Origin of the sequence: Bacillus sp. BPN334 (assembly GCF_008368885.1) — a bacterium.
Taxonomy (GTDB): Bacteria; Bacillota; Bacilli; order Bacillales; family Bacillaceae_G; genus Bacillus_A; species Bacillus_A wiedmannii.
Genome location: NZ_QOZW01000014.1, coordinates 1 through 115343, shown reverse-complemented (window position 1 = coordinate 115343; position 115343 = coordinate 1). Strand labels below are relative to the sequence as shown.

125 protein-coding genes, 3 other RNA genes, 2 pseudogenes and 3 riboswitches (1 of these 133 running past the window's edge) are annotated in these 115343 nt (G+C 35.4%); of the genes and pseudogenes, 111 read left to right on the top strand and 19 right to left on the bottom strand.

The genetic code is table 11. The features are described from left to right. From DN393_RS23030 to deoD, 4 genes are all read right to left on the bottom strand, one after another. Nucleotides 1-59 carry the 5' portion of a DUF3924 domain-containing protein gene (locus DN393_RS23030; protein ID WP_001094858.1) on the bottom strand. 136 nt of this gene lie to the left of the window's left edge, so the window shows 59 of its 195 coding nt (coding positions 1-59); the start codon lies at nucleotides 57-59; its stop codon lies beyond the left edge, outside the window. Nucleotides 60-183: 124 nt separating this feature from the next. Then, nucleotides 184-714: a tyrosine-type recombinase/integrase gene (locus tag DN393_RS23025; RefSeq protein ID WP_000806236.1), complete on the bottom strand. Its 531-nt coding sequence runs from the start codon at nucleotides 712-714 to the stop codon at nucleotides 184-186. Between the two features lie 107 nt (nucleotides 715-821). Beyond that, the gene (locus DN393_RS23020) at nucleotides 822-2633 is read right to left on the bottom strand and encodes a sensor histidine kinase (protein ID WP_064476638.1); all 1812 of its coding nucleotides are present in this window, start codon (nucleotides 2631-2633) and stop codon (nucleotides 822-824) included. A 156-nt stretch (nucleotides 2634-2789) separates the two neighbouring features. Beyond that, nucleotides 2790-3497: a purine-nucleoside phosphorylase gene (gene deoD / locus DN393_RS23015; RefSeq protein ID WP_000110707.1), complete on the bottom strand. Its 708-nt coding sequence runs from the start codon at nucleotides 3495-3497 to the stop codon at nucleotides 2790-2792. Nucleotides 3498-3672: 175 nt separating this feature from the next. On the opposite strand from deoD, the gene DN393_RS23010 reads away from it, so the two are divergent. Next, nucleotides 3673-4461 (top strand): hypothetical protein, encoded by a 789-nt coding sequence (locus tag DN393_RS23010; protein WP_064476637.1) that lies wholly within the window; start codon nucleotides 3673-3675, stop codon nucleotides 4459-4461. Nucleotides 4462-4465: 4 nt separating this feature from the next. Here DN393_RS23010 and mprF read toward each other — a convergent pair whose 3' ends face one another. Further along, complete coding sequence (gene mprF, locus DN393_RS23005) at nucleotides 4466-7051, bottom strand: bifunctional lysylphosphatidylglycerol flippase/synthetase MprF (protein ID WP_064476636.1); 2586 nt, start codon at nucleotides 7049-7051, stop codon at nucleotides 4466-4468. Between the two features lie 186 nt (nucleotides 7052-7237). Here mprF and DN393_RS23000 point away from each other — a divergent pair, with 186 nt between their 5' ends. From DN393_RS23000 to DN393_RS22935, 14 genes are all read left to right on the top strand, one after another. Then, complete coding sequence (locus tag DN393_RS23000) at nucleotides 7238-7627, top strand: hypothetical protein (protein WP_064476635.1); 390 nt, start codon at nucleotides 7238-7240, stop codon at nucleotides 7625-7627. A gap of 22 nt (nucleotides 7628-7649) precedes the next feature. After that, nucleotides 7650-8141 (top strand): YpuI family protein, encoded by a 492-nt coding sequence (locus tag DN393_RS22995; RefSeq protein WP_016133998.1) that lies wholly within the window; start codon nucleotides 7650-7652, stop codon nucleotides 8139-8141. Nucleotides 8142-8246: 105 nt separating this feature from the next. Beyond that, nucleotides 8247-9161, top strand: coding sequence for a superoxide dismutase (locus tag DN393_RS22990; RefSeq protein ID WP_000082674.1), 915 nt, complete (start codon nucleotides 8247-8249; stop codon nucleotides 9159-9161). A gap of 111 nt (nucleotides 9162-9272) precedes the next feature. Continuing rightward, nucleotides 9273-10397 carry a D-alanyl-D-alanine carboxypeptidase DacB gene (gene dacB, locus DN393_RS22985; protein ID WP_064476633.1) on the top strand — a complete coding sequence of 375 codons (1125 nt, stop codon included), beginning with the start codon at nucleotides 9273-9275 and terminating at the stop codon, nucleotides 10395-10397. Further along, the gene (spmA, locus tag DN393_RS22980) at nucleotides 10390-10986 is read left to right on the top strand and encodes a spore maturation protein SpmA (RefSeq protein ID WP_000247805.1); all 597 of its coding nucleotides are present in this window, start codon (nucleotides 10390-10392) and stop codon (nucleotides 10984-10986) included. Before dacB ends, spmA begins: the two co-directional genes overlap by 8 nt. After that, nucleotides 10983-11513 carry a spore maturation protein SpmB gene (gene spmB, locus DN393_RS22975; protein ID WP_000029511.1) on the top strand — a complete coding sequence of 177 codons (531 nt, stop codon included), beginning with the start codon at nucleotides 10983-10985 and terminating at the stop codon, nucleotides 11511-11513. Before spmA ends, spmB begins: the two co-directional genes overlap by 4 nt. A gap of 292 nt (nucleotides 11514-11805) precedes the next feature. Beyond that, on the top strand, nucleotides 11806-12534 hold the full coding sequence (gene rluB / locus DN393_RS22970; RefSeq protein WP_064476632.1) for a 23S rRNA pseudouridine(2605) synthase RluB: 729 nt from the start codon (nucleotides 11806-11808) through the stop codon (nucleotides 12532-12534). A gap of 94 nt (nucleotides 12535-12628) precedes the next feature. Beyond that, nucleotides 12629-13150 carry a thiol-disulfide oxidoreductase ResA gene (gene resA / locus DN393_RS22965; protein WP_064476631.1) on the top strand — a complete coding sequence of 174 codons (522 nt, stop codon included), beginning with the start codon at nucleotides 12629-12631 and terminating at the stop codon, nucleotides 13148-13150. Nucleotides 13151-13271: 121 nt separating this feature from the next. Beyond that, nucleotides 13272-14897, top strand: coding sequence for a cytochrome c biogenesis protein ResB (gene resB / locus DN393_RS22960; RefSeq protein WP_149173974.1), 1626 nt, complete (start codon nucleotides 13272-13274; stop codon nucleotides 14895-14897). Between the two features lie 14 nt (nucleotides 14898-14911). Next, complete coding sequence (gene resC / locus DN393_RS22955; RefSeq protein ID WP_088048397.1) at nucleotides 14912-16069, top strand: cytochrome c biogenesis protein ResC; 1158 nt, start codon at nucleotides 14912-14914, stop codon at nucleotides 16067-16069. Between the two features lie 302 nt (nucleotides 16070-16371). Then, entirely contained in the window at nucleotides 16372-17088 is a 717-nt protein-coding gene (gene resD / locus DN393_RS22950; RefSeq protein WP_000426862.1) for a DNA-binding response regulator ResD, read from the top strand. Beyond that, nucleotides 17088-18863 carry a sensor histidine kinase ResE gene (gene resE, locus DN393_RS22945; protein WP_088048398.1) on the top strand — a complete coding sequence of 592 codons (1776 nt, stop codon included), beginning with the start codon at nucleotides 17088-17090 and terminating at the stop codon, nucleotides 18861-18863. Before resD ends, resE begins: the two co-directional genes overlap by 1 nt. A 137-nt stretch (nucleotides 18864-19000) precedes the next feature. Next, nucleotides 19001-19582, top strand: a complete 582-nt coding sequence (locus tag DN393_RS22940) for a cob(I)yrinic acid a,c-diamide adenosyltransferase (protein ID WP_149173984.1) — start codon at nucleotides 19001-19003, stop codon at nucleotides 19580-19582. Nucleotides 19583-19667: 85 nt separating this feature from the next. After that, nucleotides 19668-20282 carry a peptidoglycan DD-metalloendopeptidase family protein gene (locus DN393_RS22935; RefSeq protein WP_088048399.1) on the top strand — a complete coding sequence of 205 codons (615 nt, stop codon included), beginning with the start codon at nucleotides 19668-19670 and terminating at the stop codon, nucleotides 20280-20282. A gap of 30 nt (nucleotides 20283-20312) precedes the next feature. Here the strand turns inward: DN393_RS22935 and DN393_RS22930 are convergent, their stop codons facing one another. Then, entirely contained in the window at nucleotides 20313-20999 is a 687-nt protein-coding gene (locus DN393_RS22930; protein ID WP_000711800.1) for a hypothetical protein, read from the bottom strand. A gap of 245 nt (nucleotides 21000-21244) precedes the next feature. Then, nucleotides 21245-21384, top strand: a riboswitch (FMN riboswitch). A gap of 162 nt (nucleotides 21385-21546) precedes the next feature. Here DN393_RS22930 and DN393_RS22925 point away from each other — a divergent pair. Beyond that, nucleotides 21547-22125 (top strand): ECF transporter S component, encoded by a 579-nt coding sequence (locus tag DN393_RS22925; RefSeq protein WP_000810851.1) that lies wholly within the window; start codon nucleotides 21547-21549, stop codon nucleotides 22123-22125. Between the two features lie 123 nt (nucleotides 22126-22248). On the opposite strand, the gene DN393_RS22920 is transcribed toward DN393_RS22925, so the two are convergent. Beyond that, complete coding sequence (locus DN393_RS22920) at nucleotides 22249-22497, bottom strand: ferredoxin (RefSeq protein WP_001151994.1); 249 nt, start codon at nucleotides 22495-22497, stop codon at nucleotides 22249-22251. A 298-nt stretch (nucleotides 22498-22795) separates the two neighbouring features. Between DN393_RS22920 and DN393_RS22915 the strand changes: the two genes are divergently transcribed. The 12 genes from DN393_RS22915 to DN393_RS22860 all read left to right on the top strand — a co-directional run bounded on the left by DN393_RS22915 (nucleotide 22796) and on the right by DN393_RS22860 (nucleotide 32793). Continuing rightward, nucleotides 22796-23857, top strand: a complete 1062-nt coding sequence (locus DN393_RS22915) for a YpbB family protein (RefSeq protein ID WP_064476627.1) — start codon at nucleotides 22796-22798, stop codon at nucleotides 23855-23857. Next, the gene (locus DN393_RS22910; protein ID WP_064476626.1) at nucleotides 23847-25376 is read left to right on the top strand and encodes a RecQ family ATP-dependent DNA helicase; all 1530 of its coding nucleotides are present in this window, start codon (nucleotides 23847-23849) and stop codon (nucleotides 25374-25376) included. The genes DN393_RS22915 and DN393_RS22910 overlap by 11 nt, the downstream gene beginning before the upstream one ends. Beyond that, nucleotides 25376-25939 (top strand): CPBP family intramembrane glutamic endopeptidase, encoded by a 564-nt coding sequence (locus tag DN393_RS22905; RefSeq protein WP_001025763.1) that lies wholly within the window; start codon nucleotides 25376-25378, stop codon nucleotides 25937-25939. The genes DN393_RS22910 and DN393_RS22905 overlap by 1 nt, the downstream gene beginning before the upstream one ends. A 22-nt stretch (nucleotides 25940-25961) precedes the next feature. Continuing rightward, nucleotides 25962-26441 carry a LysM peptidoglycan-binding domain-containing protein gene (locus DN393_RS22900; RefSeq protein ID WP_064476625.1) on the top strand — a complete coding sequence of 160 codons (480 nt, stop codon included), beginning with the start codon at nucleotides 25962-25964 and terminating at the stop codon, nucleotides 26439-26441. 58 nt (nucleotides 26442-26499) lie between these two features. Next, nucleotides 26500-27276 carry a metallophosphoesterase gene (locus tag DN393_RS22895; RefSeq protein ID WP_064476624.1) on the top strand — a complete coding sequence of 259 codons (777 nt, stop codon included), beginning with the start codon at nucleotides 26500-26502 and terminating at the stop codon, nucleotides 27274-27276. Next, entirely contained in the window at nucleotides 27276-28151 is an 876-nt protein-coding gene (locus DN393_RS22890) for a MerR family transcriptional regulator (protein ID WP_149173973.1), read from the top strand. The genes DN393_RS22895 and DN393_RS22890 overlap by 1 nt, the downstream gene beginning before the upstream one ends. Before the next feature lie 77 nt (nucleotides 28152-28228). After that, nucleotides 28229-28837, top strand: coding sequence for a genetic competence negative regulator (locus tag DN393_RS22885; RefSeq protein WP_001235391.1), 609 nt, complete (start codon nucleotides 28229-28231; stop codon nucleotides 28835-28837). A gap of 351 nt (nucleotides 28838-29188) precedes the next feature. Next, nucleotides 29189-30475 carry an NAD-specific glutamate dehydrogenase gene (gene gudB, locus DN393_RS22880; RefSeq protein ID WP_000225171.1) on the top strand — a complete coding sequence of 429 codons (1287 nt, stop codon included), beginning with the start codon at nucleotides 29189-29191 and terminating at the stop codon, nucleotides 30473-30475. A gap of 78 nt (nucleotides 30476-30553) precedes the next feature. After that, nucleotides 30554-30763, top strand: a complete 210-nt coding sequence (locus DN393_RS22875; protein ID WP_064476622.1) for a hypothetical protein — start codon at nucleotides 30554-30556, stop codon at nucleotides 30761-30763. Between the two features lie 93 nt (nucleotides 30764-30856). Continuing rightward, the gene (locus DN393_RS22870; protein WP_001983018.1) at nucleotides 30857-31093 is read left to right on the top strand and encodes a DUF3961 domain-containing protein; all 237 of its coding nucleotides are present in this window, start codon (nucleotides 30857-30859) and stop codon (nucleotides 31091-31093) included. Nucleotides 31094-31172: 79 nt separating this feature from the next. Continuing rightward, entirely contained in the window at nucleotides 31173-31703 is a 531-nt protein-coding gene (locus DN393_RS22865; protein WP_001240648.1) for a peptidoglycan recognition protein family protein, read from the top strand. 109 nt (nucleotides 31704-31812) lie between these two features. Then, nucleotides 31813-32793 (top strand): YpdA family putative bacillithiol disulfide reductase, encoded by a 981-nt coding sequence (locus DN393_RS22860; RefSeq protein ID WP_001168483.1) that lies wholly within the window; start codon nucleotides 31813-31815, stop codon nucleotides 32791-32793. Between the two features lie 36 nt (nucleotides 32794-32829). Here DN393_RS22860 and ansA read toward each other — a convergent pair whose 3' ends face one another. Further along, nucleotides 32830-33804, bottom strand: a complete 975-nt coding sequence (ansA, locus tag DN393_RS22855) for an asparaginase (protein ID WP_081257388.1) — start codon at nucleotides 33802-33804, stop codon at nucleotides 32830-32832. A 180-nt stretch (nucleotides 33805-33984) separates the two neighbouring features. On the opposite strand from ansA, the gene DN393_RS31690 reads away from it, so the two are divergent. The 4 genes from DN393_RS31690 (at nucleotide 33985) to DN393_RS22840 (ending at nucleotide 37507) form a co-directional block, all read left to right on the top strand. Beyond that, nucleotides 33985-34158: a YpfB family protein gene (locus DN393_RS31690; RefSeq protein ID WP_000738047.1), complete on the top strand. Its 174-nt coding sequence runs from the start codon at nucleotides 33985-33987 to the stop codon at nucleotides 34156-34158. Between the two features lie 128 nt (nucleotides 34159-34286). After that, complete coding sequence (cmk, locus tag DN393_RS22850; protein ID WP_088048402.1) at nucleotides 34287-34964, top strand: (d)CMP kinase; 678 nt, start codon at nucleotides 34287-34289, stop codon at nucleotides 34962-34964. Between the two features lie 332 nt (nucleotides 34965-35296). After that, entirely contained in the window at nucleotides 35297-36445 is a 1149-nt protein-coding gene (gene rpsA / locus DN393_RS22845) for a 30S ribosomal protein S1 (RefSeq protein WP_000229549.1), read from the top strand. Nucleotides 36446-36457: 12 nt separating this feature from the next. Next, a complete protein-coding gene (locus DN393_RS22840; protein ID WP_088048403.1) occupies nucleotides 36458-37507 on the top strand; it encodes a type 2 isopentenyl-diphosphate Delta-isomerase in 1050 nt (349 codons plus the stop codon). A gap of 331 nt (nucleotides 37508-37838) precedes the next feature. Here DN393_RS22840 and DN393_RS22835 read toward each other — a convergent pair whose 3' ends face one another. Continuing rightward, entirely contained in the window at nucleotides 37839-37973 is a 135-nt protein-coding gene (locus tag DN393_RS22835) for a YpzI family protein (protein WP_000513900.1), read from the bottom strand. Nucleotides 37974-38089: 116 nt separating this feature from the next. Here DN393_RS22835 and DN393_RS22830 point away from each other — a divergent pair, with 116 nt between their 5' ends. From DN393_RS22830 to DN393_RS22690, 30 genes are all read left to right on the top strand, one after another. After that, on the top strand, nucleotides 38090-38701 hold the full coding sequence (locus DN393_RS22830; protein WP_000399216.1) for a YphA family membrane protein: 612 nt from the start codon (nucleotides 38090-38092) through the stop codon (nucleotides 38699-38701). Further along, nucleotides 38694-39587 carry a YIEGIA family protein gene (locus DN393_RS22825; protein WP_064476620.1) on the top strand — a complete coding sequence of 298 codons (894 nt, stop codon included), beginning with the start codon at nucleotides 38694-38696 and terminating at the stop codon, nucleotides 39585-39587. Before DN393_RS22830 ends, DN393_RS22825 begins: the two co-directional genes overlap by 8 nt. Continuing rightward, a complete protein-coding gene (locus DN393_RS22820; protein WP_000979052.1) occupies nucleotides 39584-39769 on the top strand; it encodes a capping complex subunit for YIEGIA in 186 nt (61 codons plus the stop codon). Before DN393_RS22825 ends, DN393_RS22820 begins: the two co-directional genes overlap by 4 nt. A gap of 124 nt (nucleotides 39770-39893) precedes the next feature. Then, nucleotides 39894-41204 carry a ribosome biogenesis GTPase Der gene (gene der / locus DN393_RS22815; RefSeq protein WP_001125888.1) on the top strand — a complete coding sequence of 437 codons (1311 nt, stop codon included), beginning with the start codon at nucleotides 39894-39896 and terminating at the stop codon, nucleotides 41202-41204. 18 nt (nucleotides 41205-41222) lie between these two features. Then, a complete protein-coding gene (locus DN393_RS22810) occupies nucleotides 41223-42245 on the top strand; it encodes an NAD(P)H-dependent glycerol-3-phosphate dehydrogenase (RefSeq protein WP_000161770.1) in 1023 nt (340 codons plus the stop codon). A 115-nt stretch (nucleotides 42246-42360) separates the two neighbouring features. Further along, a complete protein-coding gene (locus DN393_RS22805) occupies nucleotides 42361-42612 on the top strand; it encodes a stage VI sporulation protein F (RefSeq protein WP_000369753.1) in 252 nt (83 codons plus the stop codon). A 266-nt stretch (nucleotides 42613-42878) separates the two neighbouring features. Beyond that, entirely contained in the window at nucleotides 42879-43082 is a 204-nt protein-coding gene (locus tag DN393_RS22800) for a DUF2768 domain-containing protein (RefSeq protein WP_001288995.1), read from the top strand. Nucleotides 43083-43146: 64 nt separating this feature from the next. Continuing rightward, on the top strand, nucleotides 43147-43860 hold the full coding sequence (locus DN393_RS22795) for a hypothetical protein (protein ID WP_149173972.1): 714 nt from the start codon (nucleotides 43147-43149) through the stop codon (nucleotides 43858-43860). A gap of 242 nt (nucleotides 43861-44102) precedes the next feature. After that, a complete protein-coding gene (spoIVA, locus tag DN393_RS22790) occupies nucleotides 44103-45581 on the top strand; it encodes a stage IV sporulation protein A (protein WP_000416522.1) in 1479 nt (492 codons plus the stop codon). Nucleotides 45582-45879: 298 nt separating this feature from the next. Continuing rightward, nucleotides 45880-46152: an HU family DNA-binding protein gene (locus DN393_RS22785; protein ID WP_001043860.1), complete on the top strand. Its 273-nt coding sequence runs from the start codon at nucleotides 45880-45882 to the stop codon at nucleotides 46150-46152. Between the two features lie 120 nt (nucleotides 46153-46272). Then, nucleotides 46273-46842 carry a GTP cyclohydrolase I FolE gene (gene folE, locus DN393_RS22780; protein ID WP_149173971.1) on the top strand — a complete coding sequence of 190 codons (570 nt, stop codon included), beginning with the start codon at nucleotides 46273-46275 and terminating at the stop codon, nucleotides 46840-46842. 212 nt (nucleotides 46843-47054) lie between these two features. Further along, nucleotides 47055-47804, top strand: a complete 750-nt coding sequence (locus DN393_RS22775) for a heptaprenyl diphosphate synthase component 1 (RefSeq protein ID WP_002096763.1) — start codon at nucleotides 47055-47057, stop codon at nucleotides 47802-47804. A 29-nt stretch (nucleotides 47805-47833) separates the two neighbouring features. Continuing rightward, nucleotides 47834-48547, top strand: coding sequence for a 2-heptaprenyl-1,4-naphthoquinone methyltransferase (gene menG, locus DN393_RS22770; RefSeq protein ID WP_001187666.1), 714 nt, complete (start codon nucleotides 47834-47836; stop codon nucleotides 48545-48547). A gap of 39 nt (nucleotides 48548-48586) precedes the next feature. Further along, nucleotides 48587-49549, top strand: a complete 963-nt coding sequence (gene hepT / locus DN393_RS22765; RefSeq protein WP_064476618.1) for a heptaprenyl diphosphate synthase component II — start codon at nucleotides 48587-48589, stop codon at nucleotides 49547-49549. A 124-nt stretch (nucleotides 49550-49673) separates the two neighbouring features. After that, complete coding sequence (ndk, locus tag DN393_RS22760) at nucleotides 49674-50120, top strand: nucleoside-diphosphate kinase (protein ID WP_000415885.1); 447 nt, start codon at nucleotides 49674-49676, stop codon at nucleotides 50118-50120. A 273-nt stretch (nucleotides 50121-50393) separates the two neighbouring features. Then, nucleotides 50394-51566 (top strand): chorismate synthase, encoded by a 1173-nt coding sequence (gene aroC, locus DN393_RS22755; protein WP_064476617.1) that lies wholly within the window; start codon nucleotides 50394-50396, stop codon nucleotides 51564-51566. Continuing rightward, nucleotides 51566-52651 carry a 3-dehydroquinate synthase gene (aroB, locus tag DN393_RS22750; protein WP_064476616.1) on the top strand — a complete coding sequence of 362 codons (1086 nt, stop codon included), beginning with the start codon at nucleotides 51566-51568 and terminating at the stop codon, nucleotides 52649-52651. Before aroC ends, aroB begins: the two co-directional genes overlap by 1 nt. Before the next feature lie 116 nt (nucleotides 52652-52767). Then, complete coding sequence (gene hisC / locus DN393_RS22745; protein ID WP_064476615.1) at nucleotides 52768-53880, top strand: histidinol-phosphate transaminase; 1113 nt, start codon at nucleotides 52768-52770, stop codon at nucleotides 53878-53880. A gap of 120 nt (nucleotides 53881-54000) precedes the next feature. Then, nucleotides 54001-54144: a hypothetical protein gene (locus DN393_RS31685; protein WP_179194479.1), complete on the top strand. Its 144-nt coding sequence runs from the start codon at nucleotides 54001-54003 to the stop codon at nucleotides 54142-54144. A 99-nt stretch (nucleotides 54145-54243) separates the two neighbouring features. Then, nucleotides 54244-55506 (top strand): tetratricopeptide repeat protein, encoded by a 1263-nt coding sequence (locus DN393_RS22740; RefSeq protein ID WP_149173970.1) that lies wholly within the window; start codon nucleotides 54244-54246, stop codon nucleotides 55504-55506. 73 nt (nucleotides 55507-55579) lie between these two features. Beyond that, a complete protein-coding gene (locus DN393_RS22735; RefSeq protein WP_001095922.1) occupies nucleotides 55580-56116 on the top strand; it encodes a ReoY family proteolytic degradation factor in 537 nt (178 codons plus the stop codon). Nucleotides 56117-56270: 154 nt separating this feature from the next. Next, complete coding sequence (locus DN393_RS22730) at nucleotides 56271-56726, top strand: YpiF family protein (RefSeq protein ID WP_000872168.1); 456 nt, start codon at nucleotides 56271-56273, stop codon at nucleotides 56724-56726. A gap of 143 nt (nucleotides 56727-56869) precedes the next feature. Next, the gene (gene qcrA / locus DN393_RS22725) at nucleotides 56870-57382 is read left to right on the top strand and encodes a menaquinol-cytochrome c reductase iron-sulfur subunit (RefSeq protein ID WP_001290419.1); all 513 of its coding nucleotides are present in this window, start codon (nucleotides 56870-56872) and stop codon (nucleotides 57380-57382) included. Beyond that, the gene (gene qcrB / locus DN393_RS22720) at nucleotides 57383-58057 is read left to right on the top strand and encodes a menaquinol-cytochrome c reductase cytochrome b subunit (protein WP_000932700.1); all 675 of its coding nucleotides are present in this window, start codon (nucleotides 57383-57385) and stop codon (nucleotides 58055-58057) included. It begins immediately after the preceding gene. 43 nt (nucleotides 58058-58100) lie between these two features. Next, the gene (qcrC, locus tag DN393_RS22715) at nucleotides 58101-58868 is read left to right on the top strand and encodes a menaquinol-cytochrome c reductase cytochrome b/c subunit (RefSeq protein ID WP_000554600.1); all 768 of its coding nucleotides are present in this window, start codon (nucleotides 58101-58103) and stop codon (nucleotides 58866-58868) included. A gap of 120 nt (nucleotides 58869-58988) precedes the next feature. Next, complete coding sequence (gene lhaT / locus DN393_RS22710) at nucleotides 58989-59579, top strand: lipoprotein heptaprenylglyceryl N-acetyltransferase LhaT (protein WP_149173969.1); 591 nt, start codon at nucleotides 58989-58991, stop codon at nucleotides 59577-59579. Between the two features lie 25 nt (nucleotides 59580-59604). Beyond that, entirely contained in the window at nucleotides 59605-60291 is a 687-nt protein-coding gene (gene lit / locus DN393_RS22705; RefSeq protein WP_000739736.1) for a lipoprotein intramolecular transacylase Lit, read from the top strand. Nucleotides 60292-60398: 107 nt separating this feature from the next. Then, on the top strand, nucleotides 60399-61187 hold the full coding sequence (gene ypjB / locus DN393_RS22700; protein WP_048561338.1) for a sporulation protein YpjB: 789 nt from the start codon (nucleotides 60399-60401) through the stop codon (nucleotides 61185-61187). Nucleotides 61188-61288: 101 nt separating this feature from the next. After that, nucleotides 61289-61972: a zinc metallopeptidase gene (locus DN393_RS22695; protein ID WP_073517780.1), complete on the top strand. Its 684-nt coding sequence runs from the start codon at nucleotides 61289-61291 to the stop codon at nucleotides 61970-61972. A gap of 109 nt (nucleotides 61973-62081) precedes the next feature. Then, on the top strand, nucleotides 62082-62723 hold the full coding sequence (locus tag DN393_RS22690) for a uracil-DNA glycosylase (RefSeq protein ID WP_149173968.1): 642 nt from the start codon (nucleotides 62082-62084) through the stop codon (nucleotides 62721-62723). 28 nt (nucleotides 62724-62751) lie between these two features. Here the strand turns inward: DN393_RS22690 and DN393_RS22685 are convergent, their stop codons facing one another. Beyond that, nucleotides 62752-63633: a YitT family protein gene (locus tag DN393_RS22685; RefSeq protein ID WP_064476612.1), complete on the bottom strand. Its 882-nt coding sequence runs from the start codon at nucleotides 63631-63633 to the stop codon at nucleotides 62752-62754. A 270-nt stretch (nucleotides 63634-63903) separates the two neighbouring features. Between DN393_RS22685 and DN393_RS22680 the strand changes: the two genes are divergently transcribed. From DN393_RS22680 to DN393_RS22650, 7 genes are read left to right on the top strand one after another with little or no spacing between them, the layout of a single operon-like run. Beyond that, entirely contained in the window at nucleotides 63904-64245 is a 342-nt protein-coding gene (locus DN393_RS22680; RefSeq protein WP_149173983.1) for a nucleotide pyrophosphohydrolase, read from the top strand. After that, nucleotides 64245-65045 carry a dihydrodipicolinate reductase gene (gene dapB, locus DN393_RS22675; RefSeq protein WP_000658814.1) on the top strand — a complete coding sequence of 267 codons (801 nt, stop codon included), beginning with the start codon at nucleotides 64245-64247 and terminating at the stop codon, nucleotides 65043-65045. Before DN393_RS22680 ends, dapB begins: the two co-directional genes overlap by 1 nt. 14 nt (nucleotides 65046-65059) lie before the next feature. Beyond that, nucleotides 65060-65455 carry a methylglyoxal synthase gene (mgsA, locus tag DN393_RS22670; protein WP_000684766.1) on the top strand — a complete coding sequence of 132 codons (396 nt, stop codon included), beginning with the start codon at nucleotides 65060-65062 and terminating at the stop codon, nucleotides 65453-65455. Nucleotides 65456-65466: 11 nt separating this feature from the next. Continuing rightward, nucleotides 65467-66171, top strand: coding sequence for a bacillithiol biosynthesis deacetylase BshB1 (bshB1, locus tag DN393_RS22665; RefSeq protein WP_000015679.1), 705 nt, complete (start codon nucleotides 65467-65469; stop codon nucleotides 66169-66171). Beyond that, complete coding sequence (bshA, locus tag DN393_RS22660; RefSeq protein WP_000768303.1) at nucleotides 66168-67313, top strand: N-acetyl-alpha-D-glucosaminyl L-malate synthase BshA; 1146 nt, start codon at nucleotides 66168-66170, stop codon at nucleotides 67311-67313. Before bshB1 ends, bshA begins: the two co-directional genes overlap by 4 nt. After that, nucleotides 67300-68493 (top strand): CCA tRNA nucleotidyltransferase, encoded by a 1194-nt coding sequence (locus tag DN393_RS22655; protein WP_064476610.1) that lies wholly within the window; start codon nucleotides 67300-67302, stop codon nucleotides 68491-68493. Before bshA ends, DN393_RS22655 begins: the two co-directional genes overlap by 14 nt. Continuing rightward, on the top strand, nucleotides 68478-69458 hold the full coding sequence (locus DN393_RS22650) for a biotin--[acetyl-CoA-carboxylase] ligase (RefSeq protein ID WP_064476609.1): 981 nt from the start codon (nucleotides 68478-68480) through the stop codon (nucleotides 69456-69458). The genes DN393_RS22655 and DN393_RS22650 overlap by 16 nt, the downstream gene beginning before the upstream one ends. Before the next feature lie 26 nt (nucleotides 69459-69484). Here the strand turns inward: DN393_RS22650 and DN393_RS22645 are convergent, their stop codons facing one another. Then, the gene (locus tag DN393_RS22645) at nucleotides 69485-69874 is read right to left on the bottom strand and encodes a cupredoxin domain-containing protein (RefSeq protein ID WP_064476608.1); all 390 of its coding nucleotides are present in this window, start codon (nucleotides 69872-69874) and stop codon (nucleotides 69485-69487) included. A gap of 409 nt (nucleotides 69875-70283) precedes the next feature. Between DN393_RS22645 and panB the strand changes: the two genes are divergently transcribed. From panB to DN393_RS22595, 10 genes are all read left to right on the top strand, one after another. After that, nucleotides 70284-71120, top strand: a complete 837-nt coding sequence (gene panB, locus DN393_RS22640) for a 3-methyl-2-oxobutanoate hydroxymethyltransferase (RefSeq protein ID WP_000853116.1) — start codon at nucleotides 70284-70286, stop codon at nucleotides 71118-71120. After that, the gene (gene panC, locus DN393_RS22635) at nucleotides 71120-71968 is read left to right on the top strand and encodes a pantoate--beta-alanine ligase (protein ID WP_064476607.1); all 849 of its coding nucleotides are present in this window, start codon (nucleotides 71120-71122) and stop codon (nucleotides 71966-71968) included. Before panB ends, panC begins: the two co-directional genes overlap by 1 nt. Before the next feature lie 12 nt (nucleotides 71969-71980). After that, complete coding sequence (gene panD / locus DN393_RS22630; RefSeq protein WP_000490178.1) at nucleotides 71981-72364, top strand: aspartate 1-decarboxylase; 384 nt, start codon at nucleotides 71981-71983, stop codon at nucleotides 72362-72364. Nucleotides 72365-72492: 128 nt separating this feature from the next. After that, nucleotides 72493-75297, top strand: coding sequence for an ATP-dependent DNA helicase DinG (dinG, locus tag DN393_RS22625; RefSeq protein ID WP_064476606.1), 2805 nt, complete (start codon nucleotides 72493-72495; stop codon nucleotides 75295-75297). Nucleotides 75298-75547: 250 nt separating this feature from the next. Then, the gene (locus DN393_RS22620; RefSeq protein ID WP_000358354.1) at nucleotides 75548-75718 is read left to right on the top strand and encodes a YpmA family protein; all 171 of its coding nucleotides are present in this window, start codon (nucleotides 75548-75550) and stop codon (nucleotides 75716-75718) included. Between the two features lie 7 nt (nucleotides 75719-75725). Continuing rightward, nucleotides 75726-76229 carry a cell wall elongation regulator TseB-like domain-containing protein gene (locus tag DN393_RS22615; RefSeq protein ID WP_000758745.1) on the top strand — a complete coding sequence of 168 codons (504 nt, stop codon included), beginning with the start codon at nucleotides 75726-75728 and terminating at the stop codon, nucleotides 76227-76229. Between the two features lie 18 nt (nucleotides 76230-76247). Further along, the gene (gene aspB / locus DN393_RS22610) at nucleotides 76248-77435 is read left to right on the top strand and encodes an aspartate transaminase AspB (RefSeq protein WP_000761545.1); all 1188 of its coding nucleotides are present in this window, start codon (nucleotides 76248-76250) and stop codon (nucleotides 77433-77435) included. Nucleotides 77436-77556: 121 nt separating this feature from the next. Then, nucleotides 77557-78264, top strand: coding sequence for a DNA replication protein DnaD (gene dnaD, locus DN393_RS22605; protein ID WP_064476605.1), 708 nt, complete (start codon nucleotides 77557-77559; stop codon nucleotides 78262-78264). 15 nt (nucleotides 78265-78279) lie between these two features. Next, nucleotides 78280-78927 carry an endonuclease III gene (gene nth / locus DN393_RS22600; protein ID WP_002158563.1) on the top strand — a complete coding sequence of 216 codons (648 nt, stop codon included), beginning with the start codon at nucleotides 78280-78282 and terminating at the stop codon, nucleotides 78925-78927. Nucleotides 78928-78930: 3 nt separating this feature from the next. After that, nucleotides 78931-79449: a YpoC family protein gene (locus DN393_RS22595; protein WP_064476604.1), complete on the top strand. Its 519-nt coding sequence runs from the start codon at nucleotides 78931-78933 to the stop codon at nucleotides 79447-79449. Nucleotides 79450-79472: 23 nt separating this feature from the next. Here the strand turns inward: DN393_RS22595 and DN393_RS22590 are convergent, their stop codons facing one another. Further along, nucleotides 79473-82172 carry a PBP1A family penicillin-binding protein gene (locus DN393_RS22590; RefSeq protein ID WP_149173967.1) on the bottom strand — a complete coding sequence of 900 codons (2700 nt, stop codon included), beginning with the start codon at nucleotides 82170-82172 and terminating at the stop codon, nucleotides 79473-79475. Between the two features lie 65 nt (nucleotides 82173-82237). Continuing rightward, nucleotides 82238-82840 carry a Holliday junction resolvase RecU gene (recU, locus tag DN393_RS22585; RefSeq protein WP_064476602.1) on the bottom strand — a complete coding sequence of 201 codons (603 nt, stop codon included), beginning with the start codon at nucleotides 82838-82840 and terminating at the stop codon, nucleotides 82238-82240. Nucleotides 82841-82943: 103 nt separating this feature from the next. Between recU and DN393_RS22580 the strand changes: the two genes are divergently transcribed. Continuing rightward, nucleotides 82944-83969, top strand: a complete 1026-nt coding sequence (locus DN393_RS22580; protein ID WP_064476689.1) for a DUF2515 domain-containing protein — start codon at nucleotides 82944-82946, stop codon at nucleotides 83967-83969. Nucleotides 83970-84108: 139 nt separating this feature from the next. On the opposite strand, the gene DN393_RS31680 is transcribed toward DN393_RS22580, so the two are convergent. Then, nucleotides 84109-84285, bottom strand: a complete 177-nt coding sequence (locus DN393_RS31680; RefSeq protein WP_001982922.1) for a hypothetical protein — start codon at nucleotides 84283-84285, stop codon at nucleotides 84109-84111. An 85-nt stretch (nucleotides 84286-84370) separates the two neighbouring features. On the opposite strand from DN393_RS31680, the gene DN393_RS22575 reads away from it, so the two are divergent. Both DN393_RS22575 and DN393_RS22570 read left to right on the top strand, forming a co-directional pair. Continuing rightward, entirely contained in the window at nucleotides 84371-84613 is a 243-nt protein-coding gene (locus DN393_RS22575; protein WP_001252042.1) for a hypothetical protein, read from the top strand. Between the two features lie 15 nt (nucleotides 84614-84628). Beyond that, on the top strand, nucleotides 84629-84973 hold the full coding sequence (locus DN393_RS22570) for a YppE family protein (protein WP_000872967.1): 345 nt from the start codon (nucleotides 84629-84631) through the stop codon (nucleotides 84971-84973). Nucleotides 84974-84997: 24 nt separating this feature from the next. Here the strand turns inward: DN393_RS22570 and DN393_RS22565 are convergent, their stop codons facing one another. Then, complete coding sequence (locus DN393_RS22565; RefSeq protein WP_000242661.1) at nucleotides 84998-85189, bottom strand: YppF family protein; 192 nt, start codon at nucleotides 85187-85189, stop codon at nucleotides 84998-85000. Between the two features lie 177 nt (nucleotides 85190-85366). Here DN393_RS22565 and DN393_RS22560 point away from each other — a divergent pair, with 177 nt between their 5' ends. The 10 genes from DN393_RS22560 to DN393_RS22515 all read left to right on the top strand — a co-directional run bounded on the left by DN393_RS22560 (nucleotide 85367) and on the right by DN393_RS22515 (nucleotide 93795). Beyond that, nucleotides 85367-85897, top strand: a complete 531-nt coding sequence (locus DN393_RS22560; RefSeq protein WP_149173966.1) for a YppG family protein — start codon at nucleotides 85367-85369, stop codon at nucleotides 85895-85897. A 156-nt stretch (nucleotides 85898-86053) separates the two neighbouring features. Next, a complete protein-coding gene (locus DN393_RS22555) occupies nucleotides 86054-86494 on the top strand; it encodes a CotD family spore coat protein (RefSeq protein WP_000546280.1) in 441 nt (146 codons plus the stop codon). 56 nt (nucleotides 86495-86550) lie between these two features. Beyond that, a complete protein-coding gene (locus DN393_RS22550) occupies nucleotides 86551-87105 on the top strand; it encodes an SLOG family protein (protein WP_048543489.1) in 555 nt (184 codons plus the stop codon). Between the two features lie 97 nt (nucleotides 87106-87202). Further along, on the top strand, nucleotides 87203-87541 hold the full coding sequence (gene gpsB, locus DN393_RS22545; RefSeq protein ID WP_000622425.1) for a cell division regulator GpsB: 339 nt from the start codon (nucleotides 87203-87205) through the stop codon (nucleotides 87539-87541). Between the two features lie 87 nt (nucleotides 87542-87628). Beyond that, nucleotides 87629-88019: RNase P RNA component class B (rnpB, locus tag DN393_RS22540), an RNA gene on the top strand. A 180-nt stretch (nucleotides 88020-88199) separates the two neighbouring features. Continuing rightward, on the top strand, nucleotides 88200-89339 hold the full coding sequence (locus DN393_RS22535) for a THUMP domain-containing class I SAM-dependent RNA methyltransferase (protein ID WP_064476600.1): 1140 nt from the start codon (nucleotides 88200-88202) through the stop codon (nucleotides 89337-89339). 61 nt (nucleotides 89340-89400) lie between these two features. Further along, nucleotides 89401-89583 carry a DUF3921 domain-containing protein gene (locus tag DN393_RS22530; protein WP_000376887.1) on the top strand — a complete coding sequence of 61 codons (183 nt, stop codon included), beginning with the start codon at nucleotides 89401-89403 and terminating at the stop codon, nucleotides 89581-89583. A gap of 138 nt (nucleotides 89584-89721) precedes the next feature. Further along, nucleotides 89722-91659, top strand: a complete 1938-nt coding sequence (locus tag DN393_RS22525; RefSeq protein ID WP_000493718.1) for an ATP-dependent DNA helicase — start codon at nucleotides 89722-89724, stop codon at nucleotides 91657-91659. Between the two features lie 100 nt (nucleotides 91660-91759). Continuing rightward, nucleotides 91760-93277: a carboxypeptidase gene (gene ypwA / locus DN393_RS22520; RefSeq protein ID WP_064476599.1), complete on the top strand. Its 1518-nt coding sequence runs from the start codon at nucleotides 91760-91762 to the stop codon at nucleotides 93275-93277. A 47-nt stretch (nucleotides 93278-93324) separates the two neighbouring features. Next, on the top strand, nucleotides 93325-93795 hold the full coding sequence (locus tag DN393_RS22515) for a GNAT family N-acetyltransferase (RefSeq protein ID WP_064476598.1): 471 nt from the start codon (nucleotides 93325-93327) through the stop codon (nucleotides 93793-93795). A 42-nt stretch (nucleotides 93796-93837) separates the two neighbouring features. Here the strand turns inward: DN393_RS22515 and mphL are convergent, their stop codons facing one another. Continuing rightward, nucleotides 93838-94734 (bottom strand): macrolide 2'-phosphotransferase MphL, encoded by an 897-nt coding sequence (gene mphL, locus DN393_RS22510; RefSeq protein WP_088048411.1) that lies wholly within the window; start codon nucleotides 94732-94734, stop codon nucleotides 93838-93840. A gap of 607 nt (nucleotides 94735-95341) precedes the next feature. Here mphL and DN393_RS22505 point away from each other — a divergent pair. From DN393_RS22505 to DN393_RS22485, 4 genes are all read left to right on the top strand, one after another. Continuing rightward, the gene (locus DN393_RS22505; RefSeq protein ID WP_000628435.1) at nucleotides 95342-96088 is read left to right on the top strand and encodes a type I methionyl aminopeptidase; all 747 of its coding nucleotides are present in this window, start codon (nucleotides 95342-95344) and stop codon (nucleotides 96086-96088) included. A gap of 116 nt (nucleotides 96089-96204) precedes the next feature. After that, nucleotides 96205-96306, top strand: a riboswitch (purine riboswitch). Between the two features lie 106 nt (nucleotides 96307-96412). Beyond that, complete coding sequence (locus DN393_RS22495) at nucleotides 96413-97006, top strand: xanthine phosphoribosyltransferase (protein WP_098653847.1); 594 nt, start codon at nucleotides 96413-96415, stop codon at nucleotides 97004-97006. 3 nt (nucleotides 97007-97009) lie between these two features. Then, a complete protein-coding gene (pbuX, locus tag DN393_RS22490) occupies nucleotides 97010-98332 on the top strand; it encodes a xanthine permease PbuX (protein WP_000809222.1) in 1323 nt (440 codons plus the stop codon). Between the two features lie 424 nt (nucleotides 98333-98756). Further along, entirely contained in the window at nucleotides 98757-99455 is a 699-nt protein-coding gene (locus DN393_RS22485) for a YwqG family protein (protein WP_149173965.1), read from the top strand. 183 nt (nucleotides 99456-99638) lie between these two features. Here the strand turns inward: DN393_RS22485 and DN393_RS22480 are convergent, their stop codons facing one another. Next, nucleotides 99639-100802 (bottom strand): DUF418 domain-containing protein, encoded by a 1164-nt coding sequence (locus DN393_RS22480; protein WP_098707577.1) that lies wholly within the window; start codon nucleotides 100800-100802, stop codon nucleotides 99639-99641. A 549-nt stretch (nucleotides 100803-101351) separates the two neighbouring features. On the opposite strand from DN393_RS22480, the gene DN393_RS22475 reads away from it, so the two are divergent. Further along, nucleotides 101352-105011: a dynamin family protein gene (locus DN393_RS22475; protein WP_149173964.1), complete on the top strand. Its 3660-nt coding sequence runs from the start codon at nucleotides 101352-101354 to the stop codon at nucleotides 105009-105011. A gap of 3 nt (nucleotides 105012-105014) precedes the next feature. Here the strand turns inward: DN393_RS22475 and DN393_RS22470 are convergent, their stop codons facing one another. After that, on the bottom strand, nucleotides 105015-105269 hold the full coding sequence (locus tag DN393_RS22470) for a DUF3931 domain-containing protein (RefSeq protein ID WP_000369740.1): 255 nt from the start codon (nucleotides 105267-105269) through the stop codon (nucleotides 105015-105017). 72 nt (nucleotides 105270-105341) lie between these two features. On the opposite strand from DN393_RS22470, the gene DN393_RS22465 reads away from it, so the two are divergent. The 5 genes from DN393_RS22465 to ssrS (DN393_RS22445) all read left to right on the top strand — a co-directional run bounded on the left by DN393_RS22465 (nucleotide 105342) and on the right by ssrS (DN393_RS22445) (nucleotide 107443). Next, nucleotides 105342-105809: a GNAT family N-acetyltransferase gene (locus DN393_RS22465; protein WP_048561317.1), complete on the top strand. Its 468-nt coding sequence runs from the start codon at nucleotides 105342-105344 to the stop codon at nucleotides 105807-105809. Nucleotides 105810-105830: 21 nt separating this feature from the next. After that, complete coding sequence (locus DN393_RS22460) at nucleotides 105831-106103, top strand: YpbS family protein (protein WP_000451806.1); 273 nt, start codon at nucleotides 105831-105833, stop codon at nucleotides 106101-106103. 2 nt (nucleotides 106104-106105) lie between these two features. Beyond that, entirely contained in the window at nucleotides 106106-106939 is an 834-nt protein-coding gene (locus tag DN393_RS22455) for a sulfurtransferase (RefSeq protein WP_064476590.1), read from the top strand. 116 nt (nucleotides 106940-107055) lie between these two features. After that, nucleotides 107056-107238, top strand: a non-coding RNA gene (ssrS, locus tag DN393_RS22450) — 6S RNA. Between the two features lie 21 nt (nucleotides 107239-107259). Next, a non-coding RNA gene (gene ssrS, locus DN393_RS22445) (6S RNA) lies at nucleotides 107260-107443 on the top strand. A 54-nt stretch (nucleotides 107444-107497) separates the two neighbouring features. On the opposite strand, the gene DN393_RS22440 is transcribed toward ssrS (DN393_RS22445), so the two are convergent. Continuing rightward, a complete protein-coding gene (locus DN393_RS22440) occupies nucleotides 107498-107947 on the bottom strand; it encodes a hypothetical protein (protein WP_149173963.1) in 450 nt (149 codons plus the stop codon). A gap of 83 nt (nucleotides 107948-108030) precedes the next feature. Here DN393_RS22440 and DN393_RS22435 point away from each other — a divergent pair, with 83 nt between their 5' ends. The 9 genes and pseudogenes from DN393_RS22435 to DN393_RS22395 form a co-directional block, all read left to right on the top strand. After that, nucleotides 108031-108342: a hypothetical protein gene (locus DN393_RS22435; protein WP_064476589.1), complete on the top strand. Its 312-nt coding sequence runs from the start codon at nucleotides 108031-108033 to the stop codon at nucleotides 108340-108342. Nucleotides 108343-108345: 3 nt separating this feature from the next. Next, nucleotides 108346-109581, top strand: coding sequence for a glutathionylspermidine synthase family protein (locus DN393_RS22430; RefSeq protein WP_064476588.1), 1236 nt, complete (start codon nucleotides 108346-108348; stop codon nucleotides 109579-109581). Then, a complete protein-coding gene (locus tag DN393_RS22425; protein WP_000606860.1) occupies nucleotides 109578-109964 on the top strand; it encodes a DUF350 domain-containing protein in 387 nt (128 codons plus the stop codon). The genes DN393_RS22430 and DN393_RS22425 overlap by 4 nt, the downstream gene beginning before the upstream one ends. 125 nt (nucleotides 109965-110089) lie before the next feature. Further along, a riboswitch (M-box (ykoK) riboswitch) is annotated at nucleotides 110090-110255 on the top strand. 342 nt (nucleotides 110256-110597) lie between these two features. Further along, a complete protein-coding gene (locus DN393_RS22420; RefSeq protein WP_000964966.1) occupies nucleotides 110598-111323 on the top strand; it encodes a P-type ATPase actuator domain-containing protein in 726 nt (241 codons plus the stop codon). A gap of 131 nt (nucleotides 111324-111454) precedes the next feature. Next, nucleotides 111455-112321 (top strand): 5'-3' exonuclease, encoded by an 867-nt coding sequence (locus DN393_RS22415; protein WP_064476586.1) that lies wholly within the window; start codon nucleotides 111455-111457, stop codon nucleotides 112319-112321. Between the two features lie 360 nt (nucleotides 112322-112681). Beyond that, entirely contained in the window at nucleotides 112682-112822 is a 141-nt protein-coding gene (locus DN393_RS22410) for an FbpB family small basic protein (RefSeq protein ID WP_046955196.1), read from the top strand. Between the two features lie 247 nt (nucleotides 112823-113069). Further along, nucleotides 113070-114172, top strand: a pseudogene (locus DN393_RS22405) (acyltransferase family protein). After that, entirely contained in the window at nucleotides 114173-114916 is a 744-nt protein-coding gene (locus tag DN393_RS22400) for a YveK family protein (protein ID WP_064476584.1), read from the top strand. It begins immediately after the preceding pseudogene. Continuing rightward, nucleotides 114903-115343 (top strand): annotated as a pseudogene (locus DN393_RS22395) (P-loop NTPase family protein); the annotation flags it as partial. The gene DN393_RS22400 and the pseudogene DN393_RS22395, both read left to right, overlap by 14 nt.

The window sequence follows — 115343 nt, the reverse complement described above, 5'->3', positions numbered from 1 at the left end:
TTTAATAAATCAAGTTTTTCAGCCGTTTCTTTCGGTAATTCAATTGTTAATGTGTTCATAATTTCTCCCCCTTACTATTAGAGTACCACTACAATATAGGAGAGACAAGACAAGAAAAGAGAATGTGAAACATAAAAAAGGTTACCATTTATAAATGGTAACCTTTTTTATGTATAAGAGTTATTAAGCAATACCGATATACTTTAAAGTTTTTGATGGAGTACTATGATCAAAGAAGTGTTGTAAAAATGCGATATCAACACCTGATTTGTATGCACAATATCCCCAAGTTTTTCGAAGTGTATGTGAGCTAATCCCTTCTAATCCAACTTCTTTTGCAGCTTTGTTTAAAATGTACCATGCATGTTGTCTCGTAATAGATTTCGTTCCTTTTTGAGACTTTAATAATGGTTCATTACGTTTCCAAGTTTTACGTTCTTTCATGTAGTCTTCGATCGCGTGCTGTAAGTCTTCATTTACAGCAAACCATTTATGTTTTTTTACTTTTTCATTGTAAAATAAAATGGAATGGCGAACATTTTCATTTTCATCAATTACATCACTAACTTTTAATTGTAAGATTTCACTTACTTTTAAGCCAGAATTTACAGCTAATACGAATAATAAGCCATCACGTTTCGAAGATTGTAAAAGTATATTTTTGATAGTTTCTAATTGTTTTTCATTTTGAATAGGTTGTCCTGCTTGTTTCATTTCACGCACTCTCCTCTTTTATGTGTGTAAAGGAAAGGATTAACTTGTTTCTTACTATAAAGGGAGAGTGTGAATTTCATGTGAACTCCTAGTGAAATTAAGACAAATTATTTGACTTCTTTTACTTTTTGTAAATTAAAGTAGAATACAACACTATTAGTCGTGTTATATACACCGTACTCGGCATGGTGGAGGTCTAAAATGTTTTTTACAATAGATAACCCGAGACCGGTACCTCCAGTATGACGGCTACGAGATGCATCTAAACGGTAGAAACGATCCCAAATTTTTTCAAGACTTTCTTCAGGGATAGGGTTTCCTGTGTTTTCGATTTCGACTTTTACTGTATCTTCCATTGCTATAACGGAGACTTGTATTTTTTCTCCATCTGGCGTATAGCGAATTGCATTGCTAAGTAAGTTCACAACTACTTGCTCAATACGACTACGATTCGCTTTAACAAATATCGAAGAGTCTACATCTATGTTCACTTGTAAATGCTTTTCCTCCATGCTAAATAATAACTTTGTATAGACTTGTTGAATTAATTCACCGATTGAGAATGTCGTCATATCTAGTTTGTACGTACCTGATTCTAATTTTGCTAATTCTAACATTTCAACAATAAGTCTGTTCATGTTTTCGGTTTCTTCTAAAATAACATCTGTGTAATATGTCGTATCTTTACTAACGCCATCTTTAATTCCTTCTGCGAAACTTCTAATTACACTGAGTGGTGTTTTTAATTCATGTGATACACCAGAAATGAATTCTTTTCGCGTTTTTTCCAATTGACGTTCACGTTCAATATCTTGTTGCAATTTTGTATTGGCAACATTTAATCGATCGATTCGGTCTTTTAAGTTTACAGATAACGTATTAATACTGCCGGAAAGCCCACCAATTTCATCGTCTGCTGTTACAGGTAATTTCTCACTAAAATCAAAATTGGCCATTTTCTTTGTAACGCGATTCATTTTAATTAATGGTTTCACAATGATTTTTGAATAGTAGAAGGATAATAAAATAATTACGAGAAAAACGATGATTAAGGCATAGACATAATAATCCTTTAAAACGAGCATTGCTTCATTAACAGGTTGCAAAGACGCTATGGCAAAAGCGTATTCTGTAATTTTTCCATTTTCCACAATAGGTTTTACAAAGATACTATTTTTTATATTCTCTCCACCATCTATTATATAAGTGTTTAATTGGTGCGAGTTAGCAGTGCCATTTCTAATAATGTCTGCAAAATATTGAACGGCTTGTAATGTTTCAAAATCATTTGCAAGACGAACCTCGGCTTTTGATGGAAGCTGTAATTTAGATACAATACCAGTAAACTCAATTTGAGTCACAGTTTTGGAGCGGTTTGTAAGTCTATTTTTAGAAGAGTTGCCATTAATGGATTGAAAATCTGAATTGAAACGTTCGTTTTGCCATCGATTATAATTTGTTGTCAATTCTAGTGGTGTTATCGTTTTCCCTCGTACCAAACCGACGACGTTTATCATGCCATCTTTTTTCAATCCTAAGTTTTCGAATTTCTTATATTCTTCAGGCGTTAAAAGATTATTGAGTGGAATGAAATATGTTTCATTATTTTTAGGATTAATTACATCAATGTAGTAATTGTTGTCACTTTTAATAATGCCCTCAGAATTTAAAAATTGCATATCAGCATTTGTTTTATCATGAAATTCTTGTTTTAGTTTTCTAACTTCCTCAGGGTCTTTTTCGCTTTTTTCATAATTAGCTACGAATTTTTCAAAAGCAGTTTGAACTGTTTTTACTTTTTTATTAATATAAAATTTCTCTAAAAATAGAGATTGTCCTAAGAAAAAAAGGAGGAATATGATTGTAAATAATGTTGATGTTAATAAAAATAGTTTAAAGACGATACTTCTGTTTTTCACTGCGTCACCTCTTGTGAGAAATACTGTAAATGATTTCTTTATTATAACAAACGTTACAAAAAAGTAGAGGAGAAAATCTGTCTCTTCCGAAAGTAGTTTTTAGTAAAAAGTCACATAAAAAGAACTCGACAGACGTATGACGAGTTCTTTAATGTATTATTGTTGAATTGCTGCATCTAAAGCGATTTCAATCATTTCGTTAAATGTAGTTTGACGCTCTTCAGATGTTGTTTCTTCACCAGTGAAAATGTGATCGCTTACTGTTAATACAGATAACGCATTTACACCGTATTTCGCCGCTAATGTATAAAGAGCAGTTGTTTCCATTTCTACTGCTAGTACACCATAATCTCCAAGTTTTTTAACCATGTCCATGCTTTCGCGGTAAAATACATCTGCTGTTAAAACATTACCAACACGAACGTGTAAGCCTTTTTCAGTTCCAGCATCGTAAGCTTTCTTTAAAAGGTCAAAGTTTGCAGCTGGTGCAAAATCAAAACCTGGGAATGTTAAACGGTTCATATTAGAATCCGTACAAGCTGTCATTGCAATAATAACGTCACGTACTTTTACGTCTTTTTGAATCGCACCGCAAGTTCCAACGCGAATTAAATTTTTAACTCCGTAGCTTTGGATTAATTCGTTTACATAAATAGAAATAGAAGGAACACCCATACCTGTACCTTGAACAGATACGCGTTTTCCTTTATAAGTTCCAGTGAAACCTAACATACCACGCACGTTATTATAGCAAGTAACGTCCTCTAGAAATGTTTCAGCGATATATTTTGCACGTAATGGATCACCAGGTAATAGAATAGATTCAGCAATTTCGCCTTGTTTTGCTTCAATATGTACACTCATGAAAAGTCCTCCTTATAATGTATCGATAGAAATCAATATCATTTGCATTATACACTATCAATCCTTTCAATTAAAATCTTTTAATTATTTGTAATATGTGCAAAGCAGGAGGATTTCATAAATCATAATCTAGAATATATATGTAAGAAGTTTTGTATGAACAGAGACAATAAAAATGGTAGGTGATGTTTTGAAAAATCTTGTCATTGGACTTGTTGCTTTGCTATTTATTGTAGTAGGAGGATTTTACATAAAAAAGTATCAGGAAACTACAGAGACTGTAGGTGATGTTCAGGAAGTAAAATGGGATGTGTCAAATGGAAAAGGAAATGAGAAAGTAGATATTTTGTTTCAATTACTAAATAATAAAAATAACGAAGTTCGTGGTGTGAATGATCAAATTCGGGCAGTTATTGTAGACGGACAATTAAAGCATGTACAACAAATGAAACCTACATTTGCAGGAAATGGATCCTATAAGGTATCTTCCAAAATAGCGAAAGATGAAGGGTATACAATATTTTTATATGAAGACAAAAATAAATCTGTGAAATCATTTGCGAAGAAAGATTTTGGGAGAGAAATAGAGGAGAAAAATAAGAAAAAAGTAAAGTTTCCAATCGATAGTGTACTTACAAAAAAAATAGGGGAGTATGAAGTTTCTCTTTTATTTGGTGCATTGCATCCGAATGAACCAGCGACGTTAACATTTCAATTCCAAGCGAAAAAGGGTGACAAATTGAAATTACATTCAGAGAGAGGAGAAGTAGAGGCGCTCTATATCGTGGACGAAACGAGAGAAAACTTTTTATACGCAATACCTGTTGATACAGATGAGCAATTACAATATCGTATTACATTTCCTATAGAAGGAACGTATAAAATATGGGGAGATTTCTATATAAATGGTAAGAAATATGAAAAAGAATTTATTGTACAAGTTCAAAAACGAAAAAACAGCTAAATGTTTAGCTGTTTTTTCGTTTTCCTATTAATTTTGTTACAGAGAGCATTGTAATTGGTAAAGAGTGATTCTTTCTAAATGCTAAATATTTACCGCTCCATGCTGGTTTATATTTTTCTTTAAAATGACGTAGCCCGCTGAAACTATACGTATAACGAACATTATTAAAGATGGCAGCAGCAACTCGTTCAGACCAGAAAGATTGTGTCGATAAACCTACATTTGAAAGTGGGGCCATACCAATATTAAAGGAGTGGTATTCATTTTCTTTTGCCCACTGGAATAGGTGGATGAAAATTGCATCCATAATGCCGCTAGGCGCATCTGGATAATAGCGCATTAAATCAACAGACAATGATCCGTCTTGATATACGGGCATAAAGGTCGTGAATGCAATGATTTTTCCATCCGCATCACATAATGTAGCGATAGGAGCACGGCTAATATATTCACGATCAAAATATCCGAGGGAAAAACCTTTCTCTTTTTTTCCGCCGAGCCACGCATCTGAAACTTTTCTTAATTCTTCAAATAATTCGTTTGAGAACGGTGGCTGGTGAATAGAGAATGTATAGCCTTCTCTTTCAAAACGGTTGAAAGTTGCTCGCATACCGGCGCGTTTTTTTCCTGTTATTGTAAATGTGTTCAAATCAACGACAGCTTCTTCACCAAGTTTAAAGAAGTTATAACCAAAATCATGATATAAACTCATCCATTTACTTTCTATTTGGTAGAATACACAAATGTATCCAAATCGATCAGCTTCAGCTAAAAACTCTTGTAACACAGTACGGTAGGAGGAAGGAGCCCCAATTGGATCACCTAGCACAACGAGACGTTTTCCAGTTATAGAGAAGAGAAGGAGCGCTTTCCCATCACTACTGAAGAAGAATTGTTTATCTCCTAAAAATCCTAAATGACTAAGTACATTACCATCATGTTCATCTAAAAAGTTTTGCAATCTTTTATCATTAGCTGGTTGCCCGGGAAATTCATTTCGATAACGATTGGCAATGAGTGAGCCAATCAGTAAAAATGTAGGAACGAAAAAGGCAGCTGCTAATGCACTTCGTTTCACTTGCGTAATATTACGAACGACAAAATCAGGTTTAAAAGCTTCTTTTGCACCTGCAAATAAAATACCTAAGTTTTTATATAAATATAAAGTGATGAGTAAGAATATAAAAACTTTTACCATATCAGAAAGTGAGACTTCCATTTTCTCGCGTACAAATCTTTTACGAAGCATATATAATACAGCGAGTACGATTAATAAAATAAACGTCTCTTCAATATCAATCCCTTTTAGCGTATTAAAGATGGCTGCTCCGATTAAAGAAATAATCGTCATATAGTAAGAACGTTTTGTTCCATAATATATGCCTCGTGAAAGGATTAGGAGGAGAATACCAAATGTTAGTGATAAGCTAAAAGAAAATTGAATAAGATGTTTTGGAGCTAGAATATGTAAGGCGTGTGCTCTGTTTATACTTGTCGGTAGAATGGTCGATAAAATAACCATTAATCCAGCAAATACTGTTAAAGCAGCAGAGGCCCATGAACCTAGTTTTCCTAGAAAATCACGCTGCAAAGTCCATATAACACCAGTTGTTTCTAATGCAGGCGCAATAAAAGGTTTATCTTCAAACTTTTTAATGGCCACGCCTGTCATTTCAAAAGCTGCAAAAATAAGACCAAGGCAGAAAGGTAAAATGTAATAGACGAGGCGATATAATAACATGGCAGGTAGTAATACGCCTGTATCAATGCCATATTGTCCGAGCCCAGTTAAAAAGACAAGATCAAATGAACCAAGTCCACCAGGAACAAGACTAACAACACCAGCTAAAGCAGCAATTACATACACACCTAAAAACTTTTGAAATTCGATATCGATACCAAATAATATTAGTATGACGTACATAACAATACCGGCAGATACCCACTCAACTAATGAAACTAATGAGTATAAAACAGTTGGATTTTTCTCTTCTTCCCCCTCTTCTTGCTCTTCGGTTTGCTTTGATTTTCTATTTTTTAGTTTAGAAAAGCCAATGTATATAGGGACGAAAAGGGCGAAGAAAATAAGAACAGGCCATAGCCACGGTTTTTCATGCAAAATAAAACTTGTGTCTAATATTCCAATAAGACCGAGGAAAGAAAGAATTGCGAGTCCGTTAATAAAAGCGGTTGTCATCCAGGCAATACTTTTAATAAGTTTGCCATTTTCTTTTATGTATGGACGATAAAGCATTGTGCGTACACCAGCTCCAACGAGACCACCAAACCCAATAAATCCATTTAAAGTATTAGCAATCCATGAGATACGAAAAATCTTTTGGACTGGTATATCAGCTTTTAAATAACGAAGCATAACATAGTCATAAAAAAACATTGTTGATACGGCAAATGCACCAAGTGTAATTGCTAAAAAAACTCCTCCGGTTGGAATGTTTTTAATTGTATTGATTGCTTCTAAAAAAGAAATGCCTGCTAATTCTTTTTTTGCTTGAAAGAATACAATTGTTAATACAACAAATGGGAAGATAATTTTCCCGATTTGTAAGAAACGTTTCCATGAAAACGACATAAATACAACTCTCCTTGTATAAGAAAACTGAGACAATAATATTATTATGACAAACTTCAAGAAAAATAAAAAGGTAAATTCCTGTATAGGGAAGCTATTTTTTATATGGGTTATATTTAAAAGAGTATTTTGTTTGTCAGAAAATTAAGTTAAAATGAATTGAAAGAAGGAAGAGAGGGGAAGTAGATGATTATAATAGGTTATGCGGGATATGAGTTAGAGAAAGCGAAACCTAATACATCAGAAGATTTCTTTAATAGATCTGAAGTGACATATATATTAAATAATAAAGAAAGAACTTTTTCCGTTTTATACGTTCGATATTTTGAAGAAATTTTACAAGAAATTACTCCTTTTGAAGGAAATCCAGTATGTAAAGTAGAAGAACAAGACATATATTTACGAGATATTGTAGCGATATGTTGTTTATTGAAAGAGAATGAGCATCGCATGCAAAAACGTTTATATTTAAATAATATAGAAGCATTCCAACAATATTTTGATGAGGGAACAGTGGTGAAAGTACAAGAAATATTGGCTGAATTACATAAAAATAAAAGAGTAGAAATAGCGTGAAATGGCAAAGGAGAGGGAAAAAATGTCTAATCTGATGGTTGAAAATCAAACAGAACAAGTTTCTATGTTTTTAGAAGATGTTATTACTTTGATAACCAATTATGTAAATTATCATACGTTGCCTTCTTTATTAGAAGAAACACCAGCAGGGAACGAGCAATATTATAAAGGGTTATTAGCATCAATGAGACGTCTTCTCGTTTTTTGTGAAGAAGGACATGATGCATGTTTTGTTTTGTTAAATAGCCAGCCATTTCGAAAAACAGCAGCTGAGAAAATTTTATATAAAATTTATCATCAAGTAATTGCAGAGTTTTTCTCACCAAAGAGTGATCATTGGTATGAAAATAGTCGGTCTGCCTATACAGGGAAAAACTCCATCGTTTTTCAACAAACGCCACCAGCATCTATAGAGCAAGTGATGAAGAGTTTAGAAGGTAAATTTCAATTGATGCGAGAAGAACTAGAATATTATGAGACGGATTACCAAACAAAGATGTTACACAAATATTAATTGCGAAAAAGAAGCTAAGGGGACTTAGCTTCTTTTCCTTTTGTAAAGTTATATAAGGGATTTCCTTTGAATATATTTATGGGGATAGCATTAAGGAGGTGTAACATGAGTCAGCAAGGTGTATTTACAGATTACTTTCATGAAGTAGAAAGCTGGTGTGAAAGTGTTCTTCACGTATTGGATAGCCGTGCAATGGAAGTGTATGATGTCCATATGCTTGCTTATAAAATTCAAACGTTATTAGATCGTATGAAAGAGCATGAGTATGATACAGATGCAGAGTTTATGTATGAAATAAGTGATGATGTAGAACATATTCAGCATCATTTGCAGGAAGTATTCGTGCAGGGAGAAGAGGAATATGAACTATATGAAAGAGGGGATAGTGAACGAGCTGTTCCAATTGGAGGGCATACACTTCCACCATTACCTTATCCGTATAATGCGTTAGAACCGTATATTTCTAGAGAAATTATGATGTTACACCATGATAAACATCATCGCAGTTACGTGGAAGGATTAAATAAGGCAGAGAAGATGATGGAAGAAGCGAGAAAAACAAATCAATTTGATTTAATTAAGCATTGGGAAAGAGAAGCGGCTTTTCATGGATCAGGTCATTACTTACACACGATATTTTGGAATAACATGAAAAAAGATGGTGGCGGAAGTCCAAGAGGGGCTCTTTCACAACAGATTGAACAAGATTTTGGGAGTTTTTTACGTTTTCAAAAACATTTCACAGAAGCAGCTTCTAAAGTGGAAGGATCAGGCTGGGCGCTTCTCGTTTGGGTACCACGATCTGGAAGATTAGAAATTTTGCAGAGTACACTTCATCAATTATTTACACAATGGGATACGATACCGCTCCTCGTACTAGACGTGTGGGAACATGCGTATTATTTACAATACCAAAATCGAAAAGATGAATATATTAAAAACTGGTGGAATGTTGTAAATTGGCCTGATGTAGAAAAAAGATTTGAAAGTGCGAAACAAATTGAATGGACACCGTATTAGACGCAGGTTCTCTGCGTCTTTTTTATTAGAAAGAGAAAGAGATTTCGTTCATATTTTAAAAGGCCAAGCATACACTTGTACAAAAAGTGCCAAAAGGACGTGGGGGGAAATATGAGACGAATTTGTGTAATAATCACGCTTCTTATTATGTACGCAAGCGTTATGCCAATTCCTACATATGCAAAGATGAACAGTAATGTCAGTGCTCGAAATGCTGTATTAATGGAGCAACAGTCCGGTCGTGTATTATACGGAAAAGCAGAACATGAGCCACAAAAAATTGCTAGTATAACAAAAATTATGACAGCCTTGTTAGCTGCTGAATCAGGAAAAATGAAAGAAATGGTATCGGTTAGTAATGAAGCGGTGAGAGTAGAAGGATCAGCAATTTATTTAAAGCCTGGACAGAAAGTAAAGTTAGAGGATTTAGTATATGGACTCATGCTTAGATCTGGTAATGATGCAGCGCAAGTAATTGCTGAAAATGTAGGAGGAAGTATAGAAGGATTCGTATATTTAATGAATGAAAAGGCGAAACAAATTGGAATGAAAGATACTCACTTTTCAAACCCACATGGTTTGGATGGAGATGGATCCCATTATTCATCAGCCTATGATATGGCACTTTTAACGAAGTATGCAATGGGGAACGAAACCTTTAAGAAGATTTTTGGGACGAAAACGTATAAATCAGATTCGTGGGATTATCCGTGGAAAAACAAACATAAACTTGTGACGTCTTATTATGAATTTGCGACAGGAGGAAAAACAGGTTTTACGAAGAAAGCAGGGCGGACACTTGTTACAACAGCATCAAAAGATGGACTAGATCTAATTGTCGTAACTTTGAGCGCTTCTAGCGATTGGGATGATCATATGAATTTATTTGATAAAGGTTTTGAACGTTTCAAGCAAACGAACGTTGTAGGACAAGGAGCTCTTGCTGAAATAACAGAAAAGAAATATGCCAATCATGTTTATATGAAAAATAGTTTTGCGGTGCCTTTAACTGAGCAAGAAAGAAAGAATGTCATATTAAAAGTTGAACTCGATAAAAGTGCAAAACTTAAGGATGGAGTAAAAGTTGGAAAGACAGAAATTTATGTTGGCAACGAGAAAGTTGGAGAACGGAATTTATTTTATAGTAAACGAAAGTTAGTAGCTACGACGGGAATGTATTGGAATAATGTGAAAGAAATTTTTTCTCATATGATAGGTGTTGGGAGCGATGGTTAATCTCGTATGGGTAGCGATGGCAGTCATAGGGATTGTATATGCCATGATAAATGGGACGATGGAAGCAATAAATAAAGCCGTATTTGACGGAGCCAAAGACGCAGTAACAATTTGTATAGGACTTATTAGTGTATTGGTATTTTGGCTCGGTTTAATGAAAATTGCAGAGGAAGCAGGGTTGTTAAAAAAGTTAGTGGCACTTTTTATGCCGATAGTAAAAAGGTTGTTTCCAGAAATACCGAAAGATCATCCGTCAATGGGATTTATTTTATCGAATATGATGGCGAACTTTTTTGGGCTAGGTAATGCAGCAACCCCTCTTGGTATTAAAGCGATGGAACAATTGAAAGAGTTAAATGGAGGAAAGGATTCGGCGAGCCGTTCTATGGTGACGTTTCTCGCGTTAAATACATCAGCGATTACTTTAATTCCTACTACTGTCATTTCGATTCGAATGACGTATGAATCAGCGAATCCTACTGAAATTGTTGGGGTAACATTCATTGCACAAGTACTCTCTATGATCGGAGCGATTTGGATTGACCGCTATTTTTACCGAAGAAGGAGTAGGAAGGGGCGGAAAAAATGAGTATTGTAAATACAATTTCATTATGGGTAATCCCTTGTGTAATTGGTTTTATCCTTTTATATGGCACGATAAAGAAAGTACCAACCTATGAATCGTTCGTTGAGGGAGGAAAAGAAGGAATTCAAATTGCAATCTCCATTTTACCGTTTATGGTTGGAATGCTCGTATCTATTTCTATATTTCGAGCTTCAGGTGCATTAGATGCAATGATATCAGTAATGAAGCCGATGTTAGATTTAATTCATGTCCCAGCAGAAATTGTTCCACTAGCACTTATACGCCCTATTTCAGGATCTGCTGGTTTAAGTATTACGACCGATTTAATTGCCACATATGGGCCAGACTCGTTTATTGGAAGATTGGCTTCTACGATGCAAGGGAGTACGGATACGACTTTTTATATTTTAACAGTATACTTCGGAGCTGTTGGAATTAGAAAAATGGGAGATGCATTAAAAGTAGGACTTTTTGCCGATTTAATCGGGATTATTTGTTCAATTGTGTTTGTTTCTTTAATGTTTAAGTAAGGCGGCTATTCATTTTTTATGCTATTTCGCTTATAATACGTATACGACCACTATTAAGGTGTTGCTTAATAGTGGTTTTTTTATGCGGTATTTTTGACAAAATGATGAACTTTTATTGTGAGCAATATGAAGAATATGGACAATAATAAAAGGTAAAAACATGATTTGCCCTTTATATGTTTATTATCATCGCTATGTTGTTTAAGTAAGATGAAGCGAAAAGCCGTCAAGCGTATGCGGTTGCCAAGTCTTTCTAATGTAAGGTAAGATAAATTCGAGGTGAAAAAAAGAAATGGAACGATTACAAAAAGTGATTGCGCAAGCAGGTATTGCATCGAGAAGAAAGGCTGAGGAATTAATTCAGCAAGGAAAAGTAAAAGTGAATGGAAAAATAGTGAAGGAGTTAGGAACGAAAGTAACTCCTCAAGATAAAGTAGAAGTAAATAACATCCCTCTTGAAAAAGAAGAACCTGTTTATTTTTTACTATATAAACCAACTGGCGTAATTTCAAGTGTATCAGATGATAAAGGAAGAAGTGTTGTAACAGACTTTTTCCCTGAAATTAGACAACGTTTATTCCCAATCGGACGCTTAGATTATGATACGTCTGGCGTATTATTGATGACAAATGATGGGGAATTTGCAAATGTATTAATGCATCCGAGATATAAAGTTGAAAAAACATATGTTGCAAAAATTAAAGGGCCATTAACAGGTGAGAAAATTCGCATGTTAGAACGAGGTGTTGCATTAGAAGATGGGAAAACAGCACCAGCACAAGTGAAAATTATTTCTTGGGACAAGCGTAAAGAGACTGCGATTGTACAATTAACGATTCATGAAGGACGTAATCGTCAAGTACGCCGCATGTTTGAAGCGTTAGATTGTAAAGTAGTGAAACTAAAGCGTGAACGCTACGCCTTTTTAGAAGTGGGTAACTTGCGACCTGGTGATGCGAGAGAATTGTCACCACATGAGGTGAAACAATTACGTGCATTGGCTTCTACAAAGCCGCGCTAATCGATAGTGTGAAACTTTCACCAGTGGAATGCTCCGCTGGTGATTTATTAAAAAATACATATATTTATCACTCGTCGAAGAGAGGGGAGACAATATGAAAAAAAATCGCTTATTATTTCGCGTTATTATTCTGCTCATTTTAAGCGGTGCTGTAGGATTTACACTTTATCAAGGATTTTTTGCTGATAAAGAGAAAATGCAAATTGGAAAAGAAGCACCTAACTTTGTTGTGACAGATTTAGAAGGAAAGAAAATTGAACTGAAAGATTTAAAGGGAAAAGGTGTATTTTTAAACTTTTGGGGCACTTGGTGTAAACCGTGTGAGAAAGAAATGCCTTATATGAACGAATTATATCCAAAGTATAAAGAAAAAGGCGTTGAAATCATTGCGTTAGATGCAGATGAAACAGATATTGCTGTTAAGAACTTTGTGAAACAATATGATTTGAAATTCCCAGTTGCTATTGATAAAGGAACAAAAATCATAGGCACATATGGGGTAGGACCATTACCGACAAGCTTTTTGATTGATAAAGATGGAATAGTAGTCGAACAAATTATAGGTGAACAAACGAAAGAACAGTTAGAAGAATATTTAAAGAAAATTACTCCGTAATAAAGAAAGCCTTTACATATGAGGTGCATACTTATAGTGCCTCTGATTTAAAAATTCTGAGTATTGCGGTAACTTGAGGTTAGAATATACAATAGTACATATAGATATAGGGGCGGTGAGAGTGTTGAAAGAAATTAAGTGTGAATGTGGACATGTTAATCCAATAGGAACTGTTTTTTGTGAAGCATGTGGGAAACCATTTGAAAGTAATGAAAATATAAAACTATTGGATATGCGCTATGAGGGGAGTGCTCGGAGATCTCTCACACAAACAAAAACGATAGTCGATAAAATTTGGAGCTTTTTCTCTTCTGTAAAAGTGGGTGTCTGGCTCATTGTAATCACTTTAGCTGCATCAGCGATAGGAACTATTTTTCCGCAAGAAATGTACATAACTCCAGGGATTGCACCAGCTGAGTATTATAAGCAAGAATATGGGTTTTTAGGGCAATTATACTATCAATTAGGATTTAATAATTTATACGGTTCGTGGTGGTATATGATTTTAATTGCTTCAATAGGTATTTCACTGGTGATATGTAGCTTAGACCGTGTTATACCACTTTATAAAGCTTTAAATAAGCAAGGGGTGAAAAGACACCCTAGCTTTTTAAAGAGACAAAGATTATACGGGACTGGTACACCACAAGATGGTGACTTGGAAAGAGTGCAAAAGAATTTAAAGAAAGCAAACTATAATGTGAAAGTGGAAGACGGTAACATTCTAGCTGAAAAGGGACGGTTTTCACGCTGGGGTCCATATGTGAATCATATCGGTCTCATTATCTTTTTATTCGGTGCAATGCTCCGTTTTTTACCGAGTATGTACGTAGACGAAGCGCTTTGGTTACGTGATGGTGAAACGAAAGAAATACCAGGAACGGATGGTCAATACTATTTAAAAAACGAGAAATTTATAAAGGAAGTTTATGATAAAAGTAAGGACAAGGAAGTTTTTGATGAAGCAATTGACCGTGTAGGTGATAAAATGATTGCGAAAAACTTCCAAACGAATGCTGTATTATATAAAGCGGTCGGCGAAAATATAGCAGGACAAAAACCGAAATTAGAAAAAGTAAAAGAAGCGGAAATTCGAGTGAATGAACCGCTGAAATTTGATCAATTTGCTGTATATCAAGTGGATTACAAAGAAAGTGAATTTAAAAGCATGTCATTCCATTTGCAAAACAAAGAAAATAATCAAAAGTGGGGACCGATTAAAGTAGATTTAACGAATCCTACAGAAAAATTTGATTTAGGAAATGGTTATTCTTTAGAACTATTAAGCTATTTCCCTGATTTTTATTTTGACGAGAATGGAAGACCAAATACGAAAACGAAATTACCAAACAACCCTGCATTTGTGTTTAAAATGTTTACGCCTGAAACACCAGATGGTGAAGTGAGTTTTGTTGGTATTCAGCAAAATATAGAACCAGATGGGAATAACAAATATAAAATGTCCTTTGCAGGTGTTGAAATGCAAAATGCAACAGCACTTACTGTAAGGAAAGATTTAACGCTTTGGATTCTCGGTATTGGAGGATTTATATTTATGGTTGGTGTCATTCAAGGGATGTATTGGAATCATCGCCGTATTTGGATACAACGCGTTAATGATGAATGGTGGATTGCAGGACATACGAATAAAAATTGGTTCGGTTTAAAGAAAGATATTGAAAGAGTACTAGAAGGTACAGCAATTCCACAGCCAAGCGATAAAGTAGTGGATAAAAAAATTAGTTAAGGTGGGGAAACGATATGGTGCAAATAAGTAGTAACTTTCTCTTTACCGCATTTATTTTATATTTAATTGCAACTCTATTTTTCGGGGGAGCAATTAAAGAAAAAGGTCATAAATGGGCAAATATAGGAATAACGATTACAATTTTAGGGTTTATTGCACAAATAGTATATTTTGTTACGAGATGGATTGCATCAGGACATGCACCAGTTAGTAACTTTTTTGAGTTCGGTACGTTTTTCGGCATGATGCTTGTCGGAGCATTTATTGTCATGTATTTTATGTATCGCGTAAGTATAATCGGACTCTTTGCATTACCAGTTGCGCTTTTATTAATTGCCTATGCAAGTATGTTTCCGAGGGAAATATCTCCGCTTATTCCTTCTTTGAAAAGTAATTGGTTACATATTCACGTGACGACTGCAGCAGCAGGACAAGCAATTTTAGCAATTAGTTTTATTACGGGTGTTATGTATTTATTGAAAAATGTAGATCAATCAACGAGAAGTAAACGTACATTTTGGTTAGAAACGGTAGTGTTCACACTTGTTTGTACAGTTGGTTTTATTGCAGTGACAACGGTATTTTCTAGTATGAAATATGAAGCGAAGTTTCAATGGATTGATAAAAATGAACAACAAGTGGAAATGAAGTACAATCTTCCGGCTTTAGTAGGACCGCACGAAGGAAAGTTATTGACAGAAAATAAATTAGAACCGACAGTTGAAGTTCCAGCGATTGTAAATGCGAAAAAATTAAATACTGTTATTTGGTCAGTGTTAGTTGGGACATTACTTTATATTGTATTAAGACTTGTTTTACGCAAACGAGTATCGGCAGCACTTCAGCCGTTAGTAAAGAATACAAATAGTGATTTACTGGATGAAATCGGATATCGTTCTATTGCAATTGGATTCCCAGTTTTCACATTAGGTGCATTAATTTTCGCCATGATTTGGGCACAAATAGCGTGGACGCGTTTTTGGGGCTGGGATCCAAAAGAGGTTTGGGCGCTTATTACTTGGCTCTTTTATGCGGCGGTATTACATTTACGCTTATCAAAAGGGTGGCACGGAGAGAAGTCAGCGTGGTTAGCGGTAATTGGTTTTGCAATCATTATGTTTAACTTTATTGTAGTAAACTTAATTATCGCGGGTTTACATTCATACGCATAGAGAAATAAAATAGGAGAGTGAATGTCACTTTCCTATTTTATTTTTGTCAACTTTTCTTCTTTTTTGAGAAAAACATGACAAAGTAGCGGTTGATTTTGTAAAATGATGTCGAGGACATTATGTACTGTTCAAAAAAAATACATAGTTTTGGAAAAAAAATGAACAAACTTTATTATTCTTGTGAAGCATAATATGGGAAGTGAAACATTTAGAAGATTGCTTAAATAAACGAGAATAGCGCAACATACTAGTGTAGAAGGGTAGGTGTAAACCGTTGTGGTAAAAGTACGCAACGGGTAGAAATGGAAAATGAATCAAGAATTTTAATTGTAGACGATGAGGATCGTATTCGTCGTTTGTTGAAAATGTATTTAGAAAGAGAACAATACACAATTGAAGAAGCGGACAATGGTGATACAGCTTTAGAAATGGCGTTACAAAATGATTACGATTTGATCCTATTAGATCTTATGATGCCAGGTAAAGATGGTATTGAAGTGTGTAAAGGGGTTCGTGAGAAGAAAGCGACGCCAATTATTATGTTGACGGCAAAAGGTGAAGAAGTAAACCGAGTACAAGGGTTTGAGGTAGGAACTGATGATTATATTGTGAAACCATTTAGCCCACGTGAAGTAGTGCTTCGTGTGAAAGCGGTCTTACGCCGTTCTGTACCAACAACGTTCTTTACACAAGATACAACGACAAAAGATGTTACTGTGTTCCCTCATTTAACAATTGATAATGATGCACACCGTGTTACAGCAGATGGTAATGAAGTAAACTTAACACCGAAAGAGTACGAATTACTATTATTCTTAGCGAAAGCGCCTGATAAGGTATTTGATCGTGAGCAATTGTTAAAAGAAGTATGGCAATATGAATTCTTTGGAGATTTACGTACAGTTGATACGCATGTAAAGCGTTTACGTGAGAAGTTAAGCAAAAAATCACCAGATGCTGCGAAGATGATTGTTACCGTTTGGGGCGTAGGTTACAAGTTTGAGGTTGTGAACGACTGATGCTTTGGAGAAGTGTAGTAGGGAAGTTATGGATGACCATATTACTTCTCGTTTCGTTTGTGCTTGGATTTGTTGCGATTTTACTTTCACAGTTTTTTAGAACATATTATGTTGATATGAGTGAAGCTAGGCTTCAAAAAGTTGCAACAAGTGTTTCAGAGTTAATTGAAGAAGGTGCCGATGTAAAAACGATTGAGAATATCGCGTACAAATTCTCTGATCCACTTTCAAGGATCATTATTGTAGAAGATGGTAAAGAAATATCTTCTTCGCCGAAACAAGAAGGATTAGTCACTCTTACAATGGATGATTTGAAAGAAGATAAAGAATTAGCGGCTGTTTTTATAGACAAAAAAGAAATTAAGAATAACATTAGAAAAGCCTCTAATAGTAGAAAGAATAAAAACACTGAAAATGATATTATGATTGTCGGAAAACCAATGCATTCAAAAAATCAAAGTGCAGTGTTCGTATACGAATCTTTACAAGTACCGATACAAGGTATGGAGAGAACGACTGATTTTATATTCTTATCAGCAGGGATAGCGATTATATTAACAACGTTCTTTGCATTCTTCTTATCTACTCGAATTACAGCACCACTCCGTAAAATGCGTGAGGTTGCCTTTGAGGTCGCGCGTGGGAAGTTTGATGCGAAGGCTCCTATGGTATCTCAGGACGAGATTGGTGAGCTTGCAACGGCCTTAAATCAAATGGGGAAACAGTTGAAGTTTAATATGAATGCCCTGCAGCAAGAAAAAGAACAGTTAGCTAGTATTTTAAGTAGTATGGCAGATGGGGTTATTACGTTAAATCAAGAAGGTGAAGTCGTTGTAATTAATCCGCCGGCTGAACATTTCTTACAAGTTTGGCAAGAGGAAAAGGAAGTCGAGCTCAGTAAAAAACTACCTTCTGAACTTGTTGAACTATTCCATCTCGTTGTAGAAAGCGAACAACAACAAGTGGTTGAAATTAATTTACAAAAAGGGAACTATGTAGTTCTTATGACTCCGCTGTACAACCAAACGAAAATTCGCGGTGCTGTAGCTGTATTACGTGATATGACGGAAGAACGCCGTCTTGAGAAGATGCGTCAAGACTTTATTGCGAACGTATCACATGAACTTCGTACACCGATGGTAATGCTTCAAGGGTATAGTGAAGCGATTTTAGATGATATTGTGCAAACGAAAGAAGAAATTAATGAGTTTGTTCAAATCATTTATGATGAATCCGTTCGTTTAGGTAAACTTGTAAATGAATTATTAGATTTAGCGCGTATGGAAAGTGGTAATGTAGAGTTACATATAGGTGAAGTTGATATTCATCCTTTCGTTGAAAAAATAGGTCGTAAATTCCAAGGGATTGCAAAGGACAAAGAAGTCGCATTAACGGTTGATTTCCAAAATCCAATTGAGCAATACCCGTTTGATGCAGATCGTATGGAACAAGTATTGACGAATTTAATTGATAACGCAATTCGTCATACGAATGCAGGCGGACATGTAACGCTTGTAATCGATACGAAAAATAATGGTCTTACTTTTGAAGTACAAGATTCGGGCGCTGGCATTCCAGAAGAAGATATTCCATTTTTATTTGATCGTTTCTACAAAGCTGATAAAGCAAGAACACGTGGGAAAAAAGGTGGAACAGGGCTCGGGCTTGCGATTGCAAAAAACATTGTGCAAGGCCATGATGGTAAAATTGCTGTTTCAAGTGTTGTTGGAGAGGGAACTACATTCTCTGTATATTTACCGAATCGTATAATTTAGATATACGTTTTTAAAGTTGATAATGAATAAAGTTCTACTGTTTTTTATTTTTTTGTAAAATCAATTAAATAAATAATAGTAGAACTTTTTTTCTATCTCAGTCGAATGAAGAATAATAAGAGGGGTGTCGTGAAGTGATGAAATTATACACGAAAACAGGAGATAAAGGGACAACAAGTGTAATAGGCGGTAGAGTGGATAAAGATAATATGCGAGTTGAAGCATATGGCACGATAGATGAGGCGAATTCTCATATTGGATATGCAATGACTAAGCTACAAGGCGGGCCTTTTGGAGATATTTACAATGAACTTGAAAATATTCAACATGAACTATTTGATTGCGGGGGAGACTTGGCGATAGTAGAGGGGAAAATACCTTATAAAGTAACGATCAAAATGGTTGAAAGCTTAGAAAGAAGGATTGATTCGTATATAGAAGAAGCACCGCCGTTAGAGCGTTTTATTTTACCGGGTGGAAGCGAGTCGGCAGCTGCTATTCATATTGCACGTACAGTTGTAAGGCGAGCAGAACGATGTGTAGTGTCCTTGCAAAAAGAAGGGGAAATAAATGAAGTTGTTCTAAAGTATGTAAATAGATTATCTGATTATTTGTTTGCGGTAGCTAGAGTAATAAACGCTCGATTACAAGTAAAAGATGTGGAGTATAATCGCAGTGCAATCGTTTTTCGTGATAAAAACGAGAAGGAAGTGGAGTGATTCACTTTCTTTTTTTGTATACTTTTTTCTGTAATATACCAAAATAAGAGAAGGTATGGTGTTAATTAGAAAACGGAGGATGTATATGAAAGTGTTAAAATATGGCGTCATGTTATTGATGGTATTGTTTTTATCTCAATTACATGTGTACGCAGAGGGAAATCAATGGACATGGCCTGTTGAAGGGCAGATAAGTGATTATTTTGGGACAAGGCATGGAAAACACTACGGTATAGATATAGCGGCACCGATTGGCACGCCTGTGGCAGCTATTCAAGAAGGTAAGGTAACAAAGTCTTATTATTCAAGTAGTTATGGAAACGTTGTATTTATTAAACATGGAGAATATGAGGCTGTGTATGCGCATTTAAATAAGAGATATGTAGTTCAAGGGGATTATATTTCAAAAGGAGAAATAATTGGAGAAGTAGGAAATACAGGAGAATCGAGAGGTGCACACTTACATTTAGAAGTTCATCAAGGAAGATGGACGATGGCGAAAAAGAATGCGATGAATCCATTGCTTGTTCTAAATGAACAGAGAAATGAAGTTGTTTCCTCATCCTTATATGTCGTCCAAAAAGGGGACACTTTAGTTAGTATTGCACGGAAATTTAGTATGTCAGTTAAGGAAGTTAAAGATAAAAATGGACTGCAGCAAGATTGGATTTATCCAAATCAACAATTATACGTAAAGTAAAAAAAGAGCTAGTTAAACTAGCTCTTTTTTTTACCAAAAAATAAAGACACATATAAATCCAGAAATAGCTAAGTAGCTATATAAGTAAAATACTTTCGTTCTTGTTTTTTCGTTCGTTCGAAATAGTACAATAGTCGGTTCAATTAAACCGATTGTCAAACAAAGTAAACCAAGAAGCATACAACCGATTGAAATGGAGTACAGGGCGATTTGTGGCGCTTGAAATGGAATCATCCATTTTAATAAAAATGCAATAAGTGCAGTGTAGCAAATGCTGCCGATGTATTTATTCAACGGTGCATTAGAACGGAACCCTGGAAGTTTTTTCAAGAAAGAACGGGAAACAACTTCAGTTTGTAAAGATGTGTGCTCTTCAATTATTTTTTGAGCTTCTTTTCCTTTTTGGAAAAGGGATAATATCCAGTTTCGCTCACCTTGAAAAATAAATTGAGAAGTTGTCAAATAATGATCCACCTTCACTTTATTCCAACTCTTCCACGGGTGACGCTCACACAGTTTTAATTTACTCTCTGTTTTTTTATCATACTGATAAATACTGATGCCATCTTCATCGAAAGCAGCATAGTATGTCTCGCTTGAGAATGTGCCTAAATCAATTGGACAGTAGAAAAGTAATTCTTTTTTTAAGTAAAAGTATTCTTTTCTTAAGTTTTTTTTCATTGCTTCTCGAATAGAGTGTCTCTTTTCTTTTTTCATGACATTTCCTCCATAATCCAGAAAATGTTCTTATCTTAACAATTCAACATCTTATCACTTTTCATTATATATGACTAGGGGATTCATAGGGGAAATGCCGAATACTAAAAAATCTGGGGTGTATTGTAAAATATAGTGATTGGTTTTGATTATATAAAATTAATAACTTATTTTTAATAAGTTACACTTTTTTTGTTCACAATACGATTATGTTGTTGTATAATAAAGTGGAAAATAGAATATCGGTCTATCTTCGGGGCAGGGTGAAAATCCCGACCGGCGGTGATGAACAGTATGTAATTTTGTTCTAAGCCCGCGAGCCGTTAAGGCAGGATTTGGTGTGATTCCAAAGCCGACAGTATAGTCTGGATGGGAGAAGATGGAGGTTCAAGCGTTCAAAAAAGATATGGATTTGAACGTCTGTTTGATGTGCCTTAAATTCTCCCTTTGTGTAAAACACAAAGGGTTTTTTCGTTCTATGAAAAAGTAGGCATAGCAGAACCTTTCCACTTTCCATGAGAAGATCGATGGAAAAGGAGAGAGAAAGATGAAACAAAAAAACAGTGTAGTGCAGATGGTGAGTGTAGCGATGCTAAGTAGTATTGCATATTTACTGATGATGTTGGATTTCCCGTTTCCAGGGCTTCCGCCATTTTTAAAAATTGATTTTAGTGATGTACCAGCTCTAATTGCAGCAATTATTTTCGGGCCAGTTGCAGGGATAATTGTAGAGGCGATAAAGAATATTTTACATTACGGAATTCAAGGGAGTTTAACGGGAGTGCCAGTTGGAGAAATTGCTAACTTTATTGCAGGGTGTTTATTTATTGGACCGGCAGCTTTCTTATTTAGAAAGTATCGTACTGTTAAGAGTTTAACGACAGGATTAATGCTAGGGACAATTACAATGGCGCTCATTATGAGTGTATTAAATTACATCATTATATTCCCAGCTTACACTTGGTTTTTAAATTCACCAGCTATGTCTAGCGAGGCTATAAGAACAACGGTTGTAACGGCAATCTTACCATTTAATTTGATTAAAGGAATTGTTGTGACAATTGTATTTGTAGCGTTATTCTCACGCCTGAAAGTATGGGTGTTTGCAAAAATGAAAAATGCATAAAATATAAAATAAAACCATTAGTAGTATGGAACTACTAGTGGTTTTTTATTAAGTAGAATGAAAATAGAAAACAAAAAATATCCCTCATATTAATGAGGGATATTTTTTGAAGTTAATAAAAGACTATTCGAATTTTAAAGAGTCGCCATCAAATGATTCATCAGCAACTTTAATTGAGTCAGTTGGACAACCTTCGAATGCATCCATCATATCTTCAATCAATACATCTGGAATTTCAACGATACCTTGGTTATCGTCTAACGTTACAAATGCAATACCTTCATCATCATAATCATAAATGTCTGGTGCAGCAGCGCCGCAAGCACCACATGCGATACAAGTATCTTTATCAACGATTGTATATTTTGCCATCTTTTTTCCCTCCTGATAATATGTATGTGAAAAGCTCGCCATAAAAATTATAACCTTATTGTAAAACGGTTTTTAAAACTTTTCAACATAAAATTATAATGATAATCCTTATCAATTAGAGTGTCAACTAATTTTTGCATTATGTCATAAGATTTTCAAAATACGTAAATGTTATTTCGTTTGGTACAATATACTATATACAAGTACATAGTGCCGATATGATAAGTTTAATGAGTAACATAGAATGGTGCAATCATACTAAAAAGTAATTAAGCTAGATTGAAAGGTGGAAGCGGTAATGCAACTACAATATACTTTATTGTATTGTTTAAAACAATTGAATGGTGAAAGGACCGTTTCTTCTATTTATTATTTATTAAAAGGAAAACGATCTTCGCAAACGTTACAAGATGGAAATATGTTCCGAATTTCATTTTTGTTTGGAATATATAAATCGTTAAATAGAACAGACTATGATCGGGAAGTTGCAAAGTTGTTGCAAGTAGATTTGATTCGAGAAATACATGAAAATACATATTTGTTAACATCTAAAGGTAAAATGCAGTTACATACATGGGAGGAAGTGTATGCTTTTCCCGCGCATTTACATGGTTTACACTATGGTGAATTAGGTGAAACATTTTGGAAACGATTATCATTAATTATTCAAACTATATCTAATTTACAACAGAATAATACGAAGTTTATTCCCATTCAACAAGATACAGAAATAATGATGTGGGTAAAACGTTTTTTAACAGGTATACCATATAGGCGAAGTGAATTGGCTAAAAGATTATGGAAAGAAATACATAATCTTTTAGGAAAAGGTGATGTGGTAGAAGCGACGATTGTAACATATAGATTAACAGGATATGAACGTATCGGTTGTACATTGCAGCAATTAGCGGAAATTACGAAACAAGATATATTCCGGGTGTATTTTTTATTTTGGGGTACAATTCACTTCTTTATACAAGAAGTTCGCGATAAAGAAAATGAATTTCCTCTATTAGCTGAGATTATCTCTTATCCAAATGAGAGAGCTGAATTATTTAGTTTATCAACGAAAAAAACATATAATTTTTGGAGACAAGGACGCTCTTTAGATGAAATAGCGACAATTAGAAATTTAAAGGTTGCAACGATAGAAGATCATTTTGTTGAAATTGCTTTGCGGGAAAAAGAGTTTTCAATCGAGATGTTTATGGAAAAAGACAAAATAGATAAAGTGACAAAAGTAATTGAGGCATTACAAACACGTAAGTTGCGTGAGTTGAAACAAGCGGTTGGAGAGGGTATCTCTTATTTTGAAGTTCGTCTTGTATTGGCGCGGATGGAGGGTATAAATGAAGCTTGAGGAATATTTATATAGATGGTTTGGATATTCTGAATTTCGTCCAGGACAAAAAGGGGTAATTACAGATTTGTTAGAAGGAAAAGATGTTATAGCAATGCTCCCGACTGGAAGAGGGAAGTCTATGTGCTATCAACTTCCTGGGTTAATGCAAGAAGGAACCGTGCTTGTTGTATCACCATTATTATCTTTGATGGAAGATCAGGTTACACAATTAAAGTATGTTGTGAAAAACCGAGTAATAGCATTTAATAGTTTTCGGACATTACATGAAAAAAGAGAAGCGATGAAAAAATTAGCTTCATATAAATTTATTTTTGTTTCACCAGAGATGTTGCAGTCGGAAGTGTTAATAAGAGAATTGAAGAAAGTTCATATTTCATTGTTTGTTGTGGATGAGGCTCATTGTATTTCACAATGGGGTTATGATTTTAGACCAGACTATAAAAAACTAAATGTAGTCATTGAGAATATCGGGTCTCCTACGGTGCTAGCATTAACGGCAACAGCGACAAAAGATGTACTCCGGGATATAGCAGAAAGTTTAGATTTGAAGAAAGTGACGCAGCATGTATACTCTATTGATCGTCCAAATATCGCAATGGAAGTACAATTTGTGGAGACGATAGAAGAGAAGAAAGAAGCGCTTTTGGACCAGGTGATGTATTTACAAGGGCCAGGGATTGTATATTGTTCAAGCAGAGCGTGGACAGAACGTTTAACGGAATATTTAAGAGGAAAAGGCGTGACTGGTGTCGCTTTTTATCATGGTGGTATGGAACATGAAGAGCGTATGTTAATTCAACAGCAGTTTATGAATGACCAGTTGCAGCTTGTAATATGTACAAGTGCTTTTGGTATGGGAGTAAATAAGTCGAATACGAGCTATATTATTCATTTTCATTATCCGACTAATGTAGCTTCCTATTTACAAGAAATCGGAAGAGCTGGAAGAGACGGTGAACCGAGTATAGCTATCTTACTATGTAGTCCGTTAGATCACGATTTACCAATTTCAATAATTGAAGATGAATTGCCAAGTCAGTCGCAAATACAATTTTTATTCTCTTTACTACAAGAAAGAATGTTTCCAACGAAAGAATTACCAATAGAAGAGGTAGAAGAAATTTGTTATAATGCAGCAAGATTTAATGAACAGTATTGGCGTTTCATCCGCTATCATCTCGAACAGCTTGGAATCATACAACAGCGAAAATTAAAATTAGAGAGCTTGTCAGATGAAATTATGAACAGATTAATAGCTGAAGTAGAAATAAGGCTACGTAATAAATATAGTGAGCTAGAAAACATGAAATCGTGGATACAAGTGAAAGAATGTAGGCGTGAATATTTGTTGCAACAGTTCGGTTATAGAAAAGAGAACGAGTTGAAAAATTGCTGTGACTATTGTGGTATTACAAAAACAGATTATAAAAAAAGACAAGCGCAACAATCGGATTTCGACTATAATTGGGAAACAGAGTTACAAAAGCTTTTCGGTCTAGAAAAGATGGGGGAATGATGAACATTCAAAGGCATAATATTGAAGATATGAGTCCGAAAGAAATAAGGCTGAATCTGTATATCACACAGTTCATTATTATCGGTATCGGTTGTTTACTAGCATATATATTATTCCGAGATATAAAATCGGTGTATAGTCTGTGGAAGTGGGAACCGGTGTCTATACTTATAATAGGTGGCTTGTTGGCGATTGGTATTGTGTTATTAGATTATGTTGCAATGCGAGTATTTCCAGAGTCTTGGTTTGATGATGGTGGTATTAACGATAAGATGTTTCAAGGAATGTCAGTTATGCACCTACTCGTTATTACGTTCATTATCGGCTTTGCAGAAGAATTTTTATTTAGAGGTGTAGTGCAGACGCACTTTGGAATTGTAATAGCCAGTTTAGTATTTGCAGTGTTACATATTCGGTATATAACAAAGCCATTTTTGTTTTGTTTCGTCTGTTTCATTAGTTTTGTCTTTGGTTATGTATTTGAATGGACAGGGAATTTGTTTATAACAATCTTTGCACACTTTCTTGTTGATTTTATAATGGGACTCCAATTAAGAAAATAAATGGAAGGTGGTGGTGAACAACATGAGAAAACGAATTCCTGATTTCGAAGAGGAATTAGAAGTTGAGCGAGTGGAAGAAAAAGAAAGTTTACCGCCGCGTAGTGAAATTCATAGAAATAAAGAGAAAAAAGAAAAGTTTAAAATGAATCATATTTTCGTCCGAGTTTTAACATTTCTATTCATATTACTACCAATTAGTATCTTATGGTATACAGATAAATATATTCAGGTGAAAAGTGATGGTAATAACGCTGGGAAAAGTGCGTTTGAGGTCATTTTCTTTGATTCAGCTAAATCTGATTCTGAGGCAACATCTGAGAAAGTAGTAACGCATACAGTGAAAGAAGGAGAAACTTTAGAAAGTATAGCGAAGCAATATTTTTCAGATGAAACTGGGATTGAAGTGATTAAAAAGTATAATGATTTACAAGAAGATGAAGTGAATGTAGGTCAAGAAATAAAAATTCCGATAAAAGATAAGTCCGCAAAGCAGGATAGCTAGTAACATACCTACTATAAAAACGGAGGATTATCTTTATGAGGAAGGGAGTAAAAAATATATGATATGGATTATCTTATTAAGTGCTCTCATATGTATTGGTATTATATTTCTTCTTGTAATGTATACAGAAGCGATGCGTAATACTGTGTTAGAACATACTTTACTTTTTGAAGAATTTCCGAAAAGTTTTCAAAAAGTAAAGGTGTTTTTTATTTCTGATATTCATAGAAGGGTCATTTCAAGTTCATTAATTGAACAAGTAAAAGGAAAAGTAGACCTTGTAATTATTGGCGGTGATTTAGCGGAAAGAGGCGTCCCTTTATCGAAAATTTCTGCAAATATACAAAAGTTAAGAGCGATAGCTCCTGTATATTTTGTATGGGGAAATAATGATTATGAGATTGAATATCATGAATTAGATGCTTTGTTATTAGAAAATAATGTGAAAGTTTTAGATAATACAAGAGTTGTATTTGAGTCTGAACTAGGAGAAAAAATTTGTTTACTCGGTATAGATGATGTTGGTTTGAAGCGTGATCGTTTAGATTTAGCGTTGGCTGATTGCAAAGAAGATGGTTTTCGCATATTAATTAGCCACAACCCTGATATAATAAATAAAATGTCTGGAAAAGAACAAATTTCACTTGTGTTAAGTGGACATACACATGGAGGACAGATTCGATTATTCCCATCTAAAAAATATTTAAAAGGTGGCGTATATAAGCATTCAAATATGACTCTTTTTGTTAGTAATGGGTATGGAACAACGTTGATTCCACTTCGCTTCCGAGCACCTGCTCAAACACATATTATTACGTTATGCGGAGGGAAATGATGCCAACTCTAAACGGGAAATATAACATAAAAGCTGTTTCGAATATAATTGGAATTCAGCCGAGTACGCTTCGTGCATGGGAAAGACGATATCAAATTATTGCCCCAAAGCGGAATCATGCGGGGCATCGATTATATACAGAAGAACATATTCAAATTTTGAAATGGTTAATGGACAAGGTTTCTTCCGGCATGATGATTGGACAAGCAGTTCAATTATTAGAAGAGAATCGTTTGCAGAGTAATGTTCAAAAAGAAATACATTACGATAGAGAAGTTGTTTTAGTGGACGATTTACTGCAAGCTTTGTTAAAATTTGATGAAATTACAACTTCTGCATTGTTAAACGAGGCTTTCAGTATTTATGCAACAGAAAAAGTCATAGCAAGTATTGTTCTTCAAGTGTCAAATAAATTGTTAACGTTAAAAAATAATAATGAAGTTACAATGGTGCAATTCCAATATGTCGTATCATTTTTACAAACTCGTCTAGGAATGGTGTATCATAATGCATCATCATTTTCTTCTATACACAAAGTTGTCGTGTTAGAAAATAATATGTTGAAAGGGTTTGTTTTCTCAACGTATTTACGCTTAAAAGGATATGAGGCGATATATATTAGGTTAAGCTTAGTGGAAGATGGTATTTTGTTAGCTGTTGAGCAAATACAACCTACATATGTAGTAGTCTCTTTTAATGAGGAACGAGAACTTAAGAACGCGATGAAAGACATGAATTTGTTGCAAGAAAAAAGTGAGAAACTTTCTGTTGGATTTATAGGAGAAATAGGTGCTCGAGATCAGTTGAACATTCAAACATGCCTAATTGGTGATACGAAAGAAGAATGGGATGATTGGTTAAAAATGTTAGAATAGTTGTTCGAAAAGAACCATCTATTTTCTATTTCATATAATAAAAATTATATTCATTGGTTACGTAGGGAGGGTATGAGATGAGGCTGGAACGATTAAATTACAATAAGATAAAAATTTTCTTAACATTTGATGATTTATCTGAACGAGGGTTAACAAAAGAAGATTTGTGGAGAAATGCACCGAAAGTACAGCAATTATTTCGTGATATGATGCAAGAAGCAAATAAGGAACTAGGGTTTGAAGCGGATGGCCCGATTGCAGTTGAAGTATTTTCTCTACAAGCGCAAGGAATGGTCGTAATTGTAACGAAAGAACATCAAGATGTGGATACAGATGATGAGTTCCGTGACGAGTTTATTGAAATGCAAGTGACTCTAGATGAAAGCGAGCATATACTTTATGAGTTTGCTACACTAGATGACGTAATTAACCTGTCGAATCGTTTATATAACCTTGATGTAACTGGCGGAAAACTATATACGTGGGATGGGCGTTTCTATCTTTGGATGGAAGAAGAGGAGCAAGTTCAATTACTGAAGGCAGATTTTATAGCTATTTTAGCGGAATATGGTAATCCGTCTACAGCAACTATTTATCGTCTAATGGAGTATGGTAAAGAATTAATGGCTTCTCAAGCAATTGAACAAATACACAATTACTTTGTGAAAAAACAAAACCTTAGCTAATATAACAAAGCTAAGGTTTTGTTTTTTATTTGGAGAAACCTAAAATGTTGGTCTGAAAATGTCAAAACGATTAATGGTATAGCGGGAATCATAAATATTTGGGTGCTCTTTACTATACTTAAAAATATCTTCTTAAGTTGTTATATATAAGTAAAATAAAAAATATTTAAATATTTAAGTATTTTACTTTTCTAAAAGCGATAAAAGGACTATAATGATAGTGAAAACGCTTGCAACAGGAAATAGTTTGTATATATTTGTTAGCGTTTTCTATTGCATTCCAAATTTAACGGTGTATACTAGGCAATGAAGGTTTACTAAACAAGTGAAATTACAGGGGGTTTACTTACTATGGTAGCCGAAAAGGGAACTCAAACAAAAACACAACAACAAAGGGAACAACATTTTGAACTATTGAATTCGACACAAATTGTTATTAGTGAAGCATTAGAAAAATTGGGTTATCCAAACGAAGTATATGAATTATTAAAAGAACCAATTCGTATGATGACAGTGAAAATACCAGTTCGTATGGATGACGGGACTGTTAAAATATTTACAGGATATCGTGCACAACATAATGATGCTGTTGGTCCAACGAAAGGTGGAATTCGCTTCCATCCGAATGTAACAGAAAATGAAGTGAAAGCACTTTCAATTTGGATGAGTTTAAAATGTGGTATTGTTGATTTACCATACGGTGGAGGTAAAGGTGGAATTATCTGTGACCCACGTGAAATGTCATTCCGTGAGTTAGAAAGATTAAGCCGCGGTTATGTACGAGCAATTAGCCAAATCGTAGGACCGACGAAAGATATTCCAGCTCCAGATGTATTCACAAACTCTCAAATCATGGCATGGATGATGGATGAATATAGCCGTATTGATGAATTTAATTCACCAGGATTTATTACAGGTAAGCCACTTGTATTAGGTGGATCACATGGACGTGAAACAGCAACGGCGAAAGGTGTAACAATTTGTATTCGCGAAGCTGCAAAAAAACGCGACATTGATATTAAAGGTGCACGCGTTGTTGTTCAAGGATTCGGTAATGCTGGTAGCTTCTTAGCTAAATTTATGCATGATGCAGGCGCGAAAGTTATTGCAATCTCGGATGCTTACGGTGCATTGCATGATCCAAACGGATTAGATATTGATTATTTATTAGACCGTCGTGATAGCTTCGGTACAGTAACAAAACTATTTAATAATACAATTTCAAACAAAGAATTGTTAGAACTGGATTGCGACATTTTAGTTCCAGCTGCAATTGAGAACCAAATTACAGAAGAAAATGCTAATAATATTAAAGCGAAAATCGTTGTTGAAGCTGCAAATGGTCCAACAACATTAGAAGCAACTAAAATTTTAACAGATCGCGGAATTTTACTTGTTCCAGACGTATTAGCAAGTGCTGGCGGTGTGACAGTATCTTACTTTGAGTGGGTACAAAATAACCAAGGTTACTACTGGACTGAAGAAGAAGTAGAACAACGTTTAGAAAAAGTAATGGTAAGATCATTTGATTCTATTTATGAAACAGCACAAGTTCGTAAAGTGAACATGCGCTTAGCTGCGTATATGGTCGGTGTTCGTAAAATGGCTGAAGCAAGTCGCTTCAGAGGTTGGGTATAATATTATATCGTGAGAAAACGTGATTCCTTTCGAGGGAATCACGTTTTTTTGTTGAAGTATTAGTGTGAGGTGTTGTATATGGAAAATGAAATGATGGAACGAGTAGAACAATTAGAAGAAAAGGTTAAGAGGTTAGAGGGAGAACTCTCAAGAACGATGAAAGGCCGAAAAACAAGTAACGTTCGGATGTTCGGAGAAGGACTACTGTTTTTAATATTTGGTGCAGTTGTAGTAGGGCCGATTATCGCTTTTGTAATCTCGATTCTTACTTGGATTGTTGAAAAATAAAATAAAAACAAAAAAGAACGCTTGTTCTGCACGAACAAACGTGCTATACTTTCCTTAGATAAACAAAACGGAAATGATTTTAAGGAGAGATAAATGATGAAAATGACAGTAGACCAAAGATTTATGATGCCAGCAGATGTTGTAGAACGAGTGGAAGTATTAAGAAACAAACAAAGTAAGCGCGGCACATTATTACAATCTGTAAATAAATTTTTCGGTTTAGATACGAAAGAAGATTGTGTTTGGTTTTACGGTTTTTATGGAGTTGCTGTAAGTATTTTATTATTTATGGTGTTCACATCAAATATTTTCGATTTTCTCTTCGCGTAAGAAATATGCGATAAGGACATTGCTACCGAATACATATATAAAGAAGTAAGGTAATCTTCTGAAGTGGGAGTTGGTAGTAATGGCGATGTTTCCTATAGAGCGTAACTATATTGGGTATGGAAGTTCACGACCGGGAATTCCTCTTTCTAAAGTAAGGTTTATTGTAAGTCATGATACGGGGAACCCTGGTAGCAATGCGATAGGGAATCGGGATTATTTTAATGAAATACAACCGAAAGCTTCGGCACATACATTTATAGATGATAAAACAATATTGGAAATTGTTCCTATAAATGAAGTTGCCTATCACGTTCGATATGGTGTGCCGACAGATAATGACTTATATGGTTATGATGCCAATAAGGCTGCCATTGGAGTGGAACTTTGTTATGGCGGTGATGTTAACTTTTGGGAAGCATATACCCGTTTTACGTGGTATCATGCGTATTTATGTCAAAACTTCGGCTTGAATCCGAAGAAAGATATCGTATCACATAAAACACTTGACCCAGCTAGAAAGATTGATCCTGAAAATGTATTAGGGAAACAAGGTATTAAATTTCAGCAGTTTTTAGCAGATGTCTATCGGATGTACGTTTCGTTTAGATGACAAATATATGAAAAATGAATACAATAAAGATAGGTGCCTACTGCTGTAAGTAGGTTTTTTCTTGTTTTTATAAATAGCGTATTGGTAGAAGACTAGGAGTGAGCTGAGTATGCAGAAAGAAACAGCTATCATAATTGGAGGCGGTCCGTGCGGATTAGCAGCAGCAATTTCGTTGCAAAAGGTAGGGATAAATCCGTTAGTAATTGAAAAAGGAAACATTGTAAATGCGATTTATAATTATCCAACTCATCAAACATTTTTCTCTTCTAGTGAAAAATTAGAAATTGGTGATGTAGCTTTTATTACAGAAAATCGTAAGCCAGTTCGAAATCAAGCGCTTGCGTATTATCGTGAAGTAGTAAAGCGTAAATCTGTACGTGTAAATGCTTTTGAGCGAGTGGAGAAAGTACAAAAAGATGGAGAAGTTTTTCATGTTGAGACAACAAAGCGTGACGGAAGTAAAGAAATATATATAGCGAAATATGTTGTTGTAGCAACTGGATATTATGACAATCCAAATTATATGAATGTTCCTGGCGAGGAACTGAAGAAAGTAGCTCACTATTTTAAAGAGGGACATCCTTATTTTGATCGAGATGTAGTAGTTATAGGTGGGAAAAACTCGAGTATAGATGCCGCGTTAGAACTTGTTAAAACCGGTGCGCGTGTAACGGTTTTATATCGCGGAAGTGAGTATTCACCAAGCATTAAGCCGTGGATTTTGCCGGAGTTTGAGGCGTTAGTACGAAGCGGCACAATTCAAATGCATTTCAGGGCTCATGTGAAAGAAATTACTGAACATACAGTAACGTTTACAGTCGATGATGAGGCATATACAATCCAAAATGATTTTGTATTTGCGATGACTGGTTACCATCCTGATCATAGTTTCTTAACGAAGATGGGTGTTCGGATTGATGAAGAAACAGGACGTCCGATTTATGCAGAGGATACAATGGAAACGAACGCTGAAAATATTTTCATTGCAGGTGTAATTGCTGCTGGAAATAATGCAAATGAAATATTTATTGAGAACGGTCGATTTCATGGGGATGCGATTGCGCAAACCATTGCGTCAAGGGAAATATAAAAAGAAGCTGTCGAAATAAACTTCGACAGCTTCTTTTTAATTGTGCATAAACATATTTTGGATTGTTTCATGAGAATTTGTATTCTCTAATGCAACTAATAATTTAATACGTGCTTTTTGAGCATTTAAACCGTATGTGAATACAATACCCATATCTTTTAATTGTTTGCCGCCACCTTCATATGAATATACATCTTGCACGATGCCATTGAAACAGCGAGAAACTAATACGACAGGAATTCCTTTGTCGATTAATCGTTCTAGACTAGGAAGTGTTCTTGGAGGTAAATTACCTTGTCCAAGTGCTTCAATAACAATCCCATCTACTGGAAGGTTTTCAATTGCTCCTAACAATGTATCGTCCATACCAGCGTATGCTTTTAGAACAACTACGTTTTTAGAAACCTTATTTACTGAATATGTTTCATGGTGTACTAAAGCGTGATGGAATACAACGCCGCGCTTTGTTACCATACCAATTGGTCCATACTGTGGACTCTGGAATGTTGCCACGTTACTTGTATGTGTTTTCGTTACATTTGTAGCGCAATGGATTTCGTCGTTTAATACGACTAAAACACCTTTTTCAGCAGCTTCACTACAGCTAGCTACTTTTACAGCCGATAAGAAGTTATATAGACCATCAGCACCTAATTCATTACTAGAACGCATTGCACCTGTTACAACGATTGGAATAGTTGCTTGCACTGTTAAATCTAAGAAATAGGCTGTTTCTTCTAATGTATCCGTACCATGCGTAATGACTACGCCATGAATGTTGTCTTGTTTTACTCTTTCATCAATGATGACTTGTAATTGTAACATTTCGCTCGGTGTCATATGAGGAGATGGTAGATGGAACACGTCTTCAACGATTAAATCAACATCGCCTTCTAAATCAGGAATAAATTTTAAAAGAGGATTTTTTTCACCTGGTTGTACGACCCCAGTTTCTTTATCTTCCTCCATTGCAATTGTTCCACCTGTGTGTAAAACTAGGATTCTTTTCAATGCTTATACCCCTTTCAAGTTGAAAAATACATTTAGAACATAACATGTTTTGAGTAAATTCGACAATGGAAATGTATAAAAGTATGCCTCGAAAATGACAATAAAGTTAGCTGCTATATATACGATGTATAAAATCACGAAACGAAATGTGTAAATGTAGGATAGGAGGGAGCAATTACATTGAAAAAGATGGAGAAAATTTTTATTCGTATATTAGTAATACAATTCATTTGTCTTTCTGTTGTGCAATTGTTATTTATACATAAGTCATCAGTGAAATATTTATCTAAAATTGTTTATTATGAAGGTGTCATGGTAAAAAACAAAGCAGAAATCTTACAGGTGAATAGGTAGTTTTCATTTTCTTCTATGGAGGATTATGCTACAATAATTGAGGATTTAATGACGTGAAGCAAATGAGAAGAAGCAGGAGAATACCTGCTTTTCGTTTTGTTTTATAAGTGAAAAAATGAGGTGTTACAATGGATAAACGAATTTCAATTGCTATAGATGGTCCAGCAGCTGCTGGAAAAAGTACGGTTGCAAAAGTTGTGGCAAAGAAACTTTCTTACGTTTATATTGATACAGGCGCAATGTACCGCACGATTACATATGCAGCCCTTGAACAAAAAGTGGACATTGAAAATGAAGAGAAGTTAATGGAAGTTGTAAAGAATGTAAATATTGAGTTTCAGCAAGGAGAAAATACACAACTTGTATTTTTAAATGGACAAGATGTTTCTGAAGTAATTCGTACACCTGAGGTGACGAATCGAGTATCTATTGTGGCGAAACATCGCCTTGTTCGTGAAGAAATGGTACGTCGTCAACAAGAGTTAGCGGAAAAAGGCGGCGTTGTAATGGATGGCCGTGATATTGGTACACATGTGTTACCAGATGCTGAAGTGAAGATCTTTATGCTTGCTTCTGTTGAAGAAAGAGCAGAAAGAAGACATTTAGAAAATATAAATAAAGGTTTCGATTCTAATTTAGAGCAGTTAAAAAAAGAAATTGCTCAGCGTGATAAATTAGATTCAGAACGCGAAGTTTCTCCTCTAAAGAAAGCTGATGATGCATTGGAATTAGATACAACTTCTTTATCAATTGAAGAAGTTGTCCAAAAAATTATGAGTATTGTTTCAGGAGTGTTTACGAAATAAAGAAAGGGGATAACCTCTTTCTTTTTTGTTTATATAGCAATGTAAAGGATGCGTGAATTGTGAGTCTCTTTCCTTGACAAATGATCGGATTTGTAAGAAGTTAGTAAAAGAAGGATAAAACTTTCAGAATATATTCGCTATTATATTTCAAAACATACTTTCTTCAAGATGATTTTGCTGTATACTATTTATATAGGTTTAATATATTTTCTAGTGAAATGTATGAAAACTGAGTATGTGATGATAAATTCTTAAACATGCAAATGAAAACATATGTTTTCATTTCGTATATACATAAAAATGCTTTGTCAATTCTGTAGGGAGGTATTTCCATGGTAGAGAAAATGAATGAAGAAGTTATGGATTCAAAAGAATTACAAGTTGGTGACGTTGTTACAGGTTCTGTAACGAAAGTTGAAGAGAAACAAGTGCTTGTAAATGTTGGATACAAAACAGATGGCGTAATTCCAATTAGTGAATTAGCTAACGTTCATATTGAAAAAGCAAGCGATGTTGTAGAATTAGATCAAATACTAGAATTGAAAATTATTAAATTAGAAGAAGATGATCTTGTCTTATCTAAACGTGCTGTTGATGCAGAAAAAGCATGGGTAGAATTACAAGAGAAATTTACTTCTGGTCATGTGTTTGATGTTACTGTAAAAGATATCGTGAATGGTGGATTAGTTGTGGACCTTGGTGTTCGTGGTTTTATCCCAGCTTCACTTGTAGAAGTACATTATGTAGAAGATTTTACTGACTATAAAGGCAAAACATTAGCCGTGAAAATTGTTGAATTAGACCGCGAAAAAAATCGTGTAATCCTTTCGCATAAAGCAGTAGTAGAATTAGAACTAGATTCTAAGAAAAAAGAAGCGATTTCTTCATTAAAAGAAGGAGACGTTGTTGAAGGAACAGTGCAACGATTAACGGATTTTGGTGCTTTCGTTAACGTTGGTGGTGTGGACGGTTTAGTTCATATTTCACAAATTTCACACGAACGTGTAGAGCAACCTTCTGAAGTATTAGAGCAAGGTCAAAAGGTAAAGGTAAAGGTATTATCTGTTGATGCTGATACACAACGTATTTCTTTATCAATTAAAGCAGCTCAGCCAGGACCTTGGGAGAATGTTGCTGGCGAAATAAAAGCTGGAGATATTCGTGAGGGAGTAGTAAAACGTCTTGTTACATTCGGTGCATTCGTTGAAATTTTACCTGGCGTTGAAGGTCTTGTGCATGTATCTCAAATTGCAAATCGTCACGTGAAAAATCCAAATGAAGTATTGGAAATGGGACAAGAAGTAAAAGTGAAAGTGCTTGAAGTCCATGTTGCAGAGAAACGTATTTCTTTAAGTATAAAAGAAACGCTTGAGGAAAATAATGTAATTGAGGATTACAGTCAGTATGAACCAAATGCTGATTCTGCTACTTTCCAATTAAGTGATATTATTGGTGAACAACTGAAAAAATTAAAGAAATAAAGAGGGGTACAAGTGGTAAGGGCAAAACGTAAATTAGATCATATTGAATACGCTCTTTCTACTGGTCAGTCTCGTACGCATGGCTTTCATGATATTGATTTTGTGCATCAAGGATTGCCAAATTCAAGTTATGACTCAATAACATGTGAAACAAAAATCGGCGAACTTTCACTAAGTTCGCCGATTTTTATCAATGCGATGACTGGTGGTGGGGGAGAGAGAACGTTACATATTAATGAGCAATTAGCATATGTAGCGAAACATCATAATCTTGCTATGGCTGTAGGGTCGCAAATGGCGGCGTTAAAAGATGAAAGTGAGGCTGCTTCTTATAAGATTATCAGAAAGGTAAACCCGAATGGTGTTTTCTTTGCTAATTTAGGTAGTGAGGCAACTATCGAACAAGCAGAGCGTGCCGTTAATATGATTGAAGCGAATGCATTGCAAATTCATTTAAACGTCATACAAGAGTTAACGATGCCAGAAGGAGACCGTGACTTTACTGGTGTACTTCAGCGCATTGAGAAAATTGTATTAAATAGTAAAGTTCCTGTCATTGTGAAAGAAGTTGGATTTGGGATGAGTAAGGAAACCGTACAACAGTTAGCGAGCATAGGTGTAACGGCAATTGATATTGGTGGACAAGGTGGTACAAATTTTGCTGCTGTTGAAAATGAAAGAAGACAGCGAATGCTTTCTTATTTTAATAACTGGGGCATACAAACAGCAACCTCGATTATTGAAGCAACCTCTACAAATAATAACCTCTCTTTTATTGCATCTGGGGGTATACAAACAGCGCTTGATGTAGCGAAAGCAATCGCATTAGGGGCGAATACAACTGCGTTTGCTGGATATTTTTTACGTATTTTAATGCAAGATGGTATCGAGAAGTTAGTGGATGAAATTGATCTTTTACATACAGATTTGAAATTTATTATGACAGCTCTTGGTGCAAAGACGATAGAAGAGTTACAGGCTGTACCTCTTGTTGTAAAGGGCGAAACGTATCATTGGTTAACGCAGCGTGGTATTGATACGACGCATTATAGTAGAAGATAAAAAATCAACCGTTTGGTTGATTTTTTTGTTTTTTGTTCGTTTTAGTAATTTAAGGTGAGGAATGGAATTAATATTCTATCAAAATAAAATTATTCCTATATAAACACTATCTTGTGCAAGTTGCGACTGAAAAAGAGGCTGGAAAATGTAGATAGTTTGCTACTGAATTATTGGGGAGGGTTTAATTTCGCAAAGGAAAAAATAGGTGGAGATAAAAATAAACCATAGAAAAATTCGGATGTTAAATGTTATTTTGATATAAGTAAAAATCATTAAAATAATTATGTAAAAGACGGTTTCGTACAATATCGAAACCGTCTTTTTGTGTTCATTAGTGCTGATTTTGTTTTCGGGCTTGCTCTGGTGTATCCAGTCCAGTTGCACCCGGATATTGTAGTGATTGGTCACGATCAGATTCAACGCGTCGTGATTCTCTTAGTTTTCGTTCTTGACGATCTTTACCCATAATGAATAGCACCTCCTTATTAAAAGTGTTGCTGTTATATGAAAAAACTATGCGCGAAGAAAGTGGATTAACTTTCATAAAAAGTTCCCATAATGGAAAACATAGGAGGTGAAATGATGGAAGGGAGTACTTTTTATTTTTTAGCTTGGATAGGGTGGATCGTTGTAACTTTTTTTATGAAAAAAGACTCTATGCGCTGGAAGATAAGCGTTTGTATATTGATTTTTATTATTTGCTCTCCGTTACATGTAACGATTGCTTCATTCACGGTATCAGTAAATGCACTTTTGCTTTGTATTGTTGCTTTTATAGGAATCGCACTATATTCTATTTGGAAAAAATTATATAGCTTACTTTCGGCACTTATTATTGCAATGTTATATACAAGTTTTCATTTGTTAGAAGTATATGATCCGATTTGGATTGTGGTGGACAGGTTGTTTTTGTTAAGTGGTGCTCTTGTGTATGCATCGGTTTTATTGCATGAGGATCGCATATTGCGATTATGTTCTCTTTATATAGGAATGTTACAGGGGGAATTGTTAGTGACACTTATTTTTCGAAAACTACATTTCCCTTATGATTACGGAAGTTTAGCGTTTTTTGATATCGTCGCCGTTGCTACATTTTTCATGGCAATTTTGTTTTGGATTGCAAAAGCATCAGTATACATGGAACAGTTCAAGAGGAAAGCACGTAAAAGAAAGGCGAGGGTAATACATGATTGAATATACACCGGCCATTTTATGCGGAGTAATAGCGGGGACAATAACGAGAGTGCTAATGCTCCGGACAGATACGCGTCAATATCCGACGAGGCTCCACGGAAAAATTATTCACGTTGCGATGGGGTTAATTGCAGCGGCTTTAGGAGCGATTGCGATTCCGTCAATTTTGAAAAAAGATTTTTCTGCTATTACATTTCTTACATTAGCAGCAACACAGTTTCGTGATGTGCGTAATATGGAAAGAAATACCCTTCAACAATTAGATGGATATGAGCTCGTACCGCGTGGAAATACATATATTGAAGGGATTGCGTTAGTTTTTGAAAGTCGAAACTATTTGGCGATGTTAACGTCGTTTGCAACGACGTTTGCGTATATAGGATTCCATTCGTGGATTGCTGGAGTAATTATGGCTATAATCGCATTTATTATCGCGAAAAAATTAATGTCTGGCAGAAGGTTACATGATCTTGTTGATATCGAGCATGTTCCACTTCGTTTTGAAGGAGCGGGGCTGTATATTGATAACATTTACATTATGAATATTGGATTGCCAGCAAGGCAAGAGGAAATTATGAAATATGGAATGGGCTTTATTTTAAGGCCGAAAACAATTGATGCGATGGTGACAATCTCAAACTTAGGACAACGACAAGCTATTTTACATGATGTTTCTGTTGCTTTAGGGATTTATAGAGATTCTGGTACGCCAGCGCTTGTGCCGTTGGCAAAGCGTGATTTAGAAGATGGTAGGGTTGGGATTTTTGTCTTGCCACAAGATCAAGATGCAGAGAAAGCGATAGGTGTCATAGGGAATGTGCCGACGTTAGAAAGTGCTGTTCATATGTCATCGGAAGCCCCGAAAGGAAGGGGAGATAAAAGATGATGTTAGAAAGTGTGATTCTCGCGGTTATTACAACAACGCCGGAGAAATTTGCTGGTGGTGCCCCTTTGTTTACTTGTGAATCGACAGATGAGTTAGAATTTGTTGCAAATAATTTAGAGGCAATTTTAGATGGTATTGCGCATCGCTTACAAGAGAATGTATATATTATTGTGAAACATTAGTAACGTGTGGTATAATGTGAGGTGTTTTGATACGCTGAGAAATATTCTGGAATGCAAATCCCTTCTTGCACAAAGAAGGGTTTTTTACATAATAAACAGAAGCAAGTTGAAAGGATGAAAGTATATGCCGAAACCAGTAATAGCAATAGTAGGCCGCCCGAACGTAGGAAAATCTACTATTTTCAATAGAATTGTTGGAGAAAGAGTTTCAATCGTAGAAGATATACCAGGTATAACACGAGACCGTATTTATAGTGCGGGAGAATGGTTAAATCATGAATTTAACATTATTGATACAGGTGGAATTGATATTGGAGACGAGCCGTTCTTGACACAAATTCGTCAACAAGCGGAAGTAGCGATTGATGAAGCAGATGTTATCATTTTTATGACGAATGGTCGCGATGGTGTAACTGCAGCAGATGAAGAAGTTGCTAAAATTTTATATCGTTCTAAAAAACCAATTGTACTTGCGGTAAATAAGGTTGATAATCCAGAAATGCGTAGTGATATTTATGATTTTTATGCATTAGGATTTGGCGAGCCATTCCCGATTTCAGGTACACACGGTTTAGGACTTGGTGATTTGTTAGATGAAGCTGCAAATCATTTTCCAAAGATTGAAGAAGAAGCGTATGATGATGAAACAATCCGTTTCTCTTTAATTGGCCGTCCAAATGTAGGGAAATCATCACTTGTAAATGCACTTCTTGGTCAAGAACGTGTAATTGTAAGTAATATAGCGGGAACGACACGTGATGCTGTTGATACACCATATAGTAAAGATGGTCAAGATTATGTAATCATCGATACAGCTGGTATGCGTAAAAAAGGGAAAGTATACGAAAGCACAGAAAAGTATAGTGTACTTCGTGCGCTTAGAGCGATTGAACGTTCTGACGTTGTTTTAGTCGTTTTAGACGGAGAAGAAGGAATTATTGAACAGGATAAAAAAATTGCTGGATATGCTCATGATTCAGGACGTGCTGTTATTATCGTCGTAAACAAATGGGATGCAGTGAAAAAAGATGAAAAAACAATGAAAGCATTTGAAGAAAACATCCGTGCTCATTTCCAATTTTTAGAGTACGCACCGATTGTATTCTTATCTGCGAAAACGAAAAAACGTACACAAACATTATTACCAGTTATTAATGAAGTAAATGAAAGTCATAGTATCCGTATTCAAACGAACGTATTAAATGATGTAATTATGGATGCGGTAGCGATGAATCCAACACCAACTCATAATGGTAGCCGTCTGAAAATCTTCTATGCGACACAGGTTGCGGTAAAACCACCAACATTTGTTATATTTGTAAACGATACAGAATTAATGCACTTTTCATATGAGCGCTTCTTAAAGAATCGTTTACGTGAAGCGTTCGGTTTTGTAGGAACGCCGATTCACATTATCGCTAGAGCAAGAGACTAATGGAGAGGATGTGATTTTATGACAAAAATCACAGTAGTTGGAGCAGGTAGCTGGGGAACAGCGTTAGCGATGGTATTAGCTGACAATGGACATGATGTACGTATTTGGGGAAATCGTTCTGAACTTATGGATGAGATTAATACAAAACATGAGAATAGTCGATACCTTCCAGGAATTACATTGCCAAGCACAATCGCAGCCTACTCTTCTTTAGAAGAAGCATTAGTAGATGTAAATGTAGTACTTCTTGTAGTACCAACGAAAGCGTATAGAGAGGTATTACAAGATATGAAGAAATATGTAGCGGGTCCGACTACTTGGATTCATGCAAGTAAAGGGATTGAACCTGGTACGTCAAAACGTATTTCGGAAGTGATTGAGGAAGAAATTCCAGAGGGCTTGATTAAAGACGTTGTTGTACTGTCTGGACCGAGTCATGCTGAAGAAGTCGGTTTACGTCAAGAGACGACGGTTACGTCTGCAGCAAAGCGTATGGAAGCTGCTGAGGAAGTACAAGATTTGTTTATGAATAGTTACTTCCGTGTATACACAAATCCGGATATTGTTGGGGTTGAGCTTGGTGGTGCGTTAAAAAATATTATCGCATTAGCTGCTGGGATAACTGATGGACTTGGATTAGGTGATAATGCGAAAGCGGCATTAATGACACGTGGTTTAACGGAGATTGCTCGTTTAGGAAGAAAAATGGGCGGAAATCCATTAACGTTTGCTGGTCTAACTGGTATGGGAGACTTAATTGTAACTTGTACAAGTGTTCATAGCCGAAATTGGCGCGCTGGAAATATGCTTGGAAAAGGACACTCTTTAGAAGAGGTGTTAGAAAGCATGGGTATGGTTGTAGAAGGTGTAAGAACAACGAAAGCTGCTCACGAATTAGCAGAGAAAATGGAAGTTGAAATGCCGATTACAGCTGCTTTATATGACGTGCTGTTCAATGGGAATAATGTGAAAGATGCAGTAGGCTCATTAATGGGACGTGTTCGAAAACATGAAGTGGAAGCTATACCTGACTTACTTTAAAGAAAAGCGACAGAAGTACATTTGTACTTCTGTCGCTTTTTATTTTTATGGGTCTTTTCACCATTTTTTTAATTTTGCATAGGATGAAGAGTAACTTGAGGAGAGGGTGAAAAGAATGGATAATAACATTTTTAATAACATTGAAAAAGAAGCGAAAGTGAATAAAGAAGATATTTTTAAATTAGCATCATCTGTACAGAATGCGAACTTACGTGATGAGACTGTGCTTCGTCAATTGATTCATCAAGTGGCTCTTATGGCAGGACGTGAAGTGCCGAAAGAACAAGAGGATCAAATTGTAAAAGCGATCATTAACAATAATATGCCCGCTGATTTTGGCTCGTTAAGCAAAATGTTTAAAAAATAAAATATAAGAAACAAAGAGTTTGTAGATTGCATATGATAGCCATGAAAGTATGGGAATAGAGCTGTTTTGGGCATATTTGGTCAACCGAAGCGAGAGATATACTCGCTTCGGTTTTATTTTTATCTAGATTAGTGGAAGATGCGAAAAAACCTGTTGATTAAAGTTATATATTCGTAATTTGTAGTAAAATGTTCTTTTTGTATTTGTTTAAAGATTTTAATTTGTTAAAATAGTATAAAAATAGATTAATAAAAAGGGGTGTGTATATGTCAGAAGGGCTCATAAAAATGTGGTTTGCTTTAGGAGCAATTGGATTTATGTTTTTTGCAGTAAGTTTTATTTTACTAAGTAGATACAAAATAAAGAATAAATTTTTGAAAGGGATTACAGCGTTAGTAGCGTACACCCTTATGATTGTGTCAGGAATTGTTATTTTTCTTGTTGTATTTAGTGGACCTGTACAGCAGTAAAGGGAATGGTCTCGAAAATGCTACATACGGAGCAAGTTATATTAGTATGAAAAGGTGATTGCTAGTGAAAAAAGTCCATATTATTTTAATATTTTGTTGTATGAGCCTTTTAACAGGATGTCTGTATCCGAAAGAAAATATGAAACAAAATGCTGTTCCTTATGAAGATCAGATACAGGTTGTTCAAAAAGCTATAGTGACATTTAAGGAGCAAAATGGGGGTATATTGCCAATTAAGACGCGGGATATGAGTACGCCTATTTATCAAAAGTATCCAATTGATTTTCAAAAGATTGCTCCGCGCTACATACAAGAAGCGCCAGGAAATGCGTATGAAAGTGGAGGAGTATACCAATACGTATTAATAGACGTTGAAACAAACCCGACAGTAAAGTTAATTGATGTTAGGATGGCTGAACAAATCCAGGAATTATCATTAAAGCTTAGGATGTATCGAGATGAACATCAATATCCACCTTTTAAAAAGGTAATTTCAGATGGTGTGTATGAATTAGATTTCAAAAAACTAGGATATAAAGATGTACCGCAAGTGACAAGTCCGTATTCTGGTAAAGGGCTTCCTTTTGTAATCAATGAAAAGGGAGAAATTTATGTTGATTATCGAATCGATTTATATGAAGCGTTGAAAAAAAATGAAGGGCAATTTAAGGAGGGGGAAGATATTCGGAATATACTTTCGAAAGATTCTCCATTTGTACCTGCGTATTCTTTACCGTATACGGTAAAGAATGGAGAACCAATTTTTTTAAAATCATAAGTCATGAACCTTTCTTTTAGTGAATAAGTTCTAGAAGAAAGGTTTTTTATGTTACACAACTTGCGATGCAAACAAAAGGTATTTTTTAATAGTCATATGAAATTGGACAAAATTATATGATATATTGTCCGAACTTCTAGAATACCATTATATTATATCAGATATTATAGGCAACGTTAGAGAAGGTATTAGTTGACTATAAATGTGGAATTATTCCCAAAAATATTGAGGGAGGGAATCACTTGGAAAAGGTAGATATTTTTAAAGATATTGCGGAACGCACAGGCGGTGATATTTATTTTGGAGTTGTAGGAGCTGTTCGAACAGGGAAATCAACATTCATTAAAAAATTTATGGAACTTGTAGTTATTCCTAATATTGAGAATGAGTCTGACCGTCAAAGGGCGCAGGATGAACTGCCTCAAAGTGCTGCTGGTCGTACAATCATGACGACGGAACCGAAGTTTGTTCCAAACCAAGCGGTTTCTATCGAAGTAGATGAAGGTCTTGAAGTGAATATTCGATTGGTAGATTGCGTTGGATATACGGTTCCAGGAGCAAAAGGCTATGAAGATGAGAATGGCCCACGCATGATTAATACTCCTTGGTATGAAGAACCTATTCCATTCCATGAAGCTGCAGAAATCGGAACACGTAAAGTAATTCAAGAACATTCCACAATTGGTGTTGTAATTACAACAGATGGAACGATTGGTGAAATTCCAAGAAGAGATTATATAGAGGCAGAAGAACGCGTAGTAAATGAGTTAAAAGAAGTCGGAAAACCTTTCATTATGATCATCAACACTGTACAGCCGTATCATCCAGATACAGAGCAATTGCGCCAAAGTTTATCTGAAGAATATGATATCCCAGTCATTGCGATGAGTGTAGAGAGTTTAAGGGAAACAGATGTGTACAATGTGCTTCGAGAAGCTTTATTTGAGTTCCCTGTTTTAGAAGTGAATGTTAACCTTCCGAGCTGGGTGATGGTGTTAAATGAAGGACATTGGTTACGCCAAAGTTATCAAGAAGCTGTTCAAGAGACTGTGAAGGATATAAAACGTCTTCGTGATGTGGACCGTGTCGTTTGGCAGTTTAGTCAGTATGAATTTATTGATCGAGCGAGCCTAGCTGGCATTGATATGGGGCAAGGTGTAGCAGAGATTGATTTATATGCACCAGATGAATTATATGATCAAATTTTAAAAGAAGTAGTAGGAGTAGAAATTCGAGGGAAAGATCATTTATTGAAGCTTATGCTCGATTTATCTCATGCGAAAGTAGAATACGATCAAGTGGCGGATGCTCTGCGTATGGTAAAGCAAACAGGATATGGTGTAGCAGCGCCTGCGTTAGCTGACATGAGCTTGGATGAGCCGGAAATTATTCGTCACGGTTCAAGGTTTGGTGTAAAATTAAAAGCTGTAGCTCCGTCTATTCATATGATTAAAGTAGATGTGGAGTCAACGTTTGAGCCGATCATTGGTACTGAAAAGCAAAGTGAAGAATTAGTTCGTTATTTAATGCAGGATTTTGAAGATGACCCATTATCAATTTGGAATTCTGATATATTCGGACGTTCACTTAGCTCTATTGTTCGAGAAGGCATTCAAGCGAAACTATCTTTAATGCCAGAAAATGCGAGATATAAATTAAAAGAAACGCTAGAAAGAATTATTAATGAAGGATCTGGCGGATTAATTGCGATTATATTATAAGAAAAAATCCCTCTCATCGTAGAGGGATTTTTTTGATTTTCGCGTATAGAATAGAGAAATAAACAGTCATTATCTAATATATTGTTGTAAATTGTCAAGTTTCATCAGATTTTCACATTTTAAGAGTAACAATTTCCTTAAAAATATTGAATTATAAAGGAGAATCGTATAATATAGGCGTTGATAATGATTTATCTACATCTTTGTAGTATAGAATTTGTAAAAATTGCCTACAAATGAAAGTAAGACTCATTTTATGATCATTATACAGTCTTATCTTTGGGAGGAGGTGAATGGCATGAACAAGACAGATTTAATCAATGCTGTTGCAGAAGCAAGTTCCCTTTCTAAAAAGGACGCAACAAAAGCAGTAGACGCTGTTTTTGATTCTATCTTAGAAGCTTTAAAACAAGGTGATAAAGTACAACTGATCGGATTCGGTAACTTCGAAGTTCGTGAGCGTGCGGCTCGTAAAGGTCGTAACCCACAAACAGGTGAGGAGATTGAAATCGCTGCAAGTAAAGTACCTGCATTCAAACCTGGTAAAGCGTTAAAAGATGCGGTTAAATAATCCTTACATATTAACAGGGAAGAAGAGTTTCCTTTTTGGGAACTCTTCTTTTTGCTTTTAAAAACATAAATATGCTAGAATGTGTTCGTATCACTTTTAGGTTTTCGGGAGGGCTAGCGGATGGCAAAAGTTAATTTAGAACAAATTGAACATGCAGTACGCCTTATTTTAGAGGCAATCGGAGATGACCCAAATCGTGAGGGAGTACTTGATACACCAAAGCGTGTGGCAAAAATGTACTCAGAAGTGTTCGCGGGTATGCATGAAGATCCGAAAGAACATTTGCATAAAGTGTTCGGAGAAGATCACGAGGAGCTTGTATTAGTAAAAGATATACCGTTTTATTCGATGTGTGAGCATCATTTAGTTCCATTCTATGGAGTTGCTCACGTTGCATATATTCCGCAAGGCGGAAAAGTGACAGGGTTAAGTAAATTAGCTCGAACTGTAGATACAATTGCACGTCGTCCACAACTGCAAGAACGTATTACATCAACAGTAGCGAACTCTATTATGGAAGTACTAGAGCCGCATGGTGTAATGGTAGTAGTAGAAGCGGAACATATGTGCATGACGATGCGTGGTGTGAAAAAGCCGGGCGCGAAAACTGTAACAACAGCAGTACGTGGTGTGTTAGAAAATGATGCAGCGGCACGTAGTGAAATTTTATCTTTTATTAAAACAAAGTAAAGAAAAGTAGGAAACTGCTTTTCTTTTTTTTTTATGTAAATAAATGATATAGTTTTAGCAAGGCAGAGTGAGAATAGAAAGACTACTAAAAAGAATGGAAGATGTTATTTAGTTCGGTGGAAGTTTGGAAAGAGTAGTCAAGTTTTGGTTATAGAAAATAGAATGTATGTGTTATAATAAGTTTTATGAATTAGAAAACAAGGGTGATTTTTGTGTGTGACATCTACGGAGGGTATGCGGGTATAAGAGAGAAATTGATGGAGAAATTACGCCATCCTTATTTTATAAACTATATTGAAGAACCATTTATTGATGAAGAAAAAATAGCATTGTTATATGGTGCTTTAAAAAGTGAAAATTTACATATAGAACAAATTGAGCATTATGTAGTAACGATTATGCTTGTGCAAATTGCGCTTGATACACATGAAAGAGTATCAAATAAAGCAGGGGAAGAAGCGGTTGAATCGCATAAACGTCGCCAGTTAACAGTACTTGCTGGTGATTACTATAGTGGGTTATATTATTACTTATTGTCTATGAATCGTGATATTGTTTTAATTCGCGCGCTTGCTGAAGGAATTAAAGAAATTAATGAACACAAAATAATGTTATATCAAAAAGCGCATGAAACGATGGATGACATAATGGAAAGTGTAGTAACGATTGAGTCTGCACTCTTGCAAAAAACATGTGATCATTTTCATGTATCGCATTGGAAACCATTTATAACGTATGTACTAGGAAAAAACCGTCTTCAAAAAGAATGTGAACTGCACGCTGATAAACAACATTCACCTGTTTTTCAAGCAGTTCAAGGGATTATGAAGGATAAAGCGGAGGTAGAAACAGTTATTCATGGATGGATGATGGAACTCAGAAAGAAAGAAAATCAATATTTGGAAAACCACACAGATATAAGCGAAATAAACTCTGTGTTAAGAGATAAATCGAAGACATAAGCAATTTTACATTGGAAGAAGGTACGAGCATGCAACAATCAAAAGAAGAAAGAGTACATGATGTATTTGAGAAAATCTCTGATAAATACGATGTGATGAATTCTGTCATTAGTTTTCAAAGACATAAAGCGTGGCGTAAAGAGACGATGCGCATTATGGATGTAAAACCAGGTAGCAAAGCTCTTGATGTATGCTGCGGGACAGCGGACTGGACAATTGCGCTAGCTGGGGCGGTAGGTGAACAGGGCAAGGTTGTTGGTTTAGACTTCAGTGAAAATATGTTATCTGTCGGTAAGCAAAAGGTAGAGGCGTTACAATTAAAACAAGTAGAACTTTTACACGGGAATGCAATGGAGCTTCCATTTGAAGATAACACATTTGATTATGTAACGATTGGATTTGGTTTACGTAACGTACCGGATTATATGCACGTATTAAAAGAAATGACACGTGTAGTAAAACCAGGTGGAAAAGTAATTTGTTTAGAAACATCTCAACCAACAATGATTGGTTTTCGACAAGGGTATATTTTATACTTTAAATATATCATGCCGTTATTTGGAAAGTTATTTGCGAAAAGTTTTAAAGAATATTCATGGCTGCAAGAATCTGCTAGTACATTCCCAGGTATGAAAGAGTTGGCTCATATGTTTGAAAAAGCTGGACTTGAACATGTACAAGTGAAGCCGTTTACTTTTGGGGTAGCAGCGATGCATTTAGGTATGAAACCAGAATCAAAATAGAAAAAAAGAAAAAAGAAGTTTTAGGTTAAGGTGAACAATATGAAGTTACAACTTATGTACTCTTTTTTACGATCGGATATTAATGTGATAGAAAAAGAATTAAAAAAGACAGTTGCTTCTGAACAGCCATTGGTAGAAGAGGCGGCATTACAACTTATTGAAGCTGGTGGGAAGCGAATTCGTCCTGTATTTGTGTTGCTTGCGGGAAAATTTGGAGATTATAAGTTAGATGCAATTAAGCATGTAGCTGTTGCGTTAGAACTTATTCATATGGCTTCTCTTGTTCACGATGATGTTATTGATGCTGCATTTTTACGACGTGGTAGTGCAACTGTGAATGCGAAATGGGGAGATCGTATTGCAATGTATACAGGGGACTATTTGTTCGCTAAGTCTCTTGAATGTATTACAAATATTGAAATTCCAGAGGCGCATCAGGCGCTATCGCATACCATTTTAGAAGTGTGTAAAGGTGAAATTGAACAAATTAAAGATAAATACAATTATGACCAAAATTTACGAACGTATTTAAGAAGAATAAAGCGAAAAACAGCATTATTAATTGCTGCGAGTTGTCAACTAGGAGCGATTGCTGCTGGTGCTAATCGTGATACGGTAAATCGACTATTTTGGTATGGGTATTTTGTAGGAATGTCGTATCAAATTATTGATGATATTTTAGACTTCGTTTCCACAGAAGAGAAGCTTGGAAAACCTGCTGGCGGAGATTTACTACAAGGGAATATTACGCTTCCTGCCCTATACGCTATGGAAGATCCAGTGCTTCGTAAGAAAATCATATCTGTACATGAAAATACAACAGCGGACGAAATGAAAGAAATTATTGAGGCTGTAAAGAATAGTACCGCTATTGATCAAGCATTTGCGTTTAGTGAACGTTATTTACATAAAGCATTAGAAATTATAAAACCACTCCCACGTGGACAAGCGAAGTATGCATTACAAAATGTAGCAAAGTATATTGGAAAACGAAAATTTTAGTGTTTTTTCTAAAAAATAAAATAATCTCTCTATTTCAAAACTATTGCACAATTGTGATAAGGGTGTTAATATGTGTGTGGGGATATACAATTACATACATAATTCAGAAGTGGAGAGATTTTTTATGGAAAAAACATTTCTAATGGTAAAACCAGACGGTGTACAACGTGCCTTCATTGGGGAAATCGTAGCTCGTTTTGAGAAGAAAGGCTTTCAATTAGTTGGTGCAAAATTAATGCAAGTCACTCCGGAAATTGCTGGACAACACTATGCTGAGCACACAGAAAAACCTTTCTTTGGTGAATTAGTTGACTTTATTACATCTGGACCTGTATTCGCAATGGTATGGCAAGGTGAAGGTGTAGTAGATACAGCTCGTAACATGATGGGTAAAACAAGACCACATGAAGCAGCTCCTGGAACAATTCGTGGAGATTTCGGTGTAACTGTTGCGAAAAACATTATCCATGGTTCTGATTCGTTAGAAAGTGCAGAGCGCGAGATTGCTATTTTCTTTAAGGAAGAAGAATTAGTTGACTACTCAAAATTAATGAATGAATGGATTTACTAATTATTTTGAAATAATTTGTAAACGCTTTAATCACTGTGATAATAGTAGAAAGTGCAAGGAGAATAGGGGTATTCTTCTTGCACTTTTTTTATTTCAATTAGTTACGAAGTTAGAGCTGTTATGATATATTGATATGTAAAGTAAAAGGCCTATCGGAGAATAAGCGAATGGCTGATCAAATATATAATTTCTTTCATATTTTTAGAGTAAGGAAAGATAATATCATTGCTTAATATAGCGGGATAAATACATATACGAAAAGAGGAATAACGTATGCGATATATTACAGCTGGTGAATCTCATGGTCCACAACTTACAACGATTATAGAAGGTGTTCCGGCAGGACTGCCTTTAGTAGCGGATGATATAAATGAAGAGTTAGCTAGAAGGCAAAAGGGGTATGGGCGTGGTAGACGCATGCAAATCGAAACAGATCAAGCGCAAATTGTAAGTGGTGTTAGACATGGAGAGACATTAGGTTCTCCAATTGCACTTGTTGTTGAAAATCGTGATTTTGCACATTGGACAAAAATTATGGGCGCAGAGCCTTTAACGGAACAAGAAGAAAAAGAAATGAAAAGGAAAGTAACAAAACCAAGACCTGGACATGCTGATTTAAATGGTGCGATTAAATATGGTCATAGAGATATGAGAAATGTACTTGAGCGTTCTTCAGCACGCGAAACGACAGTGCGTGTAGCTGCTGGTTCGGTTGCTAAAAAAGTGTTAGCAGAACTTGGTATTACAGTGGCTGGCCATGTAATTGAAATTGGCGGTGTTGAGGCTCAGGAAATTACGTATAGTTCAATTGAAGAATTAAAAAGTATTACAGAAGCATCACCTGTACGTTGCTTAGATGAAGAATCAGGTAACCAAATGATGAAAGCAATTGATGATGCGAAAGCAAATGGTGATTCAATCGGTGGAATCGTTGAAGTGATTGTGGAAGGAATGCCAATTGGGATCGGTAGCTATGTGCATTATGACCGAAAACTGGATGCAAAATTAGCAGCCGCAATTATGAGCATTAATGCTTTTAAAGGCGTCGAGATTGGAATTGGTTTTGAAGCAGCGCATAGACCGGGAAGTGAAGTTCATGATGAAATTCTGTGGAACGAGGAACATGGATATACACGAAGAACAAATAATGCAGGTGGATTAGAAGGCGGTATGACGACTGGAATGCCAATTGTGGTGCGAGGTGTGATGAAACCGATACCTACACTATATAAACCTCTTCAAAGTGTAGATATTGAAACGAAAGAGCCTTTTACAGCGAGCATTGAACGTTCAGATAGTTGTGCTGTGCCAGCAGCTAGTGTCGTTGCAGAAGCGGTTGTGGCTTGGGAATTAGCGACAGCTTTAATAGAACAATTCGGATTAGATCGTATGGACCTTATTCGTGAAAATATTGAGAAACATAATGAATATGCGAGGGGATTTTAATGGGAAACATACATATTCAAACGAAATCAAAAGAATATGATGTACATGTAGGAAAAGAATCGTTGTCACATTTGACAACAATCATTCAAAACATGCAGCCATCTGTATCAAATATCATGATCATTTCAGATGAAGCTGTTGCATCTTTCCATTTACAGACAGTTGTAGATGCATTGCAAATAGAGCAAAACGTATTTTCATTTGTCGTACCGAGTGGTGAAAAAGAGAAGTCTTTTGAAAATTTCTATGCGGCTCATACGTCAGCTCTTGAAAATAAATTAGATAGAAATTCTTTAATTATCGCACTTGGAGGCGGGATGATTGGAGATTTAGCTGGTTTTGTTGCTGCGTCGTTTATGCGTGGAATTCGCTTCGTTCAAGTTCCAACGACTTTATTAGCTCACGATAGCGCTGTAGGTGGGAAAGTAGCGATCAATCATCTGTTAGGTAAAAATATGATCGGTGCATTCCATCAACCGGAAGCAGTTGTATATCATACGCCGTTTTTACAGTCACTTCCTGAAAAAGAGTGGCGTTCAGGTTATGCAGAAGTGATAAAACATGCTCTTATTGGTGATGTAAAGCTGTATCATTGGCTAAAAGAAGAAGTGCAAACATTAGCGGATCTTCGTGATGAGAAGTTAATCCATATATTAACGAAGGCAATTCCTGTAAAGGCAAATATTGTATCACAAGATGAAACAGAAAAAGGTGTACGTGCCCATTTGAACTTTGGACATACGTTAGGCCATGCTCTTGAAAAAGAACTAGGATATGGAAATATTACTCACGGTGACGGAGTAGCGGTTGGAATGTTATTTGCCTTGTTTTTAAGTGAGCAAGTGTACAAAGTTGATCTTTCTTATGAAGAGATGAAGCAGTGGTTCTTAAAGTACGGCTATCCAAAAATGCCAAGTGATTTGAATGTAGAACGCCTCGTTCAATTGATGAAACAGGATAAGAAAGCGAATGCTGGAGCAATTCATATGGTGCTAATGCAGGAATATGGGGTAGTGAACGTCGTATCTATTCCAGATGAGACTGTTCATCTTGCGTTAGAGGCATTTCAAAAGGATATGGCTTAAGAGGTTGCGAAGTGCTTGTTTAGAGGTATTCTCGTAATAGTGACGGTAATGATAAACGATTATAGTAAGGGATTATAACCGTATTGTAATTGAATAAAATGACTGGGGGAAGAAAAATGAGAGTGAAAGAGCAATTGTTAACTTTGAGAGCATATGTACCTGGGAAAAATATTGAAGAAGTAAAAAGGGAATATGGATTATCAAAAATTGTGAAATTAGCATCGAACGAAAATCCATTCGGTTGCTCAGCACGCGTAACAGAAGCATTAACTTCTTTAGCGAGTCAATACGCTCTTTATCCAGATGGATATGCATTTGAACTTCGGACAAAAGTAGCAGAGCAGTTAGGTGTCAAAGCAGAACAACTGTTATTTGGTAGTGGATTAGATGAAGTCATTCAAATGATTAGCCGTGCATTACTACACGAAGGAACAAATGTTGTAATGGCGAATCCAACATTCTCGCAATACCATCACCATGCTGTTATTGAAGGAGCAGAAGTTCGTGAAGTACCACTAAAAGATGGCATTCACGATTTAGATGCGATGTTACAGCAAGTAGATGATAAAACGAAGATTGTATGGATTTGTAACCCAAATAATCCGACAGGTACATATGTAGAGAAACAAAAATTACTTTCATTTTTAGAATCAGTTCCTAAGTCAGCGCTCGTTATTATGGACGAAGCATACTATGAATATGCCGGAGCAGAAGACTATCCGCAAACATTACCACTTCTTGAAAAGTATGAAAATCTTATGGTTTTACGCACGTTTTCAAAAGCATATGGTTTAGCTGCTTTCCGTATCGGATATGCGGTTGGTAATGAGAAGTTAATTGGGCAACTAGAAGTAGCAAGGTTACCATTTAATACATCGACTGTAGCGCAATCTGTAGCACTCGCTGCATTAGAAGATCAAACGTTTTTACAAGAATGTGTGAAAAAGAATGAAGAAGGATTAAATCAATATTACGCATTTTGTAAGGAATATAACGTATTCTATTATCCATCTCAAACAAATTTCATTTTCTTAAAGCTCGGTGTTCCTGGTAATGAAGCTTTCGAACGATTAATGAAAAAAGGCTATATTGTTCGTTCTGGTGCTGCATTTGGTATACATGATGGTATTCGTATTACTGTAGGTTTGAAAGAAGAAAATGATGAAATTATAGAATTATTGAAAGAGCTTGTAAACGAGCAAGTAAAGAAAGAAGAAACATACTCTTAAGAGTGTGTGAAGGCTCCTATATAGGAGTCTTTTTATTTAAATAAAGATCGAAGTGGAGAAGGCCTGTAAAGCTTGATCCGTGTGTGTTAATAATTAATAAGGGAAGTTATTTGCACGGTAATGAAAGAAAACGGTACAATAGAAAGTAGTAATGCGGTATCGGTGTCATATTCGAATGTTATCAGTGAAAGTACAAGAAGAAGTATGCTCATTCTAAAGGTTGCGTTCGTACACATAGTTGCTTATGATAAAGTGACACTTTAATCAGTGAGGGGATGCTCATTCTCTCACTGATTATTAGTCCGCACCAATCGGGGGTAAATGAACAGAAAAGAATATTTTTTAGAATTAAAGGAGACGTTTATGCAAAAGTTTGAACAAGCTGTTTCATATATTGAAAATGGTGAAGCGGAAAAAGGATTACAATTATTAAAAGAGCAATTAAAAGTTGCGAATGATGAAGAGAAATATGATATTGCTCGTTACTATCATACACTTGGATTTACGGATGAAGCGTTAGCGATTACAGAAGACTTGCGTTTATTGTATCTGGAAGAAAGTGAATTCACTGTATTTTTAGCAGAATTATATATTGATCTAGACAAAGAAGATGAAGCAATTGAAGTGCTTCATGATATTCCAGAAAATGATGATTTATATGTCCAATCGTTATTACTTGTTGCAGATTTATTCCAAATGCAAGGTTTCGATGATGTAGCAGAACAAAAACTATTAAAGGCGAAAGAAATGATGCCTGACGAACCTGTTATTACGTTTGGATTAGCAGAGTTATATAGTAGTAAAGGTGAAGAACAAAAGGCAATCACTCATTATGAGTCGCTATTAGCGGAACATAAAGTAATGGGTGGAGTTGTCATTGCACTTCGCCTCGCAGAAACGTTAAGTGCGATTGGGAATTGGGAAGAAGCGATCTCTTACTACGAAGCAGGTTTAGAGGAACAAAAAGATATCCACTCATTATTTGGATATGCCTTCACATTATACCAAGGTGAAGAATACCAAAGAGCAATTGGTGCTTGGCAAGAACTAAAAGAATTAGATCCGGAGTATGCATCGCTTTACATGTATTTGGCGAAAAGCTATGAAAAAGAAGGAATGCTTCAAGAAAGCTATGAAACACTTCAAGAAGGAATTAAAGTAGATGAGCTTTCTGTACCATTTTATGTAGAATTAGCGAACATTGCGGCGAAATTAGGAAAAATAGCGGAAGCAGAGGAAGTGCTTCAAAAAGCGCTTGAGTTAGATCCAGGACATTTAGGTGCGATATTAAAATATGCGTATATCTTAAAAGAACAAGAAAAGTATGAAGAGTTAATTGCAGTTGTAGAGCGTGCGATTGATAGCGGAGAACCAGATACACAACTACTTTGGGATCTTGCGTTTGCAAAAAAACAATTAGAAATGTATTCGGATGCATTAAAACACTATGAAAGTGCATATACTTCTTTTAAGAATCATCCAGACTTCTTGGAAGAGTACGGTTATTTCTTATTGGAAGAAGGTATGCGAAAAGAGGCGAAAGAAGTATTTACTCAGTTAATACAACTAGACCCGACACAAATTCATATTGAAGAATTGTTATATAATTTAGAGGATTTTTCATAAGTTGGAAGGAAACTGAATGCCGCTTCTTGAATCTAAAAAGAAAAGAGAAAGACAGAGGAGGGACTTAATTGCTATGAATACCCCTGTTTCTGTAAACGAGAAGAAGGATTTTGTAAAATGGTTTTTGAATAATTACCAACTGAAACAGCGTGAATGCGTATGGATTTTGAATTATTTAATGAGTCATGACCAATTGATGCATAAAGTCCACTTCGTAGAGCATGCAAAATATTGTCCGCGTGGTTTAGTGATGTCCGCGAATTGTGTGAAGGACACACCATTTCACTTTTTTAAACAAAATGTTATGACAACAGATGCTGAAAAATCGTTTCATGATATTCGTTTAAATCGAGATGAAGATATTTATATTCAACTCAATTTTAAATCATCGTTTCAAAATGCCAATTATGTAGCTGTATTAGAAGAAAACCCGTATTTACCAAAGCATATTGAAGTAAATGAAAAAGATCGTTTACTTGCAGAAAGATTTTTAGAAGAAAGTGTATTTTCTTTTAGAAGAGAACGTCTTTTGAAACAAATTGATGAAGCGCTGGATAAGCAAGATAAGGAAGCGTTTCATAAGTTAACAGCTGAGTTAAAGATGTTATAGAATTCATTTGGATTCATAAAATTTTACAAATTTCAGACTTTTTAAGAAAAACTACCTTAATATAGGTAGTTTTTCTTTTTTTACCTCTTTTAGTATGGTTTAATATATATAAAGTGAAAGTTCTGTAATTTGTAGATGAAGGGAGGGAAGACATTTGAAATGGAGTGTAAAAGATGTGGAGCAGTTTGAGCAAGCAAGAGAGTATGTAGATACCGGTGTTATACCACTTTTATCAATTTCGGCAGCAAAAGAAATGAAAATGGTAGTAGAACAAGGTGAATTTATCGAATTGTTGAGTATGGAGTTGGAAAGAGAATATAAAGGAAGAGTACTTTTACTACCTGCATTTACGTATTTAGTAGAAAGTCAAAAAAATGAAAAAGGTCGTTTGCAAGAATGGACAAATCATTTGCAAAAGCAAGGTTTTAAGCATATTGCTTATGTTACAAGTGATTTTTCATGGAAAGAAGATATGCAAGAGTTACAAGGAGATTTATTTTGGTTTCCTTCATTAGCGTTAGAACAATTTAGTGATCAAGCGAAAAGAGAAGTTATTCATGCACATATAAAAAATATAATGGTGATGTTAGAAGAAAAATGGGGAAAGTGATAATAAACAGAAAGTTCTTATTATTATGAGTAGTATGATATTGACCTGTACCTAAGCGTATTATATCATGATAGTGTCCTAGTTTTTATTTTTTATATAATTTATCACGAGGGGACAATTTCTGATAGAGGGGGGAAATTTTCGTGAGCGAGAAAGAACATCGTGTATCAAGAAGACAGTTTTTAAATTACACCCTTACAGGGGTAGGAGGCTTTATGGCAGCGGGTATTTTAATGCCGATGACGCGATTTGCGCTTGATCCGGTGTTAAGAAAAGAAGCGGGAACGGATATGGTTGCTGTTGCACAAGTAAAGGATATTACAACAGAGCCGAAACGTTTCGACTTTAAGGTGAAGCAGGTTGATGGTTGGTACAAGTCCGAAGAGCCAAAATCAGCTTGGGTTCATAAAGATGAAAGCGGAGACATTGTTGCGTTCTCTCCGGTATGTAAACATTTAGGGTGTACAGTTAACTGGAATTCGGACAAAGCACATCCGAATCAATTCTTTTGTCCATGTCACGGGGGCCGTTACACAAAAGACGGGATGAACATTAAAGGCACGCCGCCCCTTGCTCCGCTTGATGTATACGAGTCCAAAGTAAAAGATGGAACGCTGTATTTAGGAAAAGCGAAGCCAAAAGGGGGTGCAAAGTAGATGCTAAATAAAATTTATGATTGGGTAGATGAAAGGTTAGATATTACACCAATATGGCGTGATATCGCTGATCATGAAGTACCTGAACATGTAAACCCGGCACATCACTTTTCTGCATTCGTTTATTGCTTTGGAGGACTTACCTTTTTCGTTACTGTAATTCAAATTTTATCAGGAATGTTTTTGACGATGTATTATGTGCCTGATATTAAAAATGCTTGGGAATCGGTTTATTATTTACAAAATGAAGTTGCATATGGGCAAATTGTTCGTGGGATGCACCACTGGGGCGCTAGTCTCGTCATTGTAATGATGTTTTTACATACACTTAGAGTTTTCTTCCAGGGTGCGTATAAAAAGCCTCGTGAGTTAAACTGGATTGTTGGTGTTCTTATTTTCTTTGTTATGTTAGGTCTTGGTTTTACCGGATATTTACTACCGTGGGATATGAAAGCATTATTTGCTACGAAAGTAGGGATTCAAATTGCAGAGCAAACGCCACTCATTGGTCCTTATATTAAAACATTACTCGCTGGTCATTCCGAAATTGTTGGCGCTCAAACATTAACTCGCTTCTTTGCTATTCACGTCTTCTTCTTACCAGCAGCACTTCTAGGTTTAATGGCCTTCCACTTCATCATGATTCGCAAACAAGGTATTTCCGGTCCGCTATAAGAGATTGCTAAATTAAAGGGGAAAGAACTAAAGGAGGGAGATTATGCATCGCGGCAAAGGGATGAAGTTTGTAGGAGATTCTCGGGTACCAGTAGCTAGGAAACCAAATATTCCGAAAGACTATTCTGAATACCCAGGAAAAACAGAAGCGTTTTGGCCGAACTTCTTGTTAAAAGAATGGATGGTTGGTGCAGTTTTTTTAATCGGTTATTTATGTTTAACAGTGGCGCATCCGTCACCACTTGAGAGAATGGCGGATCCAACTGATGCCGGATATATACCACTTCCAGATTGGTATTTCTTATTCTTGTATCAGTTATTAAAGTATTCTTATGCTTCTGGTTCATTTACTGTAATTGGAGCGTTTATTATGCCAGGGATTGCGTTTGGCGCATTACTATTAGCTCCATTTCTTGATCGAGGACCAGAAAGACGCCCGTTAAAGCGTCCTGTAGCAACTGGATTTATGCTTTTAGCCATTGCATCAATTATCTTTTTAACTTGGGAATCTGTAGCACACCACGACTGGGAAGCTGCAAAAAAACAAGGAGCAATTGTAAAAACAGCACCAGTTGATAAAAATGATGACGGCTATAAATTAATGCAAAAAAATACTTGTTTAACGTGTCACGGTGACAATTTACAAGGCGGGGCAGCAGCACCGGCACTGCAAAATTTAACTTTAAAGCCAGAAGAAATTGCTAAAATTGCGAAAGATGGAAAAGGTTCAATGCCTAAAGGCGTATTTAAAGGTACGGATGAGGAATTGAAGAAGCTTTCGGAATTCATTGCTAAGTATAATAAAAAATAATAAAAAGCTGACTACAAAATTTGTAGTCAGCTTTTTATTTTGATGAAAGAAAGTTTACTATATAATAGAGTAGAGTTTGAGGAAAGAATGACTTTGTTTGAAAGGTGTTGGACATGCAGCTTGGTTTATTTGTATGCAATGTTAAGACAACGCTCTGTATTATTATTTTTATTAGTTGTTAACATATTAGGTACAATATACGGATTTATATGGTATGGAAATCAATTAAAAGAGACCTCACCTATATTTTGGCCGTTTGTACCTGATAGCCCGATGGCGAGTCTCTTTTTTGTCTTTGTTTTAATTGCTTTTTTAAGAAAGAGAAATTGGGGGTTAATAGAGGCGTTAGCGATTGTTACTTTAATAAAATATGGTATATGGGCTGTTGTTGTAAATGCAATTATGATCTATGTAAAAGGTCCCATTGGTCTTATCGGATATCTGTTAATGTTTTCGCATTTTGCGATGGCAGTACAAGGGTTGTTATATGCACCGTTTTACCGTATAGAAAAATGGCATTTTGCGGTAGCGGCTATATGGACATTACATAATGATGCAATTGATTATTTATTTTGGCAAATGCCGAGATATGGAATTATGCATTTGTTTGTAGAAGAAATTGGTTACTTTACGTTTTGGCTAAGTATCACCATACTATGTATTACATATTATTATTGCTTGCGTGAGAATCGAAAACAGTTTTCTTTATGATTGTTAGAACATGTAGGGGGAGAAAATGAAGAAAAATAAGAGTGGTACAAAAATATTGGATCGATTGATTACTATAGTTGTTTCATATAGCATAGCATTTTCTATATTTGCACTCGCAACAACGGCGGTTGTATACGGAAAATGGCTATATTATTTTGAAATTGATTTTTTAAACATTCCAGATTTAGCGGATATGACGAAGGATGATATTAAAAGAAATTATGATGTGCTTATTACATATTTATCGCCGTTTTATGATGGAGCATTGCAGTTGCCAACATTAGATATGTCTACAAATGGCCGTATTCATTTTGTAGATGTTAAAAATATTTTAGTAAAGATTCAATATGTAATGTATGCGACAATTATGATTGCAATAATAGGCGGCATTTATTTATTAAAAAAGAAAAATGAAAAGTTTTTACTGCACGGATCAATTTTAACAATTATCTTACCGATCGCGCTCATGTTACCGATCGCTATTAATTTTGAAAAGAGTTTTGTATTATTCCATAAGCTTTTATTCAGTAATGATTATTGGATGTTTGATATTGAAACGGATCCAATTATATTAATGCTACCAGAAGAATTCTTTATGCATGCTGCGTGTGCAATTTTATTATTTATTTTATGCGGCAGCATACTTTGTTACAGCTTGTATAGATATTTCGTAAAAAAGAAAAGGATTTCAAAGGAAAAATTCTCTGTTTAAAGAGAATTTTTTTGTTTGTAAAACGATAATATATTTTTCGGTCCAGTACTGTTCTATTCTTGTCCAAATTAACATATTTTGTACTAGTAGTTATAGGGGGGACCGTGATGAAGAGAACATTAATTGGATTAATAGTATTTCTAATTATAATGTTTCCGTTACGTATATATGCTGAAGAGTGGAGTGAACTAACAGGGTTGTTAGACGACTCATTACAATTAGTGAAGCGTAATGAAGATGAAAAAGCAGTACAAGTATTACAACATTTCTCCGAGCAGTTTGTTATAAAGGGGAATGAAAAGAAGCAAGAAGTAACGCCAGATCAAGTTAGAGTTATTTCTTTAGCTTACGACAAGGCGAAACAATCTCTCTCGGAAACAGATTTAGGTAAACAAGTTAAAATTGATAATGTGTTAGCCCTGCAGCTCGCTGTTGATGCGCAAGTGTCGAAATATCAACCACTTTGGATGGAAAGAGAAAGAAAAGTAATGGGTGCCTTTTCTCAAATGGAAAAAGCGATGAAAAAAGAAGATACGGGACAGTTTCAACAAACGTTAAACACATTTTTACATGAATTTAATATTATTTATCCAAGCTTAATGATCGCCCTGCCAGAAAATGAAGTGCAGCGTGTAAATGCCCATTTATCTTATTTGGATGAATTTCGTAACGTTATGTTAAATACGAAAGGGGGGCAAATGCAAGTAGGAATCATTAAAGGGGATTTGCAAAAAATATTTCACACAGTAAAAAAAGATGAAATTGCACCCTCTCTCATTTGGTTTATGACAATTACTGGAGGTCTTATTTTATTCACATTAACTTATGTTGGATGGAGAAAGTATAAAGGAGAGAGAGAAAAAAGAAAAAGTAATGTACACTCTAAGAATAGATAATGCAATAAATAAAGATATGGATTGTAAGGTTTATTCATTGACAATGATGACAGAAGAAAATAGAATGAGAAGTACTATAATTAAAACTTCAATGGAGGTTCATGATGTTTTATTTAATTTACTTCGCGATCATAATGATCATACCGTTGTATGCACAGTCAAGAGTACGTAGTGCTTATAGCAAGTATTCACAAGTTTATTCAACATCAGGTATGACAGGAGCGGAAGTGGCTCGAAAGATTTTAGATGAAAATGGATTATACAACGTAGCTGTAGAAGAAACACCAGGTCATTTATCAGACCATTATGATCCAACTGCCAAAACAGTTCGATTATCAACAGATAACTATTACGGTCATTCAGTTGCTGGTACAGCAGTGGCAGCACACGAAGTAGGACACGCAATTCAAGATGCAAAAGATTATAACTTTATGCGTATTCGTCATTCGTTAGTGCCTGTGGCGAATTTTGGATCGAATATATCATGGGTATTTATTATGATTGGTATATTTGCGACAATGTCAAAACTATTGTTATTAGGAATTATTTTAATGGCAGCAGGTGTTGTGTTCCAACTCGTTACATTACCAGTTGAGTTTGATGCATCAAAGCGTGCAATGCAACAAATTGAAGCGTTAGGTATCGTATCAACAGATGAATATGGCCAAGCTCGTAAAGTATTAAATGCGGCGGCATTAACATATGTAGCGGCTGCAGCTGTAGCGGTATTTGAATTATTACGTCTCGTATTAATGTATACTGGTATGCAGCGTAGCGACGACTAAAGACTATCAATTTTGATAGTCTTTTTTGTTTTGTGGATTGAATTATATAATGTATTGCAAATAGAAATAATAGAAGGAATAGAAATAATGCGGAAAGGCGGTGGGGGAAGTGAAATATCCAAGTCATATAGTAAAACAAGTGAAAGAACAAAGCGCTTCTTATCAGTTAGAAGGCTTTTTAAGTGGACAAGGTCCTGAAAATCCAAAATTTATGCTGTTAGGAGAAGCGCCTGGTGAAAAAGAAATTCATAATGGGATTCCGTTTAGCGGGAGAGCGGGAAAACAATTAATGGTTTTTTTAGAACGGATTTACGTTACAAGGGAAGAAGTATATATTACGAGCGCTGTTCGGAGTAGACCTTATAAGTGGCGAGAGAAAAAAGAACGAAATGGTGAAATCATACAGAAAAAATATAATAGAACGCCAAATCAAGGAGAAATACTTGCCCATGCACCTTTGTTAGATTATGAATTAGAGAAAATAAACCCGAATCTTATCGTCACACTTGGAAATATCGGCCTTCAACGTTTAATAGGAAAAAATAAAAAAATAACTGATGTGCACGGACAATTATTAAAACAGCCTATTCAAAAAGTAAAGGATATGCAAAGTGCAGAGTTTACATGGTCAGAGAAAGAATATCATATTTTCCCGACTTTTCATCCTGCGTCCATTTTTTATAATCGGAGTTTATTGGAGCTTATTTATGAGGATTTAGAGAAACTTAAAAAACATGTAATAAAAAACTAGAAAAGCTAGAGAGCTTTTCTAGTTGCGTTTATGTATGTAACGGATTTTTATTTTCATCTAACGTAAAACCTTCACCAACTACATCATGTACATCACTTACTGCAACAAAAGCATGAGGATCTACAGAAGTAATAATATTTTTTAATTTCACGATTTCATTTTTAGCAACAACGCAATATAATACGTTCCGTTCCACTTTTGTATACGATCCAACAGCTTTTAAAAAAGTAGCTCCGCGTTCCATATCAGATAAAATTTTGGCAGCAATTTCATCGTTTTTATCTGAGATAATAGTTGCTCCTTTCGCCGCATAAGCTCCTTCTTGCATAAAATCAATGACCTTAGCACCGATAAAAACAGCAACTAACGTATACATGCCCTCGCGGTATGATAAATATGTAAGAATCGAGACGATAATGACGATAGCATCAAACATAAACATCGTTTTCCCCATACTCCAGCCAACATATTTATGAGCGAGTCTCGCGATAATATCTACACCGCCAGTAGTCCCGCCGTATTTAAATATTATTCCAAGACCGATACCAATAAATGCCCCGGCGAATAGAGCCGCGAGTGTCATATCATTTTGTAAATTTAAATGTAAGTTCAGAACATCGTAACGCTGAAAAATCCATAGAAATAAAGATACGCTAAAGGTGCCGATTAGTGTATATAAAAATGTCGTTCTTCCAAGTAACTTCCAACCAATAATAAATATAGGGATATTTAGAATTAAGTTTGAGTAAGAAGGGTCAAACTTAAATAGAAAATACAATAATAGTGTAATACCGGTAAATCCACCTTCTGCAAGGTGATTTTCAATATTGATATTCACAATACCGAAAGAAAAAATAGCGGAACCGATTAAAATGAAAATGATATTTCGAATCTTCAAATTTGATGTCATATAGAAATCCCCCTAATTATGTAGATTGCATTGCTCCGCTGAAACGGTAAAACATAATGATAAGTAATTTCTAGTTGTTAGTAAAAATAGTGAAGGCTAAAAAAATCCGATTGGTTCAACTAATCTTTTGCGAAAAGCATGCAAAAGAAGTTTCACTTTATTATAGTCTATCCAAAAAAGGGGCGCAAATAGGTGTTTTGCGGGGAATAATATTTGTCAAATCGCGATGAATTGGCTAACATGAAAGAGGAAGGATTAGAGGTGAATTGTATGGAAGCAAAAACGATGAAGGATATGCAGAAAGAAGTAGATGCATATATTGGTCAGTTTAAAGAAGGTTATTTCAGTCCACTTGCAATGATGGCTCGTTTAACGGAAGAAATGGGGGAGCTTGCAAGAGAGGTTAATCATTATTATGGTGAGAAACCGAAGAAAACAACTGAAACAGAACGTAGTATTGAAGAAGAGCTTGGAGATGTATTATTTGTTATGATTTGTATGGCAAATAGTTTAAATATTGATTTAGAAACAGCACATAACATTGTAATGAATAAATTTAATACTCGCGATAAAGATCGCTGGACACGTATGGATGAGGGAGAGAAAGAATAATGAAAGAAATTAAAGTAATTATCGCTGGACCAAGAGGACGTATGGGACATGAAGCAGTCCTTCTTATGGAAAGAACGGAACATTTTAATTTAGTAGCAGCAGTGGATTATAAGCATGGTGGAGAGAAAATCTCTGATTTACCGGGCATGCCAGCGTTACAAGCGCCAATTTACGCGGATTTACATACTTGTTTAGAGGAAGTAGAAGCAGATGTGTTGTTAGATTTAACAACGCCAGAAGTTGGAAAACAACACGTTACACTAGCAGTTGAGCGTGGACTTCGTTCTGTTATTGGTACAACTGGATTTACAGAAGAAGAACTAAAGCAATTAACAGAGAATGCGAAAGAAAAAGCAGTAGGAACAATTATCGCTCCAAACTTTGCAATTGGTGCAGTTCTTATGATGAAATTCTCACAAATGGCAGCGAAGTACTTCCAAGATGTTGAAGTAATTGAATTGCATCATGATCAAAAATTAGATGCACCATCTGGTACAGCTGTAAAAACAGTAGAATTAATTCGTCAAAACCGTGAATCAAAGCAGCAAGGTCACCCGAATGAAGTAGAGCAACTAGAAGGTGCTCGTGGTGCAAATGTAGACGGCATTCACATTCATAGTGTACGTTTACCAGGACTTATTGCACACCAAGAAGTAATGTTTGGTGGAGATGGACAAATGTTAACGGTTCGCCATGATTCATTCAATCGTGCATCCTTTATGTCAGGTGTAAAACTATCAATTGATACAGTAATGAATTTAGATCATCTTGTGTACGGATTAGAAAACATTATCGACTAAAGGGGAGACAACGGATGAAAATTGCCTTAATCGCACATGACAAAAAGAAAAATGACATGGTTTCGTTTGCATACGCATATAAACCAATTTTTGAACAACATGAATTGTTTGCAACAGGGACGACAGGACTTCGTATTATGGAGGCAACTGGTTTAGTTGTAACAAGATATCAATCGGGTCCTCTTGGTGGTGATCAAGAAATTGGTGCCATGATTGCGAAAAATGATATGGATATGGTGATTTTTTTCCGGGATCCACTAACTGCTCAGCCGCATGAACCAGATGTAAATGCATTGCTTCGTCTATGTGATGTATATGCGATTCCACTTGCAACGAACATGGCAAGTGCTGAAATGTTAATGCACGCATTAGAGCGAGGAGATTTAGATTACCGTAAGTTTAGAAAATGAGGGGAACAATTATGAGTGGATTACATATAGTAGCGTTTGGTGCTCATGCCGATGATGTTGAAATCGGCATGGCCGGTACCATTGCTAAATATACGAAGCAAGGGTATGAAGTAGGTATTTGTGATTTAACAGAAGCTGATCTTTCTTCTAATGGAACAATAGAATTGAGAAAAGAAGAAGCAAAGGCGGCAGCTCGTATAATGGGAGTAAAAACGAGACTGAATTTAGCGATGCCAGACCGTGGTTTGTATATGAAAGAAGAGTATATACGTGAAATTGTAAAGGTGATTCGTACATATAAACCAAAACTAGTTTTTGCGCCGTATTATGAAGATCGTCATCCAGATCATGCGAATTGTGCAAAACTTGTGGAAGAAGCTATTTTTTCAGCGGGAATTCGTAAATATATGCCAGAGCTTCCACCACATCGTGTGGAGTCTTTTTATTATTATATGATTAATGGTTTTCATAAACCGAATTTTTGTATAGATATAAGTGAGTACCTTTCTATAAAAGTGGAAGCATTAGAAGCATATGAAAGTCAGTTTTCAACAAGTAGTGATGGTGTGAAAACGCCGTTAACAGAAGGTTATGTTGAAACTGTGGTCGCTCGAGAGAAAATGTTTGGAAAAGAAGTTGGAGTCTTATATGCCGAGGGATTTATGAGTAAGAAACCGGTTTTATTACATGCTGATTTAATAGGGGGATGTAAATGAAATTAAAAATAGGTATTACATGTTATCCTTCTGTAGGTGGTTCTGGAGTTGTTGGAACAGAATTAGGAAAGCAATTAGCGGAACGCGGGCATGAAATTCATTTTATTACATCGGGTTTACCATTCCGGTTAAATAAAGTGTATCCAAACATTTATTTTCATGAAGTGACGGTAAATCAATACTCTGTATTTCAATATCCACCATACGATTTAGCGTTAGCGAGTAAAATGGCAGAAGTTGCACAAAGAGAAAACCTAGATATTTTACATGTGCATTACGCAATACCACATGCAATTTGTGCTTATTTAGCAAAACAAATGATTGGAGAGCGTATTAAAATTGTTACAACCTTGCATGGAACAGATATTACTGTGTTAGGTTCCGACCCTTCGCTAAATAATTTAATTCGTTTTGGTATTGAGCAATCTGATGTTGTGACGGCGGTCTCGCATTCATTAATTAACGAAACGCATGAGCTTGTAAAACCAAATAAAAACATTCAAACGGTATATAACTTTATAGACGAACGTGTATATTTCAAGCGTGATATGTCTCAATTAAAGAAAGAATACGGTATAAGTGAGAGTGAAAAGATACTAATTCACATTTCAAATTTCCGTAAAGTGAAACGTGTGCAAGATGTTGTTCAGGCATTTGCTAAAATTGTTACAGAAGTAGATGCGAAGTTGCTTCTTGTTGGAGATGGACCAGAATTTTGCACGATTTTACAGATAGTGAAAAATCTACATATTGAAGATCGCGTCTTATTCTTAGGGAAGCAAGATAATGTTGCAGAACTACTTGCGATGAGTGATTTAATGTTGCTTCTTTCAGAGAAGGAGAGTTTTGGTCTTGTTTTATTAGAAGCGATGGCGTGTGGTGTACCTTGTATCGGAACAAGGGTTGGAGGTATTCCGGAAGTCATTCAACATGGTGAAACAGGATATTTATGTGAAGTTGGCAATCCAACAGGAGTGGCAAATCAAGCCATTCAGCTATTAAAGGATGAAGAACTTCACCGTAATATGGGAGAGCGAGCAAGAGAAAGTGTTTACGAGCAGTTCCGCTCTGAAAAAATCGTCTCACAATATGAAACGATTTACTACGATGTACTAAGGGATGACAAAAATGGAAAGATTTAAAAAAGCTAGTTCTATTATTGAGACTTTAAAGCAACAAGGACATGAGGCTTACTTTGTCGGTGGAAGCGTACGAGATCTTATTATCGATAGGCCAATTGGTGATATTGATATTGCGACATCTGCTTTACCAGAAGAAGTGATGGCTATATTTCCAAGACATGTTCCTGTTGGTCTTGAGCATGGAACTGTAATTGTGGTAGAAAATGGTGAACCTTATGAGGTAACTACTTTTCGAACAGAGAGCGAATATGAAGATTTTCGAAGACCTAGTAGTGTTCAATTCGTTCGTTCATTAGAAGAGGATTTAAAACGTCGTGATTTCACAATGAATGCAATTGCGATGACAGAAGAAGGCAAAATGGTTGATTTATTTGCTGGACAGGAAGCGATTCAAAAGAGAGAAGTTGTGACGGTTGGAAATGCTGCGGATCGTTTTCAAGAAGACGCCCTGCGAATGATGCGTGGTATTCGTTTCGTAAGTACGTTAGGTTTTTCTTTAGAAATGAAAACGAAACAAGCAATTGAAACATATGGACATTTGCTAGAACATATTGCAATTGAGCGAATTACAGTGGAGTTTGAGAAACTGTTAACTGGTACATATTGTGTGAAGGGCTTGCAAGAATTAGTAGAAACGAAGCTATTTTCTCATCTGCCATATTTACAAATGTCAGAAGAGAGATTATTAAAAGCTACGCAGTATAACTGGGATTCTTTTGAAACGGACATTGAGGCATGGGCATTCTTCTTATATTGTATTGGGGAAGAGCATCCATCTGTCTTTTTACGTCAATGGAAGTTTTCGAATAAAAAAATAAAAGATATCGTCGCAGTTTTATTAACAATTCGTACGAGAAAGGAGAAGGATTGGGATACAGTTCTTCTTTATAAAACGGGACTTCATATCGCTGAAATGGCCGAAAGAGTATATGAAGCGATGATTGAAAGCTATGATCATACATCTGTTAAACGAGTACAAACGTTGTTTGAAGTATTGCCAATAAAGAGTCGCCAAGAAATGAATGTGACTGGGAATGATTTATTAAACTGGGCAAATAAAAAGCCCGGTCCGTGGGTTGCTGAAATGATTCAAAAAATTGAGGAAGCAATCGTACAAGGAAACGTAGGTAATGAGAAAGAGTGTATAAGGGAGTGGCTGCAAGAATGCAATCTACTATAAGAAAGCAGTTATTGCAAGTTTTTTCGGAAGCGGATGGCGCGTTTGTATCTGGCCAAACGATTAGTGATAAACTTGGTTGTTCAAGAACCGCTGTGTGGAAACATATGGAGGACCTTCGGAATGAGGGATATGAACTTGAAGCTGTGCGTCGATTAGGTTATCGCATTGCGAGTAAGCCAGACAAAGTAACTGCTAATGAAATTCAGTTAGGGTTACAAACGAAACATATTGGTAGAACGGTATATTTTGAAGAAACTGTCGAATCCACGCAGCATATTGCAGCAAAACTTGCTTATGAAGGTGCGGAAGAAGGAACGATTGTTGTTGCAGAAGAACAAACAGCTGGCAGAGGTCGTTTAAGCAGGAAATGGCATTCACCAAAAGGAACAGGAATTTGGATGAGTATTATTTTACGTCCATCAATCCCGGTTCATCATGCACCACAACTTACTTTATTAGCGGCTGTTAGCGTTGCACAAGCAATTGAAAAGTGCACGGGTGTAAACGTAGGAATAAAATGGCCGAATGATATTTTAATTCAAGGTAAAAAGGCTGTAGGTATATTAACAGAAATGCAGGCAGATCCTGATAAAATTAATGCTGTCATTATGGGCATTGGTATTAATGCGAATCAAAAGCAAGAACATTTTGATGAGGAAATTCAACATATTGCTACTTCTTTAGCGATTGAATCCGGTGAGCCAATTGTTCGTGCAGAGCTTATGCAACAAATCTTTTTACAACTAGAAAAATTATATGAAGAGTATTTACAAAATGGTTTCTCTGTCATTAAAATTCTTTGGGAAAGTTACGCTGTGAGCGTCGGGAAAGAAATTACCGCTCGAACGATGAGAGAGACAATTACAGGGGTAGCAAAAGGAATTACAGAGGATGGTGTATTGCTTCTGGAGGACCATGAAGGGAAAGTACATCACATTCATTCTGCGGATATCGAAATTAAGTAAAAGAAGTTCCAAAAAGGAACTTCTTTTTATTTGACTATTACTTTGCCTTCCATTCCTTTAAGAAGATGGTACCGGCATATTAATTCATATGTACCAGTATTTTTAGGTTTCACAGTGATGTTTTTTTCTTTTCCTGACTCGACTACGACGTCAATTCCGAGTTTTTTTACTGTAAAGGTGTGCTCGCTTTTACCTTTGTTTTTCAAAAGAAATGTTGTGGATTGTTCAATCGGAATCGTGATGACATTAGGGTTAAAGTAATCATCATTCAGTTCAACTTCAATGACTTTCGTTGCATCGATAGGTTGTGTTACGACGTTAACTGAGGCAAATGCATGGAAGGAGCTAAAAGTTATCATCCCAACAATCATCACAAGCAGACCAGTGAATCGAAATAACAATTTGTTCATAGACATTTGCAATTCTCCTTTTGTAAGTATGTTTCCTCCATTAACCTGCATCATTATTTGAAGGGTTATACTATGCATGTAAATTCAGCTATTTATCTTTCTATAATTGAGTGATGTGAAAAAATTTCACATACCGTAATGAGGATAAAAATTATTTTTTCAAAAAAATGTAGTAATTCCTTTTTGGAGTTTGCTATAATTAGTTCGAATGTGGGCAGTATCAGAGCGAACTGCACCATGATTCGAAGCAATACGAAAAATAATAACTTGGATTCTGCCTTGATCCAATAACGGACTGGGACAGAGGGATGAATAATGCCGACTAACACACAACCCTTCTGCCCTTTTATGGCCAGAGGGGTTTTTTATATGATTTCGGCCATCTCCTCTCTCCTGTATAAAGGAGGAGTAGTTTTTGAAAACAAAAACAGATTTTTTGAAGATGAAAGAGCAAGGTGAGCCGATTACGATGCTAACGGCGTATGATTATCCATCTGCTAAGTTAGCAGAAGAAGCTGAAGTTGATATGATTCTAGTTGGAGATTCCCTTGGGATGGTTGTGCTCGGCTACGATTCAACAGTACCTGTAACAGTAGAGGATATGATTCATCATACGAAAGCTGTACGCCGAGGAGCGAAAGAGACGTTTATTGTAACTGATATGCCATTTATGTCGTATCATGTGTCGCCTCAAGATACGATGGTGAATGCACGCCGCATTGTTCAAGAGAGTGGTGCTCATGCACTGAAGGTAGAAGGTGCAGGGGAAGTGGTATCAACTATTCATTACTTGACGAATGCGGGAATTCCTGTCGTGGCACACTTAGGCTTAACTCCTCAATCTGTAGGAGTACTAGGTGGGTATAAAGTACAAGGAAAAGATGCTGAAAGTGCAAAAAAATTAATAGAAGATGCGAAGAGATGTGAGGAAGCTGGTGCGATAGCGCTTGTGTTAGAATGTGTGCCAATGCAGTTAGCGGAATTAATTTCGAAGCAACTAACAATTCCGACGATTGGAATTGGAGCAGGGAAAAAAGTAGATGGGCAAGTACTTGTCTATCATGATCTTATCTCATACGGCGTAAATCGTGTTCCAAAATTTGTGAAGCAATATACGTCTGTTCAAGAGGAGATTGTGCGAGGGATTTCACAATACGTTACTGAAGTAAAGACAGGACAATTTCCAGAAGAAAAACATTCATTCACAATGAAAGAGGAAGAATGCTTAGCGTTATACGGAGGAAAACAATAATGAAAATCGTAACTACAGTGCAAGAGATGCAGCAAATTGCAAACGAACTTCGTATAAGTGGAAAAAGTATTGGTTTTGTTCCAACGATGGGTTATTTACATGAAGGTCATGCGACTTTATTACGTAAGGCAAGAGCAGAAAATGAAATTGTAGTTTTAAGCGTGTTTGTCAATCCACTACAGTTTGGGCCGAATGAAGATTTAGATCGATACCCTCGTGATATTGATAGAGATGAAAATGTAGCAAAAGAAAACGGTGTAGATTATTTATTTTATCCGAGCGTAGAAGAAATGTATCCAGCAGAACAAACGACAACAGTAGCAGTTGTGAAACGTACTGATGTATTATGTGGCAAACAAAGACCTGGTCATTTCGCTGGAGTTGCGACTGTACTAATGAAACTATTTAATATTACATTGCCAACGCGTGCTTATTTTGGTATGAAAGATGCACAGCAAGTTGCTGTCATTGAAGGATTTGTCGCTGATTTTAATATCCCGGTTACGATCGTACCAGTGGATATTGTGAGGGAAGTAGATGGATTAGCGAAAAGTTCTCGTAACGTGTATTTATCACAAGAAGAGCGTGAAGAGGCTCCTCATTTATACAGCAGTCTATGTAAAGCGAAAGAAAGAATTGAAGCAGGCGAACGTAATGCAGAAATCATTACAACTCTTGTGAAAGAGTATATTGAGACGTATACGAAAGGCACTGTAGATTATGCTGATTTATATGCCTATCCTTCACTACAAGTAATAGATAAAATTGAAGGACGAATGATTTTAGCAATTGCAGTTAAATTTGAGAATGTACGATTAATTGACAATATAACATTAACGGTTAAATAAGGGGGAGCATCTATGTTTCGCACAATGATGAGAGCGAAGTTACATCGCGCTACGGTAACAGAAGCAAATTTAAATTATGTAGGTAGTATTACAATTGATGAAGATTTAATGGATGCAGTAAATATTGTAGAAAATGAAAAAGTACAAATTGTAAATAACAATAATGGTGCTCGCTTAGAGACATATGTTATTAAAGGAGAACGAGGTAGCGGTGTTGTTTGTTTAAATGGTGCAGCTGCAAGGCTTGTACAGCCAGGGGATAAAGTTATTATTATTTGCTACGGTTTAGTGGCAGAAGAAAATATTCATAACCAAGAGCCGAAAATTGCAGTATTAGACGATGATAATCAAATTATCCAAATGTTAGGCGCTGAAAAAGCGGGTACGATATTATAAGTAAGAAGGCTATCTCTATTACGGAGATAGCTTTTTTGTGCATCTTTTCATTAAGATGAGATAAAACGTGGTATAGTAACATTATATAATTTTGTGTTTGATAGGTAAGAAATTGAGGTGTTACATATATGAGTAAACGTTATGTCGTTGTGGATTTAGAGACGACAGGGAACTCCTGGAAGGACGGGAAGGATAAAATTACCCAAATCGCAGCTGTTGTAGTGGAAGATGGAGAGATACTAGAGATTTTTTCATCTTTTATTAATCCGAAGAGAGAGATTCCGCCATTTATTACAGAATTAACAGGGATTGATGAGAGTATGGTTAAGCAAGCCCCGTTATTTCAAGATGTAGCCCCGATGGTTGTTGAGCTATTGCAAGGTGCAGCTTTTGTTGCACATAACGTTCACTTTGATTGGAATTTTTTAACAGAAGAATTAAGGCGTGCTGGATATACAGAAGTACATTGTCCGAAAGTTGATACAGTTGAGTTGGCGCAAATTCTTTTGCCGACGGCTGATAGTTATAAATTACGTGATTTAGCTAAACAACATGAATTAGAGCACGATCAACCGCATCGTGCGGATAGTGATGCTCTTGCAACAGCGGAATTATTTTTACAATTTTTAAATGAAATTGAAAATTTGCCACTTGTCACCTTGCAATCGCTTTATGAATTGAGCGATGTTTTTCAAAGTGATATAGCGGATGTACTTTCTGAAAATATTTTAAAGAAAATGATGCATGGTAGAAAAGCGGCAGAGGGGTATGAAGTATATCGAAATATTGCGCTTCGAAAACGAAATTATGCTTTAAATCTCAGTGAAACATGTTCATCTAAATTTGATGCTTTCTTGCATAAGGCAATCGATAAACTTGAATTGAATATGCCAAAGTTTGAAAAAAGAGAAAGCCAACAGATTATGATGAAGGAAATATATACAGCACTAAGAGATTCTAGGTTTTCACTAATTGAAGCAGGAACAGGAACAGGGAAGACTCTTGCATATTTACTTCCAAGTATTTATTTTGCAACGAAAAAAGAAGAACCTGTCATCATAAGTACCCAAACAGTACAACTGCAACAACAAATATTAGAAAAAGAAATTCCATTATTACAGAAAATAATGCCATTTTCATTTGAAGTAGCTCTTTTGAAAGGAAGAAAGCATTATCTTTGTCTACATAAATTTGAATATGCTTTGCAAGAGGAAGAGAAAAATTATGATATGGCGCTCACAAAGGCAAAAATTTTAGTGTGGTTATTGCAAACAGAAACTGGCGATCGTGATGAATTAAATATTCCTGAGGGCGGAAAGTTACTTTGGAACCGTATTTGTAGTGATGTACATAGTCCAGGCGGGATGCAAAGCAACTGGTATAGCCGTTGTTTTTATCAACGAGCAAAGAATAAAGCATTATTTGCAGATATCGTTATTACAAATCATGCGTTATTATTTCAAGATTTTTCAAGCGAAGAACCACTATTTGCTTCATGTGAACATATTATTTTTGATGAAGCTCATCATATCGAGGAAGCGGCGAGTAGAACATTAGGTGAACAGTTCTCCTGTATGTATTTTCAATTAGTTTTATCTCGTCTTGGTACGCTAGAAACAGATGATGTACTTTCTAAAGTATATAAAATGATGAAAAAATCAGAGCAAGCCTCTCGTTCGACTTTCCGTATGGTGAGTCATAGTTTGAAGGAATTGAAATTTGATGCGGATGAGCTATTCCAAATGTTACGTGCTTTCATCTTTAAACAAACAAAGCAGGAACAAGGGATAAGCAATATGCCACTCATTTATCGATATAACACGGAAGTAGAGAAAGGTAAGTTATGGGATAGCATTACCGAGTTAACAAATCGTTTTGTATACGATGTAAGAAAATTATTGACTACACTTGAGAAGCAAGTTGATATATTGCAAAGTAAATTAGAATGGGAGATGCATGTTGTTACAGGTGAATTTATGCATTTAATTGAGTTGTTGAGAAAGATGGAACAATCTTTACAATTACTCATTTTAGAAAAAAATTCATACGTGACATGGATGGAGACTGAAACGAAGGGGACAATTCATTCAACCGTTTTATATGCACAGCCTGTTCATATTGGTGAAAGGCTTGCGGATGAATTTTTAACACAGAAAAAGAGTGTTATTTTCACATCAGCAACGTTAACAGTAAACGATTCATTTGACTATATAAAAGAAGAGCTAGGTTTATATGATTTTGCTCCCAATACATTACAGGTTCCGTCACCATTCCGTTTTGAAGAACAGATGAAATTAATGGTTTCAACAGATGTGCCTTTTATTAAGCAAGCAAGTAATGAAGAATATATTGAATCTGTGTCGGCACATATTGCAAAAATAGCGAAAGCTACAAAAGGTAGAATGCTTGTTTTATTCACTTCTTATGAGATGTTGAAAGAAGCGTATACGAATTTGAAAAATGATGAGGAATTAGAGGGGTATTTATTATTAACGCAAAGTGTGAATAATAAGAGCCGAAGTCGTCTCATTCGTAAATTTCAAGAGTTCGACAAATCGATTTTGTTAGGAACAAGTAGTTTTTGGGAAGGGATAGATATACCTGGAGATGCCCTTAGTTGTCTTGTTATTGTACGACTTCCCTTTACACCTCCGCATCAACCGATGATGGAAGCAAAAGGAGAGTGGTTACAAAATCAAGGACAGGACGTATTCGCTAAGTTAGCACTCCCGCAAGCAATCTTGCGTTTCAAACAAGGATTTGGTCGTCTAATTAGAACAAGTACAGATACCGGAACAGTATTTGTATTAGACCGTCGTTTGACAAGCGCTTCTTATGGAAAACGTTTTTTACAATCAATCCCAACTGTTCCGCTTTATGAAGGCCCTTTAGAAGAATTATTAGAACAATTAAAGGAACGGCCAAATAAATAAAATTGGAAGAAAAATACGCCTGAAGTACATTTAAGCTTCAGGCGTAAAAAATGTGGGTAGGAGGAATTTTATTTTTCTTACTTCTTGTATACAAAATGTATTGGTTTTCGACTTGAAACCTTTTTTTGCAGTACATGTCCTGCTATAATAGATGGGTGATGAAGCAGGGGTTGTAAAGAATGTACTCTTATTGTAACCGTATTGCGTTCTTCTATAATTAGAAATTTTTGTGTAACGGAGGAGTTTTTTCATGGATAAGAAAATCGAAGTCCTATCAACGACACGTCTTAAATATTCGTCTGATTTGTATAAAATCGTTGATAGTTTGAATCGTACGTTAAAAGAGCAGGACCTCATGTTCGGATTAGCATTAGACGAAAAAGATAAAGAAACAGCTGTATTTACGATTTACAGAACGTAGTGATACAATGAAAAAGTGGATCTTTGCAATCGTTATCGTAATCGTTGCTAGCGGAATATATGGGGCGTATGTTTATAATAAAGCAATGGAAAAGAAAATCCATAAAGAGGAAAAATCTGTAGAAATTGCAAAAGAAAAGGCAAAGCTTACAAAAGTAAAATCTGTAGATTATTATAACGGAAATTCTTCATATACAGTCGTACAAGGTGTAGACGAAAAAGGAGAACAAATTATTGTTTGGGTGCCAAATAAAAAAGGGAATGTCCTTGTGAAGAAAAAGAGTGAAGGTATTCCTGAAAAAGAAGCTTTGCAAAAGTTGGCTGAACAAGCTACAGGAAAAGGCGATGAGCCGAAGCCAAAGCCAAAAGAAATTATAAAAGTAAAATTAGGTGCTCAAAACGATATTCCGTTGTGGGAAATTACATATATTGATCAGGAAGATCGTTATACGTATTATTATTTAGAGTTTCAAAATGGGGCTTATGCTGGTCATTACAGCATTGAAAAATAGATGTAGGGGGAACTACAAATGAAATTAGCAAAGCGAGTAGCTGCTTTAACACCATCTGCAACTTTAGAAATTACAGCAAAGGCACAAGCATTAAAAGCAGAAGGTCATGATGTAATTGGATTAGGGGCAGGAGAACCTGACTTTAATACGCCAGAACATATTATGGATGCTGCACATAAAGCGATGTTAGAAGGACATACGAAGTATACACCAACAGGTGGATTACAAGCGTTAAAACAAGAAATTGTGAAGAAGTTTACACGTGATCAAGGAATTGCGTATGATCCATCTGAAATTATTGTATGTAACGGTGCAAAGCATGCATTATATACATTATTCCAAGTGTTGCTTGATGAAGGAGATGAAGTTATCATCCCAACTCCTTATTGGGTAAGTTATCCTGAGCAAGTAAAGCTTGCTGGAGGTAAGCCAGTTTACGTAGAAGGCCTGGAAGACAATGAGTACAAAATTACAGCGAAGCAGCTGCGTGAGGCAATTACAGAGAAAACGAAAGCAGTTATTATTAATTCACCGAGCAATCCAACAGGAATGATTTATAGCAAAGAGGAATTACAACAGCTTGGAGAAGTATGTTTAGAACACGATATTTTAATCGTTTCAGATGAAATTTATGAAAAATTAATTTATGGTGGAGCAGAATATACTTCGATTGCCCAGCTTTCTAATGCATTAAAAGAACAAACACTTATTATTAATGGTGTATCTAAATCTCATTCTATGACAGGATGGCGTATTGGATATGCAGCAGGAAATAAGCAGCTTATTAAAGCGATGACGAACTTAGCGAGTCATAGTACGTCAAACCCTACTTCAATCGCTCAATACGGCGCAATTGCAGCATATGCAGGCTCACAAGAACCTGTAGAAACAATGCGTCAAGCATTTGAAGAAAGATTAAACATTATTTATGATAAATTAATTCAAATCCCTGGCTTTACTTGCATTAAACCACAAGGTGCATTTTACTTATTCCCTAATGTAAAAGAAGCTGTAGCTTTATCAGGATACGAAACTGTAGATGATTGGGCAAAAGCTCTATTAGAAGAGGAAAAAGTGGCTCTTGTACCAGGTACAGGATTTGGTGCTCCAAATAATGTTCGTTTATCATATGCGACATCTCTTGAACAAGTAGAGAAAGCATTAGAACGCATTCATACGTTTATGAAAAGTAAAGTGCAAGCTTAATTGTATATTTTATTAACGCAATACAAAAAACCTTCCTACATAATAGGGAGGTTTTTTTGACGAATTGTGACAAAAAGAAATAGCGAAAGGTGTGTTATACTAGAGAGCGAGGTGTTTGGTGATGAAAAAGAAAATGATGTTACAGTGGTTTGAGCAGGGAAGCATTGCAATTCCAAAATTACTTATGATGCATTATAAAAAATTAGGGTTAAATGAAGTGGAATTTATGGTTGTACTTCATGTACACACATTTTTAGAATCGGGCAATTCGTTCCCGACTCCGTCAGAGATTTCAGAACGGATGACGATTACTGAAATGAAATGTATGGAAGTAATTCAGACATTGATTCAAAAAGGTTTTTTATCATTAGAAGGTGGACAAAAATCAGAAGCGATGATTTGTGAAAGTTATTCTTTACAACCGCTATGGGAAAAAATATTGCATTTCTTAATGAACGAATCAATAGAGGAAGAACAAAAAGAAATAAAACAACTGCAAGTAAATTTATATACAGTATTTGAAAAAGAATTTGGAAGACCACTTTCTCCGTTTGAATGTGAAACGTTGGGTATGTGGGAAGATCAAGATCAACATCATCCGAATTTAATTCAAGCGGCCCTCAGGGAAGCTGTAATGAGTGGTAAGCTTAATTTCCGATATATTGATCGTATTTTATTTGAGTGGAAAAAGAATGGTATTAAAACAGTAGATCAAGCCCAAAACCAAGGACGGAAATTTAGAGCAAATCAACAACGAACGCAGCAAACGACAAAACAAGAGACGAAATTTACTGGGAAAGTGCCTTTTTATAATTGGTTGGAGCAGTAATGTAGGAGGAAGTATATGTTAAATAAAACGCAAATTCGCTATTGTTTAGACACAATGGCGGATATGTATCCAGAAGCACATTGTGAATTAATTCATGATAATCCGTTTGAATTAGTAATCGCGGTGGCATTATCTGCACAATGTACAGATGCACTTGTAAATAAAGTGACGAAAAATTTATTTCAAAAATACAAAACACCAGAGGATTATTTAAGTGTGTCTTTAGAAGAATTACAACAAGATATACGTTCCATTGGATTGTTTAGAAATAAGGCGAAAAACATTCAAAAATTGTGCCAGATGTTGCTAGATGATTATAACGGGAAAGTTCCAGAAGACCGGGACGAGCTGACGAAACTACCAGGAGTAGGAAGAAAGACAGCGAATGTAGTTGTTTCGGTTGCATTTGGAATTCCAGCGATTGCTGTTGATACGCATGTAGAGAGAGTGAGTAAACGGTTAGCAATTTGTAGATGGAAAGATTCTGTGTTAGAAGTGGAAAAGACATTGATGAAGAAAATTCCAATGGATGAGTGGGGAGTTACACACCACCGTATGATTTTCTTTGGACGTTATTACTGTAAGGCGCAACGACCACAATGTGAAGAGTGCCGATTACTAGAAATATGTCGCGAAGGAAAGAAACGAATGAAGGGGAAATAAAGGATGGAGCGAGTTATAGAAATACCGAAAGAGTTTCGGTGCGTACCATTTTTTAAAGAGAGTGCGAATTCGATTACGTATCACACAGACCAATCTTTTGAAGAAATAATACAAAATACTTACTTTATACATGATATTGAAAGACAATATGAGCCATGGAATGAAATTGAAAATAGTATTCCTGTACTGTTGAAAGTGTGGAAAAGTAAGCATGAAGACATTGCTACACTATTTCGAAACAGAAATAAGCAAGAAGCTGAAGGTCCAATGATTCTTTTTGCGGCACATTTGTTATCGATTGTATTTTGGTTAAATGAGCAACCTGTTCATAGTTTGAATGAAATGGAAGCTTATACGAGTAAATTGGAAGTACAACCAGTTAATTTTATGGAGCGATATTCGTTCATTATAAAGAAACCGAATAATTATCATTCCTACATTCAGTTAGCGCAGTTGTATATTGAAATAGAAAAGCTATATGTAAAGAAAATGATAACAAAAAAGAAGTCCTTTTCTCGTTAAGAGAAAGGACTTCTTTTTTTGTATTAAGATTCTGTTGTAACAACATTTCCGTCTGCGTGAGGTGTATCTCCTCCGGTATTTTGTTGTTGTTCTTGTTGCTTGTGTTGTTCTTCTTCAGCTTTTTTTCTAGCAGCCTCTTCTTCAGCTTTCTTTCTAGCAGCTTCTTCTTCGGCTTTCTTTCTAGCGGCTTCTTCTTCAGCAGCCTTTTTCTGAGCTTCTTCTTGTTGTTTACGTTGTTGTTCTTGTTGTTGCTGTTGCTGTTGCTGTTGCTCTTGTTGTTTACGCTGTTCTTCATCAGCCTTTTTCTTAGCTTCTTCTTGTTTTAGTTTATCTTCATTAGCTTTTTTCTGAGTTTCCTCATCAGCTTTTTTCTTAGCTTCTTCTTCAGCCTTCTTCTTAGCCTCTTCTTCAGCTTTTTTCGGGTCTGGAGTTCCGCCAGGTGCAGTGAAGGATGCACCAACTGCAGGGCTTGTTCCATTACCTTTTTTCGCTACTACAGAGAAGCTGTAAGTAACGCCTGGTTTAATACCACCAAGAGTAGCTGTCGTACCACTTATTGATAGGCTACCACTTGAACCGTCAGTTGCTTTATAGCTTGCTGCATACGCATCAACTTCTGCTGGTCCAGACCAGTTTAGTGTAACTGTGCTAGCGCCATCGAAAGCGACATTAAGACCACTAGGTGCATCTACTTTAATTTGTTTAACCGCATCTTTCTTAGCACCTTTTACGTACAATTCACCATATAATTCTTGTACAGAAGAAGGGCGTTCGAAACGAGATTTATCTGTAGCGAATTTGCTCATCATTACTTGGAACATTTGTTGCGCAATTCTAGTAGAGCGATCGCCAATGTAATTTTCTGAGCTATCTTTTTCGTAACCAGTCCACACCGCCATTGTATATTGCGGTGAATATCCAGCAAACCAGCTATCTCTGTTTGCATCAGCTGGGATACCATATTTTTTTATAACGTCTTCATCAAAGTTTTGTGTTCCTGTTTTACCAGCTACGTCTATACCGGAAACGTATGCTGTTGGACCTGTACCACCAGAACCAGGTCTTATTACGTCACGAAGTACGTCAGTAACCATATATGCTGTATAGTCGTGCATTGCACGTTGTTCTTTCGGCTTAAAGTTTTTCTTTTTCCCGTCTGGGAAGATGACTTCTTTTACGAAGTGAGGCTTATTATATACACCGTCATTACCAAATGCGGCATATGCACCTGCTAGTTCTAATGGAGAACTATCGTTACTACCAATTGCTGTTGATTCATATGTTTTGCCGTCTTTAAATGTCATACCCAACCCTTCAGCAAACGCTTGTGACTTAGGAAGACCCACCGCTTGGGCTGTTTTTAAAGCCGGGATGTTTAATGATTTTTTCAAAGCTTCACGTAGTGAAACGTCACCTTTGTAACTATTTGTTGCATTTCGTATTTTTTTACCATTGGAATACGTATACTCTGAGTCATTTAATTGATGGTATGTAGACCATTGTAAATTCTCAATTGCTGGACCGTAGTCGAAAATTGGTTTCATTGTTGAACCAACTTGGCGTTTTAGATCAATGGCCATATTATGACCTTTGAAAGTAGACTTACTTTCTTTACGCCCAGCTCCAATTGCTCGAACTTCTCCAGATTGTGTATCCATAAATACGAATGATCCTTGGAATTGATCGTTAGGATACTTAATGAGATTGCCATCCATAATTTTGTCAGCGTAATCTTGAGCATCTTGGTCAAGTGTTGTATGAATCGTTAAACCATCTGAACCGATATTTATATCGGGATATTCTTTTTCAACTTCTTTTACAACAGCATCTAAAAATGCTTGATACTTCATCTCAGTTACTTCTGAAGACGGTTGAAGACCCTCAGTTACAGAGATTTTCATTGCGTTATTCATTTCATCTTTTGTTATATAACCATGTCGATTCATTAATGATAATACGACGTTACGACGTTGTGTAGCTCGTTCAACGTTGTCTTGTTTTGTTGGGTCATAAATATTAGGACCTTGGGGTAAACCTGCAAGCATTGCAGCTTCATGTAACTGTAAGTCTTTTAAGTCTTTGTTATAATATTTTTTGGCTGCTGTTGCAATACCGTACGAACGGTTACCTAAGTTAATCTTATTTAAGTACATTTCTAAGATCTCATGTTTAGAGTATTGTTGCTCTAATTTGTAAGATAGGTACCATTCTTGTACTTTTCTCTTCGCAGTTTTGTCCATCGTTAGAAAATAGTTTTTGACTACTTGTTGTGTAATCGTACTACCACCTTGAGATCCGAAGCCTCCAGTGACATTTTCCATAACTGCTTTTGTAGTTCGTTTAAAATCAATTCCATTATGATCATAGAAACGTGAATCCTCAGTTGCAAGGAATGCACTTTCAACTACCTTTGGAATTTGATCATACGTAACGTGGGTTCGTTTTTCAGCACCGTATTCATAGAAAAAGTTCCCATTCTTATCAAGAAACTTTGTTGATAAAGGATTGACAAGTTTTGATTTGTCTAATTTTGGAGCGTCCTTCACCATAACAAAGAAAGCGGAAACGCCAGCTACAAGACCAACGATACCAAGAAGTAGACAACCTATAAGGAATTTTTTTAAAAAGGAGCCTTTTTTCTTTGGTTTGTTCTCTTTATTTGTTTCTTGCTTTTGATTTTTTACATGATTTCGTTCTGTACGAGAACGATAATTATCTGACATTATACTTTCTCCTACCTTTCATTCTCTCCCCAAAAGTCGAAAAAAGAGCCTTAGTGATGACTCTATCACGAAAAATAAACCGTGTCTAGTACACGGATATAATCAATCCGAGGGTGATAACCGCATGATAATAAAGATCCATGCTCTTCTATTTCTTCTTTCGTAATCGATTTCCGTCCACCAGTATTTTGACGATTCCAAAATGCAATAATATGTTTTGCATCTAGTAAATAAAGTTCATCAAAAAGTGTAAATTTAATAATAACAAATGCAATTCCATCATGAGCGAGTACTTGCTTCATATGTTCAATTTGATGAAGGTGGAAGTTTTGAAGTGGAAAGCTGGTTTTATTTTTTGTTTCTTTCGCTTCAAAATCGATGTATTTCCCTTTGTATACACCGTTGTAATCTGTTGTAGAAGGTTGTTTAAAATACGCTTCTTTTACCACTGCAGCACTTCGAGCGGGGTAATCTACTTTTACAATTTGAAGAGGTGTAGGCTTTTTATGTACACATGCAATATTATGGGTTAAGTAATATTCATTTGTTTCATTCAATTCCTCTTCAAGGGACATACCTCTATTACTATAAGTATGTTTTTTAATTGGTGTTTTATGAGGTTGTGAAGCTTGATTGTACCGTTTTCCGTTTGGGTAACGAATGGTCATAGTGTGTCCACTCCCAACTTGCTAAGAATTACTTACAAAGGTGATTATAACAAAAAATGAAAAAAGATGTGACCTTTTTGAAGAAAGGTATGATGACTTATTTATGTTTACATGGAATGATTATGCAAAAATTAAACAATATCGTAAAAATATGGTTTGTACAGACGAAGAAAAAACAATCGTTTATAACATTAAGGGGAAAATAGAAATGGCTAATATGGACAACATTTCTCGAACACACTCTTATCAAGAATATTATGTAAGGAACAGTGAAATTAGGTGGGCCTTTTTAGCAAGTATGGTCTCGAGAAATGCGGGATGGAATATGACTGATTTAAAAGGGATATATTATGCTACTGTTTTACCTCAAACAGTAAAAAAACATTTGTTTCTGACTTATGAAGAAGCGAATTGGATTATTTTTTTAGATGCATTTCCTCAGCTATTGTTATACGAAGAAAGTAAGAGGAGGCAGGTACCACTATTCTATTTGTTACAATATTTTAACGTATCAATTTTTATGGAAAAAGAATGGATTTATTTTTGGGAAAAAAAAGATATAAATAGGCTCATGACAGCGCTTATTATAAATGAGCAAAATAAAATTCAAAAACCAGTTATTGAGAATACATATTTTAAAAAACATGTATTCCATACTGCACTTTTTAAATTGCAAGAAATGCTTCATATTAGTGCTGTTATTTTTCCGACTGTGGAAGGGAGGATGTATGGTTTTTCAGTTTATCAATTTGAAACGTTACAAAAGCGTATAGAACTAGGGCAGAAACTAGCGGAGTTACTGTTTCATCCGAATTATAAAAGTTCATTCCATAGGTTTGCATTGCAAACTATACACACAGGATCAAGAGCAGATTATGAATATTATGTAAGAGAAGCTAGAAAATCTTGTACGCCAGCCCTTAGAGAGGTTTATCCTGTCGTTGCACATAAGGAAATAAGTATGAGAGATTGGTTTTGTAGAGATACGGAAATAAATGAGTTGTTTCTACTGGAAGAGTATAAGGGGGAAGTTGATATAACAGAATGGTATAAAAGAAAGAGGGAGCAAATATATGTTGCTTCTATCGTAAATCGTTTTGTTAAAAGGATGGATGAGTTCGTGATATAATAAAAAAGAAGTCCCGTCTTCATAAATGAAGACGGGACTTCTTAATGTGAAGTAATCCTGCCCTGTATGCTAAAAATTTAATTAAGAGATTAAGGATGCTTTAGAAATTAGCTTTTTGTAAAAGTGCTAAAGTTTCACTTTATGTAGCAGGGAAATTTGGACCATCTAACTTAGGGTTGCCAGTCTCGGGTTTATTTTGTTTGTTTTGTTTTTTCTTTTTTTCGTTTTTGTTCTTTGCCATTTTCATACACCTCCTTTTTGTATTGTTACCATTTCTATAAATGACATACAAAATGATTTCTTTGACGAATAACAACTAGTTTTGTCATGTGAGCAGGAGTGAAGAGTCATTCGGCGAAATTACATGACAAAGGAAAAGCAAAGAAGGGGGCGTTTTGTATATGGCGATGGTTCAGAAGGAAGATGTAATGAAAACAATGGATCAAATGTTAAGTTCTCTCGATTTGCTGGAAATGAATATAGGGATTAGAATGAATCATGCATTGAAGGATACGAGTGAAAAAATATGCAATAAAATAGAAATAACAGAAATGCATATTGAGCATATGGAAAATAAATTAGTGCATCACGAAGAAAAAGGGAATTGGGTGAAGGCATTTCAAAACGTCGTAGTGAGTGCATAATAAGGTGGGAATAAAATGAAGTATGAAGCATTAATACAATCTTCAGAAAAACTCATGCAGTATAATAATGAAGCGAATGTGAAAAAAAGAGAAATGATTGAGTACGATTTTTATAAGGATATGAAACCATTTGTAGATATGGTAGATGAGGAATTAAAAGTGTGGAAAGAATTAGCTTATAAATGGATTAAGGAAGAAAAACCGAAGTATATACATGTACAGCAAATTGATCAAGTGTACGATAATTTACAGACAAATGTGTTGCAATGTTTTGTAAATAAAGGTAAAGGTAAGCGATTCTTTGAAACACATCAAGCCATTTCGTATACTTTGCAAAATATAATTGAGCAATGTAAGTAACAAGAGGGGAAACCCTCTTGTTTTTTATGCTTCTGTCATTGTTGTAGGTTTTGTTGCACCGTTTATTTCTAATTCTTTTATTAATGTTCGGTAATCTGAAATGCATATTTTTCCTTCGAGATACCAATGTCTCGCAAAGTCTAACAATTCATTTACATTCTCTGTGTAATACCCCTTTTTTTGAGAAAACGCTTGTTTTAAATCCCCTAATACCATGTTGATTCCTCCCCCATGAGAATCTTCTTCTTTATTATCATAGCATGGAAGGGTTTTCTTTTTTAATTTTTTAAAAATTTAAACTTCCGACAAAAATAGACAGATACTCCGTCACACATATTATTTTACTGGTACATATTATATATGTAGAAACTTATGTGAAGGAGGAGAGAATGCATGTTTCAACAACCAAACGTATATCAGCAATCTAATCCATATACACAGCAAAATATGTACCAATATAATACGGATACATATTTACGGTATAATATGTATCCTTTCGAGCCTCATTATGGAAATCAAAATTATTACCAGCCATTTGAAGTGTCGTTTATGAATCAACCGCAACAACAGCAGCAGCCCTATATGGATCAGCAACAGCAACCTTATATGAATCAACCGCAACCGCAGCAGCAGCCCTATATGGATCAACAACAGCAATCTTATATGAATTCACAATACTATATGCCACCACCATCTCCCTATGGAAATCAACAAGCGATGTTTTATCCACCAAAACAACCGTACCCGACGCAGAATAAACAAAAACAACAACCGAGTCAATTTTCTAGTTTTGTTTCCCAATTTAAAAACTCAGATGGTAACTATGATGTAAATAAAATGATGAATACAGCTGGACAAATGATGAATGCGATGAACCAAGTGACGGGTATTGTAAAGCAAGTTGGAGGTTTTTTTGGTAAGTAATCTTGGGGGATTGTCTATAAAAAGCATTACGTATAAAGCAGAAGGCTAGACAAATTTCCTTGTAATAAATGGGTATATATAACAAACGGCTTTCCCTCTTTTCTCATATTGTAAAGTGTAGTCAGATTTTTTTAACGAGAGAGGAGAGAAAAAACTATGCATCATTGTCATCCTTGTTTTGGAGGGCATAAGCCTGTAGGACCTATCTGTACAACTGCTCCTGTCATTCATCCGACGAAACAGTGTGTAACACATTCTTTTTCAACAACGGTGGTGCCACACATTTTCCCAACGCATACAACACATGTTCATCATCAACAAATTAAAAACCAAAACTTCTTCCCACAAACAAACTCGAATGTAAATGTTGTAGACCCAATCGATCCAGGATTCGGCGGTGGATGTGGACCATGTGGTCATGGACATCATGGACATCACGGACATCACGTATCACCATTTGGTCCAGGACCAAATGTATCTCCGTTTGGACCAAACGTATCACCATTCGGACCAAATGTATCACCATTTTTACCAAACAATGTATCACCAGTAGGTCCGAATATTGGACCAAACGTTGGTGGAATATTTAAAAAGTAAATGATATGTTAGAACTAGCGAAATGCTAGTTCTTTTTTTGTAATTGGAGTGTTGATATGAAAGTTATTGCTGTAACGGGATATAAGCCATTTGAACTTGGTATATTTAAAAATGATCATCCAGGGGTGGAATGTATAAAAAAAGCATTGCACCGAAAATTAACTACTTTTGTAGAAGAAGGTTTGGAATGGGTGATAATAAGTGGGCAGTTAGGAGTCGAATTATGGGCTGCTGAAGTTGTTTTTGAAATTCAAGTAGAATATCCAAATCTAAAATTAGCGGTATTTACTCCGTTTTTAGAACAAGAAGAAAGCTGGAAGGAAGATAACCGTGAATATTACGAATGTATTCTCTCTCAAGCAGACCATATTGATAGTATTACGAAACGGAAGTACGAAAGCCCGGAACAATTTAAATTAAAAAATCAATTTTTTATTGAAAAAAGTGATGCACTTTTAGCTGTATATGATGAAGAAAAACCAGGGAGTCCCAAATATATTGTAGAAGCAGCAAAGAAAAAAGGAGAAATAGAAAATTATCACAGTTATTTCATTCTTTTTTCTGATTTACAAGATATAATAGAAGAGGAACAGTGGAATAATGCTGAGTAATATGTAATATAGTACTCGTATATATGATTGACAAAAGGCGTTGTTTCTGAAAAAATTTAGGTAATGAAAGTTTTGGCAAAAATTTGAGGTGAAGAAAATGATTTCGGATAAAATTAAATTAACGGCGAAAGATATTTTAGAAAAAGAATTTAAAACAGGCATGAGAGGCTATCAACAAGAAGAAGTAGACAAGTTTCTTGACATGATCATTAAAGACTATGAAGCTTTCCACAAGGAGTTTGATCAATTAAAGCAACAAAATGCTCGTTTAAAGCGTGAATTAGAGGAACAAAAATTAGTAGCAACGCAAGTGCCACAACAACCAGTTGTACAAACACCAGTTGCACAACCTGTATATAACAACACGAATACGGACATTTTAAAACGTCTATCTAATTTAGAAAAAGCTGTATTTGGAAGTAAGTTATACGAATAATTTTTAGTGGTAAAAAGGTTAAAGCATTTTACATAGAAAAAAACATTGCAAAATCTTTTTGTTTCCACTATACTAATGGATGTCATAACGTTTGGGTAATCGCTGCAACGCCAACGTTGTAGAGGAAAGTCCATGCTCGCACGGCCTGAGATGGCTGTAGTGTTCGTGCCTAGCCAATTCATAAGCTAGGGTATTCTGGCTGTAAGGCTGGTTTAACGGCAGGGAAAAAACCTAAGTCCTTTCGGATATGGTTTGACTACCTTTAAAGTGCCACAGTGACGAAGTCCTTGAAGAAATGATAGGAGTGGAACGAGGTAAACCCCACGAGCGAGAAACCCAAATAATGGTAGGGGAATCTTTTCCAAGGAAATGAACGATGGGAAAGGACAGGTTGTATAACCTGTAGATAGATGATTGCCACCGGAGTACGAGGCGTGGGCCGTTTGCAGTACAAAGGAACAGAACATGGCTTACAGAACGTTATGAACCAACTATGAAATAACTCAGCTCTCCTTTGTTAGAGGAGGGCTTTTTATTTGTATGAAGTTATAAATTATGAGTTAAAATGGTTAATGAGAAAATTCTTCGTAAAATGTAATGATTAATAGGACAAATTGCTATTAATTATTGTTTAACTATACATAAGAGGTGAATGCAAATGGGAAAAGTTACTTTAATTGCAACAGCGGCAATGGGTATTGAATCGTTAGTTGCCCGAGAAGTTCGTGATCTTGGTTATGAATGCCAAGTGGAAAACAGCAAAGTAACATTTGAAGCAGATGAAAAGGCGATTTGTCGCACGAACTTATGGTTACGTACTGCGGACCGTGTGAAAATTAAAGTTGGCGAATTCAAAGCGACAACATTTGATGAGCTGTTTGAAAAAACGAAAGCATTAAACTGGGGAGATTATATTCCAGAGAACGGAGAGTTCCCTGTAATTGGTAAATCGTTAAAATCTGAGTTGTTCAGTGTTTCAGATTGCCAACGTATCGTTAAAAAAGCTGTCGTTGAAAAATTAAAAACAACATATAAACGTACAACTTGGTTTGAAGAAGATGGTCCGTTATTCCGTATTGAGATCGCAATGCTCAAGGATATTGCAACATTAACAATTGATGCAAGTGGTGTTGGACTTCATAAACGTGGATACCGTATGGATCAAGGGGAAGCTCCATTAAAAGAAACATTGGCTGCGTCTTTAATTAAGTTAACAAACTGGAAGCCGGATCGTCCTTTCGTGGATCCTTTCTGTGGATCAGGTACAATTCCGATTGAAGCAGCATTAATTGGACAAAATATTGCACCAGGATTTAACCGTGGCTTCGCATCAGATGCGTGGGGCTGGGTTGGTAAACAAAACTGGCGTGAAGCTCGTCAAGAAGCTGAAGATTTAGCGAATTATAATCAACCACTACAAATCATTGGATCAGATATCGATCATCGTATGATCCGAGTTGCTCAAGACAACGCTGAAGAAGTAGGTTTAGGTGATTTAATTACATTTAAACAAATGCAAGTAAAAGATTTCACGACAAAAGAGGATTATGGATATGTTGTAACGAATCCTCCATACGGAGAACGTTTAAGTGAAAAAGCACTCGTTGAACAATTGTACAAAGAAATGGGACAAGTATTCCGCCCATTAGACACATGGTCAGCGTATGTATTAACAAGCTACGAAGCATTTGAAAAGTGTTATGGAAAAGATGCATCGAAGAAACGTAAACTATTTAATGGATTTATCCGTACAGATTACTACCAATACTTCGGAAAACGTCCACCGCGTAATTCATAGTATAAAACTCCTCCAGCGCGCATATACTGGCTATTATGTAATGCGTAAAGGAGGACGTGATATGGATAGTTTCCAATTATCAATGATTCAAAAAGCTATTCATCGTACGTATGATGAGATCGGGAAAGAAGTGGATAGCCAAGGTGCGATTGTAGATGAAATACAAAAAGCACAAGAAGAATATTTGTCAGCTCTTTCACACGAAACAGCGATTGATAAACGATATTTAAAGTCATTAATATAGAAAAAAATTTTCCTTTTTCGAAAGGAAAATTTTTTTTCGTGTATTTCTATGTATGGCAACAGGGGAAAGTGGCTGCACACATATGAGTAGCAGTTGCTATATCTTTTTATAGAAAAACTTTTTGGTTGGAGGCTAAGGATGTTTACTGAGAAGAGATTACCATTTGAAGTAGGGAAACAAGATAATTTTTATGATAAGTTGAATGAATGGATTGGAGATGTGTTTTACGATATCCTTCCGGAAAAAGGCTTTGAAGAGCGTGATGAACAAATTTTTATGGCGTTTCAATTAGAGCGTGCTTTCCAAGAAAAGAAAGTAATGTTCGCAGAAGCGGGTGTAGGAACAGGGAAAACAATTGTATATCTTCTATATGCAATTTGCTATGCGCGTTATACTGGAAAACCAGCTATTATCGCTTGTGCTGATGAAACGTTAATTGAGCAGCTTGTGAAAGAAGAAGGGGACATTGCTAAGTTATCTGAAGCATTAGGACTATCTGTTGATGTTAGACTTGCGAAATCAATGGATAATTATTTATGTTTACGTAAACTTGAAGATGTTATGAGTGGACGAGCTCCAGAAGTAATTGAAGATGTATACTACGAATTACCACAGTTTGTATTCGATCATGGTACGATGCAAAACTTTACCCACTACGGTGACAGAAAAGAATTTCCACTTTTAAATGATGAGGAATGGTCAAAAGTAAATTGGGATTACTTCCAAGATTGCTTCACTTGTGATTCTCGTCATCGTTGTGGTCAAACTCTTTCTCGTGAACATTATCGTAAAGCGGCAGATTTAATTATTTGTTCTCAAGATTTCTACATGGATCATATTTGGACGTACGATGCTCGTAAGCGTGAAGGGCAAATTCCGTTATTACCTGAAAGTAGCTGCGTTGTATTCGATGAAGGACATCTTGTAGAATATGCAGCTCAAAAAGCTTTAACATATCGTTTAAAGCAAACGATGATGGAGCAACTTTTAACAAGATTGTTGCAAAACGATATTCGTGAAGAGTTTGCGCATTTAGTAGAAGAAACAATTTGGCAAACAGAGCGATTCTTTGATGTGTTACAAGAAAATAAAAAGGAAATCGCCGGTTCTGATCGTTTAGAAATTACTGTGACAGAAAAAGTAACAGCTGAAGCGAATAGACTTTATGCGAAAATTGGTGAAGTCGGTGATGCATTAGTATTTGAAAGTGAAATGCATACAGTAAACACGTATGATTTAAATATCGTTGATGAACATTTAGATGTATTAGAACATTCACTTCGTCTGTTCATGCACGAGAAAAATGTAATTACATGGGGTGAAGAAGGTGATGGAGCCTTCACGTTAGTGATTATGCCACGTGCAGTTGAAGAAGTATTACAAGAGAAAGTATTCTCGAAGAAAATCCCGTATATTTTCTCTTCTGCTACATTATCTAACAACGATTCATTCGCATTTACAGCAAATAGCCTAGGGGTAAAAGATTACTTATCATTCTCAGTTGCCTCACCGTTTGATTATGAGGAGCAAATGGCAGTAAACTTACTATCGCATACGAAAGAAAATGAATGGGAAAGAAAGTGTCAATATACACTTGAAAATATACAGAAAACAAATGGACGTACACTTGTATTATTCCGTACAACACAAGAACTTGCAGCGTTTAAAGAATATGTAAGTAAAGAACAAATGTCCGTTCCGTTCCTATATGAAGGGGATCAAGAAATTAGTCAGCTCGTTTCTCGTTTCCAAAATGAAGAAGAGACTGTACTTTGTGCTGTTCATTTATGGGAAGGTTTAGATATTCCTGGTTCATCATTATCGCATGTTATTATTTGGTCATTACCATTCCCTCCAAACGATCCTGTGTTTGAAGCGAAGCGTAAACATGTAAATGATCCATTCTGGGATGTAGATGTACCGTATATGATTTTACGTCTTCGTCAAGGGATTGGACGTTTAATTCGTACGAGCGACGATAAAGGTGCTATATCAATCTTCTTATCTGATACAGAAGATGAGAAAGTGATAGAAGCGGTGAAAAACGTACTACCAGTAGAAGGTAAAGAATTATAAGGAGAAAGCTTGGCACTTGCCAAGCTTTTTTTCTATTATAAAAGGGATTTAGAGTTCCATGTCGAATTAAGTTTGAGGTAGAAAAGGGAGGTTTTATACGATGACAGTAGCTACATATGAAGTAGAAAAACAATTTTTAACATATGTGAAGAAGATACAGAATTATGAGGAAGCATTAAGCTTAATGTTTTGGGACTTAAGAACAGGTGCGCCTAAAAAAGGTGTAGACCAGCGTTCAGAAGTAATTGGTATGCTTTCATCAGAAGTGTTTGTCATGTCGACTTCAGATGAGATGGGAAATTATTTAACAGAGCTTGAAGCTTTAATAAGTGAAGATAAACTTTCTGAAACGACGAAGAAAATGGTTGAAGAGTGTCGTAAAGAATATGATAGAAATAAGAAAATTCCACAAGCGGAATACGAGGCGTATGTGAAATTAGAAGCGAAAGCGGAAAGTGTGTGGGAAGAAGCTCGGGAAAAATCTGATTTCGAAATGTTCCGTCCTTATTTAGAACAAATAGTTGAATTTAAAAAGAAATTCATTACATATTGGGGTTACGAAACATATAAATATAATACATTATTAGATATGTATGAGCCAGGTATTACAGTAGAAGTGTTAGATCACGTATTTGGTCAACTTCGTGAGCGTATCGTTCCGCTCGTAAAAGAAATATCGGAGTCACAAAAGAGATTAAAGACAAGTGCTTTATCAGAATATTTTTCAAAAGAAAAACAAAAGAACTTTACATTAGAGTTATTAAAGCAATTGAATTATGACTTTGAAGCAGGTCGTCTTGATGAAACGGTACATCCATTTGAGATTACATTAAATAGAGGGGACGTTCGTATTACAACACGCTATGATGAAAAAGATTTCCGTATGGCAGTGTTTGGAACAATTCATGAATGTGGCCATGCTGTATATGAACAAAATATTGCAGAGAAATTCGAAGGTACACCGCTATGTAGTGGAACTTCTATGGGTATTCATGAGTCGCAATCATTATTCTTTGAGAACTTTATCGGTCGTAATAAATCATTCTGGAAGAAAAATTATGATTTATTAAAAGAGTATAGCGATGGTCAATTCAATGATATATCAGTAGATGAGTTTTATGATGCGATTAACGAATCGAAGCCATCGTTCATTCGTATAGAAGCAGATGAGCTTACATATCCGCTTCACGTCATGGTTCGTTATGAACTTGAGAAAGAATTATTTGATGGCACATTACAAGTGAAGGATTTGCCGGAGGCTTGGAATGATAAGATGGAAGCATATTTAGGAATTCGTCCGGAAAACAATGCACAAGGTGTATTGCAAGATGTTCACTGGGCTGGTGGTTCATTTGGATACTTCCCATCTTATGCGCTTGGTTATATGTATGCAGCGCAATTTAAGCAAAGAATGTTAAAAGACATTCCGAACTTTGATGCATTATTAGAAGAAGGAAACGTAACACCAATTCGTGAATGGCTAACAGAAAATATTCACCAATACGGTAAAACGAAAAAGCCACTTGAAATTTTAGAAGATGTGACAGGTGAAGGATTAAATGCAAACTACTTAGCAGATTATTTAGAAGCGAAGTATAAAGAAATCTATGAGTTATAAAAAAGAGCTGCTTAATTGCAGCTCTTTTTTTCAAGGGGGATAGAAGAATGGCTTATACATATACAGTAATGACGCAAGAAGAAGCAGAAGAAATTGCATATAACTGGCATTATGAAGGGAGGTATTCCTTTTACGATATAGGTGCAGATGAAGAAGATTTAGCTGAGTTTTTACATGATGAGAGTAGAGGAGATCATACATTTTCTGTGAAGGAAAACGGCACTCTCATTGGTTTTTTTACTGTTTGTAAAATAAATGATGGAACGTTTGATATAGGTCTTGGAATGAGACCTGATATAACTGGAAATGGATTTGGTTTACAGTTCGTAAACGCTGGACTAGCTTTTAGTAAAGAAAAATATGGTTGCAAGTATATAACACTATCAGTAGCGACATGTAATGAGAGAGCGATTAAAGTGTATAAAAGAGCAGGATTTGAAGTTGTTGGAACGTTTATACAGAAAACAAATGGTAGTTGTTTTGAGTTTTTGAAAATGAATTATATATGTAAAAAATAACAAAAAAACAGAAGAGGGTTCTTCTGTTTTTTTGCAATTTCATTATCTTTCAGTTGCTAGCATGTGCACAGCTATTTCATGCATGTCTTTCAAACCTGAAACTTGAGCGTATTCAGCAACAGTAATACTACTCGTTGTTAGAAGTTCGATAATATGTTCATCCATTTTTGACCAAGTTTTACCGCCAGCGTTGTCATAAGAGTGAATTAACTTTGTTAGTCCATCCTTCCCAAAGAGTAGATAATGCGATGTGAAATCTATAGATACATCACCTATTCCTACTTCTGTCCAATCGATTAAGCCAGTTACTTTATTTTTATTATTAATCAGGATATGACCTGGATGGATATCCCCGTGCTTTACTCCTACGTGAGATGGCCAAAAAGAATCTTCAGCTAGCCATGCTTGCCAACGATCCCATAAGTCTTGATTAATATGGTATTGTTCCTTCACTCGATTCATCCTTTGTTTCATAGAAGTTCTTAATTCATTAGCAGTAAGAATTTCAACACCTGTATTATTAAATTTTTGTTGAGGTAATGAGTGTAAATTCGCTAGAACTTTTCCTAATGAAGTATGGTATTCAGTTGGTACATTCTTTTCGTTAAAGGTCCATATATAACCTTGTTGTTCTATATCAATAGTAGCGGCAGGAACGCCGCTTAGTTGTTTATAAGCAATTAGTTCCTCAGAAAATATAGACCAATCAGGAATTTGGAATTCTGCATGTTTTTTCATGATTTCTAATGCTTCTTTTTCACGTAGAGCATGTCTCATAGATTCTGGTCTACGAGGAATTCTTAGTATCCATTTATCCCCGTTTTGTTCTTTAACGTGTGCTACTTGAAAGTCAACGCCAGATTCATTGATTTCTATTGAATCTTCTAATATATTTAGGCCTTTCGTATTTGCTAATTGTTTCACTTTAAGTGTATTCATTTTTATTTCCTCCAAATGTTTATTCTAATTTCAATGTTTTCATGCGTTTTCTGTTACTTTTTGTCTCTAACTACATCAATATGCTTAAAGTAGCGAGATATAAGAAAATGTAATCATAAAAAAACCACAGACGGGCTTCTGTCTGTGGTTAAGAGTAAACGAGGGTATAATGAATAAACGTCTCTCTTTGTATGAAAAAATATACGAAAAAAAGACAGATGTATATCTGCCTTTCTTCATGTGGAAAGTGTACTCTTCCGATGAAGATTATTAAAAATGTGCAGACTAATCCCGTTTACTCTGCTTTATGAAAACAGAGCCTTTGAACATATTAAATTACTTAGTGTTCAAAGGTTGCTGACGTAGTCTTCCTGCATGCATCATCTTTAACAATCCTCCTTTTAATAGTATAGTAACAATATACTTTGTTTATAAATAAACATCAATAAAAAATACTAGATGTAATATTTTAAAAAACGAATTAAATAAAAATTTATATTCGGAAAATAGAAGAAATGATGTTTGCTTTTATAATTGGAAGTTTTGGAAGAGGATGTGTATGATTGAACTTTAGTAGCAAATAGCAGGTTTAGCGAGGAGAGGTAGAATGATTACAATTAAAACGAAAAATGAAATAGATTTGATGCATGAATCTGGGAAATTACTTGCTTCATGTCATAGGGAAATTGCCAAAATGATGAAACCAGGTATTACGACAAAAGAAATTGATACGTTTGTTGAAGCATATTTAGAAAAGCATGGTGCAACATCTGAACAGAAAGGTTACAACGGGTATCCATATGCGATATGCGCATCTGTAAATGATGAAATGTGTCATGGGTTTCCGGCGGATGTTCCTTTAACTGAGGGTGATATTGTAACAATTGATATGGTAGTAAACTTAAATGGTGGTCTTTCAGATTCTGCTTGGACGTATAGAGTTGGAAATGTTTCTGAAGAAGCAGAAATGTTATTGGTAGTAGCTGAGAATGCATTGTATAAAGGAATTGATCAGGCGATAATCGGTAATCATGTAGGAGATATTGGCTATGCGATTGAAAGTTATGTAGCAAATGAAGGTTTTTCTGTCGCAAGAGACTTTACGGGACATGGAATAGGTAAAGAGATTCATGAAGAACCAGCAATTTTTCATTTTGGGAAACAAGGACAAGGGCCTGAACTACAAGAAGGAATGGTAATTACAATTGAGCCTATTGTCAATGTAGGTATGCGATATTCGAAAGTAGATTTAAATGGATGGGCTGCAAGAACGATGGACGGGAAATTATCAGCGCAATATGAGCATACAATTGCGATTACAAAAGATGGGCCAATCATTTTAACGACACTTTGAAATAATATGTAAGAGTTTACAAAACTCGAACGAAAATGATGTTTTTATAAAATTTGTACGTGTTTTATTAAGAAATGCTTTTCAAAGTATAAAAAGTGCGTTATAATCCATCTATAAAATAAATAGTTAGCTACACTCATATAATCGCGGGGATATGGCCTGCAAGTTTCTACCGAAGTACCGTAAATACTTTGACTATGAGTGAGGACGAATATATTTGCTTGTTTAGCATTCTTTTTTGCGAAACTCCAAAAGCGCGTCTCTCACTTGTAACGAGTGGTGGCGGCTTTTGGAGTTTTTTATTGCATAAGAGGGGGAACAAACATGAAAGTATTACAAGAAAAGATTTTGAACGAAGGAAAGGTTTTAACTGGTGACGTATTAAAGGTAGATGCATTTTTAAATCATCAAATTGACCCAGTACTTATGCAAGAGATCGGAAAAGAATTTGCTAAACGTTTTAAAGAAGAGAACATTACAAAAATCGTGACGATTGAATCTTCAGGCATTGCACCAGCAGTTATGGCAGCATTAGAGCTTGGTGTAAAAGTAATCTTTGCAAGAAAACGTAAATCGTTAACGTTACAAGATAATATGTACGTTGCAAACGTATATTCATTTACGAAACAAGAAACGAATGAAATTTCATTATCTCGAAATCATATCGATGAAAATGATCGTGTTTTAATTATCGATGACTTTTTAGCAAATGGTCAGGCTGCTTTAGGTTTAATGAGTTTAGTAGAGCAAGCAGGAGCAAGTATTGCAGGAATTGGTATTGTTATCGAAAAAGCATTTCAAGATGGAGGAAAGAAGCTTCGTGAACAAGGAGTTCGTGTTGAGTCACTAGCAGAAATTGCATCACTTGATAACGGCACAGTTACATTTGTACAGCAAGAAACTGCGGAGGTGAAATAAACGATGAAGCAACATCCATTTAAAATCGCATCGCTTGGTATGCAGCATATGCTGGCGATGTATGCTGGCGCAATTATCGTTCCGCTTATTGTGGGCGGCGGACTTGGTTTAAATCAAAAAGAGTTAACATATTTAGTCTCGATTGATTTATTAATGTGCGGCGTTGCGACGATTTTACAAGCATTATCAAATCGCTTTTTCGGTATTGGACTTCCCGTTGTACTTGGTTGCACATTTACAGCGGTTGGGCCGATGATTGCAATCGGGAAACAATACGGCGTGTCTTCTATTTATGGAGCGATTATTGCTGCCGGGTTATTCGTTGTTATTTTTGCGAAATTATTTGGAAAGCTCGTAAAACTGTTTCCACCTGTTGTAACAGGATCTGTCGTTACCGTAATTGGAGTTACACTTGTTCCAGCAGCAATTAATGATATGGCTGGAGGAGTAGGAAGTAAAGATTTCGGTAGTCTTGAAAATTTAGCGTTAGCATTTGGTGTATTATTATTTATCATCATTATGTATCGTTTCTTTGACGGATTTATTCGTTCAATCTCTATTTTACTAGGTCTATTGTTCGGTACAATCGTTGCAGCATTTATGGGGAAAGTAAGTTTGCAAGCGGTTGGAGAAGCGGATTGGTTCCACGGTATTCAGCCATTTTACTTCGGTACACCAACATTTGAATTAACGCCAATTATTACGATGATTTTAGTTGCTTGCGTAGGGATTGTAGAAGCAACAGGTGTATATTTCGCATTATCTGATATTTGCAATAAAAAGATCGGTGAAAAAGAATTAACAAAAGGCTATCGCGCAGAAGGATTAGCGATGGTGTTAGGTGGTATTTTCAACGCGTTCCCATATACAACATACTCTCAAAACGTAGGACTTGTTCAATTAACTGGAGTAAGAAATCGCGTTATTATTTATACTTGTGGTGGTATGTTAATTGTTCTTGGATTCATTCCTAAAATCGCAGCTATTACAACTATTATCCCGAAATCAGTACTTGGCGGTGCAATGTTAGCGATGTTCGGTATGGTAATGGCATATGGTATTAAAATGTTAAGTAGCGTTGATTTTGGTAAACAAGAAAACTTATTAATCGTTGCATGTTCTGTAGGAATTGGGCTTGGGGTTACAGTTGTTCCTACATTATTCTCACAACTTCCTGAAAACATTCGTATTTTAACAGATAACGGAATTGTACTTGGAAGTGCGTCAGCAGTACTTTTAAATATCGTATTTAATATGGTGCCGCAGCGTAAAGTGAAAGTAAAAGAAGAGCCAGTGTCTATGCAAAGTGCAGTAAGGGAAGCATAAAAAGTAAGTAGACACAATACGAATTGTATGTAATTAAGCCTATCTCATTTGAGATAGGTTTTTAATTTGTAGTGATGTTTAAAACACCAGTCGAATTGAACCCATCGTTTTTATTACTGAGCTAGTTTAATAAGTTTATAATGTCTCAATTTCCAGATCTACTTTTAATTCTAAAGCTTCATTACTATAGGAGTTTTACCTGATGATGCAAAACGGTGCAACTTTATTCAAAAAGGTATGTTTTTCATAAACAGTACAAATTTGTTTTAAATCGACAGTAAAACTAGAAAAAGACCCTTGAAATTGCTGCTTAACAACAGCTTTCAAAAGGGGCGTTATAACAAAAAATGTACATTATTGTTAGAATATAATTATCCGTTAAAATAAGGAGAAACCAAAATATATATTTAGGAGGAGAAATATTTTGGAAATAGATCAAATAAAGAATATCTTAAGGAAAAGAGCAACTATCTTTCAAACAGGCGGAAAAAGACCTGATTTATCTATAAATGAAAGTTGGATTGGAAAGATTCCCTATTCATTACCAAATGAAACTTGCCCAATCGACCGTTATCAAGACAAAATGTATGCGATTATGATGCTTAATTTAACACAAATACCTTTTATTCCAGAAGCAGTAAAAGATATGAAAGTCATTGCAGTATTTCTTTCTCCAAACTTTGCTAAAGATTTGTCCAATTTATCAGGAAATTTTTGTGTTAGAGAATATGATTCTTTAGAGGAACTAGTACCGAATGAAATGTCACTTACGTTTCCAAATCTAAAACCTTTTCCCTTAATACCAAGATTAGTAGCTGATGAGTTTCCACAATGGGATACGGAAGATTTCCCTAACAACGTGCAAGATAGAATTATTGAACTTGAAAACACAATTGAGATTGACTACTACGAGGACATTTTTGAAGAAAATCATTACATACACAAATTAGGAGGCTATGCTTGCTTTGCCCAATCAGGTATCCAATGGCCCGCGGATTATGAATTTATTTTTCAAATAACAGACGATCCCAAAGCCCATTTAAAGATTATTCATGGCGGTGGACTTTATTTTGCTAAAAATAGTAAAACAAATGATTGGATCGCACTTTGTGATTTCTTATAGGAATATAATATAAAGTGACGTTCTCTCATGTTATTTTTTCTCTAGTCCCTTTTAATATTTCTCCAGTTACATTGTGCCCCCTTACATCAATTAAAACGGTTTATTTAGTGCTACTTCAAATGTTGCAACTAGAACAACCGATGCAAAGTGCGGTAAGAGAAGTGTAAAAAAAGCAAGGTCTCGTTACGAGACCTTGCTTTTCTTTTTAAGTGGCATCATTTTCCCGTAAGTACCAAGACGCCAAATGTACTCAAGTGGACCGTATTGATAACGTGACAGCCACCAGCGGCTAATAAAGATTTGTAACGTATAGAAACTAATGCAAAATAGAGGACCTACCCATAATGGAGCAAGATAATCATTTTTGAACAATAGTCCGAATACAAGTAACGTAACAATTGTATGCGAGATGTAATTTGTTAACGCCATTCGACCAACATATTGGAATGGTCGTAATAATGTTTGCCATTTTTCTTTCTGTAATAAACGCATAAGCGTGAAAATGTAGAAGATGAATAATGTTTTTCCGCTAAACATTGCAAGTCCTTGCATATAAAGTGGTTCATATGAAGAGGTTGATAAGAAATAACGAACCATAAAGAACCAAAACGGTAATGTTAAAACGAACATAATGATTTGCCATTTTTTAAGTTTCGGATCTAACTCTTTCGTACGACGGAAAATGTCTTTTTTACCAGCGTATAAACCGAGTAAAAATAATCCGAGTGTTTCTGGGAGCATTGAAATATTTAGCCCTATTCCATTAGCATAAAATGCATGGAAACGATTTTGTATTTGTGATACCCAGTCTTCAAGTGGCATGATTGGTAAGGATAATCCAAGTTCATCCTTTGGCATGAAGGCAATACCAATACTAGCAATTAGCATAAGAAATTGAAAAATACTTAATAAAACGATTGCCCATATTAAAATGGTACGAGGTTCTCTCTTGTAAAATAAAAATAAGAAAAATCCAGCGATTGCATAACTATGTAAAATGTCCCCGTCCCATAAAAGAACGTAATGTAAGAAACCAAATAATAATAAAATAAGTAAGCGACGAACAAATAAAGTTTTTGGGCGATCTGTTTTCGCTTCAGCACGAGTCATAAAAATGTAAAAGCCTAGGCCGAATAAAAACGAAAAGATTGTATAAAATTTTGTTTGAATAAACATATCGTAAAATAGACGGATATAGCTATCTAGCCCCTCATAAACTCCTGAAAGATCACGTGAGTCAATCCCAGCGATAATAGGCCAGTTAACAAGAAAAATACCTAGTACAGCTATCCCTCTAATAATATCAATGGAATGTATCCTCTCGCCTTGTGAAATATTTTGTGTCATTATTTTCCTCCTTGTTAAGTAATTCCCTTTTATTATACAAAATGTAAAGAGGAGGGTATATAGGTAATTTCCAATTTTTAAAACTGTTAAGATATGTATTATGAGATATAATAAGAGTGCACAACAAGTTTTAACCTTCTTCAAAACAGGCAGTAAAGCTCCTTTCTATAAGGGGCTTTCTTTATGAAAAGTATTGATAATGATTCTCTTTAATGATAAAATGTATTTAAAAGTGATAATCATTATCAAAAAAGGTTGGTGCATGAGTATGGTATATGCATTAGTAGCAGGTACAGTCGCTGTATATGCAGTTATTGCAAAGTATGTTTTAAATGGAGTAGGAACAGCAAAATGAGTGATATGACATAAAATCCCTTTCATTTGTAAAAAGAATGAAAGGGATTTTTTATTTTTAATGAGAATATGCTGAAAATTTAGTATGATAGTAAAGTGAAACTGTAATCGATGAGGGGATGTATTTCCTGATGATTATGAGCTCGCAAATGGCGGGAAAAAGTATATACATCTTGGATAAAGGGGAACAAGGGGATGACAAACATAGTACAGACAAACGGTATGAAAAAACTTGTTTGTTTTTATGAAGAGTGGCAAAAACACGGCGATGCAGAGAATAGTGTAAAGTTGTTTGAGGTGATTCAAAAATATAAACAAGAGCAGCTTATGATAGCGTTCTGCGGTCACTTCTCTGCAGGGAAATCAACGATGATGAATCATCTATATAAAGCACAGTTGTTACCAACAAGTCCAATTCCGACAAGCGCTAACGTTGTCAAAATTGAAAAAGGAATGGATCGTGTTGTTGTAACAGTTAAATCTGGAGAACAGTACGAATATGATGGTGCATATTCAGCTGAAGAATTAAAACAAATTTGTAAAGACGGTGATGAGGTAATTGGTGTTCATATTTATCGGAATGATGCGCCAATTCCTGAGGGTGTTATGTTAGTTGATACACCAGGGATTGATTCAACAGATGATGCCCATCAATTAGCGACAGAATCAACGCTGCATCTAGCAGACGTAATTTTTTATATGATGGATTATAATCACGTCCAATCGGAAGTGAATTTGCAATTTGTTAAAGAATTGAAACAACGTAATAAAACGGTTTATCTAGTTGTAAATCAAATAGATAAACATAAAGAAAATGAATTATCGTTTGAGGATTATAAAGATAGTGTAAAACAATCGTTCTCTAACTGGGATATTGAAGTAGATGGAGTGTATTATACTTCATTACGAATGATGAACCATACACATAATGAAATTGGGAGCTTAGAAACATTAATTACTTCTATTATGAAAGAAAAAGTGCAGTATGTAAGAGATGGAATGGAGCGAGAAACAGAATATTTAATGGGGGAACATTTTTCGTTTATTCTTTCGGAAAATGAAAAAGCTCTTTTGAAATATGAGGAAGAGTTAGCATCGCCGCTTTCTATTTCAGAGATAGTTGAAAAGAAAGAAGAGCAAACGGAAACTAAACAACGCGAGGCTAGTAAAGAATCTCATGTGAGAAACGAATTTATAAAAGGCTTACAAGCTATATTAGATAACGCGTATTTAATGCCATTTGAAATGAGAGAATTGGCAAATGCGTATTTAGAAACGAAATTAACTAAATTTAAGGTCGGTTTGCTATTTGCGAAAGGAAAGACGGAGCAAGAAAAACTGAGACGTTTAGATGCTTTTTATTCTGCTTTGCAAAAGACTGTTGAAACGCAACTTGATTTTCATGTGAAAGAATTTATTGTTGCCTTCTTAAAAGAAGAAGGATTGTTCACAGAGGAAATTGGGAAAGACATATATGCTTTAGAAATTGCTTTTGGACCAGAAATGTTAGCTGAAGTCATTAAACAAGGTGCAGGTTTCACAGGTGATTACTTACTTCTTTATACAGCGGATGTAGCGAATGAACTGAAGAAACGTTATTTTACAAAAGCGCAGCAAATTTTTGATAAAAGTGCAGTCGTTTTAAAGCAAAAGGTGAAGGAAGCAGTTGCACGCATTGAAGAAGAGATTGAAAAATATATGATGTTGCAAACGGCAAAAGAAACGCAATTGCAATACAGTAACAATTTAGAGACATATGAAAGTTATTTGCAAAATGTTTGGCACGAGCGTGTTGCTACACCAGAAGGATTGCAAATAGAGGAAATATTGCAAAGTAAAACACAAATTGTTAGTGAGAAATTCACACTACAAGAGCAGGAAAGCGTAAACGATAACGTAATGGTTCGTGAGGAAGAGATAAAAGGAACGGCAGCTTTAAATATTCAGCGTATATTAGAGAAAGTGAAGAAAGCTGAAACGATATTAGAGCCATTGCCAGCGCTGAAACATGTACAACAAGAGGTAATAGAAAAAAGGCGTCGTGTGGAAACGAAACAATTTACAGTAGCGTTATTCGGAGCTTTTAGTGCTGGAAAATCATCATTTGCCAATGCATTGCTTGGTGGGAAGGTACTTCCTGTATCACCAAATCCGACGACGGCAACGATTAATCAAATTTTGCCGGTTACAGAGGAAAAACCACACGGAACAGTAATGGTTCAATTCAAATCAAAGCAAGCTTTATTAGAAGATATGAAAGCTGTTTATAAGTTGTTTCATTATGAGATTACTACGTTAGATGAAGCGTTAGCACAAATTGATAAAGTTATGAAATATCCTTCACCAACTGGGAAGCAAAAAACAACATTTAGCTTTTTACGAGCGGTACAAAAAGGGTATGATACGGTTTCTTCTCATTTAGGGGAGCAAGTACAAGTTACACTAGAAGAGTTTTCTGATTATGTAGCGAATGAAGAAAAATCATGTTTTGTTGAGTATATGGAGCTTTATTATGATTGTGCTTTAACAAGGCAAGGAGTAGCGCTTGTAGACACACCTGGAGCGGATTCTATTAACGCCCGCCATACGGACGTTGCGTTCCAGTATATTAAAAACGCAGATGCTATTTTATTTGTAACGTATTATAATCATGTGTTCTCTCGTGCTGACCGTGAATTCTTAATCCAGCTTGGTCGTGTAAAGGATACTTTTGCACTTGATAAAATGTTCTTCTTAATTAATGCGGCCGATTTAGCAGAGTCTGAAGAAGAACTTGAAATGGTAAAAGGTTATATCGCAGACCAGCTACTGCAATACGGTATTAGAAATCCGCGTTTATTTGCAATTTCAAGTTTATGTGCACTTGAAGAGAAGCAAGGAAAAAATATTGAAAAAGAGAAGTACGGTATTTTACAAAACTCTGGGATTGCTAAGTTCGAGGAATCATTTACATCCTTTATGATGAGAGATTTAATGCTCGTATCTGTTCATGCTTTATATGGTACATTGCAAGGAGCAGATCAGCTTTTAGTAAATATGATAAACGGTGCAAAGCAGGGGAATGAAGAGAAAGAGAAGCAAACGAAAAAATATGAAGCAGAGCGTAATCAGCTACTTCATATTATTTCATCATATAGTGTGCTTGCTGAAGAGCAGGCGATGCAAAATGAAGTGAAAGAATTGCTTTATTACGTGCAACAGCGTCTATTCCTACGCTATAACGATGTGTTTACTGAATTTATTAATCCAGCGTCGCTGCGAACGGATGGGAATGTGAAAGTACAGTTGCAACAGTGCGTTATGGAATTAGTAGCATTTATTCAGCATGATTTATTACAAGAAATGCGTGCGACATCATTACGCCTTGAGAAATGGATAGATGAAGCGATGAAGCGTGCAAAGAATGAAATTGTGGTGAACTGTAAAGTAGAAAATGAATCAATTTCTATGAGTGGAACAGTGGATTATGAATATAAAGATATTGCACATGAAGAACCGTTCCCTTCAGTTGAAATAAAAGATTTCAAAAAAGCACTGGCGCATTTTAAAAATGAAAAAAGCTTTTTTGAAAAAAATGATAAAGCTTTCATGCAAGAAGAGGCTAAAGTTGTATTAGAGCCTTTCGTATCAAACTATGTAGCTGATGAAAAAGATTTATTTGTTCATCATTATAAGCAAGAGTGGGATTTGAAATGGAACTTATTCCAAAAAGTGATGCAGCAAGATGTGATGAATTATTATGAAAGTGTATTATTTGCATTGGCTGAAACAATTGATGTATCACTATATGAACAAAGTAAAGAACAATTGCAAAAGCAGTTAGTAGAGATTGAAAAAGAAATTTATGTGATATAGTCGTTATGAGAAAAAGATTCGTTCAATTTTCTTTTGCAATACTGTATCTAAAGATTTGACAAACCCAGCAAATTCATCGGTAGAAATCATATGAGTAAGAACGAGGCGTCTGCCGTCTGGTGTTTCACCGCATAAGACGAATGAAGAAAATTCATATGTTTTGTTTTCTACTACTAATTTTGGATAGGAATACGTGTCGCTTTTCTTCTTCTTTCCATCAATAGAGATGACGTTGCACTTTTTCTCATTGTTGTCCATGGTGAATCCCTCCTTTCTATTATTTATGGTAGACAAGGAGGGTTTAGAACAATAGAGAAAGGGGAGTTTTTTATGTGTGTAGTAATAGAGTATATTTCGAAAGAAGCTATACCGAAACCTTTATTATTGCTTGCTGATCCAAGTGAGCAGCAAATTGATGCATATGTACAAAGAGGGTTAACATATGTAGCTAAGCAAGAGGAGAGAGTTGTCGGTGTATATGTTCTTTTGGAAACAAGGCCGAAGACGATGGAAATTATGAATATTGCGGTTGTAGAGCATTTGCAAGGAAAAGGGATTGGAAAGCAGCTATTAAGTCATGCCGTAGAAACTGCTAAAGGATATGGTATGTCAAAACTTGAAGTTGGTACAGGCAATTCTAGTGTTTCACAACTTGCTTTATATCAAAAATGTGGATTTCGTATTTTTTCTATTGATTTTGATTACTTTTCAAAGCATTATGAAGAAGAGATTATTGAAAATGGGATTGTATGTCGTGATATGATTCGGCTTGCAATGGAATTGAATAAGAACGTATAACTTATTTAGGGGGAAGAGAAGATGGAAGTACATAAAGCAATTACAGCACATTCTCGTAAACAAAATGAAAGTGTAAAAGCATGTTTACAATTAGATGCGCAGCGTGAAGCAGCTATTGAAGCAGCCGTATCTCTTGCGTCAAAGGGGAAAGAATTTTCGGTTGATATCATTAATGTTGTAACAAAGCAAATTAATGATCTTGCAAAAAATGGTGTTACACTGCAACGTAAATTTGTTACGGAAGAAATGGTTATGGAGTATGTAAGTCGTTTGCAAGAGAAAGAAGGTCGTTAAAGATGATAGTTACAGTCGAATGGTTACGTGAGCATATAGAGGATGAGAATGTCCGTATAATCGATTGTCGTTTTGATTTAGCGAATCCTAATTGGGGTAGAGAAAAGTATGAGGAAGAACATATTCTTCATGCGTTATATTTTGATTTAAATTTAGATTTATCAAGTCCTGTAACAGAACATGGTGGTCGCCATCCATTGCCGAATATTGAGGAGTTTGCAGACAAGCTTTCACAAGCTGGTATTGGTGAACATACGACAGTAATTGCATATGACAGTCAAGCGGGTGCAAATGCTTCTCGTCTCTGGTGGTTATTAAACTATGTAGGACATGAGAAAGTATATATATTAGATGGTGGATTTCCAGCTTGGAAAGAGAATGGACTACCGATAACAAAGGAAATTCCTGTTGCTATACGAAAAACATTCAAAGCAAATGTACAAGATCATATGCTTGTAACGATGGAAACGGTGAGAGAGAATATTCATGCAGGTGCAGATGTTACGTTAATTGATTCTAGAGAGCCAAAACGTTATGCTGGTGTAGAGGAACTAGTTGATCCAAAAGCAGGACATATTCCGACAGCAGTAAACTATTTTTGGAAGGATGGAATTGTACAATCAGGACAATTTAAGAATGAAGCTGGGCAACAAGAACGATTCCGAAATCTTTTGAAAGATAAGGAAACAATTGTATATTGTGGTTCTGGTGTTACAGCATGTCCAAATATCCTTGCATTGAAATTAGCTGGATTCCAAAATGTTAAATTGTATGCAGGTAGCTGGAGTGATTGGATTTCTTATCCAGAAAATCAAATTGCAAAAGAAGAAGATTAATCACTTGCATGCAAAAATAATTTGTATTAAAATAAGGTCACAAGCAAGAAATTGCTCGAAAAACTTTGTATTTTACACATTGGAAACAATGTGATAATATAACGACAAGTAAATAATACATCCTGCGGTGTACGTAACTTATTTATGTCTAAAACCGATGTTAGTTATACGGAAGCTCAATATTTAGCGACCATCATCAAGCCTTCCTTGTGGAGGAAGATGTACGGTAACTGTGAGGGCATCCACCTGCGAGTAGCGGGTTTTTGGACATTTACGAGGAGCGGCACGTGCGGGGGTCTTATTTCAACTAACATTATATAAAATTCCTACGGTGTACGTAGCTTATGCATGTCTTAAACCAATAAGTTTAATATGGAAGTTCAATATTTAAATGTAGCTAACAAGCCGTCTTTTTAAGAAGGAAGTTACAAACATTTGTGAGAGCATCCACCTGTGAGAGCAGGTTTATGGACATCTAGAGAGAACGGCATATGTGGGGCTATATAAAAACCTTACGTTTTATACGTAAGGTTTTTTTGTTGCATAAATATATTTGTTTTATCTGGATTCACCTGTGAAGTTTCCATAATAAATATAGCACTTTCTATCTTCATCAATCTCTCTTGAATTTAAAGCGAACTCCATATGCATGCCGTCGCGCTGAATATATATAAGGTCTGAATGAAGAGATGGCAAAATTTCTTCATAGTTCCATACATCTTTCCGATCTATTATGCTAGAACTCGTTTCACTTAGTTCTCTAACCTCAAAACCGATGTGAGAGTATGTAGGATCTGAAGGGTCATTTGCAAACTCTTCTTTTTGAATATATATAACTGCTGTTCCGTCTGGATCTACTGAAGTTGCAGTAACAACATATGTCTTGTTATCTTTTATAAAATATTCACACGTCATGCGTGCGATGATTTCAGAATTAGAAATATTTGCGTAGTTCCATAAAGCAGGATACCTTTTCGTTTCATCATTAAGTCGATATTCTAAGCGCATTTTATCCCTCTTCTTCCTTTTTCTTCTACTTTATCATGCTATCTTATATAATAGGAATAGAATTTAAAAAGGGGAGTGCGAAGGTGACGAAAACGAAATGGCTAGTAGGTGGTGTCGTAACGTCTTTAATGACTGGCACCTTATTTGGCTGCGAGCAAGATCTTCCCCCAAAACCGAATGATAATAGTTGTTCAGATTGGGATTGGGATGATGAACTTGGGGTATGGCAGTGTGATGATAGTAGGTCAGGTTATCGTGGGCATTATTTTTATGGTGGGAGTTACTATCAAAATAAATCCACTTTTAAAAATTCATCGGCGTTTAAATCTTATCAATCGTCTGCGGAATTTAAAGGTGGAATTGGAAGCGGTTCAAAGGGAGGATTTGGGGGCTAACATATGTCGCAATACATAAGGGATCGAAAAGAATTTTACTCGAAATATCCGAATTTTTGGTCGGATTTATATGAATGTGAGTATAGTTTGTTTCATGTTTTTTTTATAACAAATCAGACTATGAAACAATTGCAATTAGCAACTGAACGAATGGGGAAAATATTTTTTAAGACTGCTAAACTTTTGCGGAATTTAAGTGACGAACAGCTTCTTGAACTTGGGTATCCTCCTGCAAGCTTATCGTTTATTAGAATGAAAGGATTATATCCTGAATCTGTTATTTCACGATTTGATTTCGTTTTAACAAATGATAACCAAATTAAAATGCTTGAGTTTAATAGTGATACACCAACTTTTATTATGGAATGCTTTCAAATGAATGGAAAAGTTTGTGGAAAACTAGGCTATGATGATCCAAACTTGGGTCAAGAACGATTACTATCTTCTGGTGTTACAAAGGCTGTAATGGAAGCGACAAAGGGAATAGATAACCCAAATGTTGTTTTTACAGCACATCATGAACATATTGAGGATTGGAATACGACTATGTATTTGAGTCAGTTATGCCATGTTGAAAATAAAGTAGTGCCAATGTCAGAACTTAGAATTACAAAAGATGCTTTAGTGGATAGGGATGGAGTACAGATTGATATTTTATATCGCCAAACATATCCGATAGAAGATTTAATTGAGGATCAAGATCCTGAAACAGGAGACTTCGTAGGTGTGGAACTGTTGCAACTTGTAAAAGCCGGAAAGCTTTTTATAATAAATCCTTTGTCAGCATTTTTGCTTCAGCCAAAATCAATTCAGTGTCTTATTTGGGGGTTAGCAGAAGAAAAGGCCTTTTATACAAATGAGGAACAACAGTGGATTAAAGAATATATGTTACCTACATATTTAGAACCAGATTTATTTTTAGGAAAAGGCTCTTTCGTTCAAAAACCTTCATTTGGTAGAGAAGGAGACACAATTACCGTTCGCGATAAGGACGAAAATATTATGATTCAAAATGCACACCAAACGTATAAAGCGTCACTGCCGATATTTCAAAAGTATACAGAACTTCCAGTCGTATCTTTGGAAACTGAGAAAGGGATGGAGAAACTGTCGTATGTGTTTGGTTCGTTTTTAATTGCTGGAAAAGCGAGTAGTATCGGTATTCGCGCTGGGGAAAAAATTACGGGGAATGAATCGTACTATTTACCGGTAGGTATAAAAAAGGAGGAAAGTATATGATTAATTTTTTATTATATTTAGCAGTAACACTGGGCCTTTTATGTATTGGTCTGTTCCTCATGGAAGTGACAACGAAAGTAAAAGAATTTAAGTTAATGGCCCAAGGAAATAAGGCGGTAAGCTATGTACTTGGAGGACGATTACTTGGGTTAGCTATTGTTTTATATTCGACAGCAGCTAATTCCATTTCACTTCTTGATATGGTTTCATGGGGAGCTGTTGGGATTTTGGCTCAAATTATCGTCTTTTATTTAGCTGAGTGGCTTACACCACGCTTTAATATAAACAAAAGTCTTGAAGAAGATAACCAAGCAGTCGGTCTTTTTCTTATGTTTTTATCACTTTCCATTGGGATTGTAATTGCTGGTTGTATAACTTATTAAAAACTTTACGTTTAAACGTGAAGTTTTTTATTTTATATACGTTAGTTCGCCATACATTTCGAAAAAATTGTAGGCTACTGTTGACATCTATTTTAAATAAGAGTAACATTTTCTATGTAATAAAAATAAGTCTCTGTTAGGTGAGGCTCCTGTATAGAGAAATGCTACTGCCCAAAAATGTCGAGAGACGCCAATGGGTCAACAGGAATGATCGAATTAAGGTTTTTCTTAACGTAGCTGGTAATGTACCTATGCTATACAGTGCTAAAACTCGGCGAGGGAGAGGTCCGTAGATTTCTAATTGTTTAGGAATCGTTTATTTGTGTATGTCATGACCTTTACTCTTTTCGGAGTAAGGGTCTTTTTGTTACAAAGCTATGAGTAAATTCATAGTATAAACTATAAAATTAAACGAGGAGGTGAGGAGCATGTCAAATTCTGACTCGGTTCCGTTACCCATATACTTCAAATCAAAAATATATGATGTAGGCAGGAAACGACTTGTTCCTCCCTCTATATTTATCATAATGTAGCGTTTATATGCATGTTTAAGCGCTAGACACTGTTACGGTAAAGTGGATAAATTGAGAAACAAAGCGTTTCTTCCTATGTTGTACAGGAGGAGACGATAATATGTTATATGCAAACAAAACTGTGGGTAACACGTCATATAAATTAAGTAAAAAATCAATGAAAGAACAAACAATGCTTCAAAAAAATAAAGATTTATTAATTGAAATCGCAACGAGAGATGTAAAATCTGTATTTGCGTATTTTAAAACAACAAGAGACGGATTATCTATGAAAGAGGCACAAAAACGCATTCAAGTATACGGCCGAAACGAATTAATTTCAAAAAGAGCGCGTATTGCGGAAGTAATGATGAAGCTAAGTGGAATGATTCCAGGTTTTTCAAAACAACATGTGCGTGATGGATTACAATGTGAGAAAATTACTGTGTCTCGAGTAGAATGTTCTAGTGTAACTGGTTTAAACGGTGAATTAAAAATGATGAATGTGCCAGTACAAGAGCTTGTTCCTGGGGATATGATTTTTCTTTCAGAAGGTGATACAGTACCGGCAGATGTACGTATCATTTACGCGAATGATTTATTAGTAAATGAATCCGTGCTAACAGGAAAAGATGCAAGTATTGAGAAATTTGAAAGTTGCTATCACCTTGAGCGTAAACGATTTATTCCTTTAAAACGAATGAAAGACTATAATCCACTTGAACTTGAAAACGTATGTTTCAAAGGGACTCATATTGTTGGCGGAAATGCAAAGGCTGTAGTTGTTTCGACTGGGAAAAATACGTATACAGGAATTCTTCATACTTGTTGTAGTAGAACGTCTTAATGTGTAAATGATGCTAAATATACAAAAACAATGTATAATAGACAAAGTTGAAAAAACGTAGAATGGTAATCTATTTATATAACCTTACGTGATGACGTGGGGTTATTATTTTTTTTGGTAGGAGAGGGATTATGAAAAAAGTATTATTAGTTGATGGTATGGCACTATTATTTCGTGCTTTTTACGCAACAAGTGTCTACGGACAATTTATGAAAAGACAAGATGGTACCCCTACAAACGGGATTCATGGTTATATGAAACATTTATTAACAGCTATGCAAGCAATTGAACCGACACATATCGTAACATGCTGGGATATGGGTAGTACGACATTTAGAACAGAATCGTTCTCGAATTATAAAGCGAATCGTGTAGCACCACCTGAAGAATTAATTCCGCAATTTGATTTAGTTCAAGAAATGACTGCGAAATTGTCTATTCCAGTTATCGGTATGAAAGGGTATGAAGCGGATGATTGTATTGGTACGCTTGCAAAACAATACTGTAATGAAGCGGAAGTTTATATTTTAACAGGTGATACGGATTTACTTCAGCTTGTTGATAAGAACGTTACAGTTATGCTCTTGCGCAAAGGAATTGGAAATTACGAATATTACACACCAGAGAAAATCATGGAAGAAAAAGGCGTAGAGCCGTGGCAAATCGTGCATGCGAAAGCGTTTATGGGAGATACGAGTGATAACTATCCAGGTGTAAAAGGTATCGGCGAAAAGACAGCGTATAAACTTATTCAAGAGCATGGAACAGTAGCAACCGTACTAGAAAATGTAGCAACATTAACGAAAGCGCAGCGCACAAAGATTGAAAGTGATTTAGAGAACTTAAATATTTCATTACAATTGGCACAAATTCACTGTGAAGTTCCAATTTCATGTTCACTAGAAGAAGGATTACACACAATGGATGAAGAAAAACTTAGATTCGTTTGTGAAGAAATGAATTGGGGAAGACCTGAAATATTAATCAATATGCTATAAATAGTTTTGAAAGAGGGATGTTATATAAGTCAAACTTTGACTTATACAACATCCCTCTTTTTGTTTTTACGAACAGTATCGTAGTAAATAAAATTATATCGAACTCAAATTTAAATATATAAATGTTTCGACAAAATATATGGATAGAAGTTGATGACAATAGCAACTTTTATAATGAAATGAAGCAATTTCAAAATGGTTTTAGGATGATCGCATTTTTGCATGTTCACAAAGTTGTCAGAAAATAAACGGAATTTTCATATGAAGTTCAAATAGAATTCACAACAATCAATTATTATAAGGGCACACAGATAATTCCTTATCTTTTATATAAACCATCCCCCAAGGAGGACAATGAAAATGAGAAAAAAAGTGAGAAAATCTTTTAAACAATTATTAATTGAAAATAAACAATCACTATTAAATAATAAAGAAAATATGAAAGAAATTGAAGAAAGAATTGAGAAACGACATGTAGCATATAGTGGTGCCAATAATTAAATAAAATAAAAAAGATAGCCTTTAAAGGCTATCTTTAATTATTCATTTTTCGAGGTTGTAATTGGTATATATCAATTTTTAAGATTTACTATTCATAATATTACAAAAAATGTTACAATACATTCAAAATTACGCTATAAAATCATTTTAATATGAAAAATTGGAATGAAAAGAAAGGAGAGGAATATGAATAATGGTGTCGCTTTGAAATGATTATTATCATTTCAGTAGGAGTTGATGTAAAACGATGGATAGGTATGAAGAACTGGATTCTATACGAGGAATTTCTTCATTGATAGTAATGATTGGCCATCATTTAATGGTTTTTTCAGTATTTCAAAATTACAGTTATGAAGATAATAAACCATTTGTTATTTATCTATTAAAAGAAACACCTGCTCGTCTAATTTTTAGTAGTGGTAACGAATCTGTTATTATTTTTTTTGTTTTGAGTGGATTTGTTTTGTATAGATCCATTCAAAAAAACTACGATAGCTATGGATCATTCCTTTTAAAGCGTATATCTAGAATCTATATTCCATATATCGTAGCAATAATTATAGCTATTTTATGCCAGACTACAATGAGTAAATATGGTATTTCTAATTTAAGTGAATGGTTTAATCGCTCATGGACGATTGAAAGTTCTTTAAGCTTAATAGCGCAACATATTTTATTGATTGGGAAATATAATACAGATGCATATAACGGCGTAATTTGGTCACTTGTTCATGAAATGCGAATATCAATAATTTTCCCGTTAGTTTTGATGGTTTGTTTACGAAAAACGTTGAGGTATTCATTATTGTCATTGTTTAGTTTTTACTAGGAGCACTAGTTGCGAAATATAAAAATAATTTAATAGTTTTTTATAGTAATCGTACTAAAAATGAGAAAATTGCATGGTTTTTATTTGCGGTTTTACTTTATATGTATGAAGGGCTTGTTGGAGAAATTAATTTGCTTAATAATTTTATATTTCGAGACTACGTAGTAGCGATAAGTGCATGTTTATTTGTCATATTAAGCTTGTCAGTAGCAACTTTGTCATCCTTGCTACGTAATAAATACTTGTTATATTTGGGGAAGATTTCTTACAGTCTTTATTTATACCACATCATATCTTTATTTTCCCTAGTGTATATGCTTCATGAAATATTTCCGTTACCTATTGTTTTAATGTTATCGCTCATTCTTTCGTTTATACTAGCAATTATTTCTTATTTGTTTGTAGAAAAATTCGCATTCAGGATCGGAAGGTATATAACAAAGCAATCGAATTTAGAAAAGAAAAGACTATCTGTAGAAAGTGAGTTACAGGATGTCATTCAAACAAAGGCGGTGAAATAATTGAAGCAAGAAATTAGTATGAAGGATTTTCAGCAGCTCTTGAAAAGAAGAGTAGTAACAATTATTTTGACGATGTGTTGTGTAACAGTTTCTTTAATTCTTATTTCTATGTATGTATTAAAGCCTTCGTATCAATATTCAACGCAAATTCTCGTTGGGAATTTAGATGGGTTTAATAAGGAAAATGCGGTGAATAAAACACAGGAAAATAAGCAACTTGTAACGTCGTATGTTGATATATTAAAAAGTCCACTCATTATTTCAACGGTTAAAAAAAATTTAAAATTAGAGCAATCAATTTATGAATTAGCACAAAAAATTTCAGTGGTGAATATGGACAACTCTCAAATCGTTACTGTTACAGTAAAAGATTCAGATCCTACAATCGTCAAAGAAATTGTAAAGTCATTGGCAGAACAATCTCAAAAAAGCTTTCAACAGTATACGAATGTACAGGGGATAAAAATATTAACTGACCCTGAGTTACAGGAAAAAGCTGAAAAGTTGTTTCCGAAATTGCAACTTATCATTCCTATCTCTTTAATTGTTAGCTTTTTTGTTGGGATAGGTTTAGCTGTATTTCGAGATTATTTTGATGAGCGTATATACGTGGAACAAGATTTAGAGAAAATAACAACAGTATCTGTTATTGGTCACATAAATATGAAACCGAATAGAAAAAAGAAATCTACAGAAGTTGATGCGCAATCATCTATATATCGAGGTGAACATGTCGATGTTTAAGACAAAGAAAAAGCTGCCATTTAATCCGCATGATGCTCTAATGAAAGAGCAGTTTTATACGGTGTATCACGAGTTGAAAAAATCGGGGAAACAAGTGTTCACAGTTACTTCAACGAAGGATAGAGGTGTTGTCGCGTCGCTTATAGTAAATCTAGGGCTAGTGTTTGCAGAGATGAAAAAAAAGGTGTTACTTATCGATGTGAATTTTTCTGATCCTAAACTACATCTACTATTACAAAGCAATTATACGAAAACAGTGAACGATATAATAAACGATTCCCCTTGTAGTTATGAATCTTTTTCAGTGGAAAGAAGATTTTGATTATATTTTCTTGTATTCCTCTGAAGTATTTGAGCTTCCTGCTACGCACATGATTGCAGGGAAATGCGATGGAGTGGTCTTAGCAGTCAAAAAGAGAAAAGATTC

Coding starts and splice junctions, on each gene's coding strand:
- DN393_RS23025 (WP_000806236.1), bottom strand. CDS start 714: ATGAAACAAGCAGGACAACCTATTCAAAATGAAAAACAATTAGAAACT.
- deoD (WP_000110707.1), bottom strand. CDS start 3,497: ATGAGTGTACATATTGAAGCAAAACAAGGCGAAATTGCTGAATCTATT.
- DN393_RS23010 (WP_064476637.1), top strand. CDS start 3,673: ATGGTAGGTGATGTTTTGAAAAATCTTGTCATTGGACTTGTTGCTTTG.
- mprF (WP_064476636.1), bottom strand. CDS start 7,051: ATGTCGTTTTCATGGAAACGTTTCTTACAAATCGGGAAAATTATCTTC.
- DN393_RS23000 (WP_064476635.1), top strand. CDS start 7,238: ATGATTATAATAGGTTATGCGGGATATGAGTTAGAGAAAGCGAAACCT.
- DN393_RS22995 (WP_016133998.1), top strand. CDS start 7,650: ATGTCTAATCTGATGGTTGAAAATCAAACAGAACAAGTTTCTATGTTT.
- DN393_RS22990 (WP_000082674.1), top strand. CDS start 8,247: ATGAGTCAGCAAGGTGTATTTACAGATTACTTTCATGAAGTAGAAAGC.
- dacB (WP_064476633.1), top strand. CDS start 9,273: ATGAGACGAATTTGTGTAATAATCACGCTTCTTATTATGTACGCAAGC.
- spmA (WP_000247805.1), top strand. CDS start 10,390: ATGGTTAATCTCGTATGGGTAGCGATGGCAGTCATAGGGATTGTATAT.
- spmB (WP_000029511.1), top strand. CDS start 10,983: ATGAGTATTGTAAATACAATTTCATTATGGGTAATCCCTTGTGTAATT.
- rluB (WP_064476632.1), top strand. CDS start 11,806: ATGGAACGATTACAAAAAGTGATTGCGCAAGCAGGTATTGCATCGAGA.
- resA (WP_064476631.1), top strand. CDS start 12,629: ATGAAAAAAAATCGCTTATTATTTCGCGTTATTATTCTGCTCATTTTA.
- resC (WP_088048397.1), top strand. CDS start 14,912: ATGGTGCAAATAAGTAGTAACTTTCTCTTTACCGCATTTATTTTATAT.
- resD (WP_000426862.1), top strand. CDS start 16,372: ATGGAAAATGAATCAAGAATTTTAATTGTAGACGATGAGGATCGTATT.
- resE (WP_088048398.1), top strand. CDS start 17,088: ATGCTTTGGAGAAGTGTAGTAGGGAAGTTATGGATGACCATATTACTT.
- DN393_RS22940 (WP_149173984.1), top strand. CDS start 19,001: ATGAAATTATACACGAAAACAGGAGATAAAGGGACAACAAGTGTAATA.
- DN393_RS22935 (WP_088048399.1), top strand. CDS start 19,668: ATGAAAGTGTTAAAATATGGCGTCATGTTATTGATGGTATTGTTTTTA.
- DN393_RS22930 (WP_000711800.1), bottom strand. CDS start 20,999: ATGAAAAAAGAAAAGAGACACTCTATTCGAGAAGCAATGAAAAAAAAC.
- DN393_RS22925 (WP_000810851.1), top strand. CDS start 21,547: ATGAAACAAAAAAACAGTGTAGTGCAGATGGTGAGTGTAGCGATGCTA.
- DN393_RS22920 (WP_001151994.1), bottom strand. CDS start 22,497: ATGGCAAAATATACAATCGTTGATAAAGATACTTGTATCGCATGTGGT.
- DN393_RS22915 (WP_064476627.1), top strand. CDS start 22,796: ATGCAACTACAATATACTTTATTGTATTGTTTAAAACAATTGAATGGT.
- DN393_RS22910 (WP_064476626.1), top strand. CDS start 23,847: ATGAAGCTTGAGGAATATTTATATAGATGGTTTGGATATTCTGAATTT.
- DN393_RS22905 (WP_001025763.1), top strand. CDS start 25,376: ATGAACATTCAAAGGCATAATATTGAAGATATGAGTCCGAAAGAAATA.
- DN393_RS22900 (WP_064476625.1), top strand. CDS start 25,962: ATGAGAAAACGAATTCCTGATTTCGAAGAGGAATTAGAAGTTGAGCGA.
- DN393_RS22895 (WP_064476624.1), top strand. CDS start 26,500: ATGATATGGATTATCTTATTAAGTGCTCTCATATGTATTGGTATTATA.
- DN393_RS22890 (WP_149173973.1), top strand. CDS start 27,276: ATGCCAACTCTAAACGGGAAATATAACATAAAAGCTGTTTCGAATATA.
- DN393_RS22885 (WP_001235391.1), top strand. CDS start 28,229: ATGAGGCTGGAACGATTAAATTACAATAAGATAAAAATTTTCTTAACA.
- gudB (WP_000225171.1), top strand. CDS start 29,189: ATGGTAGCCGAAAAGGGAACTCAAACAAAAACACAACAACAAAGGGAA.
- DN393_RS22875 (WP_064476622.1), top strand. CDS start 30,554: ATGGAAAATGAAATGATGGAACGAGTAGAACAATTAGAAGAAAAGGTT.
- DN393_RS22870 (WP_001983018.1), top strand. CDS start 30,857: ATGATGAAAATGACAGTAGACCAAAGATTTATGATGCCAGCAGATGTT.
- DN393_RS22865 (WP_001240648.1), top strand. CDS start 31,173: ATGGCGATGTTTCCTATAGAGCGTAACTATATTGGGTATGGAAGTTCA.
- DN393_RS22860 (WP_001168483.1), top strand. CDS start 31,813: ATGCAGAAAGAAACAGCTATCATAATTGGAGGCGGTCCGTGCGGATTA.
- cmk (WP_088048402.1), top strand. CDS start 34,287: ATGGATAAACGAATTTCAATTGCTATAGATGGTCCAGCAGCTGCTGGA.
- rpsA (WP_000229549.1), top strand. CDS start 35,297: ATGGTAGAGAAAATGAATGAAGAAGTTATGGATTCAAAAGAATTACAA.
- DN393_RS22835 (WP_000513900.1), bottom strand. CDS start 37,973: ATGGGTAAAGATCGTCAAGAACGAAAACTAAGAGAATCACGACGCGTT.
- DN393_RS22830 (WP_000399216.1), top strand. CDS start 38,090: ATGGAAGGGAGTACTTTTTATTTTTTAGCTTGGATAGGGTGGATCGTT.
- DN393_RS22825 (WP_064476620.1), top strand. CDS start 38,694: ATGATTGAATATACACCGGCCATTTTATGCGGAGTAATAGCGGGGACA.
- DN393_RS22820 (WP_000979052.1), top strand. CDS start 39,584: ATGATGTTAGAAAGTGTGATTCTCGCGGTTATTACAACAACGCCGGAG.
- der (WP_001125888.1), top strand. CDS start 39,894: ATGCCGAAACCAGTAATAGCAATAGTAGGCCGCCCGAACGTAGGAAAA.
- DN393_RS22810 (WP_000161770.1), top strand. CDS start 41,223: ATGACAAAAATCACAGTAGTTGGAGCAGGTAGCTGGGGAACAGCGTTA.
- DN393_RS22805 (WP_000369753.1), top strand. CDS start 42,361: ATGGATAATAACATTTTTAATAACATTGAAAAAGAAGCGAAAGTGAAT.
- DN393_RS22800 (WP_001288995.1), top strand. CDS start 42,879: ATGTCAGAAGGGCTCATAAAAATGTGGTTTGCTTTAGGAGCAATTGGA.
- DN393_RS22785 (WP_001043860.1), top strand. CDS start 45,880: ATGAACAAGACAGATTTAATCAATGCTGTTGCAGAAGCAAGTTCCCTT.
- folE (WP_149173971.1), top strand. CDS start 46,273: ATGGCAAAAGTTAATTTAGAACAAATTGAACATGCAGTACGCCTTATT.
- menG (WP_001187666.1), top strand. CDS start 47,834: ATGCAACAATCAAAAGAAGAAAGAGTACATGATGTATTTGAGAAAATC.
- hepT (WP_064476618.1), top strand. CDS start 48,587: ATGAAGTTACAACTTATGTACTCTTTTTTACGATCGGATATTAATGTG.
- ndk (WP_000415885.1), top strand. CDS start 49,674: ATGGAAAAAACATTTCTAATGGTAAAACCAGACGGTGTACAACGTGCC.
- aroC (WP_064476617.1), top strand. CDS start 50,394: ATGCGATATATTACAGCTGGTGAATCTCATGGTCCACAACTTACAACG.
- aroB (WP_064476616.1), top strand. CDS start 51,566: ATGGGAAACATACATATTCAAACGAAATCAAAAGAATATGATGTACAT.
- hisC (WP_064476615.1), top strand. CDS start 52,768: ATGAGAGTGAAAGAGCAATTGTTAACTTTGAGAGCATATGTACCTGGG.
- DN393_RS31685 (WP_179194479.1), top strand. CDS start 54,001: ATGAAAGAAAACGGTACAATAGAAAGTAGTAATGCGGTATCGGTGTCA.
- DN393_RS22740 (WP_149173970.1), top strand. CDS start 54,244: ATGCAAAAGTTTGAACAAGCTGTTTCATATATTGAAAATGGTGAAGCG.
- DN393_RS22735 (WP_001095922.1), top strand. CDS start 55,580: ATGAATACCCCTGTTTCTGTAAACGAGAAGAAGGATTTTGTAAAATGG.
- qcrB (WP_000932700.1), top strand. CDS start 57,383: ATGCTAAATAAAATTTATGATTGGGTAGATGAAAGGTTAGATATTACA.
- qcrC (WP_000554600.1), top strand. CDS start 58,101: ATGCATCGCGGCAAAGGGATGAAGTTTGTAGGAGATTCTCGGGTACCA.
- lit (WP_000739736.1), top strand. CDS start 59,605: ATGAAGAAAAATAAGAGTGGTACAAAAATATTGGATCGATTGATTACT.
- ypjB (WP_048561338.1), top strand. CDS start 60,399: ATGAAGAGAACATTAATTGGATTAATAGTATTTCTAATTATAATGTTT.
- DN393_RS22695 (WP_073517780.1), top strand. CDS start 61,289: ATGATGTTTTATTTAATTTACTTCGCGATCATAATGATCATACCGTTG.
- DN393_RS22685 (WP_064476612.1), bottom strand. CDS start 63,633: ATGACATCAAATTTGAAGATTCGAAATATCATTTTCATTTTAATCGGT.
- DN393_RS22680 (WP_149173983.1), top strand. CDS start 63,904: ATGGAAGCAAAAACGATGAAGGATATGCAGAAAGAAGTAGATGCATAT.
- dapB (WP_000658814.1), top strand. CDS start 64,245: ATGAAAGAAATTAAAGTAATTATCGCTGGACCAAGAGGACGTATGGGA.
- mgsA (WP_000684766.1), top strand. CDS start 65,060: ATGAAAATTGCCTTAATCGCACATGACAAAAAGAAAAATGACATGGTT.
- bshB1 (WP_000015679.1), top strand. CDS start 65,467: ATGAGTGGATTACATATAGTAGCGTTTGGTGCTCATGCCGATGATGTT.
- bshA (WP_000768303.1), top strand. CDS start 66,168: ATGAAATTAAAAATAGGTATTACATGTTATCCTTCTGTAGGTGGTTCT.
- DN393_RS22655 (WP_064476610.1), top strand. CDS start 67,300: ATGGAAAGATTTAAAAAAGCTAGTTCTATTATTGAGACTTTAAAGCAA.
- DN393_RS22650 (WP_064476609.1), top strand. CDS start 68,478: ATGCAATCTACTATAAGAAAGCAGTTATTGCAAGTTTTTTCGGAAGCG.
- DN393_RS22645 (WP_064476608.1), bottom strand. CDS start 69,874: ATGTCTATGAACAAATTGTTATTTCGATTCACTGGTCTGCTTGTGATG.
- panC (WP_064476607.1), top strand. CDS start 71,120: ATGAAAATCGTAACTACAGTGCAAGAGATGCAGCAAATTGCAAACGAA.
- panD (WP_000490178.1), top strand. CDS start 71,981: ATGTTTCGCACAATGATGAGAGCGAAGTTACATCGCGCTACGGTAACA.
- dinG (WP_064476606.1), top strand. CDS start 72,493: ATGAGTAAACGTTATGTCGTTGTGGATTTAGAGACGACAGGGAACTCC.
- DN393_RS22620 (WP_000358354.1), top strand. CDS start 75,548: ATGGATAAGAAAATCGAAGTCCTATCAACGACACGTCTTAAATATTCG.
- DN393_RS22615 (WP_000758745.1), top strand. CDS start 75,726: ATGAAAAAGTGGATCTTTGCAATCGTTATCGTAATCGTTGCTAGCGGA.
- aspB (WP_000761545.1), top strand. CDS start 76,248: ATGAAATTAGCAAAGCGAGTAGCTGCTTTAACACCATCTGCAACTTTA.
- dnaD (WP_064476605.1), top strand. CDS start 77,557: ATGAAAAAGAAAATGATGTTACAGTGGTTTGAGCAGGGAAGCATTGCA.
- nth (WP_002158563.1), top strand. CDS start 78,280: ATGTTAAATAAAACGCAAATTCGCTATTGTTTAGACACAATGGCGGAT.
- DN393_RS22595 (WP_064476604.1), top strand. CDS start 78,931: ATGGAGCGAGTTATAGAAATACCGAAAGAGTTTCGGTGCGTACCATTT.
- DN393_RS22590 (WP_149173967.1), bottom strand. CDS start 82,172: ATGTCAGATAATTATCGTTCTCGTACAGAACGAAATCATGTAAAAAAT.
- recU (WP_064476602.1), bottom strand. CDS start 82,840: ATGACCATTCGTTACCCAAACGGAAAACGGTACAATCAAGCTTCACAA.
- DN393_RS22580 (WP_064476689.1), top strand. CDS start 82,944: ATGTTTACATGGAATGATTATGCAAAAATTAAACAATATCGTAAAAAT.
- DN393_RS22575 (WP_001252042.1), top strand. CDS start 84,371: ATGGCGATGGTTCAGAAGGAAGATGTAATGAAAACAATGGATCAAATG.
- DN393_RS22570 (WP_000872967.1), top strand. CDS start 84,629: ATGAAGTATGAAGCATTAATACAATCTTCAGAAAAACTCATGCAGTAT.
- DN393_RS22565 (WP_000242661.1), bottom strand. CDS start 85,189: ATGGTATTAGGGGATTTAAAACAAGCGTTTTCTCAAAAAAAGGGGTAT.
- DN393_RS22560 (WP_149173966.1), top strand. CDS start 85,367: ATGTTTCAACAACCAAACGTATATCAGCAATCTAATCCATATACACAG.
- DN393_RS22555 (WP_000546280.1), top strand. CDS start 86,054: ATGCATCATTGTCATCCTTGTTTTGGAGGGCATAAGCCTGTAGGACCT.
- DN393_RS22550 (WP_048543489.1), top strand. CDS start 86,551: ATGAAAGTTATTGCTGTAACGGGATATAAGCCATTTGAACTTGGTATA.
- gpsB (WP_000622425.1), top strand. CDS start 87,203: ATGATTTCGGATAAAATTAAATTAACGGCGAAAGATATTTTAGAAAAA.
- DN393_RS22535 (WP_064476600.1), top strand. CDS start 88,200: ATGGGAAAAGTTACTTTAATTGCAACAGCGGCAATGGGTATTGAATCG.
- DN393_RS22530 (WP_000376887.1), top strand. CDS start 89,401: ATGGATAGTTTCCAATTATCAATGATTCAAAAAGCTATTCATCGTACG.
- DN393_RS22525 (WP_000493718.1), top strand. CDS start 89,722: ATGTTTACTGAGAAGAGATTACCATTTGAAGTAGGGAAACAAGATAAT.
- ypwA (WP_064476599.1), top strand. CDS start 91,760: ATGACAGTAGCTACATATGAAGTAGAAAAACAATTTTTAACATATGTG.
- DN393_RS22515 (WP_064476598.1), top strand. CDS start 93,325: ATGGCTTATACATATACAGTAATGACGCAAGAAGAAGCAGAAGAAATT.
- mphL (WP_088048411.1), bottom strand. CDS start 94,734: ATGAATACACTTAAAGTGAAACAATTAGCAAATACGAAAGGCCTAAAT.
- DN393_RS22505 (WP_000628435.1), top strand. CDS start 95,342: ATGATTACAATTAAAACGAAAAATGAAATAGATTTGATGCATGAATCT.
- DN393_RS22495 (WP_098653847.1), top strand. CDS start 96,413: ATGAAAGTATTACAAGAAAAGATTTTGAACGAAGGAAAGGTTTTAACT.
- pbuX (WP_000809222.1), top strand. CDS start 97,010: ATGAAGCAACATCCATTTAAAATCGCATCGCTTGGTATGCAGCATATG.
- DN393_RS22480 (WP_098707577.1), bottom strand. CDS start 100,802: ATGACACAAAATATTTCACAAGGCGAGAGGATACATTCCATTGATATT.
- DN393_RS22475 (WP_149173964.1), top strand. CDS start 101,352: ATGACAAACATAGTACAGACAAACGGTATGAAAAAACTTGTTTGTTTT.
- DN393_RS22470 (WP_000369740.1), bottom strand. CDS start 105,269: ATGGACAACAATGAGAAAAAGTGCAACGTCATCTCTATTGATGGAAAG.
- DN393_RS22465 (WP_048561317.1), top strand. CDS start 105,342: ATGTGTGTAGTAATAGAGTATATTTCGAAAGAAGCTATACCGAAACCT.
- DN393_RS22460 (WP_000451806.1), top strand. CDS start 105,831: ATGGAAGTACATAAAGCAATTACAGCACATTCTCGTAAACAAAATGAA.
- DN393_RS22455 (WP_064476590.1), top strand. CDS start 106,106: ATGATAGTTACAGTCGAATGGTTACGTGAGCATATAGAGGATGAGAAT.
- DN393_RS22440 (WP_149173963.1), bottom strand. CDS start 107,947: ATGCGCTTAGAATATCGACTTAATGATGAAACGAAAAGGTATCCTGCT.
- DN393_RS22430 (WP_064476588.1), top strand. CDS start 108,346: ATGTCGCAATACATAAGGGATCGAAAAGAATTTTACTCGAAATATCCG.
- DN393_RS22425 (WP_000606860.1), top strand. CDS start 109,578: ATGATTAATTTTTTATTATATTTAGCAGTAACACTGGGCCTTTTATGT.
- DN393_RS22420 (WP_000964966.1), top strand. CDS start 110,598: ATGTTATATGCAAACAAAACTGTGGGTAACACGTCATATAAATTAAGT.
- DN393_RS22415 (WP_064476586.1), top strand. CDS start 111,455: ATGAAAAAAGTATTATTAGTTGATGGTATGGCACTATTATTTCGTGCT.
- DN393_RS22410 (WP_046955196.1), top strand. CDS start 112,682: ATGAGAAAAAAAGTGAGAAAATCTTTTAAACAATTATTAATTGAAAAT.